Raw genomic sequence first — 112,795 nt, forward strand, 5'->3', positions numbered from 1 at the left:
GATATCGTCAGCGCATAACGTCCACACATAGGGATGTCTTTGCACTCCGACCCGTTGCGGTCAAGGCTAGTCTAACTCAGCCACGCGGCGCGAACAGGATCACTGCCGTGCCGCAGAGGCAGACGAGCGCACCGCCGATGTCCCAGCGGTCGGGCACCCGGCTTTCCACGATCCACAGCCACATCAGGGAAGCCACGATATAGATACCGCCATAGGCGGCGAAGGTGCGGCCGGCGGCCTCGCTTGGCACAAACGTCAGGAGCCATGCAAAAAGCGCCAGGGACACCATGCCCGGTGCCAACCACCAGACGGGCTTTGCCATTCTCAGCCATGCCCAGAAAGCAAAGCAACCGGCAATCTCGAAAACAGCTGCAGCGGCATAGATGATATAAGTCACGATAGCTCCTTCGAATCGCCAAACTCAATATCCGGCGGAACGACGGCGGCGCCAAGCACAGCCAACACAAGATCAATGCGGCATCCCCATGAGTTCCATTCCGAAGGCGGCGTCCTCCGCTATCCTCCAGCGTGGAGACAGGTTCCTCCTCGTGCTCCGGCGCAATCCGCCGTCGGCCGATATGTATGCCTTCCCGGGAGGCCGGGCCGAACCCGGCGAAACGCCTGAGGAGACAGCCTTGCGCGAGTTCGAGGAGGAGACAGGCATAAAGGCCGAGAGCCCTAACCTTCTCGCGACATACGATCTGAAGACACACGCCGCCGACGGGGCTGTCGTCAGCCACTTCTTTCTCTCCGTGTTTCGCGTCGAGGCTGACGGCACGGCTGTCGCCATCGCAGCCGACGACGCCGCCGATATCGGCTGGTTCACTGTCGAGGAGATCCGCCGGCTACCCACCCCTCAAAGCGTGCTTGAATGTGCCGAACGCTTGGCGTCCGGCAGCGAATAAGCGGTGGAAACTCCTGCATGCGCCTTGTTACCGTCACTGTCAGAGTATCAACTATGGTCATGATTGCCGTTCGACGCGTGTTCCTGTCTCTTGCATTGTGCGCAAGCGCCGTCCTACCCGCCCGCGTATGGGCACAGGGCCCAGCGCCGACACCGTTGCCGGAGGAGAATGCGCCAAAAACGGTCACCGTGCCCTACGACGACAAGCTCTCACGGCTTGCTGAAGTGCTGGGCTCAGTGCACTACCTGAGGACTCTGTGTAAAGCGGAAAACGGCGGCGAATGGCGAGGGCGCATGCAGCAATTGCTTGATTCAGAAGCCAAAGACGAGCCGCAACGCAAGGAACAGCTAACCGCGGCCTTCAATCGCGGCTACCGTGCCTTCGCGTCGGTTTATACGGATTGCACGCAGGCAGCCATCGTGGCAGAAGAGCGATACCGTGCCGAAGGTGCAACACTTGCCACAGAAATTACGTCGCGGTTCGGAAATTAACGGTTAATTAACCTCTTTTCACACCCGGCCGTGTCGTTTTGGGAAAAGGCTGATAAGGTTGTTAACTAGGCAGTAAGGCATGCAGTTTGAGGAAATGACAATGGAACCAAGCCTCAATGACATCGACGACATGATCGTTCATGAGAAGACTCAGGCGGCCTTGGAGTACCATAACGAAGCCTGGGCCGACGGCATGGCAGACGGAATCGAACCCGAGATCATCGCCGATACAGCAATCATCCACGCGCTGCGCGAAACCATTCGCCTACATGGCGAAAACAGTGCAGAAGCGCTGCTGGATTCCTTGCGCGAGCGCATGCTTGCCGGCGAGTTTTCTCCAAGCCGCACCTTGCAATAACAATCACAGAGAGTTTCATGCATACCGCTAGGGACAATGCTTCGCGGCCCGCGATGGTGCCGCTTTTGCTTGCAATCGGCCTTAGCGCCAGCAGCTTGACCGGGACCTCGGCCCTGGCACTGTCCGAGCTGCAGAAGACCCCGGGCCAAGCCGAGCAGAGCGCTCCGGGCCAAAGCGGCGACAAGCCCGCAGCATCGCCAACCGCGCCCGGCGTTCCGATGCCCGACCCGTTGGTCAACTCGCAGGCCGGTCAGGGCAACGACAAGACACCCGGCGCCCAGGACAGCACGAAGCCTGTCGAAATCATCTACGATATCAGCAAAGTCCCTGAGCCCGTTCGCAAGATGCGCGAGCAGATCGTCGAAGCTGCCGCTTCGGGCGATCTCGAGCGGCTGCGGCCTCTGCTCGGCACCGGCTCCAGCCAGACCCAGGTGACTGTCGGCGAGCCGACCGACGATCCAATCAGCGCGCTCAAGGACCTTTCGGGCGATGCCGAGGGCGATGAGATCCTGGCAATTATGCTCGACATTATTTCCACTGGGTTCGTTCATGTTGGCCAAGGCACAGCTGACGAGATGTATGTCTGGCCTTATTTCGCCGAGAAGGACCTGAAGGCGCTGACGCCTCCCGAGCGGGTGGAATTGCTGCGCATCGTTACGGCAGGCGACCTGTCCGACATGCAGGAATTCGGCGGCTATAATTTTTATCGGCTGGGCATCACCCCCGATGGCAAGTGGAAGTACTTCACCGCCGGCGACTGAGGCTTGCGATCCCTTCACTGAAGACATACTTCTGAGCGAGAACGAACGCGACAGGTGCCGCCATGCCAGCCGTATTTCTGAAGAACCGCTCGCTCATCCGGGTCAGCGGCTCGGAGGCACAATCCTTTCTGCAGAATCTGATCACGACGGACCTCGCGGCGCTTTCGGCGGACGAAGCACGACCAGGTGCGCTCTTGACCCCTCAGGGCAAAATCCTCTTCGATTTCATGATCTGGCGGGACGGCGACGGGTTCGTTATCGAGACGGACAACGATCAGCGGGATGCGCTGCTCAAGCGGCTGACGGTGTATAAGCTCAGGGCTGCCGTCGAGCTGTCGCCGGCCGGCGAAGGCGTGACGGTTTCCTGGGAAACTGCAAGCAAGGGGCTGGCAGACAGTCGCTTCGCCAAGGCAGGTATTTCGGTCATCCGGCAACCGGGGCAGCAAGGTACCGATGATCTCGAGGCTTACGATGCGTTGCGCATTGCGAACGGCATCGCCGCGTCCGGACAGGATTATGCCCTGCAGGACGCCTTCCCGCACGATGTCCTGATGGATTTCAATGGCAGCCTCTCCTTCAAGAAAGGCTGCTATGTCGGCCAGGAGGTCGTTTCGCGCATGCAGCATCGTGGAACGGCGCGCCGCCGCGTCGTCACGGTGAAGGCCGAGGTGGCACTACCGCCATCGGGGACGGAGATAACCGCCGCCGGCAAGCCGGTCGGCACGCTCGGTTCGGTCATCGGAAAAGACGGCCTTGCGATCGTTCGCATCGATCGTGCCGGTGAAGCCATGGCGGCACGCACGCCGCTGCTGGCGGGCGACACATCCGTTACCCTGGAATTGCCTGCCTGGACGGGACTGACATTCCCGTCAACTGCGGACGAGGCGAGCGCGTGACTACAAAGGCGCCGCGCGCGTGGCAACGCATGCTCTCGGGCCGCCGGCTCGATCTGCTCGACCCCTCTCCGCTTGACGTCGAGATGAGCGATATCGCGCATGGGCTCGCGCGCGTTGCCCGCTGGAACGGACAGACTTCTGGGGATCACGCCTTCTCAGTCGCGCAGCACTGCCTTGTCGTGGAGGATATCTTCCGCCGTCTCAACGATGCGACAGCCGACCAATGCCTGATGGCGCTGCTCCACGATGCGCCGGAGTATGTCATCGGCGACATGATTTCACCCTTCAAGTCGGTCGTAGGCGGCGGATACAAGGCCGTCGAAAAGCGGCTGGAAGCGGCCGTCCACCTTCGCTTTGGGCTGCCGCCTCACCCGACGCGCGAGCTTAAGGAGAGGATCAAGAAGGCCGATACCATCGCCGCCTATTTCGAGGCAACGCAGCTTGCCGGCTTTACCTCGGCGGAGGCGCAGAAATTCTTTGGTCAGCCACGCGGGATCACCAAAGACATGCTGCTGATGACGCCCTTGCCGGCTGTCGAGGCGCAGCGCCTCTTTTGCGAACGTTTCGACGCAATCGAGACCATACGGAGCAGCAAAGCATGACGATGATCGTTGTCGCGCCTCTTGCCCGGATCGCCGAGATGGCAGTCAGGCATGGCGCGCGTGAGATGATCAGCTTGATGGCAAAAGAGCACGCCTTTCACCGTCCCGGGGTGATCCAGGCGCACCGGCATCTTCTCCTCAATATGAATGACATCGCCTTCAAGGGAACCGGCAATCTCATGGCGCCTGATGAAACCCATGTCCGGGAGATCATCGATTTCGTACGTGATTGGGACCAACGCGCACCTCTTCTGATCCATTGCTGGATGGGCGTGTCTCGCTCACCCGCAGCCGCCTTGATTGCCGCTCTCTCATTGTCGCCTGAGCAGGACGACGGTGCGCTGGTTCGCCGGCTGCGCACCGCGTCACCCTATGCGACCCCCAATACCCGGCTCGTTCAAATCGGTGACGACATGCTCGGTCGCGGTGGGCGATTGGTGGATTCGGTTCGCGCCATTGGCAGGGGTGCAGATGCGGACGGAAACGCGCCGTTTACGTTGAACTTGGAAGAGCCGACTGCCGGAACGTTTTGAGTCGATACCGGTTAACCTCTTAGAGGAGGTTGATCGATGTCGCTGCAGAATTATCGCGATACGTTTGTAAGCTGTTTGGCCACGCTCAAGGGCCTGAGCAGCGCCTCGGACGCGTATATACGGTTTCGATGGCAGGCGATTTATCTGACGCGTGATCGATTTTCCTATTTCTTTCGCGGCGACCTGAATGTCGGGAAAACCAGCTTCTTCGGCCAGCAGATGGACATGACCACCGGCGCCACAACTCCAGTTCCGACAAGCTCGATCGCGCTCTACGGAGCAACATTTGGGCTCAACGAGACGATCGCCGTCTATAATGGGCCACAGAAGTCGGTGATCGACGTTGCTCATGCTTTCAACGAGGAAGGCATGGAGGATTGTCAGGCCGAGTTCTTCTACGTCAGGATGAGCCTGATGCACGTGGGAGACGATGGCCGCATGGGCTTCGCCACCGATCCTCGGCTGCGCGAGAACACAAACATCATATTCGTCGGACTGGAGGATCACGCAACAGCCGACGTGCTCGAAACGAGCAGTGTCGGACAGTGGATCGCGACGGATAAGCCCATGGCATCAAGCGAGTGGTACGCAGCGCGATACTACTATCACTGACCGACCAACGTCGGAGCAGAAATAGCCTACTTAATGACGCCGCATGCTAGATTCTCGCCTGCGTCCCCTGCAGGTTGGCTACGATAATCATCGGAATTGGAATGAACGATCAAGGCTCTACCGCGGATGCCGTCGGTCTTGCCGTCGAGGGTGACCATGCTGTCGAACACCTGTGCCCGCAGAACGCCATCCTGGTCAACATACTGATTGGGCATGTCGCCGGTGTGGGGTCCCTTTGCGGACAGCAGACCGTGCTCAGTGTTAGTCGGATTGAAGTGCTTTCCAGCCGACTCGTGATGTCCCGCGGCGTCGCAATTACCGGTCTCGTGGACATGGAATGCGACCCATCTGTTCGAAGGCAATCCAGTCACTTCGACTTCGATCAAGACGCCACCGTTTGCTGCAGCCGTCAGAGTGGCCCGACCGCTTGCCTTTCCATCACCGCCCACGAAGTCCGCAGTGGCCGTTTGCTTATCCTGAGCCAACACGGCTGAAGAGACCGTAATGAACGCCAAAGCGGCAATCGAGAGGACTGTTTTCATTGGAGCTTCCTTCCTTGCATCGTCGTTTCCAACGTGCGAGGTGTGAAGCTGTTCCTGAATTGGCAACAAAGAAAAGCCGGCCTCGAGGGGCCGGCCTTGACGATGCACACGCGACACAATCAGGCGACGGTATCGAGATCGTACTGACCGTAAGTGCTCTTATACACATCGTAAGAGGTGTTTTGCTGAGACTGCTGATAAAAATTGACGCTTCCGCTCTCGCGAGTGCCCATCATGAATGCAAGCACGCCGTCAGACAGCTTGGGTGCAAATTCCTGGATCGTATCTTCTTCGCCCAACTGCTTTAGAATGCCCGGCTTATCATCAGCCGCCCGCTCGCCCCGGCTCAGCACGCCGTCACCATTTGTGTCCAGCCGCGACAGCGTCGCGAGATACGCGTAGGACGTGTCGCTAACCGATGAAACTTGGCTCATACAAACCTCCATTCACCGCCGTTTCGGTGATGTTTGTACGCAATACGAAATGGGGAAAATCAAAGACTAATCAGTCGTTAAACTGATTTGCGCACTGCGTCAATAAGCTGTTAACATGCCATTAACCATGATTGACAAAGTGTGATCTTGACGCATCGGCGACGTGTGGTCCCGGCTCAGATCCCCTGCATCTGCCGGCATTTCGGCTGAAGCAGCCAAATATAGTGCCAGGGATATATTCGTTTGCGTTGCAATAGAATTTTAATGCGACCGGCGGATTATCTTTGCCACGGCGGCACATCGCCGGTTGAGTTTAAGATTGTATAGACGATATTTTTCGATTGTTTCAGAAGGTCCTTTCATGTCTGACGCGCCGAGTCGCAATTGCAGATTAGCAAGCGGTCCACTGGGCTCCGCTCACGTTCCTTTCTCTCCCGACGTGGAGATTGCGCCAAATGGACGCTGAAGTCCTTTTTCGGCAACAGTGCACAACCGCTGTCAATGAGGACGGGTCTGCCAACGCCGAGCGCTTGATGACCCTTGTCGTCGAGACATATCGGCTGCAGACAGGAAAGAAGCGGGCCGCCGAGGATCGTTCTCGACTGCTCGTCAAGGAAAACGGTGAGCTGAAGGGCAGCCTCGTCGCCTCAAAGGAAGATCTCGCGGAGCAAAAGCGCCTCTTCGGGATCGTTCTCGACAACCTGCCTCAGGGCCTGAGTGTCTTCGATTCACAGCAGCGGTTGATCGTCTGTAACATCCGCTTCCGGCAACTCTTCGGGTTCAGCGCCGAGGAGGCCTCTCCTGGGGCTTCGATGGGATCGTTGATCGCAAAGATCCGCGGCACCGAGCGAGTTGAGAAAAAGGCTTCCCGTTTACGGGACGCCACCTCGGAGGGCGGACAAATCCGTCACCGCGAATGGATGATGGAAGACGGACGTACCTTCCAGAGCGTTATCACGGTGCTGCCTGATGGTAGCAGTATTTCCATCCACGCCGACATTACCGAAGACCGAAAGGCGGCCGACCGCATAACCTATCTCGCTCATCACGATCCGCTGACAGGCCTGCCAAACCGCATCAGCCTACGGGAACGCATCGACGCAGCGCTGGCCGGTCGCGAGCCGGACGAACACATCGCACTCGTGCACCTCAATCTTGATCGCTTCAAATCGATCAACAACACGCTCGGCGTCTCGGCCGGTGACAAGATCCTGCGACAGGTGGCCGAGCGCATCCGCATGTCGGCCGGCGCCGGCAATGTACTGGCGCGCCTTGGCTCCGACGAATTCGCCATTCTCCAATCCGGCCGGCAGCAGCCATGGAATGTCACGGCTCTTGCCGATCAGATCCGGCGGGAACTGTCAGAACCGTTCTTTCGCGGAGACAAGGCCGTCGAACTCAGCGTATCGATGGGTATCGCCATCAGTCCGCAAGACGGAACGGAGACGGATGTCCTGCTGAAGCATGCCGGCGTCGCGCTGTCGCACGCCAAGCGCAGCGGCGGCAACGGCGAGCATTTCTTCACCGCCGAGATGGAAGCGCAAATCGAAACGCGGCATGCACTGGAAGCGGATTTGCGGAAAGCAGTCGAGCGCGAGGAATTCGAGCTTCACTATCAACCGCTCTATGATCTCAGCCAGCAGCGGATCTGCGGTTTCGAGGCGCTCGTGCGATGGAACCACCCGACGCGCGGTCGGGTGCCGCCACTGGAATTCATCCCTCTTGCGGAAGAGGTCGGTCTCGTGGTCGACATCGGACGCTGGGTGCTGCGCCGCGCCTGCCGCGATGCGGTGCACTGGCCGAAAGATATCAAGGTCGCAGTCAACGTATCAGCCATTCAATTCACGAACAGTGATCTGCCGGCCGATGTCGCCGCGGCACTGGCTGAAGCGCAGCTTCCGGCCGGCCGTCTGGAAATTGAGATCACCGAAAGCGTGCTGATGGAAAATCTCGATGAGGCCCTGCCCATCCTGCACATGCTCAAGCGAAGCGGCATTCGCATCGCCATGGACGATTTCGGCACCGGCTATTCGTCGCTCAGCTATCTCCAGCGGTTCCCCTTCGACAAGATCAAGATCGACAAGTCATTCGTCGACGGTATCGTCGAAGGCAAGGAAGCCTTCGCGATCATGCGCGCCATCATCCTTCTCGGCGACGCGCTCGGCATGCGTGTAACTGTGGAGGGAGTAGAAACGGCCGAGCAACTGGCCCTGCTCCAGCGTGAAGCCTGCGATGAGATCCAGGGTTATCACATCAGTCCGCCGCGGCCTGCAGCCGACGTGCCTTACCTGCTGGCCCGGCCGCCGCAGGAGCATGCCAGCGCCCGCGCGAGCTAGTGGGCTCGTTGCGACTCGTGGTTCCTGCGTTTATGGAAGGACGCCTTCTTTTCAACGCGGTGATCCCATGTTCCAGGCGAAAGCTTTCGCTCCATTTGAAGACCTCGCCACCCAGCTCGGGCCGCATTCGTCGGAGAGCGATGACGGTTCGCATGACATCGCGCATGTCTTGCGTGTCTTCAAGAACGCCACGCGAATCCAGGCTCTTGAGGGTGGTGATGCAAGGATCCTGGCGGCTGCCGTCCTCCTGCACGACTGTGTTGCCGTGGAGAAGAATTCGCCCATGCGGTCGCAAGCGTCAGCGCTGGCGGCAGAGAAGGCATCGGCCGTACTCGCGGAGCTTGGCTGGGATCGTGACGATATCGCAGCAGTCGCACATGCCATTGTCGCGCACAGCTTCTCCGCAAAAGTCCCGCCAGAAACCCTGGAGGCCAAGATACTGCAGGATGCCGACCGGCTCGATGCGATAGGCATGGTCGGCGCGGGCCGATGCTTCTATATCGGCGGTCGAATGTCGTCGGCGCTCTATGATCCGTTCGATCCGGCCGGCAGCAACCGCGAACTCGACGACAAGAGATATGTGATCGACCACTTCCAGACCAAGCTATTCAAACTGGCGGATGGCTTTCAAACGAAGGCCGGCCGGGCGCTTGCGGCCACGCGTGACCAACGGCTGCGCGACTTCCTTGCAGCGTTCATGGACGAAATCTAGGAGCGTACGATGCATATCACCGAGCTTTTCATCTATCCGCTCAAGAGCGCCCGCGGCATTGCCCTACCATCAACCGAGATCGACGCCTTCGGCCCACCGGGCGATCGGCGCGCGATGATCACCGATCGGGACGGACACTTCGTTACACAGCGCGAGTTGCCCGAGCTTGCCCGCATTGCCCTACATCCCGGGTCTTCGGAGCTGCGCCTCACCATGGGTGGCCAGCAGATGGCGGTGCAAATCCCCAATGCCGCGCGGCGGATGAATGTCTCGATATGGAAGTCCATCGTCAACGCCGCGGTTGCCGATGACGCCGTAAATGACGAACTTTCAACCTGGCTTGGGCGAGAAGTGAAACTGGTGTTTTTCGATCAGGACGCTAGGCGTTCCGCAAGCGCGGAATGGGCTGGCGAAGGCACACCCGTCGCGTTTGCCGATGGCTACCAGATCCTGCTAACGACAACCGGCTCGCTGCGGGCGTTAAATGCCGACCTTGAAAAGCACGGCGAAGGTCGTGTCGGCATGGAGCGGTTTCGGCCGAACATCGTCGTCGACACCGAGGAAGCCTGGCCGGAAGACCGCTGGGCAGCGGTCGAGATCGGCGGCATTCGTTTCGACCTCGTCAAGCCCTGTGCGCGCTGCGTCATGACGACGCAGGACCAATCGACCGGATCGCGCGAGGTTCCCAATCCGATGCTGGCCCTGGGGCGCATTCGGATGTCTGCGGACCGGCGTGTACCTGGCCCGCTCTTCGGCTGGAATGTCACGCCTCGTGGAACCGGTCGAATTGCGGTCGGTGACCCGGTCAGGATCATAGAGGAGAGGCCCGAAGGCTGGTCTTTCAAGATCCGCGAGCGCGCCTAGGTCCGAAGCTGCGCAAGCGTCTCGTCTATTTCCGTCATGACCGCTGGCGATAGCGGGCCTTTGGCCAACGCGCCGGCGTTTTCTTCAACCTGGGCGACGGTGCGGAAGCCCGGGATCGGCAGAGTTCGAGGCGAGCGCGCCCATAGCCAGGCCAAGGCGCCCTGCGTGAGAGTTCGTCCGTCGGACTTCAGCAGCTCGCGAACCGCCTCCAGCCGTGCTGCGAACTCCGGCGCAATGCGCCCATCCTTGAAATAGATCATCCAGTCGAGGCTTGCGCCGCGAACATCCTTATCGCCGACCTTCGTGTCCGCGCGGAATTTTCCGCTGAGTAACCCCATCGCGAGCGGCCCGCGGTTAATCGAGATCAGTCCATGCCGTTCGATCACCGCGATCATATCCGGCACAGGCTCGAAGACGTTCATCGTATGCTGGACGGAAACGAAACCAGGGCGGTCGGCATGTCGCGCGGCACGATCGGGATAGTCCGTGCTCCAGCCGAAGGCGTCGACCTTGCCCTCGCTGCGCAGTTTCTCCAGCGTTTCAAAGACATCATCCGACTGCTCCAGCGGAAAGTCGTTCAGATGAAACTGAAGCAGATCGAGGCGATCCCGCTTCAACCTGCGTAGCGATGTTTCGGCCGAGCGACGAATAAACTCCGGATCGGCGAAGGCGCCTGTTGCCTGCTTCGACTGGGGGTCGGTGGCAAAGCCGAACTTGGTCGCGATGACAATGTCGCTGCGATTGCCGAACGCACGCCCGACGATTTCCTCTGAATGCCCCGCCCCGTAGTTCGAGGCGGTATCGAAGAAACGAATGCCGAGCTCGATTGCGCGATGAATGGCGGCGATGGACTCGTCATCATCGACCTCGCCCCACCCCAGTGGCGTATCGCCGGCATAGAACGGTCCGCCGATTGCCCAGCAGCCCATGCCCAATCTGGGTATTTCATAATTGTTCCAGAGATTTATCGCGGTCCTCATATTGGGCTTGGTCAGCATCGTCTACTCCTCCGATCGCTGGGCTGCATGCGATCGAAATAGGCAGGAGCGTGAGGCGCGTAAAGCACCTGCTCTGCACGATATTTTTCACCGATGAAAAACGATCGATCAGGTAGACAGTTCGTGCTGCGTAGCGGCTGCCTTCAGTGCTTTCAGTGCCGCCTGTACGAAGCCCTCCCGCGCAGCCGCCGCCTCCACTCCGCGTGGCTCATAGACATGGCGATGGAGGAAGAAGGCCGTCAGGCGGAACGCGGCGTTGAGGCTGTCGATATCGGCCGCGCGGTTTTCCTCGCTGTTCAGAAATGACGGCAGGAGCAGCATCTTGTCCGCCCAGGGACCACCTGCTGTCCGGCTGACCGCCCTGCCCGACTTCGGCGATACATAGGCAAGGTCGGAACGCGCGCCCGTAGCAGCGCATTCGGTCAGATCGAGGCCGAAACCAAGGTCGTTCAGAACTGCGAGTTCGAAGCGGACGAAAAGCTCACCGGCATCGGCCGGGTTGTGGAGATTGTCAAGGATGACCTCGAGTGCCTCGAAGAGATGCGGATGCGGATCACGCTCCGGCAGCAACCGCAACAGCGCGCCCATCGCCTGCACACCATAGACGGCCGTCGCCGTTTCCATCAGGCGCGCGGCCCGCAACGTCAATGGCTCGATGCGAAACTCGCCAAGGTGTTCATCAAGGCGCGCGCGCCATGTGACCTCGACTTCGTTGCCGGGCTGAAGGACAGGTTGCATCGCCCGCGACCGGCCGGCACGGACCATGCCCAGATGGCGCCCGCGCTCGCGCGTCATCACCTCGGCGATGACGCTCGTCTCGCCGTGGCGCTTGACACCCAAGATGATTGCCCGGTCGTGCCACTGCATCCGAAGCGAACCCTAAACCTTACGACTCGATCCTACCGCAACACTGGTGCTCTGTCATGAAAGGCATTCAGACGCTGGCTGGGAAGAGCTTCTGAAGGAAGTCGCGCATCGCCGATTCGCCAAACGGTTTGACGAGCAGCGGCACATTCTGGAGATCTTCGGGAAAGTCCTTCGTGTCCGAATAGCCGCTCACAAACCCGAACGGGATATGGATGTTGGCCAAATGACGGGCGAAATCGAAGCTCATGACCTCGCCAAGGTTGACGTCCAGCAACGCGAAATCGAAGGTTTCGGTCCTGGTCGCCTCCATTGCCTGGTCGAGGCTGCTGACGATGCCAATTGTTTCTACGCCCACCTGGCGAAGGATATCCTCGGCTTCCATCGCGATGATCAAACTGTCCTCAAGGACCAGAACACGGTTTGCCTTCATACCCAATACGCCCCTCGCTGAGTGTCATCTAAGACGCTCGGCATTGCATTTCCCGGATTTCCACTCTGACGCCCCATGGCTCACTGGCCGATGACCATTTACCGCTTAACTTGCATAGCCGCTTTTTCGTTTCGCGTCGATAAAAAGCAAAGCAGGAAGAAAGATGACGCGGAGGAACATAGCTCCACATCGCGTGGTGTGCATTTAAATAAAACACATCGGCGACACGTATCATATGAATGGACGGACTTTCTCTCCAAGCCCCTCCCAGCCGGCAGCAGCCATCAGCCCGTCGCCATCTATCACCTCGCAGGTGCGCTCCTGCCAGCAGATGAGATCACGATTAGCAAGCTTTTTCAATGTCTTGTTGGTATGGACAATCGAAAGCCCCAACGTATCTGCCACGTGCTGTTGCGTGATCGGGATCGACGCCTCACCGTTGAACAGCTTCAGCCGTTTCCCGCGTTCAAACAAAAAGGCGATGAGGTAGGCGGCTCGTTCGAGCGCCGTCCGACGGCCAATGCTCAATAGGTGTTCGTCAAGGATGCGTTCCTCTTGGGCAGCAATCCAGGTGATGTCGAAGGCCAGGGACGCATGCTTGTTATAGAGGGTCATCAGCTTGTCGCGCTCGAAGACGCAAAGAGACACCGGCGACAATGCTTCGACGGAATGCTGCATTTCCCCCATGATCGTTCCCTGAAGACCGATCAGATCACCCGGCATTACATAGTTCAGGATTTGCCGGCGTCCGTCCTCCAGTGTCTTGTAGCGGAAGCCCCAGCCGGAGAGAACGGTGAACAGGTGAGCACTATGTGCGCCCTCGACGAGGATCGTGGCACCGGCATCCACGGCCAGCTCGCCTCTCTTGAACTTCGAGACGAATTCAAGCTCTTCGCTGCTGAACTCCCTGAACGTCGCGATAGCACGCAACGGACAGCGCTCGCACGGCGTTTTGAACGAGTAAGTGGGGCGCCGGGTCGCCATACAGGTCCTCGTGCTCAACGGAACGGCGCCGCCGGGATTGGCGCTTCACATAACAACACGCGAACCCCGAGGGCTGTTCCACGCAGAGGCAATTTTTACCATAGAAACAACGCTGCAGAAGCTGTCGCTCTACTTCGGGAAATCCAGCCCCATTTCACGGAAGCGCTCGGGGTCATCGCCCCAGTTTTCGCGAACCTTCACGAATAGAAAAAGATGGACCGGCTGCTCGAGGATTTCGGAAAGTTCCCGACGTGATGCCGAGGAGATTGCCTTGATCGTTTCGCCGCCCTTGCCGAGCGCGATCTTCTTCTGGCTGTCGCGTTCGACGTAGATCACCTGCTCGATCCGCACCGAGCCGTCCTTGCGCTCTTCCCACTTCTCCGTCTCGACATGCGACGAATAGGGAAGCTCCTGATGCAGGCGAAGGAACAGCTTCTCACGGGTAATCTCCGCCGCAAGCTGGCGCATCGGAAGATCGGAAATCTGGTCTTCGGGATAGTACCAAGGTCCCTCGGGCAGCGCCTTTGCCAGATAGTCCATGACGTCATCACAACCGGAGCCATTCTCGGCCGAGATCATGAAGGTATGGGTGAAGGCAATCTTCTCGTTGGCCGCCGCCGCAAGCGCCAGCAGATCTTCGCGCTTGACCCGATCGATCTTGTTCAAGACAAGAATCTTCGGCTGATGCACCTCCTTGAGGCCCTCAAGAATGGCTTCCGCATCACCGCGCAGACCGCGTTCGCTGTCGATCAGCAACATGATCAGGTCGGCATCCTTTGCGCCGCCCCAAGCAGATGTCACCATCGCGCGGTCGAGCCGCCGACGCGGCTTGAAGATACCAGGCGTATCCATGAACACGACCTGCGCATTGTCGTGGATCGCGATGCCGCGCACGATGGCACGCGTCGTCTGCACCTTATGGCTGACGATGGAGACCTTGGCGCCGACCAGGCGATTGACCAGCGTCGATTTGCCGGCGTTGGTCGGCCCGATCAGCGCGACGAAGCCCGACCGTGTCGCGCCCGCGGTTTCAGCGGCGTCATCCGCCATATAGTGTTCTTCCGTCATTTATCCCGTCAGTTTCCGGCAGAGGGCTTCTGCCAAATGCCTTCGCGTTCCAGCATTCGTGTGGCTGCGACCTGCTCTGCAGCCCGCTTTGAGCGTTCGATGCCCGTCTCGGGCTGAACACCTGTGACCTCCACCGTCACCGTGAAGCGCGGATCATGATCCGGTCCGGTGCGTTCCTCAACCCGATAGATCGGCGTGATGCCGAATTTGGCGTGCGACCATTCCTGCAACTCGGTCTTTGCGTCGCGCCGAGCGCCGTCGGCGCGTGCTGCCCGCTTTTCCCAGAACTTCAAAATGAAACGTCGGGCGACCTCCAGGCCGCCGTCGAGGTAGATCGCCGCGATGAGGCTTTCGACCACGTCGGCGCGCACGTTCATCATGCGCTTGCCGGTCAGCTTCTTCACGTCGGCGCCAGTGCGAATGAACAGGTGCAGGCCGAGCTCGTCGGCAACCTCCGCGCAGGTATCGGCACTGACGAGCTGATTGAGGCGTACCGAAAGTTCGCCCTCAGTCGCCGCGCCAAACGTGCGGAAGAGCAGTTCGGCGACGCAGAGGCCAAGCACACGGTCGCCAAGAAACTCCAGACGCTCGTAGTTCCCGCCCTTCTGCGTGCGGGCGCTCGCATGAGTCAAAGCCCGATCGAGCCGCTCTTTCTCGGCGAACTGGTGACCGATCAGGGCCTCAAGCCTTGTTCGATCCGCCGCCGAGAGCGTCTGCGCCTTACTCATTCAACGCCCTTGAAGAGACGATCCCAACGCATGTTCGTTGGCCACTTCCAGATCTCGCGGAATGAAGTGTCGTTGCCGAGCGAGAAGAAGATGACGCTGGCGCGACCGACCAGGTTCTCCGCCGGCACGAAGCCAACATCGAAGCGGCTGTCGAGCGAATTGTCGCGATTATCGCCCATCATGAAGTAGTGACCTTCAGGAACGATGAACTCGCGCGTGTTGTCGCCGCGCGAAACCGGGGACTGATCCAGCGTATCGTAGCTAACACCATTATCCAGCGTCTCGCGGAACACGGGCACGTCCTGGCCCGGATCCTGGGCGTAGTCGGAATTGAACGTGCCATCCGGTACCTTCGGAACCGGCTTGCCGTTCACGTAGAGCACACCTTCCGTGACCTGAATGTGATCGCCGGGAAGACCGACCAGACGCTTGATGTAATCGACGTCCGGGTTCGGCGGGAAACGGAAGACAACGATGTCGCCGCGCTTCGGCTCGCTCGCGAAGATGCGGCCGCTGAAGAGGTTCGGCGAGAAGGGCAGCGAGTACTTCGAATAGCCGTAGGCGAACTTGTTGACGAAGATGTAGTCGCCGACAAGCAGAGTCGGCATCATGGAGCCGGACGGAATCGTGAACGGCTGAAAAAATACCGTTCGGATAACCATTGCCAAAATCAGCGCCTGGGCGATGACCTTGATGTTTTCCCACAGGGCGTTCGGCTTGGTTTCGACTTTTTCGGACACGCAGTCTTATTCCTTCAATGCACCCCAAGGGCACAACTCTTGTTTGCTTCTCTCTAGCGGCTTCGGCCGATTGCGGCAATGGCGCCAACATTAAAAGCGACTCTACGTCGCTGATCAGGCATTTTCGGGCAAGGCTTCAATGATGACGAAAGCCTGCGCCAAGGGATAATCATCCGTTATCGTCAAATGAATGGCAGCCTTGTGGCCCGCCGGCAGCAGCGATTGCAACATCTCGGCTGCCCCGCCCGTCAGCTTCATCGTCGGCTTGCCACTTGGCAGGTTCACGACGCCGAGATCCTTCCAGAACACCCCTTGCGCCATGCCCGTTCCAAGAGCCTTGGAGCAAGCTTCCTTGGCGGCAAAGCGCTTGGCATAGGAGGCCGCGCGATTGGCACGCCGATCGGACTTTGCCCGCTCGATCTCGGTGAAGCAGCGACTGGTAAAACGCTCGCCGAAGCGTTCGAGGGATTTCTCGACGCGCCTGATGTCGATGAGATCGCTGCCGATACCGATAATCATACGGTTTCCTGCGCTGGATGTGACAGCCGTACACGGGCACGCATCATCAGGCGTTCGCGGCGGCGCGCCTGGAAGCCCCTCACGGTGTAGAAGGTCGCGAAGTAGACAATAGCGGAAGTCAAAAGTGCCGGTGGGATGGAGCCAACCAGCATCGGCTCGAGAACGGGTCGCCAGAGCTCGCTGAAATGCAGCTCATGGAACAGGGCGCCGAGATCGATCGAGTGCCCCTGCATCGTATCCTGACGAGCAAGCAGCAGGTGACCGATCTCCCAGGTCGCCCCCCAGATGAACGGATAGGTCAGCGGATTGCCGAAAGCCGCGCAGCCAAGCGCAGCGGCGACCATGTTGCCGGAGAAGAGATAACTGAGCACGAAGGCCATGACGAAATGAACGCCAATAAAGGGCGTCCAGGACACAAAGATCCCTGCGGCGACACCCATGGCAACGGCGTGCGGCGACGCCGTCAAGCGCAGAACACGCATCGTGAGATAGCGGAGCGGCCGCAAGAATCCCTTGCGAGGCCATAACAACTCACGCAGCTTTTCACGGAATCCAGCAGGTTTTCGACGTCGGAACAACATGGCGCGTATGTAGTGCAACCCGCACCAGGCTGACAAGAGCGTCAAACCATCTCAGTCATTATTTGATCATTGCAGACTGAGCACTCACCAGGGGCGCGATATGCAATACGCCCCTTCCATTCTTCAAGTATAGACCCGATATTAACGGGCGCGGAAAAGACCGCGGTCAACCTGACGCTGACGATATTCAAGATCGATACGGTCAAACGAACCGTTCAGGTAAGCCATTTCGCGCTCTTCAGCAGTCGGTGCGCGCAGTGCGCGGGCGATCTTCTTGATCGGTGTAAACATTTCTTTGCCTCATCTTCTGTTCATTTCCTGATGACTGGAAGATAGGCGCTCGCAGCAGCAATTACCAACGCTCTAAGGTCGGCGCAGCCATGCGCCATGCGCATAACTCGCCTTATATCAGCGCGACTTTGGTCACGAAACGATCATAAAATGTGCAGACAGCCCACCAACCGGCTTCGCCGGCCTATTCGTAAAGTCGGCGAACCGTCGCGACGCACTCCAGATCCTTCAGCTGGGCAAGCAGCTGATTCAGTTGCCGAAGGTCCCAAACCTCAACATCGAGCGTCATCTCGGTGAAGTCGGTTGCGACGCGCACTGTGTTGAACACCCGAATATTGACGTCGACGCCAGCAACGGTCTGGGCGAGCTTAGCCAAGGTGCCGGGTTCGTTCAACGCGTTGACCATGATCCGCGCCACGAAGCGCGACTTGTTAGCCTCATCAAGATCCCAGCGAACATCGATCCAACGGTCCGGCTGATCATCGAAACGCTGCAGCGTCGGCGACTGGATCGGATAGATCGTGATACCGTTGCCCTTCTCCGTCGTATTCATGATCCCAACGATGCGGTCACCGGGTACGGCGCCCGTCGGCGCAAACTGCACATCGACATTGCTCGAAATGCCACGGATCGGCATGGTATCCATATCGATATCGGCTTTGAGGTCCGCGACCGCGCGATCGACACCCGACTTCGCCTTGCCCGGTATCTTGAAGATCATGCCCGAGGCACTGCGAACATTGAACCAACCGTCGTCACCGCTCGGCTTGGGCGTCACGCGTTCTTCCAGATGGTCCGGATAAACGGCGCGCAACACGTCGAGCGACGACATCTCGCCACGACCGACAGCGGCGATGGCGTCTTCGACATCCTTCTGCCCAAGCCGATGGAGCGCGGGCTTCATCGCTTCGCGCGAGAAGATCTTGCCGGCCCGCTCGAAGGTGCGCTCCAGAATGCGATGGCCGAGGCCGGCATACTGCTTGCGGATGGCCAATCGGGTGGCGCGGCGGATCGCGGCCCTCGCCTTGCCCGTTACCACAATCTCTTCCCAGGCTGCAGGTGGCACCTGCACGCCGGAGCGAATGATCTCGACCTCATCGCCATTTGCCAGCCGGGTCACGAGCGGCATGATACGACCGTTGATCTTGGCGCCGACCGTCGTGTCGCCGATATTGGTGTGAACCGCATAGGCAAAGTCAATCGGGGTCGCGCCTCGCGGAAGCGCGATCAGCTTGCCCTTGGGCGTGAAGCAGAAGACCTGATCTTGGAACAACTCGAGCTTTGTATGCTCCAGGAACTCCTCCGGGCTGTCTCCTTCGGCAAGCGCCTCGATCGTGTGTCGCAGCCATGAATAGGCGTTGGACTCACGCGACAGGATATCGTTGTCAGAGGTCGAAGCGGCATCCTTGTAGAGCGTGTGGGCGGCGATACCGAACTCCGCGATCTCGTGCATGCGCCGGGTACGGATCTGCAGCTCGATGCGCTGGCTGGACGGGCCGACGATCGTCGTGTGCAGCGAACGGTAGTCATTCTGCTTCGGCGTCGAGATATAGTCCTTGAAGCGCCCAGGAACCACGCGCCAGCGGGTGTGAACGATACCGAGAGCCCGGTAGCAAGCCGGAATATCATCGACGATGATGCGGAAACCGTAGACGTCCGAAAGCTGTTCGAAGGACAGCGACTTCGACTGCATCTTGCGGAACACGGAGTAAGGCTTCTTTTGACGCCCCTTGACGATGGCGCCGGTCAGTCCGTTTGCTTCGAGCAGATCGCCCAGTTCGGTCTCGATCTTCTTGACCAGACCTTCGTTGCGCTTGGAGAGTTCCTCAAGCCGCCCAGTGACCGTCTCGTAGGCTTCCGGGTTGATGTGGCGGAACGAGAGGTCTTCCAGTTCCTCGCGCATATCCTGCATACCCATGCGCCCGGCGAGCGGTGCGTAGATATCCATTGTCTCCTCGGAAATGCGCGCACGCTTTTCCGGTGACATGTGATCCAGCGTGCGCATGTTGTGCAGTCGGTCTGCAAGCTTTACGAGTAGCACGCGCACGTCGTCGGAGATGGCGAGGAGCAGCTTGCGCAGGTTTTCGGCCTGCTTGGCCTTCTTGGTGACGAGATCGAGCTTCTTGATCTTCGTCAGACCTTCGACCAACCGACCGATGTCTTCTCCGAACAGCTCGTCGATCTCGGCGCGCGTCGCCGTCGTATCCTCAATGGTGTCGTGCAGCAGGGCGACGGCGATCGTCGACTCGTCGAGATGCATGTCGGTAAGAATGGCGGCGACTTCCAGCGGATGCGAGATGTAGGGATCGCCGCTGGCACGTTTCTGTTGTCCATGCTTTTGCATTGCATAGACATAGGCTTTATTCAGCAGGGCTTCGTTGGCATCGGGCTTATATTTCTGAACCCGCTCCACGAGCTCGTACTGCCGCATCATCCCGAAACCACTCCATTAAAAAAGAAAAGCGCGCCAATCACGGATTGGCGCACATAATATGCAATAATATGCCGAAGCAATAACGGCGCAAGCTTGACGATTAGTAATCGTCGCTCTTTTCCGGCGGCACAAGGCCTTCGATGCCAGCCAGAAGCTCTTCTTCCGACATCTGGTCGAAGGTGATCGTTTCGGGAAGATCCTCCTGCTCTTCGCTATCGGCGGCAGCGACGCCGCCGGCTGCGATGAGGCTCGCCGCATCGGGCTCGGGCTCGTCGACTTCGACATGCTTCTGCAGCGAGTGGATCAGATCTTCCTTGAGGTCGTCCGGAGACAGCGTCTCATCGGCAATCTCGCGAAGCGCCACAACCGGGTTCTTATCGTTGTCACGATCGATGGTGATCGAGGCGCCCTGGGAAATCAGCCGGGCACGGTGGCTGGCAAGCAGAACCAACTCGAAGCGGTTCTCAACTTTATCAATGCAGTCTTCTACGGTGACACGGGCCATTGCCTGTCCTTTGCGGTCGTGATCTCGGGATTAACACGCCCGATACAATTAAAACCGGACAAATTCAAGTTTTCATTGTGCGAAGCCCCAACGGGCGACGGCGGCGAATTTTGAAACCGAAAGCGGGTTTCCACCAAAAGTTGCTTGGAATATCGCGAATCGTGCCCTAAATCTCTCTTATATGAATAGTTCATAAAGTAAGAATTGTTCCAAGCGGCCGCATAACCCATTGTTTCTTTGGATTTTGACGGAAGCACCACGATTGCTCACATTGGATTGGTACGCGATGTTTGATCCACGCGAAAAAATTGCTCTTTTTATCGATGGCGCCAATCTCTACGCTGCGTCCAAAAGCCTTGGTTTCGATATCGACTACCGCAAGCTGTTGAAGGCATTTCAGAAACGCGGCTATCTCTTGCGCGCCTACTACTATACAGCGCTAATCGAAGATCAGGAGTATTCCTCCATTCGTCCGCTGATCGATTGGCTGGACTACAACGGCTATAAGGTCGTCACCAAGCCGGCGAAGGAATTCACGGATTCGATGGGCCGCCGAAAGATCAAGGGCAACATGGACATCGAGCTTGCGATCGACGCGATGGAGCAATCGGAGACCGTCGACCATCTCGTCATCTTCTCCGGCGATGGAGACTTCACGACACTCGTCGAGGCGCTGCAGCGCAAGGGCCGAAAGGTCTCCGTCATATCGACGATGGCAACACAACCGCCGATGATTGCCGACGACCTGCGCCGACAGGCCGATCACTTCATCGATCTCCTGTCCCTGAAGAGCGAAATCGGGCGCGATCCCTCGGAGCGGCCGCCGCGGCCCACCGAAACCGCCGCGCCAACCGATCTGGAAGCTTAGACCGATCAATGGAGTGCCATTATGTCCGGGCAGAAATGCCGCCGGGATGTTGGCTAGCCGTTATCCTTCAGAAGACGGCTCTTCTGTCGGTTCCAATCGCGCTCCTTCTCCGACTCGCGCTTGTCGTGGAGCTTCTTGCCCTTGGCAAGCGCCAGTTCCATCTTTGCGCGGCCGCGATCGTTGAAATAGATCTTCAACGGGACCAAGGTCATGCCTTCACGGTTGATCCCTGCCCGTAGGCGATTGATCTCGCGGCTGGAAAGGAGGAGTTTGCGGCGCCGACGCGGCTCGTGATTGAAGCGGTTTGCCTGCAGATACTCCGGCAAGTAGGAGTTGATCAGCCAGATCTCGCCGTCCTCGTCCGAGGCATAGGATTCCGCGATATTGGCCTTACCCTCGCGCAGCGACTTGACCTCGGTGCCCTTGAGCACGAGGCCGGCTTCGTAGGTATCGATGATCTCATAGTTGAAGCGCGCCTTGCGGTTCTCCGCAACGATCTTCTTGACCACGCGTTCGCTGCCTTTGGGAGCCATGACACATTCCAAATGCTTGAGGGCGCGATTGTCGCGCCCTTATCTCGTACCTTGTATGTAAGGGAACATCGCCCGGCTGTGAAGGCAGTTCGAGCGGCTGCCTTAGTTCAGCAAGCCGGCATGGCGCATGGCGGCATCGATCGCCGCTTCCGTGGCAGGCTCTAGCGTCGATACCAGCGGCGAACGCACGTTGCGGCTCATCCGCCCCAGCTTTGCCAAGCCATACTTTGCTCCGCAGAGGCCGGGCTCCAGAAAGATTGCTTTGTGCAGCGGCATCAGGCGATCCTGATATTCCAACGCCTTCGCGTAGTCACCGGCAAGCGTCGCTGCCTGGAACTCCGCGCAAAGGCGCGGCGCCACGTTGGCCGTCACCGAGATGCAGCCGACACCGCCATGGGCGTTGAACCCGAGTGCCGTCGCATCTTCGCCCGACAGCTGCCTGAATTCCTTGCCACAGGTGAGACGCTGTTCAGACACGCGCTCAATCTTTCCGGTCGCATCCTTGACGCCAGCGATATTGGAGTGTGCCTTGGCAAGCGCCCCCATGGTCTCCGGTGTCATGTCGATCACCGAACGGCCCGGGATATTGTAGATATAGATTGGCAGCTTTACAGCATCGGCGATCGCCGAAAAATGCGCGATCAACCCCTTCTGTGTCGGCTTGTTGTAGTAGGGTGTGACGACAAGGATGGCATCCGCGCCTGCCTTCTCTGCATGCTGAGCAAGTTCGATCGCTTCACGCGTGTTGTTCGAACCAGCGCCGGCCATCACGGGCACGCGCTTGGCTGCGGCTTCGATACAGAGTTCCACCACCCGTTTGTGCTCGGCATGCGACAGCGTGGGAGATTCGCCGGTCGTGCCGACCGGAACGAGACCACTGCTGCCTTCCTTGATCTGCCAGTCGACGTGGCTCGCGAACGAGGCCTCATCCACCTGGCCAGCATCAGTGAAGGGAGTGACGAGAGCGGGAATGGATCCCTGGAACATGCAGAACTCCTCATGGCCGAATTCACGCTTCGGCCGCATTCCTTGAATATTGGTGGGGCACCATAGTGCGGTGAAATCGCCGCGACAAGCGCGCATGGATTGGTTTAGGGCAAAATTCCGATAGCAAATGTGAACGAAGTTTACTGACTTCAGTAAGCTTTCGTTAAGATGGCTCCCGTCAAATGGTTGGGCGTGTTTTCGTTGTGAGTGTCCCATGAAGAAAGCAGTCCTGATCCTGTCCGCCCTCGGCTTTGCCGCCGCCGCGTGGAGCAGCGTCGCGTCTTCGCTTCCGAACGAGGACGCCCCCGTTCCCGACGTAAAGCCGATCGGTTTTGTCCCGCAAACATCGGTGCCGGAATCGATCGTCACCGGTTCGATTCCGCGCAGCCAGGCAATCACACCCGTCAACAGCGATTTGAAGTCAGGGTTGGATGCGCTTTCGGACAATGATCCACTGCAGGCCCTTTCCATTCGCGACCGCATGGGACGTGGGACGCTTGACCGCCATATTCTGACCTGGGCGATAGCGGTCTCCGGACAAAAAGGCATTCCCTCTACAGAGATTGCTGCCGCCGCACAGGAATTACAGGGGTGGCCGGGGCTTGCGAAATTGCGCGCTTATTCCGAACGCGCCCTCTACGACGAAAACCCTGGCCCCAGCTCTATTCTGGCCGCCTTTGGGCAGACAGCACCGGAGACGACTTCGGGTGCGATGATCCTTTCACGTGCACTCGTTGCAACAGGCAAGCAGAGCCAGGCGGCTAGGTATATTCGCAAGGTCTGGCGCGGTGAAACGCTAGACAAGCCGACCGAAGATAAGATTCTGGCGGAGTTTTCCGGCTTGCTGACGCCCGCCGATCATAAGGCGCGAATGGACTACCTGATGTATCGCAACCGTGCGGCGCAGGCCAAGCGTTTTGGCGACATGGGTCAGGCTCAATCGCTCTACAAGGCCTGGGCGGCCGTCATGAACAAGGCGCCCAACGCCGGCGCGCTTCTTGCCGCTGTCGACGGCCAGTGGAAAGGCGATGCCGGTTATCTCTTCGCACGTATCGAATACCTGCGAAAACAGGACAAGTATGCGGAGGCCGCCAAGCTGCTGCAGAAGGCGCCTCGCAATCGCGATGAACTGGTCAATGCAGGCGAGTGGTGGAACGAGCAACGAATCGTCAGCCGCGGCCTCGTCGACCAGGGGGAATTCAAGGCCGCCTATGGGATCGTTGCCAACTATGCAGCAACGACACCGACCGACATCGTCGAGGCGGAGTTCCATGCGGGTTGGTACGCGCTGCGCGGCCTGCAGGACCCCGCGGCCGCACAGGTGCATTTTCGCAAGATCCTCAACTTTTCCAATGGACCGATTTCCGTATCGCGCGCCTGGTACTGGATAGGACGGTCCGCCGAGGCCGGCGGACCTGGCAAGGCTTCCGAGTTCTACGCCAAGGCCGCTAGCTATCCGACGACCTTTTATGGGCAACTCGCCAGCGACAAGCTCGGCCGCAAGACACTGAATGTGACCTACCCATCGCCCAGCCAGGCCGACCGGCAACACTATCTCGCACGCGAAGCGGTACAGGCCATCGCCCGCCTTGATGCGGCCGGCCACGGCTGGCGGGCGCAGAGCCTGTATCTGGCGCTCGCAGAGCAACTGCAGAGCCCCGGCGAACTTGCGGTTTTGAGCGCGCAGGCGGAGCGCTCCGGCGACCACCATCTGTCGCTGCAGGTCGGCAAGATTGCCTATTCGCGCGGCGTCGATGTCGCAGCACTGGCCTTCCCTCTCGGCGTCATTCCGACCAATGCCAACATTTCCGGTTCCGGCAAGGCGCTCGCTTACGCGATCGCCCGTCAGGAGAGCGCTTTCAATCCGGCCGCTGTTTCGGCCGCGGATGCGCGCGGACTGCTGCAAATATTGCCGGGAACGGCCAAGGCCGTCGCCAAGCGCCACAACATCGCGTATTCCAAGGATCGGCTGACGGCCGACGCCGGCTACAATGCGACACTCGGGGCACATTATCTCGGCGAGCAGATCGATGCCTTTGGCGGATCCTATATTATGACCTTCATCGCCTACAATGCCGGTCCCAAGCGGGTACCCGAATGGATCGGCCGCTACGGCGACCCACGCGGCCAATCGATCGACACCATCGTCGACTGGATCGAGCGGATACCCTTCCCCGAGACGCGCAACTATGTGCAGCGGGTGATGGAGAACTACGAAGTCTACAAGGCGCGGCTCGGCCAGCCGAGCGACATCGTCCGCGACCTGATCGGCGGTCGCTCCTCCTAGTCGCGATTTGCGAATATTGCCGGCCTCGCTAAGCTGTACCCGCTACAGGCTGGAGGACGATGAGCGTGGATACGGCAAGAGACGATGGCTTCCGGGCAATAACCTACCGGAGCGATGATGGACTGACGCTCCATGCGCGAGACTATGGCGGCCCCGAGATCGCGGACCGCCTGCCGATTATCTGTTTGCCCGGATTGACGCGAAACTCGCGCGATTTTCACCAACTGGCGCTGTTACTGTCGACTGATCCAGCAACACCGAGACGCGTCATCACGCTCGACTATCGCGGACGGGGCCGCTCCGACCGGGATGTCGACAAGGCGAACTACAATCTCCGCGTCGAGAGCCAGGATGTCGTATCGGCCTGCCAGCATTTCGGCATCGATCGCGCCATCTTCATCGGCACCTCGCGGGGCGGACTGATTCTTCATCTTCTGGCTGAGATGAGGCCGGATCTGATTGCCGCGGTCATTCTCAACGACATCGGGCCGAAGATCGAGCCAAGCGGCCTCAAGCGCATTCGTGACTATCTCAATTCCGCCGCGCCGCCGCGCGACTGGCCGGAAGCCGTCGCGTTCCTCAAGGCCTGCCATAGGCGGTATTTCCCCGCCCTCCAAGAGCATGACTGGCAGGAGATGGCCGCGGCGATCTATCGCGACGCCGATGGCATGCCCGTCGCCGATTTCGATCCCGCCATTGCCGCTCAGTTGCAGATGATTGATTTCGACCAGCCGCTATCGGATCTCTGGCTGTACTACGATCAATTGGCTGCAAAGCCACTAATGGTCATCAAGGGGGAATATTCGGATCTTCTCTCGGACGACACGCTCGCCGAGATGAACGCTCGACATCCATCACTTGCGATCCTGGAGGCGCCTGGCCAGGGGCACGCGCCGCTGCTTCATCTGGAGCCAATCTTCAGGCATATCCGGCGCTTCGTTGCAGAAGCATAGAGGCGACGCAACCAAGGAGTTCGCTCCTGCAACGTCCCACAGACAGAAAAAGCCCGGCTCGAAAGCCGGGCTCTCCTGATTGACCGAAGTCAAACCAGATTAGAATGCACGCTGCAGGCGGAAGTAGCCAGTCGTGACGTCGTCGATGTTGTCGCCGTCGAGATAGTTGACAGTGGCCTTGGCGTAGAAGTTGTCGGTGATCTGGTAATCAACCGTCAGACCGACCTTCCAAGCGTCGTCGTTGCCGAAGTCGGCGTCGGTAGCGCCGTTAACTACGCCGTAGTTACCGTACCACTGAGCACCGGGGGTGATCTTCAGCTTGTCGGTTGCCTGGATCGCGTATTCAGCAGCGATTGCCCATTCAGCAGCGTTGTAGTACGCGCCCGGATCGCTTGCCCAGACAGCTGCGAGGCCGAACGTGCCCGGACCAACAGCAACCGTACCCATGGCGCGGACGGCACCAGCTTCGTTGTCAGTGTCGTAGCCGGCCGTGACCTGATACGAGAAGGCACCAGCCTTGCCACCGAGACCGACAGCAACGCCGACGTTGTTCGGGGTCTCGCCATTGTAGAACGGGCTATCTTCCAGCTCGTCAACCGAGATACCAGCATAAAAGTCGCCGCTCTCGTACTGATAACGGATCGAGTTATGCAGGGTGACCGGGCTGCCGATGTCATCGGTTTCGCCAGACAGGCCATCATCCCACCAGCTGTAGAACAGACCAGCGCGGAAGCCGGCGATGTCAAGGTAGGCCGAGTCAAGGATCGTGCTCTGGAAAGCAGAGCTGGCAGCATCGGCATTCGACTGCAGAACGATCACGCCGGTGAGCGGGCCGTACTCGGTGTCGCTCTTGGCCGTGAACTGAACCTGACCACGGGTAAACGCATCCCAGCTGGACGGACCAGATTCATCCGGACCAACATCAACCTGGAAACGGATGTAACCTTCAATCTTCAGGCAGGTTTCTGTGCCCGGGATGTAGAAGTAGCCGGTGCCGTAAGCGTCGCAGACGCGGACGTATTCAACCGGTTCCGGCTCAGCAGCAACGATAGCGTCAGCAGCCTGAGCACCGGAAACTACTGCGAGAGCAGCAGCGGAGCCGAGAAGAAGGCTCTTGATGTTCATATTGACCTCCAATTCAAAGTTTCGATCGGGTCTGGGTTTTTCGCCGTTAGAGCAGCGTTCCCTGCCCCATCCCCATGTTTCAAGAAGTCGGACGATCAACCGCCCTCGCTTCCGAAGTTGAAAATACAAGACGGGGACTGTCACGCAATCACCAACTTGCCCGTTTGGGGTATTTGCGACACCCTTCCGCATGCGCTGTTGCTGAAAGGTCACAAATGCGGCATGCGCCCCTCTCGTTTCTTTATACTTTATTAAGAAACCCCTGATTCTTCGGGAGTTTACCGGCGTTGAGCGGCGGCACGCGGCTGTGGATTGTGCCACATTGGAACCAGTTTCTCGCCAGATTCGCGTCTTTTATGGAAGATGCGGATGATAAGGACTTGGCGCCCGCCGCGGGCTGCACCTTCAATCGGGGCAGAATCAGTTTTGCTGACTAAAGATGATTCTCAGTTCGATTCTGCTGACGCGAGATTCGGCGCGCCGAGCGCGAAGGTGGTAGCCTTCGGGCATTAAGGATAGCGCCCCATGAGGACGATCATGTCAAAACTGATTGTGCGATGTGCCCGACCTGAGAGAGATAGGTGACGTTTTGTACCGGAGACATGGTTAACAGTTTTCGCTTTTTCGCGGGAGGTGTTGATGCCGTGGGAAATGAGACTTCGGTGATGGAGGAAGGTCTACGTTTCGTCGCCCGGCTGCTTGAGGGCGAAGGCATGAGCGATGTGTGCCGGGAGTTCGGCATCTCGCGCAAGACCGGCTACAAAATCTTCAATCGCTACAAGGATGACGGCCTGGAGGCGCTGACGGATCGGTCTCGAAGGCCGGTGCGTTATGCCAACCAGTTGCAGCTCGGCGATGGCCGATACTGTTATCCGCTGACGGTCACCGACCAGGCGTCACATTATCTTCTCGCCTGCGAAGCCTTTGAGTCGACGCGAGAGCGGGCTGTCTTCGACGCATTCGGGCGGCTGTTTGCAGAGCGTGGCCTGCCGCTCGCGATTCGTAGCGACAACGGCTTGCCGTTCGCCAGCCCCAACGGGGCTCTGCAATCTATCGAAGCTGTCGGCCTGGTGGCTGCGGCTCGGCATCGCGCTGGAGCGCATCAGGCCGGGCCGTCCGCAAGAAAACGGCCGGGGCGCTGGTGACCCATTGCGGCCGCATCTGCCTCTACCGCAAGAAGGTCAACATATCGACCGTGATGCCAGAAACTCGGTATCATGGAAGTCGACGACGGTATTTGGCTCGTCAGCTTCATGCACTATGATCTGGGATATATCGACCTGGAGCAAAGAACCTTGCAACCATCGACAACCCGTTCGGCACGAGGTTGTCATCCATGTCTTAGGTACGCTCTGTTACCTATGTCTTCGGTATGGACAATGATTGCGATGGCGGAGAGGAAGGGATTCGAACCCTCGATACGCTTTTGACGTATACTCCCTTAGCAGGGGAGCGCCTTCGACCACTCGGCCACCTCTCCGGTGGGAGCCTGATAGAGTCATTCGCCAGGTGACGCAAGCGCTTTTTCGGCTTTTTCACCTGATGCGGTTGCGAGCGGCCTCAGCTCAGCAACTGCTTGAGATCGGCGGATGCGTCGGCAAGGATCGCCTTGTCAGGGTTGATCCCCGATTCTAGCAGTTTCTTGCCCGTCACGTAGGCTTTCGCATCGTTGATCGCATCTACGGCAATGAGCACGCCGTCCTTGAAATACCAGATCGAATGAGCACCTTCGCGCGAACCCGGACGAAGCAATGTCTCGTCATAGCCGAGGTTGAAGCCGGCGATCTGCAATTTCACATCATACTGGTCCGACCAGAACCACGGCTTGGGATCGTAAGGCGCGTTGCCGCCGGCGATCACCGCTGCCACGGCTTCTGCCTGATCGACGGCGTTCTGCACTGACTCCAGGCGGATGCGGCCATCCTGCCAGGGAAGCGACGTGCAATCGCCGGCCGCAAAGATCGATGGGTCGGAGGTTCGCCCGAATTCATCGACGATGATGCCGTTTCCGACCTCGATTCCCGCATCCTTGGCAAGCTGGTCGTTCGGCGCGACGCCAATCCCCACGATGGCGAAATCGATATCGATGACCGAACCGTCGGAAAGCTCGGCGCCGACGACATGGCCGTCCTTGCCCAGGAGACGCTTCAAGCCGGTTTTTTCGCGAATGACGACGTCATGCGCTTCGTGAATCACCCGCATGATGTCGGCGGTTTCCTTGGCGGCGACGCGCTGAAGGATTCGGTCGGCCATCTCGATCACCGTCACCTCCAAGCCGCGATGGCGGGCAACGGCTGCGGCTTCGAGGCCGATGTAGCCGCCGCCTATAATAAGGACGCGGCGTCCCGGGCGCATTTCGTCCGCCAAACAGTCGGCGTCGCGCTTGTCGCGTGCGACATACACGCCCTCGAGATCTCCGCCGATGGTCGCCGGCAGACTGCGCGGCGAGGAACCGGTGGTCAGTGCCAAGGTATCGTAGTCGAGGACGGAACCGTCCTGCAGCAGGACCTGCTTGCTGTCCGGCTTAATCTGCTCGGCCCATGTGGCAAGCAGAATCTCGACATCATTGTCCGGATACCAGTGCTCAGGGCGAAACAGCAGGCGATCGAACGCCATCTCGCCAAGCAGATATTTCTTGGTCAGCGGCGGACGTTGGTAGGGCAGCACGTCCTCAGCGCCGACGATGGAGATCGGACGCGTATCCTTCAATGCGCGCAGTTTCGCGGCCAGTGCAAAACCCGCCTGCCCGGCGCCGATGATCACCAATCTGTCCGTCACGTTCCCACTCCCAGCATCCATTCGCGCGTTCCAGCAAAGGCCTAGCCCCTGCCCCCAGCGCCGTCAACCGGTAGCGGATCGACCTCAGTCGATCTCGATCCAGCGGCGCTCGTGGAATGACTGTGCCATGGCGTGAACGGACTTCTCTATCCTAAGACCGTCTTCGAATGTCACGATCGACGACGGCTCACCGGAAATTGCGCGGATCAATTCGCGGCATTCTATGATTTTCAGGTCGTTGAAGCCAAGCCCGTGGCCTGGCGCCGGAATAAAGCGATCATAGGGTTGGTGAGCCGGGCCGGCCAGTATCTTGCGGAAGCCCTGTTCGGAGCCACGGCCCTGCGCCTGATAGAGCTCGAATTCGTTCATGCGCTCTTGATCGTAGGTAATCGAGCCCTTCGAGCCGAATATCTGCAAAGCGATTCGACCCTTTCGCCCCCAAGCGGCGCGGTTCGCCATCAAGACAGCGGAGATACCTCCGCCGAAGCGCATCAAGACATTGGCCGCGTCGTGATTTTCGACATCGCGGCGACCACCTTCCTTCACTGGCCGGCTGCCGTAGGGCTTCACCATATCGGTGATGACAGCCTCCACGTGACCGAACAGATACCAAAGTAGAGACAGCGGGTGTACGGCGAAATCATCCAGCGCGCCATAACCGGCCGAAAGTTCGCTCTTCCAATAGAAGAAGACATCGGGATCAGCCATGAAGTCCTCGTCCATCTCGACGCGGATGTGATTGACGGCGCCGATCGCCCCTTCCTCGATCAGCGCCTTGATATGCCGCATCACCGGATTCTGGATGTAGTTGTAGCCGAGAACGGCGACCTTGCCCGAGGCCCTTGCCGTCTTCAGCATGCGTTCGGCATCGGCATAGGCCGGCGCCATCGGCTTCTCGCACCAGACATGCTTGCCGGCTTCGAGCGCGGCAATCGCCATCTCCGCGTGGAACTGGTTCGGCGTGGTGACGGAAACGACGTCGACTTCGGGATCGGCGATCAGCGTGTGCCAATCGGCGGTCGCCTTTTCGAAACCAAATTCGGAGGCGCGCTTCCCAGCAAGCTCGGCATTGGCTTCGGCGAGGTGAACCAAGCGTGGACGCTCGACGTCGCCGAAGACGGTCTTTACCGCATTCCATGCGAGCGCATGGCATTTGCCCATATAGCCGGTGCCGATCAGGCCGATTCCCAGTGATTTCATCGTATCTCCTCCAGATGCCAGCCGGATTTTTGGAATATTTAGATCATTTTGACAAGCGTCCCTTCCTGCATACTTTTGCCGCAACGGGTGTCAAAACTGTTCAAAACGCTTGGATTTCAATGCAATAAAAACAATTGGGCTCGCGGGCGAAAATCATTTATGGTCTTCGATATGGAATGTTTATTTCGTTCAACGGACCGCACGCATGGACAGTGACAGCAAAACGACCGCCAGGGTTCCGCGCGACTTCGAGAGCCTACGCAGCATCATCATCGAACGGAAAGCAACCATGCCGAAGCGACTTGCGCAGGTCGCGGCCTTTGCTCTCGGCAATCCTGACGAAATTGCGTTCGGCACGACGGCAAGCATCGCGGCGGCATCCGACGTGCAGCCGTCGACGCTCGTACGCCTCGCGCACCATTTGGGTTATGGGGGATTCTCGGACCTGCAGAGTATCTTTCGCGAGCGCCTGCGCGACCGCACCCTGACATATGAAGAGCGGCTTGTGACGCTGGAGCGGGCAAGCGGCGAGGACGAAGATGCCAGCCTGCTTTCCGGCTTCATTTCGGCCGCAAGCCAATCGGTCAACCGGCTGGCAGCCACAGTACAGACGGACACCTTTACCAAGGCTGTCGATATTCTCGCGGCTGCCGAGACGATCTATCTGATCGCCAAGCGGCGTTCCTATCCGTTGACAGCGCATATGACCTATGCCTTCTCGAAGCTGAATATCCGGCACCAGATCGTCGCTTCGCCAAATGGCGTCGATCCGGAGATGGTGCAATTCGCGACGCAGAACGATGCGGCAATAGCCGCAAGCTTCTCGCCCTATGCCGCCGATAGCCTGAGCCAGGCGGAAGCGCTGGCCGATCGCGGCGTGCCTGTCGTCGCCATCACCGATTCGGCGTTTTCGCCGCTGGCTGCCCGCGCCACCTGCTGGTTCGAGGTGGCGGAGGCGGACTTTGCCGGTTTTCGCTCGCTCTCTGCCTCTATGGCACTGACGATGGCCCTGCCAGTCGCCATTGCCGAGCGGCGGCGGAAAAGAACTCACCCAAAATCGGTGAAATGAAAAATGGAATAAACATTCCGAATTGACAACAATACGGAACCAATGTTTCATTACCTGCAATCGGCACGCACCAAGGCGTAGCTAAAATCTAGCGGGAGGACATCATGGCACAACCGAACCCGGGCTCGCAGCCGGAGCCATCGCTTGACGTGATCACCATCGGCCGCTCCTCGGTCGACCTCTATGGGCAGCAGATCGGCTCGCGGCTCGAAGACATCGGCTCCTTTGCCAAGTCTGTCGGCGGCTGCCCTGCCAATATCGCCATCGGAACCGCGCGCCTCGGACTCAAGTCCGGCCTAATCACCCGCGTTGGCCACGAGCAGATGGGCCGCTTTATCATCGAGCAGTCCGCACGCGAAGGCGTCGAGACGAAAGGCATCAAGACCGATAGGGAACGCCTGACGGCGCTGGTGCTTCTTGCCGTGGAGGCCGAAGGCGTGTCCCCGATGATCTTTTATCGCTCCGACTGCGCCGACATGGCGCTCGATGAAGGCGATATAGATGAGAACTTCATCAAATCGTCGCGCGCGGTGCTGGTGTCGGGTACACATTTCTCGCGACCGAACACGGAGGCCGCGCAACGCAAGGCAATCCGTATCGCCAAGGCCAATGGCCGCAAGGTGATCTTCGATATCGACTATCGGCCGAATCTCTGGGGCCTTGCCGGTCACGCCGAGGGTTTCGAGCGCTACGTGAAGTCTGACCGCGTCTCGTCTAAGATGAAGGAAACGCTTCCCGACTGCGATTTGATCGTCGGAACCGAAGAGGAAATCCTGATTGCCTCCGGGGCGGATGACGTGCTCGGCGCACTCAAGGAAATCCGCCGCCTGTCGCCGGCAACCATCGTTCTCAAGCGCGGCGCCATGGGCTGCATCGTCTATGACGGTCCGATCAGCGACAATCTGGAAGACGGCATTGTCGGCGAAGGTTTCGCCATCGAGGTGTTCAACGTGCTGGGCGCCGGCGACGCCTTTATGTCCGGCCTCTTGCGCGGCTGGCTGAAGAATGAGCCACTGAAGACTTGTGCGACCTGGGCCAACGCGTGCGGCGCTTTCGCCGTCTCCCGTCTGCTCTGCTCGCCGGAGTACCCGACCTGGGCCGAGCTTGACTTCTTCCTGAAATACGGCAGCAAGCATCGCGCCTTGCGCAAGGACGAAGCGATCAACCACATCCATTGGGCTTCGACGCGCAAGGGTGATATTCCGCTTCTCATGGCACTCGCGATCGATCACCGCTCGCAACTCACCAGCGTCTGCGACGAACTCGGTGTCGACTACAAGAAGATCGTCGCCTTCAAGCGCCTTGCGGTGGAAGCTGCCGCCCGTGTTGCAGATGGCCGCAACGGCTACGGCATGCTGATCGATGAGCGCTTCGGGCGCGACGCCTTCTTCGATGCGGCAACCAAGAACTTTGCGTGGATTGGTCGTCCGGTGGAACTGCCGGGGTCCAAGCCACTGCGATTCGAGTTCAGCCAGGACATTGGCTCACAACTTGTCGAATGGCCGCTCGATCATTGCATCAAGTGCCTCTGCTTCTACCATCCGGATGATCAGGCAGCGCTGAAGACCGAGCAGCAGGAGAAGCTGCGCACGCTCTTTGAAGCCGCCCGCAAGGTCGGCCGCGAACTGCTCGTCGAGATCATCGCGAGCAAGAACGGGCCGCTGACGGACGATACGGTTTCGACCGCGATGGAAGAGCTCTATGCGCTTGGCATCAAGCCCGACTGGTGGAAGCTGGAGCCGCAGGCTTCGACCGCCGCCTGGAAGAAAATAGACGCAGTGATCGCCAAGAACGACCCATGGTGCCGCGGGATCGTGCTGCTCGGCCTTGAAGCCCCTGCCGATGAGCTGGTGAAAGGCTTTGAGGCGACGCTGGCGGCTCCTTCCGTGAAGGGCTTTGCCGTGGGACGCACGATTTTTGCCGAAGCAGCTCGCGCCTGGCTTTCCGGCAAGATGAATGACGAGGAAGCGATCGCCGACATGGCTGGCCGCTTCCGCCAATTGACCGAGGCCTGGTTGAAAACGCGCGGCCTACATTAATTAGAGCATTTGGGAGGTGCCCATGGGCAAGACTGTACGATTGACGATGGCTCAGGCCGTTACGCATTTTCTCAAGAAGCAGATGACGATCGTCGACGGCAAGAAGGTCCCGGTCTTCGGCGGCGTCTGGGCGATCTTCGGGCATGGCAACGTAGCCGGCATCGGCGAGGCGCTTTACCAAGTGCGCGGCGAACTGCCGACCTATCGTGCCCATAACGAACAGGGCATGGCGCATGCGGCCATCGCCTATGCAAAGGCGAATTTCCGCCAACGCTTCATGGCCTGCACGACCTCCATCGGTCCCGGCGCGCTCAACATGGTGACGGCTGCTGGTGTCGCCCACGTCAACCGCATCCCGGTCCTCTTCCTGCCAGGCGACGTCTTTGCCAACCGCGCGCCGGATCCGGTGCTGCAGCAGATCGAGGATTTCGGCGACGGCACGGTTTCGGCGAACGATGCCTTCCGTTCGGTTTCGCGCTATTTCGATCGGATCACGCGGCCGGAACAGATCATCTCGGCGCTGAAGCGTGCCATGCAGGTTCTGACCGATCCATATGATTGCGGCCCGGTCACACTGTCGTTGTGCCAGGACGTGCAGGCGGAAGCGTTCGACTATCCGGAGAGCTTCTTCGAGGAGCGCGTCTGGACCCAGCGCCGTCCGCGTCCGGATGTCGATGAACTGGCGAACGCCATCGCCCTCATCAGAAAATCCGAGAAGCCGGTTATCATCGCTGGCGGCGGCGTGCTCTATTCACAGGCCACCAAGGAACTAACGGCTTTTGCCGAGGAACATCGGATTCCCGTCGTTGTCACGCAGGCCGGCAAGTCGGCGATCGACGAGCGGCACCCGCTGGCGCTTGGCTCGGTCGGCGTTACCGGCACATCAGCGGCCAATGCGATTGCAGGCGAAACGGACCTGATCATCGCCGTCGGCACCCGCTGCCAGGACTTCACGACGGGTTCCTGGGCGCTCTTCCAGAACGAGAAGCTCAAGGTTCTCGGCTTGAACATTGCTACCTACGATGCCGCGAAGCACGACGGCCAGACGCTGGTGGCCGATGCCCGCGAAGGACTGAAGGCCGTCTCGAGCGGGCTCGCCGGCTGGAAGGCACCGGCCGGGCTGGCGGAGAAGGCCGAACGGGAAAAGAAAGTCTGGGTGGACGCCGCCGCCAAGGCGATGGCCAGCACCAATGCCGCCCTGCCCTCCGACGCCCAGGTGATTGGCGCCGTCACCCGTTCGATCGACCTCGAAAAGGCAATCGGCCTATGCGCTGCTGGCGGTCTGCCGGGCGAGATGCATAAGCTCTGGCCGGCCACCGCACCCGGCAGCTACCATATGGAATACGGCTTCTCCTGCATGGGCTACGAGATTGCCGGCGGCCTGGGTGCCAAGATGGCGCATCCCGAAAAGGAAGTTTTCGTCCTGGTCGGGGACGGGTCCTACATGATGCTGAACTCGGAGCTCGCGACGTCGGTCATGCTCGGCCTGAAGCTCAACATCGTCTTGCTCGACAACCGCGGCTATGGCTGCATCAACCGGCTGCAGATGGCAACCGGCGGTGCAAACTTCAACAATCTGCTGAAGGACGCGCATTACGAAGTGATGCCTGAGATCGATTTCCGGGCGCATGCCGAGAGCATGGGTGCCGTTGCGGTCAAGGTTGCGTCGATCGCAGAGCTCGAGAAGGCAATCGCCGACTCGAAGAAGAACGATCGCACCTCGGTCTTCGTGATCGACACTGACCCGCTGATCACGACGGAAGCCGGCGGCTACTGGTGGGACGTTGCCGTTCCCGAAGTCAGCCCGCGCGAGCAGGTCAACAAGGCGCACGCAGCTTACGTCAAGGCGCGCGCCGCCCAGCGCATCGGCTAATCGATTGATTTCACTTTCCGGAATAGCGGGACCGCTCTTCCAACAATGCCTTGAGGAGACTATTGATGAAAGCCAAACTTGGCATGTCGCCGATCGCCTGGTGGAACGACGATCTTCCTGAACTCAGCGACGATGTGTCCCTGGAGGAATGCCTGCGCCAATCGCGCTCTGCGGGCTTTACCGGTATGGAGCAGGGCCGCCGCTTCCCCGACAATCCGGCCGAGATGCTGCCCATCCTGCGCGCCGCCGACGTGACGCTTTGCGGCGGCTGGTTCTCCGGCACGCTGGTCGACGAGGATCTTGCTGCCAACAAAGACCGCATCGCGCCGATGATCGAGCTGTTCAAGGCCGTCAACGCGCCCTGCATTGTTTATGGCGAGGTCGGTCGTTCGATCCAGGGCGACCGCTCCAAGCCGCTCGCGACCAAGCCGCGCCTCTCCGACGACGAGATGAAGGTGTACGGCCGTCGCCTCACCGAATTCGGCGAGTGGTGTGCCGAACAGGGCATGCCGCTTTCCTATCACCATCATATGGCGGCCGTGGTCGAGACCGAGCCGGAACTCGACGCCTTCATGCGCAATTCGGGCGAAGGCATTCCGCTGCTGCTCGATGCCGGGCATCTGGCCTTTGCCGGCGGTGACGTGCTGCGCGCCATCGACAATCACCACGCCCGTATCAACCACGTGCACGTCAAGGATATTCGCAAGGCCGTCGTCGATGGACTCGACCGCAGTAGGCAGTCCTTCCTCGATGCAGTGGCGCTCGGCGCCTTCACCGTACCGGGCGACGGCTCGCTCGATTTCGGCGCGATCGTCCAGCGACTGGCCAACTACGGTTATGAGGGCTGGTTTGTCGTCGAGGCCGAGCAGGATCCGCGCAAGGCTCCGCCCCAAAAGATGGCTGAGATCGGCCATGCCGAACTGATGCGCGTGATGACCGCGGCGGGCTACACCGTCGAAACGGAAGGCTTCCCCAAGGGATAGCGTTCTGCCTAAGATCATTGAGATCGAATGAAGGAAATCAGTTCATGCCGAACCTTCTCGTAAAACCCAAGGGTGACCACGGCCGCGTCACCCATGTCACGCCGGAAACCGCCGGATGGACCTATGTCGGCTTCGACCTGCATCGTCTTAAGCCCGGCGAGACCGCCTCTGGCGAAGCCGGCGACCGCGAAGTCTGCCTCGTCTGGGTGGCCGGCAAGGGCAAGGCCACGGCCGCAGGAGAGGATTTCGGCTCGGTCGGCGGGCGCATGAGCCCGTTCGAGGGTGCGCCGCATTCGCTCTATGTGCCGGCGGGCTCCGGTTGGTCGGTGACGGCCGAAACGAACATGGAGCTTGCCGTTTGCTCGGCGCCCGGTGGCGGCGCCTACAAGGCAAAGCTCATCCCGCCCGGCGTGCACCCGCAATTCCAGCGCGGCAAGGGCTCTAATGTGCGTCTCGTGACCAACATCATGCCCGAGGATGACAACTCCGCCCATTCGCTGCTGGTGGTCGAGGTCATCACGCCAAACGGCAACACGTCCTCTTACCCCTCTCACAAACACGACCAGGACAATATGCCGAACGAGAGTCTGCTGGAGGAGACCTATTACCACCGCATGAACCCGCCGCAGGGCTTCGCCTTCCAACGCGTCTACACCGACGATCGCTCGCTCGACGAAGCGATGGCTGTAGAAAACGGCGACGTGACGCTGGTGCCGAAGGGCTACCACCCCTGCGCCACCATCCATGGCTATGATCTCTATTATCTCAACGTCATGGCCGGCCCGAAGCGGGTGTGGAAGTTCCACAACCAGCCGGAGCACGAATGGCTGCTGAAATAAGGCGGCGTACGATCGCTAAAATAATCTGACAGGCGGCAAGCCGCGCAGATGGTTCACTGCCTCCATCGAAATCGAACCGATGGAGGACTGCCGTGCACGGCTCAATCACTATTCTTCGTGCCCACGCTCGCCGCACGCCGGAGACGGCCCGATCACGGCTCGTTGCCGCCCTGCTCTCTTTTTATCACTGGAGCCGAGGCAAGACCGTCAAGGTTTGCTGTCAGGAATGTGCTGAGGCCCTGAAGGAGGCCTCAGCCGCCGCAGCCGTAAGCACCGTGCACGGCAAGGACTAAGTGCCTCGCTCGATGTCGAGCACGAGATGCGGGACACCGTTCGACGTCTTCCGCGGCGATACGCCATTGCCGTCGATCTGCGCATTGATGCGCTGACGGAAGGCGGAAAAGCTCTCGAAGGTCACGACGTCCACCGGTTCGTCGAAGTGGATGGTGATCTTGTGACGCCCGCCGCCGTGCGCCGAAAGCGCCAGGATCTTGCCGGTGAACGGCTGGCTCAGGTAGCGGCCGCGCACCAAGGAGCCAACGCAGATCGCGGCGATCGGCTCCTCGTTCGGCCGCGTCGCGAGTGCGGAAAGCGTGTTCCAGTCGCGAACGCCATGCTGCTGGGCAGCGAGTTCGAGCGCGGCACTGTGTGAAATCGCTGTGCCGCGTGCTTCCATCGCCTGGCGAAGGCGCTTGGCTTGCGACTTCAGTTCTTCAATTGTCGGATATGCGGTGGTCACGGATTCAGCCTTTCGGAAGGCATGCCATTTCGACCGTTACAAGGGAGCTCGCATTGCCTGCAGTCAGCATGCACCAAACGGCTGTGACTGAATGATATCGGGGACTTCACCGTGGACTTGTCGTCCGCGAGCGGCCGGCGCCTCGAGCCACGCCCGATATGCTTGAAGGGCGGCGGCGTGTCAAGCCGGACCAATCCGGATGCCCAATAATGAGCCATTTCCCTCTCCAGACAGGCATAAGCTTCGCATTGTAGGGAGATTATTCAGAAGTTGTCAGCAATCTTGCGCTAATCTCGAAGCGTACAACAAGCGGAGGCTACCATGGCCTTTCAGATGCACCTCGACACAGAGCATCCGCAGCCCGAGCAGGCTTACCGGGAATTTTCGCTCGACCGTCCCGGCAAGATCATATTCGTCGGACATCACCTCAGCACGGGAACGCAGGTCCGCTGCCTGATCCGCACGATCACGCTTGCCGGCGCGGTGCTGGAAGTCAGCCCGAACCTCGAAGTACCGAACCACTTCTTCCTCGAGATCCTCGGCATACACGACGAGATCGGTTCGACGGTGGTCAAGCGCGAGGGAGAACTGGTGACGATCAGCTTCAACATGCTGATCAACCCGGAATTCCTGCATCATGTCCTGCGGCTGAATTTCGAGAGCTGAGAAGCGGATACGACCGGCGAGGTCCGTATCCACATCCACCGCTTGAAGTCTGACTAGGCCACCAGATGTCGTTCAATCTGGTCGACGGGCAAATTGATGTAATCTTTTGGGACTTCAGCCGAAATTGCAGCCTGAACGTCTGGAGTGAGATTGTCGCGCAGCGTGCCGAGTGCCCTTGGTGGCGCGACTAGAACGATGCGACGCGCCTGCTTTTCGCGCACAAGCAGGTCCATTTTCGCGGCAACCCGCTTCAGAAACTCCGTTTCGGCCTGCTCATGCCAATCTGTTTGCTGCACGGCACTGCCGCTCGAGCCATCTGCGGCATGCGTTCGACCGGGTTTGTCAGCGCCAATTTCCCGATCCGGCTCATTCGGCTGGGACAAGGTCTCCTCAACCTTCAGGTTCATATATGCCACATCACCTGCATTTTGCAGGATCAAGGCCTTGGCACCATCGCAAACGACCACCCACGATTTTGACGGAACTCTGACATCAATCATTTTGATTTCCTCGCTCTAGAATTTTGGAGCGTCGGGCGCGCCGCCGACAATTAGGCAAACGTGCCAGCCGACAAAGAGTTCGATGACATTTCGCGACAATTGCGGTGCTTGGCGCACCAATCGCGATTCGGTGCGCAAAGGCAATAAAGTCAGAAGGAATCAATTAGATGAAGATTGCAGCGCTCGCCTACATCAGCCTGCTGGTTCTGGACGCTATATGGCTGGCGCCGTTGTCGGCGCGGCCGCCTGCGAAACTTACGGCCTCACCAATCATGCGACCCTGAGAAACTGGCCTGTGGCGATGACTATCATGGATCTGCGGGGCACGTTTCTCACCGCGCTGTCCGCGGCGGCTGGATTATTGACTGCTCGAATATTCGGTTAGGGCGCGCAAGCAGGCGGAAAAAAGCTGCTTCACTAAAATTGTATTTTCTTCATTGACAATTGCGCAAAGCATTCGTGTGAGGCTCCAATCGAAGAGGACCGGGATCACCTTGGTTCAAGGGAGACACGCGGGATGTCGATGCTTCGCGCCACACACCTTGCGACCGTGAAATCTGCGGTTTACGAGACGCGCTGGGAACAATTCAACGTAAGGCGCCCAGCCCGGATCGTCGCGGTTCGACCCTGCCTGACCGGCATTTCCATCCGCAGTGCCGAGATCGTCGATATCTCACGCGGTGGCGCCACGTTTGTCGTGTCATCGACCGCAGGCCTGCCAAAGCACTACTACCTCAATATTCTTGGCCTTGCCTACCGGATTGGTTGCGCCGAGGTCTATCGCAATCATGAACGTATTGGCGTGCGGTTCATCAACACAATCGATCCCGAAGTCCTGCGTCGAGTCGTGCGCGCCGATTTCATGGCCGGCAATGTAGAAGCTCTCGAAGCTCGCGGATCCGTGCGTATGTAAATCGCCCACCCCGGGGAATAATGTTTCTTGCCTTGGCGGCAGCACGGCCTATTGTCGGTTCGATTTTTCACAGCATTCAGGAAATCGCTCCAGCATGTCCGCCTTCTCGCGCTTCACGCCGCTTGCTAGCGCCCTCCCCTCCACTGTTCCTTTTGTTGGCCCGGAAGCGATCGAGCGTCAGCGCGGCCTTTGCGTTAAGGCGCGCATCGGCGCCAACGAGAATGGCTTCGGCCCCGCCCCGTCCGTGCTCGCCGCGATGCGCGAGCAGGCTGGCGAGATCTGGAAGTACAACGACCCGGAAAATTACGTTCTCAGAGAGGCCCTTGCCAACCATCTCGGTGTCGGAATCGAATCCATCGCGATCGGCGGCGGCATCGACGAACTGCTCGGCCAGATCGTTCGGCTCGTGATCGAGCCGGGGGCACCTGTCGTGACATCGCTCGGTGGCTATCCGACGTTCAATTTCCACGTTGCAGGCTTCGGCGGACGGCTCGTCACTGCGCCATATGCCAACGATCGCGAGGATCTCAACGGCCTCCTGGAAGCGGTTAAGCGCGAGAACGCGCCACTGGTCTATTTCGCCAATCCTGATAATCCGATGGGAAGCTGGTGGGATGCCGAAAGTATCGTCGCCTTTGCCCGCGCGCTGCCGGAAACCACGATGCTGATCCTCGACGAGGCCTACAGCGAAACCGGACCGGCCGGATCTCTGCCCGCGATCGGCGCGCTCATTGATCTGCCCAACATCGTACGCACGCGCACCTTCTCGAAAGCCTATGGCTTGGCCGGCGCGAGGGTTGGCTACGTCATTTCGACACCCGGCACAGCCCGCGCGTTCGACAAGATCCGCAATCATTTCGGGATGAACCGGCTGGCGACGGTCGCAGCGCTGGCGGCGCTTAAGGATCATGCCTATCTCGCCGAGGTGGTGGCAAATATTCACCGCGCGCGCGACCGGATCGCCGGTATTGCCAGGGCCAACAATCTACTTCCGCTTGCCTCTGCAACGAACTTCGTCGCGATCGACACCGGACGGGACGGAACTTATGCTCGTGCCATCGTCGATGGCTTGATGCAACTCGGTGTCTTCATTCGTATGCCGGGTGTCGCTCCGCTCAACCGCTGCATCCGCGTCAGCGTCGGACCGCATGCTGACATGGCGCTTTTCGAGGAAGCGCTGCCGCAGGTGCTCAAGACGCTGGGCTAACACAAAGAACCGCGCCGGCCTTGTTCCTGCCGGTCGCGGTTGCTGTTCATGGCATAGGCCTTCTCCAGAACCTGCCAGCCCCTCTTTTATGGTTGTTATTGGCCCCGCGTTGGCGGGGAAACGGTCCTTAGTGGATCGTCATCCATTCGCGAGCAGCCCGTAGCGCCTCTACGATCTGCATTTTGTCCATGCTTGCGGCGACATCAGCGCGAAGCTCGGCGGCGCGGTCGTTGCCTTTTATCGCTGCGATGTTCAACCACTTATGAGCGGCGACCAGATCCACGGCGCAGCCGCGGCCAGTCGCATACATCAGACCCATTTCGCAGAAGATGTCGGCGTTGTTCTCGCCACCCATGGTGGCCATTTCAGCATTATGCATTTCAAAGCGTGCCATCGGTTTTGTCCCTGTTTAGCCTGTTGTCGACTTACCCTGTTTTACCTTCGGGGCCCTGCCGTCTATCGCGGCTTTGGTACCCTTCGGTTCGGCGGGTTTACCCCGCTCGTTTGATGGCTCCACTATGCCAACGCGCCTTCAAAAAACGCCTAAAATGCATGATTAATTTGAAACAAACAAAGTGCAAACGCTTGGTAAAATTGGATTTTTGTTAAACATCGCAATGCCTGCTGATTAAGGATTTTCGACACAATTTTACGGAATATTCAGATCTGAAAATTAACCTTCTGTTCACCACGAAATCAGCATCAAATAGCTGAAACGGAAGATTTCGGCGCTTCTGGCTCATGAAAAACGGTTGTCGTGGGCCGCAAAAACACATTTACGTTTACGTTCGCGTCATATATTTTCCCGCCGGGACATTAGGGAGGAACGAATGATCCGCACACTTATTCTCGCCAGCGCATTGATGCTTGCCGCCGGAGCAGCCTCTGCAGACGAACCGATCGTCGGCAACTGGAAGACGGCAGCGGGCGATACGGCCCATATTGCATCCTGCGGCGGCAGCTACTGCATCGTGCTGAAGACAGGCAAGTATGCCGGCAAGAAGATTGGAACGCTCGCAGGAAGCGGCGTCACCTATACCGGCCAGATCACGGATCCGGCCAACGACAAGACCTACAGCGGATCGGGCAACGTTCTCGGAAACTCGTTGAAAATGAAGGGCTGCGTCCTCAACGTGCTTTGCAAATCGCAGACCTGGACGCGCCTGTAGAGGACGAGTCTCGAAAGGAAGCGCCCGGAAAAACTGGCCGGGCGCTTTCTATGTTAGGTGTCAGCGGGCGCGCTGATTGAAGAGGATTTTCTGTGCTTCCTTGTCCTCGGCAAGGTTGCTGCGTTCACGCTCTTCCTTGCCAATCGCCGTGCCACGGATCACGGCCGGACGCGCCATCATCGTCTCGAACCAGCGCTTCAGGTTGGGAAACTCGTTGAGGTCCTGTCCTTGCTTCTCGTACGGAATCACCCAGCCAATGCAGGCCATGTCGGCGATCGAATAGTCGCCGGCGAGATATTCGCGCTCCACCAACCGCTTGTTCATCACGCCGTATAGGCGGTTTACTTCGTTGGTATAGCGATGGATGCCGTACTCGATCTTCTCCGGCGCATAGCCGCGGAAGTGATGCGCCTGGCCAGCCATCGGACCCAATCCACCCACCTGCCAGAAAAGCCACTCCTCGATCTGGATGCGTGTGCGCTCCTCCGCCGAATAAAACTTTCCGAATTTGCGGCCGAGATACTGCAGAATGGCGCCCGATTCGAACACGGAGATCGGTTCACCGCCGGGACCATCCGGATCGATGATCGCGGGCATTCGGTTGTTCGGAGCGATCTTCAGGAATTCCGGCGCGAATTGTTCGCCCCGGCCGATATTGATGTACTTGACCTCGTAGGGAACGCCGAGTTCCTCGAGCATGATGCTGATCTTCCAGCCATTTGGCGTCGGCCAATAGAAAAGCTCAATCGGTGCCGTCATGAAAATCTCCTTTGCGGGACTAAGGAGATAAGCAGCGCCCGCCGTGCTTCAAGCCGCCCGGCTTCCTGAACGCCTGATGAACCGTGATCTCAGCACTGGTTCAGCGACAACGTGGCAAAACTGTCTCAACGCTAAGGCGATACCGAGGCAAAGTCATGGATATGCTCATTTTGGCAAGACGTTTCACCATCATCACACTGTTTGCGGCAGTCTTCGCCGTCAGCTTCTCGGCTGCTGTCAGCCGCAATGCAGGCGGCGGCGCGCAGTCCCACTTCGGAGCCAATTACACATGCTTCGACGCCAGCAGTCCATTCTGCCGAACAAGCCGCTGATCCGACCCACGGCGGTAGTCGCCACACCCGAAAACTGCGCAATCCCCTCTGCCGCGTCGTTTGCTTGTTAAAAACAACACTCTATAATGGCGCATGAGCAAACGAATCTCTTCCCCTCTCGACATTTCGTCCCCCTCTCCTTTCGTTCCGCAAACCTTCGACGACCCGGTCAAGGCTGTCGACGTGCTGACGGAACTCTACGAGCGCAACACCACCTTCCTGATCGAAAGCTTCGCCAAGCTCGCCAAAGGCGCGCCGATAACATCGCGCTATCGCGCCTTATATCCGCAGGTCAGCATCGAGACGACCAGTTACGGCCACATCGATACCCGACTGTCCTACGGCCACGTCACCGCGCCCGGAATCTACACGACGACGATCACGCGACCGCAACTTTTCCGGCACTATCTGAAGCAGCAGCTAGGTCTGCTGATGAAAAATCACAACGTGCCCGTCATCGTCTCTGAATCGGCAACGCCAATTCCCCTGCATTTTGCTTTCGGAGAGGGCGCGCACGTCGAGGCATCCGCCGCGGCATTCATGGACATTCCGATGCGCGATCTGTTCGACACACCGGACCTGAACACGACGGACGACGAAATCGCCAACGGCGAATACATTCCGCCGCCGGGCGAACCTTCGCCGCTTGCTGCCTTTACGGCGCAGCGCATCGACTATTCGCTTGCGCGGCTTGCCCACTACACCGCGACCGGCGCCCAGCACTTCCAGAATTTCGTGCTGTTTACGAACTACCAGTTCTACATCGACGAGTTCTGCACTTGGGCACGCAAGCTGATGGCAGAAGGGGGCGATGGCTATACGGCCTTCGTCGAGCCCGGCAACATCATCACGCATGCCGGCTCCAGTCAGCCCGAGACCGACGTTACGCTTGCACGCCTGCCACAGATGCCTGCCTACCACCTGAAAAAGAAGGGGCATGCCGGCATCACCATGATCAACATTGGAGTCGGTCCGTCCAACGCCAAGACGATCACCGACCACGTGGCAGTGCTTCGCCCGCATGCCTGGCTGATGCTCGGCCATTGCGCGGGCCTGCGCAATAGCCAGCGCCTGGGCGATTACGTCCTGGCACATGCCTATATGCGCGAAGACCATGTCCTGGACGACGATCTGCCCGTCTGGGTGCCCATTCCGGCGCTGGCGGAAGTCCAGGTCGCCCTTGAGGGGGCCGTTGCAGAGATCACGGGCTATGAGGGCTTCGAATTGAAGCGCATCATGCGCACTGGCACGGTCGGCACGATCGACAACCGGAACTGGGAATTGCGCGACCAGCGCGGCCCGGTCAAGCGTCTGTCCCAGGCTCGTGCCATTGCGCTCGACATGGAATCGGCGACGATTGCGGCAAACGGCTTCCGCTTCCGCGTGCCCTACGGCACGCTGCTCTGCGTATCCGACAAACCGCTACATGGCGAATTGAAGCTGCCGGGTATGGCGACTGCCTTCTACAGGACGCAGGTCAACCAGCATCTGCAGATCGGTATCCGTGCGATCCAGAAGCTCGCCGCGATGCCGCCGGAAGCGCTGCATTCGCGCAAGCTCAGAAGCTTCTTCGAAACGGCCTTTCAATAGGCCGTTTCGTTACTGGCGTGTGGCGGCAACCGCATTGGTAGCGAGCTGACGCTCATAACGCTCACCGGCAGTATCAAGCACTAGGATAGCAACCGCCAGGAAGGCTGCGGCCGCAGCAAACCGGGTGATCACGGCCCCCGTCGTCGGCAATTCCGCATCGGCCCGATGATGCTGCTTTTTCTGTTGGCGACCTGCGCGGGTGCAGTTCGCCAGCACAATCTCGAAAAGACCCATCGTCGTCACTCCATGTTGCTGACGACACTTGGTCGAAACCAGCCTGCTTGTTTCGACGCAAACTTCCGTAAAAAGATTCTTTCGCATCCTGTCGAAATCGCCCTAGGCTGATCGTCCAATGATTATTGGCAGCCAGGGAGAGCGAACGATGAAATATCTCTGCCAAGTCTGGTTCGAGCCTGCAAAGCTTGAAGCCATGACCGATGAAGAGAAAAGGAATCTCGACAGGGCGTCCCTCACCTACGACGATGATCTGACCGCCAGCGGGCATATGCTTGCCGCGCATGCGCTGCAATCACCGAAGAATGCCGTAACTGTCCGCGTCCGCAACGACGAGATGTCTGTGACTGACGGGCCTTACGCGGAAACGAAAGAGCAGCTCGGCGGCTTCATTCTGATCGATGCGAAAGATCTGAACGATGCCATTCGCGTTGCGGCCGGCATCCCACTCGCAAAATTGGGATCAATCGAGGTTCGGCCGATCTACGATATTCCGGTCCACAATTGAGGGAGACGTTATGAAATATCTCTGCCAGATCTGGTTCGATACCGAGAGGAGCAAGCTCGTACCGCAGGAAGAGTGGAATGCGCTGACGCAAGAATGCATCGTAAGCGACGACCATTGGCGAGACCGCGGCGTCCTGCAAGCCGCGCTTGCCCTACACGCACCCGAAACGGCCGTAACCCTGCGCCTGAAGCAAGGCGTCACGACGGCAACCGACGGCCCCTTCGCCGAAATCAAGGAACACCTCGGCGGCTTCGTGCTGATCGAAGCCGCGGATATGGAGGAAGCCAAGGCGATCGTCTCAACGTTGCCGATACTGAAGTACGCTGCGATTGAGATCCGCCCCGGCTATTCCATCAAAGACGGAAGGTGATGCCATGCGCTATGTTTGCCTGATCTACAATTCGGCTGATATCGACGGTCGCCAGACCGCGGCCGAAACCGAAGCCGTCGTTCGCGCGCATTTCAGCTTTGACGAAGACCTGCGCGATCGCGGTACGCTGGTCCATGCCGATGCTCTGGAAACGCCCGATAAGGCCGTCGTATTGCGGGTGCGTAAGAACGAGATCAGCATGACGGACGGTCCTTATGTCGAGACGAAGGAGCATCTGGCTGGCGTCTATGTTATCGATGCCTCGGATATGGATGAGGCCACAGCAATCGCCGCTGGAATTCCCTGCGCACAAATTGGTGCTGTGGAGGTCCGCCCGGTGAGGATATTGACACTACCGGAGTAGACCTTGGAACGTCTGATCGAGGATATCTACCGATCGCAATCTCGCCGGGTGCTAGCGACGCTCATCCGTCTCCTCGGCGACTTTGACAGGGCCGAAGAAGCCTTGCATGACGCGTTTGCGGCCGCTGCACGCACATGGCCTCGCGATGGTGTTCCGGCAAACCCCTTCGGCTGGCTTGTTTCCGCCGGACGGTTTCGCGCGATCGACCATATCAGGCGCCGGTCCCGTTTCGATATGTCTGTAAAAGATATCGAGGAAAGTCTGTACGGATCTTTCGACGAAACGGAGATCGGCAACATGGATCTGATCGAAGACGACATGCTCCGCCTGATCTTCACGTGCTGCCATCCGGTGATACCGGCTGACGCGCAGATGGCGATGGCGCTCCGCGAGATATGTGGGCTCACGACCGAGGAGATCGCTCACGCGTTTCTCGTCCCCGCCCCCACCGTGGCACAGCGTATCGTGCGGGCAAAGAACAAGATTCGCACGGCTAAAATTCCCTACGAGGTCCCGGAGCGTGGCGAACTGCCCGAGCGGCTCGACCGGGTGCTGCATGTCATCTATCTGGTTTTCAACGAGGGCTACTCCGCTTCGTCCGGCGACGAAGTTGTCCGAGCCGACCTGACCTTGGAAGCCATCCGCCTCACACGGCTGCTGGCGCGTCTCTTACCGCATCCCGATGTCTCTGGATTACTTGCCCTTCTGCTGCTTCAGGATTCGCGTCGCGCCGCCAGGCGAAGCTCGGAGGGAACCCTCATTCTCCTGGTCGATCAGGATCGCAAGCTTTGGGACCGGGAAAAGATTCGTGAGGGTCTCGCACGCCTCGAGGGCGCGATGCGGAATGGCGAGGTTGGCGTCTACACGCTGCAGGCGGCCATCGCCGCAGAGCACGCGCAAGCCGAAACGCCTGAAAAAACAGACTGGCGGCGCATCGTCAACTACTACGATCTCTTGCTATCAGCTCAGTCGTCGCCGATTGCCGAACTCAACAGGGCAGTCGCAGTGGCGATGGTGGAGGGAGCCGAAAGAGGTCTGCAACTCGTTGACGCAATCCTGCAGGCAGGAGCGCTGGAGAGTTACCACCTCGCGCATTCGGCCCGCGCCGATTTTCTAAGGCAACTGGGACGGAGAGCGGATGCGATTGCGGCATACGAGGCAGCCCTGGGGCTATGTCAGCAAGCGCCCGAGCGGGCATTCCTGAAGAAGCGAATCTCAGAGCTTTCGGTTGCGACCGAGCGGCAGTGATATTGCCGTCCCTGTCAGGGCCGAAACGATGATCAGCAGATGTGCATTGATGCTTGCCTGTGCCAAGGCAGCGAGCGCCGTCTTTTCACTGGACGCACCAAGGGCGACGGCACCGGCGGTTATCCCAGCAGGATAGGTGCCGACACCACCGGGCGCATGCACCGGAAGCACCGACGAAAGCTCGCCGCCAAGCGCGCCGCCGAAGCTTGCGGCCATCGGCAAAACACCCATGAGATTGAGGGCCCAAGCAAGTACCAACACCTTGACGAGCCAGTTGACAACGGTCATCACCCAGGCGCGCGTGAAAGCCGCGGCATCGACCGGGAGCCCCCTCTCGATTTCGACCACGAGCTTCTGCGCCTTCGCCGGCAGAATCCTGCTCGCAAACCGCAACAAAGGTTGCCTGAGTGCAAAAGCGGCCACTGGAAGCGCCAGGAGGGCGGTCCAAACAAGCCATGCAATGATCTGGTGCGGTGATGCGATTGCAAAGCCTATGCCGGCGGCAGCCAGCAAGGCGTGCAGGTCAAGCAAACGCATCACGAAAAGCGCAGACGTGCCCCGCGCCAGCGGGATACCGAACTCGGTGCGCATCAAGACCGGAAAGCTGGTTTCTCCGGTTCGAAACGGCAGCATGATGTTCAGGAGGTTGTGGATCTGCGTAACGCGGAAGAGTATTTTGAAGCGCCCGGCCGTCTCACGCGGGAAGTAGTCATAGATGCGCCAGGTCCTGAGGAAGTAGGTGCTGGTAAGCAAAGTCAGGGCGCTGACAACCGAGATTGTACCCACTTCAGCCCATTGTCCGAGAATGACCGACCAACCCCAGAACCACTGGATGAAAAGCGCATAAGCGGCCACAATTGCGATCGTCAGCAGCGTCATTCGATTGCGGATAAACCAGGATTGTCGGCTGGCAACAACCGGAAACTTCATATAGTAGGCTTTCCTGACTATTGCGGCTGAAGCCGCCTGCGCCCGTGCGCCTTGTAGGAGAAATCAAACGTGCAGACAACGGTAGACTCGCGTCAAGGCCTCGTGGAAGCGATGCGGCCGGTCGAATTGTCGCTGGTTGTGCCTGTCTTTAACGAGGAAGAGAGCGTCGGCCCACTTATCGATCGCATCTGCTTGGCCATGACAGGTTATCCTGATCCCTGGGAACTGATCCTGATTGACGACGGCAGCACGGATGCGACACTAGCAAATGCGCGCAAGAATATCGGCCGCGAGGGCCTTGTCCTGCGGATTGTCGAGCTGCAGCGCAACTTCGGCCAGACTGCCGCAATGCAGGCCGGTATCGACGCCGCGACAGGGCGGTTGATCGCCACCATGGACGGCGACCTGCAGAACGATCCGAAGGACATTCCGTCCATGGTGGCTGAACTCGAGCGCCGCCAACTGGATCTTCTCGTCGGCTGGCGCAGGAACCGGCAGGACGGCCTGCTGCTGCGCAAGATCCCGTCATGGTGCGCCAACTACCTGATCGGGCGCATTACCGGTGTGAAACTGCACGACTATGGCTGCAGCCTGAAAATCTACCGTGCCTCGATCATCAAGCAAGTGAAGCTGATGGGCGAAATGCACCGCTTCATCCCCGCCTGGGTTGCCGGCGTCGTGCCGAGCTCGCGCATCGGTGAGATGGTCGTGACCCACCATGCCCGTCAGCACGGGCAGTCCAAGTACGGCATCTCGCGCACCTTCCGCGTTATCCTCGACCTGCTCTCTGTCATGTTCTTCATGCGCTACAAGGCACGGCCGGGCCACTTCTTCGGCTCGCTGGGCCTCGGCCTCGGTGCGATCTCCGCGCTGATTATGCTGTATCTGTTCATCGACAAATTCATCCTGGGCAACGATATCGGCACCCGCCCGATGCTGATGGTCGGCGTCGTCTTCATGCTTTCGTCGGTCCAACTGATCACGACAGGTATTCTCGCAGAGATGATCGCCCGCACCTACTATCGCGACGACACCTCACCGAACTACATCGTCCGCCAAGTCTTCGATGGAAGCGAGAATGCGTAATCTGCTGGCTCGGAAGCCGGATACCATTGTCCTTCTGCTGGCGACATATTTCGTTGTCAGCTTCATCGTCCGTCTGCTGGTGCCAAACGGCCTGCGAGTAGATGAATCCCAGCAGGCGTTCTTCTCGCAGTGGCTCGTTGCCGGCTACGACACTCAGCCGCCGCTCTATAATTGGTTCCAGGCCATGGTCGTGTCCGTCCTCGGACTGTCGATCGCAACGATTGCCGCAGCCAAGAACCTGGTCCTGTTTTTTCTTTTCCTGAGCTACTACAAGCTCGCAAAACTCGTACTCGATGACCGGTTGTTCGCCGCCATCGCGACGCTTTCGCTGTTCGTGATTCCGCAGGTTTTCTGGCAGGCACAAAGGGACCTGACCCATACGGTCGCCCAGATGCTGATGATCAACCTGCTTCTCTACAGCATCGTCAAAACGCTGAAGGCGCCGTCGCTGCTCTCCTACGTGATGATCGGCGTGACGCTTGGCCTCGGCATGCTGACGAAGTACAACTTCACCCTCGTTGTTACCGCCGCACTGGTTGCGGTGTTCCTGCATCCGGACGGACTGAAGCGGCTGTTCGACAGGCGTTTTCTGTTGTCGCTGGCTATTGCGGTCCTCATCTTCCTACCGCATGGCCTTTGGCTGCTCGACAATCTAGGCTTGGCCGCAACTCGCACATTAAATACCATGGCGCAAGAAGCGCCCACCGGCACACTCGCTAAGCTGATCAAGGGGCCGACAGAGTTCTTCGGGCAGGTCCTCGTGATCATGGCGCCGCTCGTTGCGGTATATGCGATCATCTTCGGCAAGAAATTTCTCCGCAATTTGCGACCGACGACCGTTTGGGCTCACTTTTTCGACACCATCTTCCTGGTGATTGGGCTGCAGGTTCTGTTGCTGGTTTTCGCCATCGGCATAACGTCCATGCGTGACCGGTGGGTGCTGCCCCTCCTATTCCTGATGCCGATCGCATTTTGCCTGAAGATGCAGGCGCGCGGGATTCGAGCCGAGGATTTCGCGAAGCGCTTCTTTGTCGTGCCGCTTGCAGTGATGATCGTGGTGCCGTCGCTGGTTTTCGTGCGCGCGAATGTACCGACGCTTTTCGGTCGACCGGAGGCCTACAATGCGCCCTACGAGGAGTTCGTCAGCAGGATTCTTGCCGAGGAAGGCAAGCGCCCCGGGCTCGTGCTAACCGATGGCTGGGCCGCATCCGGCAACCTGCGTCTGCAACTACCCGACGTCCCAACGCTATGCACGTTTTTCGGCAATCTGGAAGTCGACCATGAGTGGACGGCCGAGAAACCAATCCTAGCCGTCTGGCTCACCTCCAAGGAGGGGACGGCTTTGCAGCCGGAATTGGATGCATGGGTACAGAGAAATCTCGGCTCGCAATATTCGGCTGTGGCGGTGAAGCACATGAGTGTCGGCTATGTTCACGGACGACCGGAAGACCAGCGCCTCTTCGGCTACGCTTGGATCTATCCACGCTGACTGTAGCACCTACCTTCTCAGTTCCTGCCATGCGGCATCAAGCGCGATCTTCGTAATACGCGCCATCTCATCCACCTCCTCGTACCTAATAACGAGAGGCGGTGAAGCCAGCATCCGGTCTCCCGTGGCGCGCAGAACAAGTCCGTTCGCGAGAGCATGATTGCGCACGAGCGCGCCGACCGCATCCGGCTTTTCGAAGCGCATGCGGCTTGCCTTGTCACCAGTCAATTGAAGCGCGCCCATGAGGCCGACGCTCACGGCCTCGCCAACGAGATCGTGCTCACCAAGAGCGCCCCAGACCGCGCCAAAGTACGGACCGATGTCGTCACGAACGCGTTCGACGAGCCTTTCGTCCTCGATGATGCGGAGATTTTCGAGCGCTGCGGCGGCGCAGACGGGGTGACCGGAGTAGGTGAAGCCATGGTTGAAGTCCCCGACCTCGTTGATCAGAACATCAGCGATGCGGTCGCTGACGAGCACGCCACCGATCGGGAGATAACCCGAGGAAAGTCCCTTGGCGATCGGTGCCAAGTCAGGTTCGACGCCGAAATACTGATGGCCGAACCATTCCCCTAGACGGCCGAAGCCGCAAATCACCTCATCGCAGACCAGGAGGATGTTGCGCGACTTGCAAATGCGGGCGATCTCCGGCCAGTAGGTTTCGGGCGGGATGATGACACCTGCGGCACCCTGAATCGGCTCAGCCACGAACGCCGCGACATTCTCTTCGCCGAGTTCGTCGATCTTCGCCTCCAGCTCACGTGCCACCTTCAGGCCGAACTCGGCCTGAGACAGCTCGCCGCCCTCGCCGTACCAGTAAGGTTGTCCGATGTGCGCAATTCCCGGTATCGGCAGGTCGCCCTGCTCATGCATATACTTCATACCACCGAGGCTGGCGCCGGCAACCGTAGAGCCGTGGTAACCGTTCTTCCGGGCGATCACGATCTTCTTCGAAGGCTTGCCGACCGCGCTCCAATAGACGCGTGCCATACGAAACCATGTGTCGTTCGCCTCGGAGCCTGAGCCGGTGAAAAAGACATGGTTGAAGTCAGGCCCGGCGCGGGATGTGACCTTCTCGGCCAGCAGTGTGGTTGGTGTCGTCGTCGTGCCGAAGAAGGTGTTGTAATAGGGCAGCTCATTCATCTGCCGGGCAACGGCGTCGGTGATCTCCCTGCGCCCGTAGCCAACGTTGACGCACCACAGTCCTGCAAAGCCATCCAGATAGCGTTTGCCTTGGCCGTCCCAGATATTAACTCCCTCGCCGCGCTGAATGATGCGCGTGCCGTCAGCATTCAGCTTTCCCATGTCGGAGAACGGATGCAGGTGATGTGCCGCGTCGATAGCGGCGAGATTGGAGCGCGCGTAAGTATCGGACATGATTTGCAAAACACCTTCGGAGATTGAAAGCCTCTTCCCAATAGGCTACGACCTTGGCCTTCTCCGCGGGGATTTTCAAGATCATGGCAGACGACAAGATTCATGGCACGACAGTGGGTGGCGACCCGCGCATCGAGCTCCTGCTCGTTGGCATGAATGGTGACCTGCGCGGGAAGCAGATTCCGCTCGATACCCAGAAGAAGATCTGGGACGGCGAAGTGCGTCTGCCGTCGTCGACGCAGTCGCTCGATATCTGGGGCGACGACAACGACGACATTACCGGCCTCTCGCTTTCCGTAGGCGATCCGGATGGCAATTGCATTCCGGACGAGCGCAGCTTGGCTCCGATGCCATGGGCGCCCGAGGGTTCGATGCAGGTGCTTGCAACCATGCACGAGTTCGACGGCACGCCGAGCTTCATGGATCCCCGCGCTATCCTTGCATCCGTGCTGAAGCGATATGAAGCGCGCGGTCTGACGCCAGTCGTCGCGACCGAACTCGAATTCTACGTCGTCGAACCGGATTGGCGCGAGACCGGCCGGCCTTCGCCGCCTCTCAATCTCACTTATCGCGGCGAGCCGAACGGCTTCCAGCTCTACGACATGAGCGCCGTCGATGCGCTCGACGACTATCTGCAAACCGTACGCTCCTATGCCAAGGCGCAAGGGTTGCCGGCGGATGCGACAACGGCGGAATTCGGCCCCGGACAGTTCGAGATCAATTTGCTGCATCGCCCCGACGCCCTCGCCGCCGCCGACGACTGCATCTGTCTGAAGCGTATTGTGGAACAGGCTGCGCGCAAGCACGGGCTAAAGTCGACCTGCATGGCCAAGCCCTACTCCGATCATGCCGGTTCGGGCCTTCACGTACACGCCAGCGTCATCGACAAGGATGGAAACAATATTCTCGATGCAAAAGGCGACGAACCGCGAAAGCTGAAATCCGTCTGCGCCGGCCTGCTTCAAACCATGCGGGATGCGCAACTCGTCTTCGCACCGTTCGCCAACTCCTATCGTCGCTTCCAGCCCGGCTCGTTCGCCCCAGTCGACCTGACCTGGGGCTACGGTCACCGTGGCACGGCGGTCCGCATACCCGATCTGAATGGCCCGGCCGCTCGCATTGAACACCGCGTGGCCGGAGCCGACGCAAACCCCTATCTGCTGCTTGCTGCCATTCTCGGCGGCATGCTGCTTGGCATCGATTCCGAGCTCGATCCCGGCGAGGAGACGACGCCGTCGCACACGCCTGCGCATACGACGCAACTGACCCACGACTTCCTGACAGCCATCGAAACTTTCAGGGCGTCGCCGTTCATCGCCGACATATTCGGGGATCGCTACCAAAAGCTCTACGGAGACACCAAGCGTAAGGAGGCTATCACCTACCTGCGCACGGTCTCCGACTTCGACTATCGCACCTACCTACCGCGCCTGTAGTTGACGTCTTTCAATGCTTGACGATCATCGGACCTGTAAGTGCGGCGATCAGGCTGCCGCGCGTCAAGTACCCGGTCTAAAAATCCCGCAACATGGAGTTGCTAGGGAGCGACTTCGCGCCGCTCGGCTTCGTTAATCTGCGCAGCAAGTCCTTGCTGGACCAAGACCTTGAGTTCGCCGGGATGCAATCTCAACGCAACGTCCCGCTCCAGAGGACGCAACTCGCCATCCATCACGCAATTCGCCTTTGAATGCAGCTTTGGAAAGTGCAAATGCACTTGTGCCGGATGCATTATCATGACGTCCGCATTCTCCTTCACCTTGCCTCTCAAGAGGTCGACCGCCAGGCGTGCGACCCCGAGCGGTTTCAGCGGCTTAGCGGTATAGAAGCCTAGTTCGCCGCTGGTCAGGCTGTCTGCATAAAGCAAGGCATTCTGGCCGAAAGGGTTGTTCGAAACCGAGACCGCGGAAACGCGGCGGCGCTCGTAAACGCCCGCGGCTTCAAAGTCGACCTCGAATTCGGGCGGATTGAGCACGACACCGAAGGCGGCACGCGCGCTTGCTCCCAGCTTTCCGAGACGCGAGCGGTATGTGTAGGAATTTCGATAGCGCACCATGCGCGCATGGAGCCCGGCTGAGAATTGATGAATGAACGGTCGCCCGTTGGCGCTGGCAATATCAACCTGGTCGACTTCGCCAAAGGCGAGTGTCTCAAGCGCCAGCCAGATATCGAGGGGAACGCGCAAGGAACGGGCGAAAAGGTTCATCGTTCCGGCAGGCACCACGCCGAGTGCCACACCGTTCTTCCAAGCAATGGACGCCGCCGCCGAGATGGTGCCGTCTCCGCCGCCGGCGACGATGCCGTCGATGTCGTCGCGGCGAGCTGCACGCTCCATGGCCGGCACGACCTCCTTGCCGGAAAAGACGATCGCATCGAAATCATGGCCGGCCTCTCTGAAGACCGTTTCGGCCCGGCTTTCATAGGCCTCCATATCGGTGGTCCTGAACGTCCCGCCATCTCGATTGAAAAAGCCGATAAGTTTCATAGAGTTCCTGTAATCCGCGGCGAGAGGCGACGGCCTATCCCGCGCTGCTAAGAGATGGTTCTTGCACCAGCGATTTCAAGCTGAAGCGCGCTCCGCCGACTTCAGGAGCGGGAACTGCCAAATTTGCAAGGGACGTATGCATATCGGGGAACGCTGCACTGCAGAAAACGCACTCGACGCCGCGCAGCCATCCGTCGATAGATAAGACAATGGAGGATACCTCCATTTCCCTTCATCTCCGGCTTACCGGTCATGGCTGCGCACGCGCCCTCGTCCCGTACGTCACGCATCGAATGCCAAGGAGTGCCTCTTGAGTCAGGTCGCCGTAAACGATTCCATTGAGACGAGCTCTGTGGTCGAAGCGCCATCGCCGATGGCGATCGCACTCGTGCAGGTGGCGCTTGCCTGCGGTGGCTTTGGCATCGGCACCGGCGAATTCGCGATCATGGGCCTGCTACCTAACGTGGCCGACACCTTTTCTGTGACGACGCCGCAGGCAGGCTACGTGATCAGCGCCTATGCACTCGGTGTCGTTGTCGGCGCTCCGATCATCGCGGTGCTTGCTGCGAAAATGGCGCGCCGCTCGCTGCTCCTGCTCGTCATGGGCATCTTTGCAATCGGCAACATCTTGAGCGCGATGGCCCCCACCTTCGAGAGCTTCACGGTGATGCGCTTCGTAACGGGCCTGCCGCATGGTGCCTACTTCGGCGTCGCCGCGATCGTCGCTGCATCCATGGTGCCAACGCACAAACGCGCCCGCGCTGTCGGCCGCGTCATGCTCGGGCTGACGGTTGCGACCCTGCTCGGGACGCCGCTCGCCACCGTGTTCGGGCAGTCGCTCAACTGGCGCCTTGCCTTCACGATTGTCGGCATCGTCGGCCTTCTGACGGTTGCTCTGATCTGGCACTACGTGCCGCGCGACCGTGTTGCCGAGGGTGCAAGCTTCAAGCGGGAACTCGGGGCCTTCAAGCGTCCGCAGGTCCTGTTGACGCTCGCCACGGCATCCGTCGGCTTCGGTGGGATGTTTGCCATGTTCAGCTACATCGCGCCGACCACAACGCAGGTCACGATGCTGCCGGAGAGCATGGTCGCCGTGATGCTGATCATCTTCGGCATCGGCATGAATGTCGGCAACGTCGTCGGCTCCTGGCTCGCCGACAAGTCGCTGATGGGAACGATCGGCGGCAGCCTAGTGTTCAACATCGTCGTGCTGACGCTGTTCTCCCTGACGGCGGCCAATCCCTTCATGCTGGCGCTTTGCGTATTCTGCATCGGGTGCGGCTTTGCCGCCGGTCCCGCCGTCCAAACCCGGCTCATGGATGTCGCCGCGGATGCGCAGACGCTTGCTGCGGCTTCGCACCACTCCGCGTTCAACATCGCGAATGCGCTGGGGGCTTGGCTTGGTGGACTGGTCATTGCACAGGGTTACGGCTTTGCCGCCACTGGCTACGTCGGCGCGATCCTGTCGTTTATCGGTGTCTTTGTGTTCGCCGCGTCTCTAAGCCTCGACCGCCGCGGCCGGGGCGCCTGACACAGCCGAAACGTCGCGAAGGTAGCGGCCTTCCGGCAGGCAGAAGACATTTTCTTCACCCCAGGCGGCAAGCGCCTTGATGACCGGATTCAGCGTTTCGCCGAGCGGCGTCAGCGCATAGTCAACACGTGGGGGCACGACGGGAAAAACCGTGCGCGAGACAAGGCCGGATTCCTCAAGCTCGCGCAGCTGCTTCGTCATCATCCGCTGGGTTACCGAGGGCAGCTTGCGACGCAGTTCGTTGAACCGCAACGTCCCGCCCATCAGATGAAACAGAATCACGCCCTTCCATTTGCCGTCCAGAAAACTCAATGTCGCTTCGACGGGGCAACCTGGAAAGTTGCGGGTCAGCTTGGCGCGGGGAAGCGACATTTGACGGTATCCTTTTTGGTACTACGTACAGAATTTGTGCATTCTTGTGCTTATCGAGCATAGGACGCATCTAGCCTCTGTGCAACGAACACAGGAGTTTCCCATGCGCGCCGTCGCCTACAAGGTCCCCCAGCCCATCTCCGCCGAAACGTCGTTGATCGACATCGACCTGCCGATTCCGGTAGCGAAAGGCCACGACTTGTTGGTCGAGGTCAAGGCGGTGTCGGTCAATCCGGTCGACGTGAAGGTGCGCGCAAGCGTTGCGCCGGCGGCGGACGAACTCAAGGTGCTCGGATGGGATGCCGCGGGCGTCGTCAAGTCCGTCGGCCCGGAGGTCACGCTGTTCAAAGCCGGTGATGAAGTCTTCTACTCCGGCGTCATCAACCGCCCCGGCTCGAATGCCGAATTCCACCTGGTCGACGCGCGGATTGTTGGACGCAAACCGAAGACGCTCGACTTCGCCTCTGCTGCGGCCCTGCCTCTGACGTCGATCACGGCTTACGAGGCGCTTTTCGACCGGCTGAGAGTACAAGATCCGGTTCTGGGGGCGGCACCGGCAATCCTCATCATCGGCGGCGCTGGAGGCGTCGGATCGATCGCGATCCAGATCGCACGTGCGCTGACTGACCTGACGGTCATCGCAACGGCATCCCGGCCCGAAACCAGCGAATGGATCAAACAGCACGGCGCCCATCATGTCGTCGACCATTCGCAGCCTATTGCAGCACAGGTGGCGGCACTTGGCCTCGGCGCCCCCGGCTTTGTCTTCTCGACGACCAATACCGACCAGCACATCAAGGAGATCGTCGAGGTCATCGCGCCGCAGGGCCGCTTCGCGCTGATCGACGATCCGAAGACGCTCGACATCGTGCCGTTCAAGCGGAAGGCCGCGTCCATCCATTGGGAGCTGATGTTCACGCGGCCGCTGTTCGGCACGCCAGATATGATCGAACAGCACAAGCTGCTCAACAAGGTTGCCGAACTTGTCGATGCCGGCAAGATCCGCACGACGCTTAGCGAGACGCTTGGCCCGATCAACGCTGCCAATCTGAAGAAAGTGCACGCTATGATCGAAAGCGGTCGGACGAAAGGAAAGCTGGTCCTGGAGGGCTTCTAACGCCTCCCGTAGTTCAAACAAAAGCTGCTCGAACGAAGTGCCGCGCCAGCAGGTGCGGCATTCTGGCACGAAGCGCCTCAAGCGCTTGACTCTTCTGCCAATTGAGACCACCTACAGCATTACGCGGATTGCAACCGTTTTCCGCGGATATCAACGGAGCCATCATCACGATGCCAAGCGACAGTAGCAGTCGATTGCCTTTGCCGTACGCGGCCCTCGTGCGCTGACCGACTCCTGTCGGGCTCGCCCGTCGGACGCTACGGCGGATCGACGGAAAGGCGAGCCTATGAACATCAATCGCTTCCCACTGCGGGCGGGCCATGCCGCTCGTTTGTTCAGCAACGACCACCTCGGCGCCATCACCACGGCCGAGCGCGTCGAACGGCTGAACGCACTTGAAATCCCCGAAGCCGCAGCAATCCTGGTTACGCTGCCGCAGCAGAAGGCTGTCCGTATTCTCGGCCGCCCTGAGCTGCACAATGCCGCCGCGATCATCGCTGAAATGCCGGTCGAGCTAGGCGCTCGCCTGCTGAACGCCACGGCGAACGACCGCGTTGCGGACCTCTTTCAGGAAATGAACGAGGAGGCCCGCGCGCATCTTTTCTCGCGGCTTGACCGTACGACATGCCTCGCCGTCCAACATCTGATGGGCTACCCGCCCCGCACGGCCGGTAGCATCATGACGACGGAGTTCGTCAGCGTGCCCGACACCTGGACCGTCGAGCAGACGCTGGAGCATGTGCGCAAGGTCGAGCGTTCGCGCGAAACGGTCTACGCCATCTACGTCCTGGATGCGGTGAGCCACGTTCTGACGAGCGTCGTTACACTGCGCCGTCTAATCACCGGCGATCCCGGCGAACCTGTTTTGACCGTTGCGCAGAAGGAAGGGGTTGTTCGTGCCGATCCGCTGATGACGCAGGAAGATGTCGCCCGGCTGATCCGCAAGCACAATCTGCTGGCCCTGCCTGTCGTCAGCGAAGACGGAGACATGCTCGGTATCGTCACGGTCGACGACGTGATCGACACGATGATCGCCGACCAGACCGAGGACGCCCACAAGTTCGGCGGTATGGAAGCGCTCGGCAAGCCGTATATGAAGATCGGCTTTGCCGGCATGATCCGCAAGCGCGCAGGCTGGCTCTGCGCCCTCTTCCTCGGCGAAATGCTGACGGCAAGCGCCATGCAGCATTTCGAAGGCGAACTGGAAAAGGCGATCGTACTGACATTGTTCGTGCCGCTGATCATGAGCTCGGGCGGCAATAGCGGTTCGCAGGCAACGTCGCTGATCATCCGGGCGCTGGCGCTCGGCGAACTCAAGCTCTCCGATTGGTGGCGCGTGCTGCTGCGCGAACTGCCGACGGGCATCGTGCTGGGCTCGATCCTCGGCCTCGTCGGCTTCGCCCGCATCGCGCTCTGGCAGAATGTTGGCCTCTTTGACTATGGTGAGCACTGGGTCCTGGTCGGTTTCACGATCTTTACCGCGCTGATCGGCATCGTGACCTTTGGTTCGATCTCCGGCTCAATGCTACCTTTCATCTTGCAGAAGCTGCGGCTCGATCCGGCCAGTGCTTCCGCTCCGTTTGTCGCAACTCTTGTCGACGTGAGTGGACTGGTGATCTACTTCTCGGTCGCGGTGCTGATCCTCAGCGGCACCCTGCTCTGAACATGCTAACGGGGCCCAATGGGTCCCGTTTTCATTTCGGCTCTGGCAACTTCAATGCCCCATGGGTCTTCATGCTGCGAATGGCGAAGTTCGAGCGGATGTCGCTGACATTCGGCAACGTCAGCAGCGTGTCCGTCAGCAGCCGCTCGTAGGCAGCGAGATCCTCAACCACCACCTCCGCCAAGAAGTCAGCTGTTCCCGATATCAGAAAACACGACACGACTTCCGGAATGGCGAGCAAGGCCGCCTCCTGGGCCTGTGCGTTCTCGCGGCTGTGATGCGCGACCTTCAGTTCGACAAAAACAGTCAAGCCGAGACCGACTTCCTTGCGGTCGATGTCAGCGCGGTAGCCACGGATGACGCCGGTCTTCTCGAGATTGCGGATTCGACGCAAGCACGGCGATGGCGACAGATTGACCTTCTCGGCAATCTCCACGTTGGTCGCCCGCGCATCCTCCTGCAAGCACTGCAGTATCGCCAGATCGAATTTATCAAGACTTGGCATGATTGATAACGCCTTCCGCAGATTTTGGCAGATAATTGCTTATCGTATTATTTTGACGGCACAGATAGCAAGGACATGCCTCAGCGTTCCGACCTATTCTCTTCTCAACCGGACAGTCTGCGGACGGCCATAAGAGGAGAGATCAGATGAGTGCCCTTGCCTTCACGAACAACGAAAAATCCACGTCGATACCCATGGGCTATGCCGGTGCCGTCGTCACGGTCCTGATCTGGGCGACGTGGATCCTGGCAACCCGTCACAGCGCCGCGACACAGCTGGGAACGATCGATATCGGGCTGATCCGCTACGGCGTTCCGGCACTCATTCTGGCGCCCGTCTGGCTGAGAACCGGACTGCTGCCGAGAGGCGTGCCGCTCGGCCTGCTGGCCACGATGTTCGCCGGTGCGGGCGCCATCTTCTTCCAGTTGACCACGTCGGCAATCCATTCGACCCCGGCATCTGCGGCTGGCATCCTCCTTGGCGGCTCTATGCCACTCGCAACTGCCCTCATTGGAGTCGCCATCTTTCGGGAACGACCGGACTCCATGCGTGTGCTCGGCCTGGCCGCGATTGTCGCGGGTGTGGCCATCCTGCTTATTCGCAGCCTCGCGGGGGCGGCTCTTCCCTGGAGCAGCTTCGTCCTGCTGCCGATGGGAGCAATCCTCTGGGCAAGCTACACGCACGCATTCCGCCGCTCCGGCCTGACGGCCGTACAGGCCAGCGCGCTCATCGCCATCTGGTCTTTCCTGGTCCATGTCGGCCTTGCTGTCGTCTTCGGCACGTCGATTACCAGCGCACCGTTTGCCGAAATAGGCCTGCAGGTCTTGAGCCAAGGCGTTCTTTCCGGCCTTGTTGCGACGGTCGCCTATGGTCTTGCCGTTCATGCTCTGGGCGGCACGCAGGCAGCAGCCTTCACGGCGATCACGCCGGTGCTGGCGACGATCGGCGGCGCAATGCTGCTTGGAGAGGAGATCGGCATCGCAGAGATTGCCGCTGCCGTGATCACCGGGCTCGGTGTGGCATTCTCGACCGGTATCGCCTCGCGGCGATAGCTCAACACATATCATTGGGTCGGCGCTCATTCCGCCGGCCTATTTCCTTTTTCCGCGGCGCCTCGATTGACTCTTCAAAGGGCAAGGACCATCGCGACCCGCCGTTCCGGGTCCATCCCAACCTCAATTTCCTGATCCAGCTTTTTCTGCAGGAACTGCGGTACGGCCTCCGCCCTCGGCAACACAAAGCCGAGGGACTCATAGAAGGGCGCATTAAACGGAACGTCGCGCTCGGTTGTCAGCGTCAGCGCCCTAAGCCGACATGCGCGGGCCATCTCGATCGCAGCCGACATCAAACGCCGCCCGACGCCCCTGCGCTGCCAATCCCGGCAAACGTCCAGTTCGATCACATAGAGCGTGCCTGCGATCTCCTCCGCCGCGAGAAAGCCAACCGGCCAATCATCGTCATCGGCGGCAACAAGCAGCAGGCCCGCGTCGAGCGATTCCCGCAGAATATCTTGCGGAAGCGCGTGTGGTTCCCTGACGACGCCGAGCGCCTCCGCCAGTGTCGCGAAGGCGTCGATTTCGATCTCGGTCAGGCGCGGCAATTCATCGAGACGCGCCTGCCGTATGATGCAGGCGTCGCTCATGCCTGCACCCTACATATTCGGATAGACGGGGCCCTCACCGCCCTGCGGCGGAACCCAGTTGATGTTCTGGTTGGGGTCCTTGATGTCGCAGGTCTTGCAGTGGACACAGTTCTGGGCGTTGATGACAAAGGTCTCCTTGCCATCCTTCTTAACCCATTCGTAGACGCCCGCCGGACAGTAGCGGGTCGAGGGGCCGGCATAGACGTCATGCTCGGACGATATCTGCAGCGCCATGTCCTTGACCTGCAGATGGACCGGCTGGTCTTCCTCGTGATTGGTGTTCGACAGGAACACAGAGGAGAGACGATCGAAGGTCAAGACGCCATCGGGTTTCGGATAGGCGATCGGCTTATGCTTGGAAGCAGGCTCCAGCGACGCCGCATCCGTCTTGCCGTGCTTCAGCGTGCCGAAGATGGAGAGGCCGAACAGGGTGTTCGTCCACATGTCGAGACCGCCAAGCGCCACACCGATCGCCGTGCCGAACTTCGACCACAGCGGCTTGACGTTGCGCACCTTCTTCAGATCCTTGCCGATGTCGCTTGCGCGCCAGTCGTTCTCGATCTCGACCACTTCGTCATTGGCGCGACCAGCGGCGATCGCAGCCGCGATGCGCTCGGCCGCCATCATGCCCGACAGCACCGCGTTGTGGCTGCCCTTGATGCGCGGCACGTTGACGAAGCCCGCCGAACAGCCGATCAGCGCGCCGCCGGGGAAGGACAGCTTTGGCACCGACTGCCAGCCGCCTTCGGTGATCGCGCGCGCTCCGTAGGAGAGCCGCTTACCGCCTTCGAAGGTTCCGCGGATCGCCGGGTGTGTCTTGAAGCGCTGGAATTCCTCGAACGGATAGAGATAGGGGTTCTTGTAGTTCAGGTGGACGACGAAGCCGACGGCAACGAGGTTGTCTTCCAGATGATAGAGGAAGGAGCCGCCGCCGGTCTTCATGCCGAGCGGCCAACCGAAGGAGTGCTGCACCAGGCCCTGCTTGTGGTGCTCCGGCTTGACCTGCCAGAGTTCCTTGATGCCGATGCCGAATTTCTGCGGCTCACGGTCCTTGGAGAGATCGAATTTGGCAATCAGTTGCTTGGCGAGCGAGCCGCGCACGCCTTCGCCAATCAGCACATACTTGCCAAGCAGCGCCATGCCACGGGTGTAATTCGGGCCGGGCTCGCCGGTCTTCTCGATGCCCATGTCTCCGGTGGCCACACCGATGACCGCACCCTCGTCATTGTAAAGCACTTCGGTTGCGGCAAAGCCCGGATAGATCTCGACGCCGAGGGCTTCGGCGTGGGTGGCCAGCCAGCGACAGACGAGCCCAAGCGATACGATGTAATTGCCGTGATTGCTCATCAGCGGCGGCATCAGGTTATTCGGCAGGCGCACTGAGCCTGCCGGACCAAGCACCAGGAAGTGGTCGTCCTTCACCTCCGTCTTGAACGGATGGTCTGCTTCCTCACGCCAACCGGGCAGCAGACGGTCGATGCCGATCGGATCGACGACGGCACCCGACAGGATATGCGCTCCGACTTCGGCGCCCTTCTCCAGAACGACCACCGAGAGATCCGGATTGACCTGCTTCAGCCGGATCGCGGCGGAAAGCCCCGCAGGACCGCCACCGACGATCACCACGTCAAATTCCATGCTCTCGCGCTCGGGCAGTTCAGTCGTATCGGTCATGCATCCATCTCCGCTTGGCCGACATTGCGGCCATATTCCCCGTGATGGGGTTATCTCTTGTCAAAACGAAGGGCTATTGTCGAGCCGGGAAACGACAGCGAATCCCCCAATTCGCGCAACAGTATTTCTAGCGCCAGATAAATATATGCACCTTACGTAAACGTCAAACGATAAACAAGTGGCGAGCGCCGCTTTCGTCGCCACTCTACTCGCCGTATAGAGAGACGGACGACAGGAGGAATTCGACATGGATCTCGGCATCAAAGGCAAGCGCGCACTCATTCTAGCGTCGTCGCGCGGATTGGGTCATGGTATCGCCGTGGCTTTGGCGCGCGAGGGGGCGAATGTGCTCCTTTGTGGGCGGAGCGGCGAAACACTGGAGGCAAATTGCCGCGCCATCAACGCCGAAGGAATTGGCAAGGCCGATTGGATCTGGGCCGATCTCTCCGACGAGAATTTCGTGGAGACCGTAACCGCCGCCGTAGGCGACAAGCTTGGCGGCGTCGATATCCTAGTCAACAACACCGGCGGCCCGACGCCGGGAACGACGCAGGACATGACGACCGAAAAACTGGAAACCTATTTCTTTTCGATGGTGCTGCGGGTGATTGCGCTCACCAATGCACTGCTGCCACCTATGAAGGAACAAGGTTGGGGGCGTATTCTCACCGTCGCATCATCGGGCGTCATCGAACCTATCGCCAACCTCGCGCTTTCGAACACGCTGCGCCCTGCCCTCGCCGGTTGGAGCAAGACGCTGGCAACAGAGATCGGACGCTTTGGAATCACGTCGAACCTTCTGCTTCCCGGAAGCATCCTGACCGGTCGCCTCGACGACCTCGATGGCGCCGCGGCCAAAAGGACAGGCAAAAGCCTCGATGAAATCCGTTCGGCAAAGGAAGCTGCTATTCCCGTCGGTCGCTACGGAACGATCGACGAGTTTGCGGCAGCCGCCGCCTTTCTTTGCAGCCAGCGCGCGAGTTACATCACCGGCAGTCTTGTGCGCTGCGATGGCGGCGCTGCCCGTTCCGTCTGATTGAAAAGGGGAAACTGCGAGAATGTTTGCGATTGAACCTTCGCAATGCCTATAAAGGGTCACATCAGCACATTCTTTCATTACAGAAATTTAAGCTATTATAACCACTTAGTGATGGCCGCTTGGCTAATTGTGTCTTTTTTGCGCCGTAATAAGCGTGGTTCAATAGAGCCTGGATTTACGCGCAATTTGCCCCCAACCCGGTCTCGCTCATGAAGAAATTTTTGGTCACGGTCTGCATCATCGCTGCTGCCAGCATTGGCGCATGGCAATATAGGGAACGCATCCCTTATCTTTCTCAATTTTTACCGAAGACGCCGCAACAGGCCGATGCGGTCGACGGTGGCCTCCAAACGGCCGGCGATGCCTCCCAGAGATCCAGTGATCAAAAGGGCGGCGGCAAGGGCCGCAACCGCAACGGCGGGCCAACGCTGGTAAAGACGGTCGCGGTGGTGAAGACCATCCTGCCGCGAGATGTGACGGCCTCCGGCTGGGCTGATGCGGACGACACCACGACGATCGCGGCCCAGGAACAGGGGATCGTTACGAAGATCCTCGCGTCGGACGGCGCCACTGTCAAACAGGGAGACCTGATCGCCGAGCTTGATGCCCGCACGGCACAAGCAACGGTCGACAAGGACAGCGCCATGGTCGTCCGCGACCAGGCCACCCTGGCGGAGGCCGAGACAGCGTTGGCACGCGCCAACGACTTGCTGAGCTCAAAGGCCGGTACGCAGCAAAGCTACGATCAGGCGAAGGCAGCACGCGATACGGCGGCGGCCACGGTCGAGGCGGACAAGGCGGCGCTGGCGGCCGATCAGGTTCTGCTCGAGCACACCGATATCCGCGCGCCCTTTGACGGACGCCTCGGCGACATCTCGGTGAGCCCCGGCGCCTTTGTGAACGCCGGCTCGGCGATCGTAACGATCGCAAAGTACGATCCGATCTATGTGAAGTTCCACCTGCAGGAGCGCGATCTGAGGCAATTGAAGCTCGCCCTCGCCGCAGGGCCGGTGGATGTAAGCACGGTTCCGCAATCCAATAAGGGCAAGCCGCGCCAGGGCCATATCAGCTTTTACGACAACGCCGTCGATCCCGCTTCCGGCACCATTCTCGCGAAGGCGAAATTCGAGAACGCGTCCGGCGCCCTCTGGCCCGGTCAGTCGGTCAACATTGTCGTCCACTTCAACAACAATGAGCAGCAAGTCGTCGTTCCGACAGTGGCGGTCAGCCCGGGCGCGGACGGTTTCTTCGCCATTGTCGCGCGCGATGGGAAAGCGCACGTGACGCCTGTCACCGTGGCGCGTGCAAACGGCGGCTTCACGGCCATCTCAAAAGGCCTCGCGGAAGGCGATCACGTCATCATCGAGGGCCAGGCTCAGCTGGTTGATCAGCAGGCGGTGAAGGAACAGTTCGACGACAAGGCATTGAACGTTGCCTCTGCGGACCAAACCTCGGGCAAGACCGAAATCATCACAGCGGGCACGGAACAATGATACCGAATTTCTGTATCCGACGTCCTGTCGCGACAACGCTGCTTGCCATCGGCGTCGTGCTTGCCGGCCTTGCTGGCTATCAACTCGTACCGGTGGCAGCCCTGCCGCAGGTCGATTTCCCGACGATCAACGTTTCCGCCGCCCTGACAGGCGCCTCACCGCAGACGATGGCGACCTCGGTCGCCACGCCGCTGATCAAGCAGTTCCAGACAATTCCCGGCATCAGCGAAATCAGCGCCACGAACTCGCTCGGCAATACGAGCATCGTTCTGCAGTTCGACCTCAACCGCGATATCGACGCGGCGGCTGCCGACGTTCAGGCGGCGATCTCGCATGCGACGCGCCAACTCCCCGACAACATGACGACGCCGCCAAGCTACCGCAAGACGAATCCCGCGGATGCTCCGGTCATGCTGCTTGCCGTGCAGAGCGACACCATGCCCCGCAGCAAGCTCGATGAGATTGCCGAAGACATCATCTCGCCATCCCTCTCGACGCTTCCCGGCGTCGCCGAGGTTTCGGTATTCGGCGCACAGACCTACGCGGTTCGGGTCGAGGTTGATCCGAATAAGCTTCTCAACCGCGGCATCGGCATCGACACGGTCAACCAGGCGCTGGTTGCGGCCAACAGCCAGGTTCCCGTCGGCTCTCTACAGAACAACACGCAGAGTATGACGATCAATGCGAACACCCAGCGGACGAATGCCAACGAATTCCGCACGCTGGTGATTGCCAATCCGAACGGCGCGCCGATCCATCTCGGCGATGTCGCCGACGTGCAAGACAGCGTCGAGAATCTGAATACCGGCAGCTGGTACGATGGTAGCCGCGGCATCATTCTCGCCATTCAACGTCAGCCCGATGCAAATACAGTTGAGGTTGTCGACGCGATCAGAGCGAAGCTGCCGGGCCTGCACGACGAGATTCCGGCCTCGGTTTCGACGAAGGTCATGAACGATTCAGCGCAGCCAATCAAGGACGCGATAGCGGACGTCAAATTCACGCTACTCCTGACAATCGGCCTCGTCGTCCTGGTTATCTACCTCTTCACCGGCCATCTAACGGCAACGATCATTCCCGGGCTCGCCGTACCACTATCGTTGATCTCCACCTTCGGCATGATGTATGTGCTCGGCTACAGCATCGACAACATCTCGTTGCTCGGACTGACGCTTGCCGTCGGCCTTGTGGTTGATGACGCGATCGTCATGCTGGAAAACATTCTCCGGCATGTCGAGGAAGGAATGCCGGTTCTCGATGCGGCGATCAAGGGCGCCGGCGAAGTCAGCTATACCATCATTTCGATGTCCGTATCGCTGATTGCCGTCTTCATTCCGATCCTGCTGATGGGCGGCGTCGTCGGCCGTATATTCAACGAGTTCGGCATGGTCGTTGCCATTGCGATCGTGGCCTCTGCAATCGTTTCGCTCACAGTGACGCCGATGTTGGCGTCGCGCCTCGGTAGCGGCCACGAGCGGCCCCCGCTCTTCATCCGCTGGTTCGACGCCGGTTTCGAGCGGACGCTCAGAGGCTATGAGAGATCGGTCGGCTGGTGCCTGGAGCATCGCCCGACGGTTCTTGCACTGTTCGTGGCGTCGGTCGGGTTGACCATCTACCTATTCATGACGCTGCCCTCGAGCTTCTTCCCCACCGAAGATATCGGCCGCCTGAACATCACGACGCGCGCTCGTCAGGACATTTCCTATCCAGCAATGCAGGCGCTGCAGAACCAGGCCGCAGAACTCGTGAAGCAAAACTCCGCCGTCAACCACGTGATGTCGATCGTCGGCGGCAATGCACGCAGCCCACTCAACAACGGCACTATGTATGTCGAGCTCAAGGACAAGGATCAACGTCCGCCACTTGATCAGACCTTGAGGGAGTTGCGAGCGAGCATCAGCAAGATTCCGGGCCTTCAGGCATACATAACGCCGCAGCAGAGCCTCCGCTTCGGCGGCCGCCAGACGGCGAGCCAATACCAGTTGGTCGTCCAGGCACTGAGCGCCGATCAGACGAACATCTGGGCAAACAAGATCCAGCAAGCGATGCGCGCCGACCCGCGTTTCACTGACGTGGCTTCCGACGCGCAGAACAACGCATTGCAAGCCAATATCGTCGTTGACACCGAGAAGGCGGCGGCCTTCGGCATCACCGACGGACAGTTGCGTACGACGCTGCAGGAAGCCTTTGGCGGCTATACGGCGGCACAGATTCAGTCGACCGGCGACAGCTATGACGTGATCGTGGAATATGACACCAGCAAGCCATGGGACGATCAGAAGCTTCAGGAAATCCGCGTCGCGTCCAACGGCGGCGCCCTGGTTCCCCTGTCGAACTTTGCGACGGTCCAGCGCACAACAGGCCCGGTGACCATCAATCAGACCGGTCAGCTTGTCTCGACAACGGTCTCGTTCAATCTACCTGCAGGCGAAGCGCTCGGCGATGCCACAGCCGCGATCGACCAGATCAAGAAGGATATCAATATGCCCGCGGACGTCTTCACGTCCTACGGCGGCACCGCGCAGATATTCCAGCAATCTCAGGGCAACACCCCGCTGCTTATTCTGGCGGCCGTGCTGACCATCTATGTCGTGCTCGGCGTCCTCTACGAGAGCTTCATCCATCCGTTGACGATTCTTTCAGGCCTGCCGGCTGCGGCACTCGGCGCCTTGCTGGCACTGAAGGTGATGGGCTTCGATCTTTCGATCATCGCCCTCATCGGCCTGCTGATGCTGATCGGCATCGTCAAGAAGAATGCGATCATGATGATCGACGTCGCATTAGAAAATCTGCGCTCCGGCAATGGCATGTCGCCGTCGGAAGCGATCCACGAAGCCTGCGTCCGACGCTTCCGCCCGATCATGATGACGACCTTCTGTGCCCTCCTCGGCGCACTTCCGATCGCGCTCGGAAGTGGGGCAAGCTCGGAACTACGCCAGCCGCTCGGCATTGCAGTCGTCGGCGGTCTTGTCGTGTCGCAAGCGCTAACGCTGTTCATCACCCCGGTTATCTTCGTCGAAATGGGCAGGCTTAGCGATTGGCTTCTCAGTCTCGGTCGCAAGAAGAAGACCGAGCACAATGAGGACACGCCTCAAGCAATAGCTGCCGAATGAACGAGAAGCGGGCGTAAATGGCGCGCGCCGCATTTTTCGCTTCAAGCCTTGAATAACAACGGCCTCTGTGGCATCACGCGCCCTCCTTGAATTCGGGCGCGCCGTTTCCGCGCCTTCGCGGAGGCTGGCCTCCCGATCTCAAAACATAATCGGCAGGATGAGGTGCGAGCATGGCTCAAGCGCTGGGATTCGACTTCGGCACAACGAACACGGTTTTGGCCACGGCAGACGGGCAGACGACGCACTCAATGGCCTTTACAAGCGCCGCCGGCAGTGCCGACAGCATGCGCACTGCCCTGTCCTTCATGAAGGATCCGCAACTCGGCGCGTCAGCCTTGAAGGTTGAGGCGGGCCATGCCGCGATCCGGCAATTTATCGATAATCCCGGTGACTGCCGGTTCCTGCAGTCGATCAAGACCTTTGCGGCAAGCGCTCTTTTCCAGGGCACCCTCATCTACGCGAAGCGTCACAGTTTCGAGGATCTGATGGAGGTCTTCATAAGGCGCCTGCGCAACTACGCCGGTGACAATTGGCCGTCCGACGTCAAGCGCATCGTTACGGGCCGCCCCGTGCATTTTGCCGGCGCGAACCCTGACCCTGCGCTGGCGACGGAGCGCTACAACGAGGCGCTTTCCCGCTTCGGCTTTCCAGAAGTTCACTACGTTTACGAACCGGTGGCGGCTGCATTCTACTTCGCGCAGAATCTGAAGTCGGACGCCACTGTGCTCGTTGCCGACTTCGGTGGTGGTACGACCGACTATTCGCTCATCCGGTTCGAAACGGTCGGCGGAAAACTGACGGCGACCCCCATCGGTCATTCGGGCGTCGGGATCGCTGGTGACCACTTCGACTATCGCATGATCGACAACATCGTTGCCCCGCAGATCGGCAAGGGGAGTCATTTCAAGAGCTTCGACAAGATCCTTGAAGTTCCCACGAACTACTATTCAAGCTTCGGCCGCTGGAACCAGCTCTCCATCTTCAAGACGTCGCGCGAATTCGAGGATCTCAAAAAGCTCGTACGCACCGCGCTCGAACCTGAGAAGCTTGAGACCTTCATCGATCTGGTCGATCACGACGAGGGTTATCCGCTCTATCAGGCCGTGTCGGCCACGAAGATGGCACTCTCGGCTGCGGACGAGGCAGCCTTCGACTTCGCCCCTCTCGGCCGTGGCGGTCACCGTACAATCCGCCGGGCCGACTTCGAGAGCTGGATTGCAGATGACCTCGCGCGGATCGAAGGCGCCCTCGACGACGTGCTGGAGAAGACGAACACGACATCTGATATGATCGATAAGGTGTTCCTCACCGGGGGCACGTCGTTTGTCCCGGCTGTGCGCCGCATCTTCACAGAGCGTTTCGATACGGACCGCATCGAGACCGGGGGAGAGCTGCTTTCCATCGCGCACGGCCTGGCATTGATTGGCGAACGCGAGGACATCACGCAATGGACGGTGCAATAGGTCGGCTCGTGGCCAGAGCGCTCTTTCATTGACGTCTCGGCTTCGCTAAGGTGGCCGTCATGATCTCCGTCAACGAACTCTCTCCGGGCGAACTCGCCGCGCTTCTGCATTTCCATGCCGAAGCGGGGGTGGAATGGCTGCTCGAGGAGGAAGCTGTCGACCGCTTCGCGGAGTTCGAGGCGATGAAGGCGGCGCGACGGAATGCGGCCTCTTGCCCGCAGGCCACTGAAGCTCGGGAAGCTTCGCCACGCCCGGCGGCTCAGGCGACACAGAGAAATGCGCCTGCCCCCGAGCGTGCCGCCCAGCGACCGCAACCTTCAATCCCGGATGGCGAGGCCGTGCAACAGGCACGCGTCACGGCTGAGAGCGCCCGCTCGCTGCAGGAGTTGAAAACGGCGATCGAGGCATTCAACGGATGCAATCTCAAGCACAGCGCACGTTCGACGATCTTCGCCAGCGGAGATGCGACAAGCGGAATCATGGTCATCGGTTCGGCGCCAGGGGCCGACGATGATCGCGAAGGCCAACCCTTTGCCGGGCGACCTGGGCAACTGCTCGACAAGATGCTCGCCGCAATCGGTCTGCAGCGCGATGCGATACTGCTGACGCAGGTCATTCCCTGGCGCCCCCCCGGCAATCGCATTGCGTCGACCGCCGAGATGGATATCTGCCGGCCCTTCATCGAGCGGCAGATCGCGCTTGCCGAGCCGAAGGCAATTCTCGTGCTCGGCAATTTCGCTGCCCGGGTTTTTTTCGGCGAAAATGACACGATTCACGGTTTGCGCGGGCAATGGCGGGAGATCGCGGTCGGGAACCGCGTCGTTCCTGCGATCGCGACATTGCATCCGCAAGATCTATTGACGGCACCCGTCAACAAGCGCCTGGCCTGGAACGATCTTTTGGCTTTTCAGGCCAAACTGGCAGCACTCTAATCTGCTCTCAAAATAGGCAATTATAAACGCTTTATGAAAACATCTATGCGATTTACGCATATCTGCCTCTTATTCTAACGCATTGAAAACCTCATGTTGCAGTGCAATATTGTGGTGTGTCTTGGGAGGAATCAACAGGAACCAAGGCAATGACTGCAAGTTTTCGTCCTATCCACTGCGGGTTTGAAACCCTTCGCCTTGCCAATGAGCAGGGTCGCACAACGCAAAGCTACAGCCGCATCGGCTTCGCCACGAACGAGCAGATGGTTGCTCGCGGTACCGGCGCCAGCGGACGCATCGCACGTCCCGCCACGATCTTTGCGGATTTTCAGCAATACTGAGGTCGAGGCTGGTAATTGCTGGCCTCCCATTGCGTGGCCTTATCGCCAAGCGCATTCTCGCGGATCTGGCCGCTTAGTAGGCGGCGCTTTGTCGCGACTATCTCGTTCCCCAGTGGAACGCCTCATCCACGTACGCGAACTTGATCGCTTGCCACTGACTGTACTGTTCGACGAACGAGCGCGACATCCAGAGTAGAGGTTTCCTTTCGGTCGTTTCCCAGCCAATAGATCCTTGCTGCGCTGCTTTGGCAAAAAGCCGCTGCAAGTGCGTGCGCGAAATCATGAAATCCGCCGCAAGGGCGCGACTGTCGACATGACCGACCACAACGCGCTCGGGGTCATTTCCTACCAGATCCATTCGGGATACCAGGTGATCGACGATCAGACCCCCAGCGTCGGTCCACAGGAAAAGCGCCACATCCTCCGCGGGCTCCCGCCACAGCGGATCTTGAAGGCAATTGCGTGCGATACGCGGCTGAAGGATCCGAACCAATTCCGGATGGGCCTCAACATGGGCGGCCCGATTTCCACCGTCCACCAAATCAAGGGCTCCTAGGTTCGAGACGAGCCATCCCAATATCGCCTGATGACTGATCTCTGCCGGCTCGAAGTGGCGCGGACGACGCCGCTCCGCCCCTGGCTCGTAGGCTATGAAGCGGTAGGTGAAGAGTTCCTCGATGAAGCTCAGCACCGTGTTGCGGCTAGCCACCTTGCGGGACGTGATCTCGCCCGTCAGTCGGGCAGCTGTGAAACCTGACGCCGGATCAGCAGGATCGCGCTCCATGGCAAGGGCGTAAGCGGTCTGCGTCAGCAGCCAGCGCTGCTGGGAAGCAAGCAATCGTGCCAGTCGTGGGCCAGCATCGAACATGCCGCGCATGCGCCCCGCGTGGAAGCGGATGGCTAGGATGAACTTCGGGTTCGCAACCAAGTCTTCGGCACTAAAAGGCATTTTTCTCCCGACGCGCGCATACCCGGCGTCGGCACTCCCGAGGCACCACGACGTCCGATCAACCCAATAACATGCGCATTCGCGAATAAATGAAGCTTCGTCAAGTTCATAAGCCGCAACAAACGTTCGGATACGTTCACTATTTCGTTTGAATTTCTCCCGCATAACGAGAGAACTTCAGCGAAACGATCACAAAGAAAAATGGAAGCGGCTTTCACGATCCAGCTTGCCGGGCGGCGCGCCGCTCCAGATCAAGTTGGTGTTCGCGGTAGATGATGAATATCCCGGCTGCGACGACAATCGCAGTTCCCATCAGCGTGCTGCCGCCTGGGACATCGCCAAACACAAAATAGGCGATGACGCTTCCGATGACGATCGATGTGTACTCGAACGGAGCAACCGTCGAGACATCCGCGTGCCGATAGCTCTCCGTAAGCAGGATTTGCGCCACGCCCCCACAGAAGCCGGCAGCAACGAGAAGCAATTGCGGTTTCAGATCAAGGACCTGCCAACCGAACGGAACCGTCACGAGCGAGAACACTGTGGCAATGATCGAAAAATAGAGAACGATTGTCGCCGTCTTCTCTTCCTCAACCAATCGCCGCACCTGAATCATCGCCATACCGCCGAGCACGGAAGCCAGCAGCACCGTAATCGCACCGATCGCCTGCTCGGCATGGATGCCGCCCTCGCGAAAAAGCGTGAGCTTCGGCCAGGATATGATGGCCACGCCCACCATTCCGAAAAGTACCGCGCTCCAGCGGTAGATTCGTACGGTTTCACCGAGGAACAGCGCCGCAAAAATCACGGCGACAAGCGGCATCGCGTAGCCGAGCGCAATCGCCTCTGGCAGCGGCAGGTGCAGCAGCCCGTAGAAGCCTAGTCCCATCGATATGATGCCGAGCGTCCCCCGCTTCAGGTGTCCGATCGGATTGGCAGTATAGAATGCCGATCGCAACTGCCTGCGATAGGCTAGGTAAGCCATGATCGGAAACAGCGCAAAGAAGGAACGGCAGAAAGTCACCTGCCCCGGCTGGATGTCGCTGCCGGCAAGCTTGATGAAGGTCTGCATTACAAGGAAGACAACAACCGAGCCGACCTTGAACGCAATGCCCCTCATCGGGTTTCCCGTGGCCGACCGCATGTCTTGAACTCTTGTATTGCTGTTTGAAGCAGGAGAACGCGCCAGACTCGACGCAGCGTGACTGTGACAGTCGTTGTGCCGAATGAACAGATAGAAAATCGGAAAGTTTACAGAGCCGCCGAGCAGACCAGATGACCGCCACTCTCGATACGCGTAGCAACCGAGGAAAATTGGTACAAACCCCGAGATCTCAGCGCCGGCAATACGAAGCATAGTCGTCGTTCAGCGAACTCAAGGCGACGAGGCGATCAAAGCAGCCATCAACCTCAAATCCCATTCCCAGATCCGCCCAGATATAGCCGTTCCCAGAGTCTCCAAATCTTCCGCTGCCTCGATTTCGCTTTAACTTTAGTTCAGACTTTAATGTAATCATGCCCTCAAAATTTGTGGCGGAGTGCCCACTCCGCAGACGAAGCAGCCATCCGCTCAAGGTCTTCAGGGAGCATCATGCGTACAGATACCGGCCAGGTCATCAATCTGGCAGACTACCAGCCCACCGAATTCGTTCTGGAACGCGTGGACCTTACCTTCGAACTCGATCCGACTGAAACCAAGGTCGAGGCACGACTGATCTTTCATCGCCGCGAAGGCGTCGATCCCAAGGCCCCGCTGGTGCTCGATGGTGATGAGTTAACACTGTCCGGCCTGCTGTTCGACCAGATGGAAATGCCGGCGAACCAGTACACGGTAACGCCTGAAAGCCTGACAGTCCGCGATCTGCCGGCATCCGAGCCGTTCGAACTGACGATCACAACGATCATCAACCCCGAAGCCAATACGAAGCTGATGGGCCTCTACCGAACCGGCGGTATCTACTGCACGCAGTGTGAAGCCGAAGGCTTCCGCCGCATCACCTATTTCCCGGATCGCCCCGACGTCCTGGCGCCCTACACGGTCAACATCATTGCCGACAAGGCTGCCAATCCGCTGCTGCTGTCGAACGGCAACTTCCTCGGCGGCGCTGGCTATGGCGAAGGCAAGCACTTTGCCGCCTGGTTCGATCCGCATCCGAAGCCAAGCTATCTCTTCGCGTTAGTCGCCGGCGATCTTGGTGTCATCGAAGATACGTTCACGACGATGTCCGGTCGCGAGGTCGCGCTGAAGATCTATGTCGAGCATGGCAAGGAACCGCGCGCCGCCTATGCGATGGACGCGCTGAAGCGCTCGATGAAGTGGGACGAGGACGTCTTCGAACGCGAGTACGATCTCGACATCTTCATGATCGTCGCAGTCTCCGACTTCAACATGGGCGCCATGGAGAACAAGGGCCTCAACGTCTTCAACGACAAGTACGTCCTTGCCGATCCGGAAACTGCTACCGATAGCGACTACGCCAACATCGAAGCGATCATCGCGCACGAATATTTCCACAACTGGACCGGCAACCGCATCACCTGCCGCGACTGGTTCCAGCTGTGCCTGAAGGAAGGACTGACCGTCTATCGCGATCACGAGTTCTCCGCCGACCAGCGCTCGCGCTCGGTCAAGCGCATCGCTGAGGTCCGCCACCTAAAATCCGAGCAGTTCCCGGAGGATGCGGGTCCGCTTGCCCATCCGGTTCGGCCCACGAAATACCGCGAAATCAACAACTTCTACACAACGACCGTCTATGAGAAGGGCAGCGAAGTCACGCGAATGATCGCAACACTGCTCGGTAAGGACACGTTCAAGAAAGGCATGGACCTCTACTTCGATCACCACGACGGCCAGGCCGTCACGATCGAGGACTTCGTCAAATGCTTCGAGGGCGCAAGCGGGCGCGACCTCGCACAGTTCTCGCTCTGGTACCATCAGGCCGGCACGCCGCTTGTTACCGCTTCGGGATCCTATGACGCTGCCGGAAAGACCTTCAGCCTCTCGCTCGAGCAGATTGTCCCGGCGACGCCCGGCCAGTCAGAGAAGAAGCCGATGCACATCCCGCTGAGTTTGCAGCTCTTCGCTGAAGACGGCGTGGGCATAGCTCCGACCTCAGTCGAAGGTGCCGAATATGCCGGCAGCGTGCTGCATCTGACTGCGCGCACCCAAACGGTCGTGTTCCACGGCGTCCAGACGCGGCCCGTGGTCTCGATCAATCGCAGCTTCTCGGCGCCGATCAATCTCCATTTCGACCAGTCGCCCGCCGACTTGGCGCTACTTGCCCGCCATGAGACTGACCATTTCGCGCGATGGCAGGCCCTGACGGACCTTGCACTTCCGAACCTTCTGAACGCAGCGCGCGATGCCCGTGAAGGAAAGACCGTCGGTTCTGAAGCAACATTCGTCGACACCCTTGTAGTCGCTGCGGCTGACGAGAGCCTTGAGCCCGCCTTCCGCGCCCAGGCCCTGGCCCTGCCAAGCGAAGCCGATATTGCCCGCGAACTCGGGGGCAATATCGATCCGGACGCAATCCATGACGGACGCCAGGCGGTGATGAAGCAAGTCGCCGACGCCGGACGGAACACTTTCCTTGCACTCTATGACTCGGTGACGACACCGGGCGCCTTCAGCCCGGACGCAACGAGTGCCGGTCGCCGTGCCTTGCGCAACGCTGCCCTGACCTACCTCTCCTACGCCGAGAATTCGCCGGCACGCGCCAAGGCTGCCTTCGATGCTGCCAACAACATGACCGACCTGCTGCATGCCCTGACCATTCTTGCGCACCGCTTCCCGGACAGTGCAGAAGCTGCGGAAGCGTTGTCGATCTTCCGGGATCGCTTCGCTGAAAACGCACTGGTCGTCGACAAATGGTTCTCGGTGCAGGCAACCATACCTGGCGCCGGCACGCTCGATCGGGTGTTGAAGCTGATGGAGAACCCTCTGTTCAAGAGGACCAACCCCAATCGCGTTCGTTCGCTTGTCGGTACCTTCGCTTTCGCCAATCCGACGGGCTTCGGCCGCGCCGATGGAGAAGGCTACCGCTTCCTCGCTCGCGAGATTCTCGAGATCGATCAGCGCAACCCTCAGTTATCTGCCCGCATCCTGACGTCAATGCGTTCCTGGCGTTCCCTTGAGCCGGTTCGGCAGGACCACGCCCGCGCCGCCCTGTTGGAAATCGAACGGGCTGCCGAGCTTTCGACCGACGTCCGCGACATTGTCGAACGCACTCTCAAAGGGTGATTTTGCCGTCGAATGTCGCCGCGAAACTCGCAGCGACATTCCGACCGCCGAAGAAAAATCAGCATCTAGAATCAGTTAACAGATTCTTACCTTTTCCTCTGGACAAGGCGAATCACCAGTGATTCATTGAGTTAGGTTCGGGCGAGCGGCGCTGCGAATCACACGAGGGATCAAGGCTGAAGAGATGATGAACGTGCGGCGGGCAACCGCAGCCGACGGGCGGCTGCGTGTCGATTTCGACGGCCTCCTGGCCTGGCGTGATAGCTTTTCAGCCAATCGCTCAAGCGTTTCCTTGTCGTCCTCGCGCAACCTGTCCCAGGTCGAAATCGTCCTGAAGCGAATTATTCCAATCCTGATCGTGGCCTTCCTTGCGGTTGTGGCTGCGTCGCATTTTTTCGGAATGGTCTCCGAGTACAGTCGAACCGAGGCTGCGGCCCGTCACGCCACCGCGCTCGCCGCCGCGACCGCTGCTGCGGCCTTCGCCGATGCCGACCAGATATTCGAGGCCGCCGACGCCGTGCAGGCGCAGGCTCGGCTGGCGCGCTTCCTGCCGCAGGACCGCCTGGACGACGACGCCTTCGTGCTGCTGGTGCAGCCGAACGGCAAGGTGTTTGCAGCCACGGCGGCCGGCTCAGCCTATCTTGGCGCCAGCGTCGGTGATTTCTTCGCGGAGATCTCGGCAATCCGCCGTTTCGGCGATCGCGCTGGCGTCATCGAGACGACGATCAGCGACCGTCCGTACTACGCCGAGATTACCCTGATCGGCGGCTCCGGCGGGTATGTCGTCGCCGCGACATCGCTGGAGCGGATCGGCAAGCTCTGGCGGGACGAAGTCACGCTAAACGTGACACTCTTCGCAGGCATCTCCTCGATCCTGCTCGTCATCCTCTACGCCTACTACATGCAGGTGAAGCGCGCCCGCGATGCTGACGATATCTTTGTGGAGTCGAACCTCCGCGTCGAAACGGCGCTGTCGCGCGGCCGCTGCGGGCTTTGGGATTTCGATTTCGACAGGCGCGAATTTTACTGGTCGCGCTCGATGTACGAGATGCTTGGCCTTCCCGGTTCAGACCGGATGATGTGCTTCAGCGATGCGGCCCGCCTGATGCATCCGGATGACGGCGGTGTTTACGAAATCGCCCGGTCGATTGCCCGCGGCGATGCCGGCCAGGTCGATCAGATCTTCCGCATGCGGCATGCCGGCGGTCACTATGTCTGGATGCGAGCCCGCGCCCAGGTGATCCGCACCAATTCCGGCCGCGTTCACATGATCGGCATTGCGATGGACGTGACCGAGCAGCATCGCCTAGCCCAACGCTACGCCGAGGCCGACCAGCGACTGGCAGACGCCATCGAATGCACATCGGAAGCTTTCGTGCTCTGGGACAAGAACGACCGTCTCGTCATGTGCAACGCGCACTTCCAGCAGGCATATGGACTTCCGGATAGCGTTCTGGTTCCAGGGACCGAGCGCACAGTCGTCAACGCCGCGGCGGCTCGCCCCGTCATCGAACGCCGGATCGCTGACGCCGACGGCTCCGGATACTCCCGCACGACGGAAGTCCAGCTTGCCGACGAGCGCTGGCTGCAGATCAATGAGCGCCGTACGCGCGACGGCGGCATGGTGTCGGTTGGCACTGATATCACCTTGCTGAAACGCAACCAGGAGCGTCTGCGTGACTCCGAACGCCGGCTCATGGCGACCATCGGTGACCTCTCCGCTTCCCGCCAGACTCTGGAAAGCCAGAAGGCCGCGCTCTCCGTTGCGAACTCCAACTATCTGGTTGAGAAGGAGCGCGCGGAGGGCGCCAATCGGGCAAAGAGCGAGTTCCTGGCAAATATGTCCCACGAGCTTCGGACGCCACTCAACGCAATCCTCGGCTTTTCGGAAATCCTGCAGGATCAGATGTTCGGCCCGCTCGGCTCATCGAAGTACAATGAATACGCGCGCGACATCCACGACAGCGGCAAACATCTTCTGAACGTCATCAGCGACATTCTCGACATGTCGAAGATCGAAGCCGGCCACATGAAGCTCGAGTGCGAGGCAATCGATCTTGCGCCGCTCATCGAAGAAAGCCTTCGCTTCATTGCGATCCCGGCAGCACAGAAGAATATCTTCGTAGAACAGCGCATTTGCGATGGGATGCGGCTGACTGCCGATCGCCGCGCAATGAAGCAGATCCTGCTCAACCTGCTTTCCAACGCCGTGAAGTTTACCAACGAAGGCGGCCGCATCGCCGTTCGCACGCGTCGCACCAACAGCGGCGTCATGCTGACGATTGCAGACACCGGCATCGGCATCCCTCGCGCGGCGCTCGGCAAGATCGGCCAGCCCTTCGAGCAGGTCCAAAACCAGTACGCGAAAAGCAAGGGGGGTTCTGGGCTCGGCCTCGCCATCTCGCGTTCTTTGACGACCCTTCACGGGGGCAAAATGAAAATCCGCTCGCGCGAGGCGATCGGCACGGTCATTTCACTGCACATCCCGAACAACGGTCACTAGGCTTTCACTACCGTCTGAAAAATCTTCCTGACGGCTTTCGAAAGATGTTTGATCTCTCCTTCGAGCGTCTTGATATCCGGGCAGTCGCCCGCACGGGAAACGAGATCCGTGAGGCCCGCCGGAGCCTCCTTGGGATCGAACAGGCCGTCGATGCACAGGCGGATCAGCTGCGAAATATCCGTATAGAGCGACAGCGCCGCCAGGCAAAGCTCCATGTCGTCGCGGTCCATCAGCTCCACCCCGAGAAGCTTCACCTGCCCCGCCGTGTTGAAGTCATCCCCCTCAACGACGATGCCTTTCGTCGAGGCAACGAGCCGCAGATACTGCGCGATGAATTCGATGTCGATCAGTCCGCCCGGAATAAGCTTCAGGTCCCATATGCTGGTGGGCGGCTTTTCCTGCTCGATCAAGGCGCGCATCTCGGACACGTCCTTGGCGATCTTCTCTACATCGGTCTTCGAAAGGAGCACGTCGGCGATGATCCGCTCGGCCTCACTGATCAGCACTCTGTCACCGCACACGAGGCGGGCACGCGTCAGCGCCATGTGTTCCCAAGTCCAGGCCTCTTCACGCTGATATTTTTCGAAGGACTTGATGCGGGTAGCGACCGGCCCTTTGTTTCCGGACGGCCTAAGGCGCATGTCGACCTCATAAAGTACGCCCTCCGCCGTCGGCGCCGAGAGCGCCGAGATCAGCCGCTGCGTGACGCGGGTGAAGTAGCGCGTCGCGTCGAGTGGCTTGGGACCTGAGGATTCCGCCGCTTCATCGTCGTAGTCGTAGAGCAAGATGATATCGATATCGGAGCCGGCGGTGAGTTCGAAGCTCCCGAGCTTGCCCATGCCGACGACAGCCACCCGGCCACCCGGAAAATCGCCATGTGCCGTCCTGATCTCCTTCATCACGGCATCGAGCGCCGCTTCGAGGACGAGATCGGCCAAATGCGTGAAGGCGCGGCCGGCCATGGCCCCCCGGATCGCGCCGGTCAGCAACCGGATGCCGATGAGGAAGCGCTGTTCGTCTGCGAAGATGCGCAGTCGATCCAGCACCTCCTCATAGTATCGTGCCGGCGCGAGAAAGCTGCGGATGCGCTCGGCGAGATAGGCGCGCGTCGGCAATTCGGCCATCAGCCCGGGATCGAGCATGCCGTCGAAGACATGCGGTTTGGCCGCGATGACCTCCGCCAGCTTGGGAGCCGAGGACATGATGTTGACTATGAGCGATAGAAGCGCCGGGTTGCTGCCGAGGAGCGAAAACAGCTGAATGCCGGCGGGCAGGCCTGACAGAAAGCTGTCGAAACGCAGGATCGCCTCATCGGCGCGTTTGCTCTCCCCGAACACGCGCAACAGTTCCGGTGTCAGTTCGGTCAAGCGCTCGCGCGCCTCGACCGACTGCGTCGCCTTGTAGCGACCGTAGTGCCAGGTACGGATAACGCGTGAGATATCGGAGGGCCGTTCGAAGCCCAGCTTGCGCAAGGTGTTCAACGTATCGGGGTCATCGGCCTGCCCGGTAAAAACCAGATTGCCTGTTTCCGTCGAAAGCTTGGTCTCCTGTTCGAAAAGGCGCGCGTAGCGCCGCTCGACGGTTTTGAAGACCTCGACCAGGCGCGCGGCAAAGCTCGCCGTATCGTCGAACCCCATCATGAAGGCGGTGCGCTTCAGATCGGTTTCGGTCTCGGGCAGAAGATGCGTTTGCTCGTCGTGCGCCATCTGAATTCGATGTTCGACGTCGCGAAGGAACCAATATGCCTCGGTCAACTCGTCCCGCGTTTCCTCGTCGATCCATTTCGCCCTTGTCAGCTCCGCCAACGTCTCTTCGGTGCCACGGCAACGAAGAGACGGCATCCGGCCGCCGGCGATCAATTGCTGTGTCTGCGCGAAGAACTCGATCTCGCGGATGCCGCCGCGGCCGAGCTTTACATTGTGTCCCTTGACCGCGATCGCGCCATGTCCCTTGTGGGCATGGATCTGCCGCTTGATGGAATGGATATCGGCGATGGCCGCGTAGTCCAGATACTTGCGAAACACAAACGGAACGAGCCCGCGCAGGAACTGCTCGCCAGCCTCAAAATCGCCAGCGACAGCACGCGCCTTGATGAAGGCGGCGCGCTCCCAGTTTTGCCCCCTACCCTCATAGTAGATCATGGCCGCGTCGACGGGGATGGCAAGCGGCGTTGATCCCGGATCGGGCCGCAGCCGCAAGTCGGTGCGGAAGACGTATCCATCCGCCGTCCGCTCCTGCATGATCCGCACAAGCCGTCGCATCAGCCGCGGGAAGATATCGATCGCGTCGTCGGGATCCGCGACGATTCCCGCCTGTTCATCGAAGAAGACGACCAGATCGATATCGGATGAGTAGTTGAGCTCGGAAGCCCCGAGCTTGCCCATCCCGAGAATGATCAAGCCAGACCCCTCGCTTGGAGCGGCGACGTCCTTCAGCGCGATCTTGCGGCCGTCATGAGCGGCCAGAAGGAGGTGATCGATAGCCGCAGCAACAGACGCTTCCGCAAGCCGGGTGAGCCAGGCAGTCGTCGCACGGCCATCGAATACCCGCGCCAGATCGGCCAGAGCGACAAGGAAGGCGACCTTGCGCTTGACGATGCGCAGGAGGCTCATGACTTCGGCCTCGCTGGGCGGCTCGCCGTTTCCTTGGGGCCTCCAGCAGGCCCTTGCCTCCGCAATCAGCGCCTCAATCCGAGGCTCCAGCGGCTCCGAGATCGCATCCGCGAGGATCGCCGTATCGATGTTCGCAATCTCACGCAGGTAGGGAGACAAGGTCAGCGCAGCCGTGATGAAGTCGCGAAGGTTGCTTTCCGCCGTCAGCATCTCGGCCACTGCAGGCTCGCTCTTGCCGATCTTCTGGAGATCTGCCTGTGCAAGTTTCAGCTCGCTCTTGTTCAGCGGCTTCAGCAACCCGTCGGCTACTTCAGCAAGGCTATGCCTCGAACTCGTCAGCATGCACCCTCCCTGGCGAATAGAACCGAGAACCGCCGGGGAGAATCATAGCAACTTCCGGCAATTGCGATCTAAGGTAGGGTCTGCGGCGGCGATGGCCAACACCGAATTCGATCCGCCGCCGCCGCGCTCCTGCAACGCTACTTCACTGGAAAGATCATGCTGACGGTAAGACCTCGCTTTTCCTGGCTTTGCGGATCCGTATCGGACAGTTCGAGCTTACCACCGTGTAATTCCATGACCGCCTCGACCAATGAGAGGCCAAGGCCGGTGCCGGGTTTGGAGCGGCTTTCATCCAGCCGCACGAAGCGCTTCAGCACATCTGCTCGCTGCTCGGCTGGGATACCGAGCCCACGGTCAGCAATGGAGAGGCAAATGCCATCAGCGCGGCGGAGCAGTGTCAGCGCAATATCGCCGTGGCCCTCCGCATCCGAGGAATACTTGATAGCATTGTCGATGAGATTGAAAATCGCTTGGCCGATCAGCTCGCGATTGCCCTGCACTTCGATACCAGGCTCGATCGACGACGTAAGCGCCAAGCCTGCTTCGTCGGCGACGGGCTCATAGAGTTCGGCACTGTCCGCTACGATGGCCGAGAGATCGACAGGCGACATTTCAGCGGCGACAGAGCCCGCCTCAACACGCGAAATCATTAGTAGGGCGTTGAACGTGCGGATCAACTGATCGGACTCGGAGATGATTCCTTCGAGGGCGGTGCGCCGCATCAAGCCGTCAGTGGTATCCAGGGCGTCGGCGGCCTTGTTGCGCAGCCGCGTCAGCGGCGTCTTCAGGTCATGCGCAATATTGTCGGAGACCTGCCGCAAACCCTCGTTCAGCTTCTCTATCCGTCCGAGCATCGTATTGAGCGAGACAGAGAGGCGATCGAACTCGTCGCCAGAGCCCCCAACCGGAAGACGCTGCGAGAGATCACCTGCCATGATCTTCTTGCTGGCATCGGACATGCGGTCAATGCGCTTCAGGGCGTTCCGACCGATCCCGAACCAGATGACGATGGCCCCGAGACCCATGATCGCGAGAGCGATCATCAGCGCCTGCCGGACCAGCCCGCGAAATGCCTCGGGCTCGCCCAGGTCGCGGCCGATCAGCAGGCGCAACCCGTTGTCCAGCACGAAAATGTTAGCGACCGCCATATGCCGGCGGCTGAGGCCGCTATCCGCATAGCGCTGATACATGAAGGGCAAGGAAGTCCACCCCTCTTCATCGAGCACACCGGGCTGCACGGACGCGACGTTCCCGGCGAGAATATCGCCTGAAGGACCCGCAATAATATAGAGATTGGCGCCCGGCTGGCGCGCGCGGCGTTCCATCGTGCGCAGAAGAAGATTCATGCCGCCGGTATCGTACGCTCGCTGGACCTGATCCACTTCCTGCTGCACGGCTTCGCGGATCTGGTTGGTCAGAAGCCGCTCGGACATTGCCGTCACATAGAAGACCAGCGTCGCGGCGCAGATGGCAAAGAGCAGGATGTAAAGTGCCGAAAGGCGGACTGCCGTGGACTTGAAGAGAAACCAGAAACGGTTCATCCCTCGTCCTTGATCATATACCCCGCGCCGCGAATGGTCTTGAGAAGCGGCTGGCTGAAGTCCTTCTCGATCTTGGACCGCAACCGCGAAACATGCACGTCGATAACGTTGGTCTGTGGATCGAAATGGTAGTCCCAGACATTCTCGAGAAGCATCGTGCGAGTGACGACCTGGCCGGCGTTCTTCATCAGATATTCAAGGAGACGGAATTCGCGCGGCTGCAGCGGTATCTCCTTGCCGCCGCGACGGACCTCATGCGCGAGCCGGTCGAGTTCCAAGTCGCCGACACGATAAACAACGTCCTGGTCCGGCGTGCCTTTACGGCGACCGAGCACCTCGACACGGGCGAGAAGCTCACTGAATGCATAGGGTTTCGGCAGATAGTCGTCGCCACCTGCCCTGAGACCGGTAACACGATCGTCCACCTGACCGAGAGCGGAGAGAATGAGAACAGGCGTGTGAATTCCCTTGCGGCGCAATTCGCTGATAACGGACAGACCGTCGCGGCGCGGCAGCATGCGATCGATGACGATCACGTCGTAGGTGTTTTCCGAGCCCATGAAGAGCCCGCTTTCGCCGTCGCTTGCATGGTCGGCCACAATGCCGGCCTCACGAAACGCCTTGGTAAGGTAGACCGCTGCTTCCAGATCGTCTTCGATGATGAGAATCTTCATGCGGCCGACATTACCCGCCGGTTGCGTTTCGGCAAGGCTCAAAGCTTCTTCCTGTCGCACAGAGGTCATTGCAATCACCCTACGATATTGGCGAAAGGAAGCCGCGCCCAGAAGGCGCGGCTCCCACTCTGTCAGGGTCGGAGGATTAACCCTGGTCGTTGATCGGAAGGGCGACGAAGCGGCTGCCGTCCTTCGACTGGATCTGGAAGAGTGCCCGGGTGCGGCCATCCTTCTTCGCCTGGTTCAGGACCTTGACGACATCGTCGGCGCTCGAGACTTCCTGATTATTGACCGAGGTGATCTTCTCGCCTTCTTTGATGCCCTTGTCGGCAGCGTCGGAGTCCGGATCGATACCGGTGATCTGCAGGCCCTTGCCATCGTCAGAAGGACCAACCGTCAAGCCGAGATCAGCGAGTGCCTTTTCCGAAGCAGGAGCCTGGCTTTCCGGTGCCTGATCGCCGTCGTCAGCGGAAGCATCCTTCTGTTCGGCCGGCAGCGTTCCGAGTTCGACCGTCAGGGACTGAGCCTTGCCGGAGCGCCAGACAGAAAGCTCGACCTTCTTGCCGGGTGTCATGGCGCCGATACGGCGGCTCAGATCGCGGGCATCCTTGACCGTCTCGCCGTTGACGGCGGTGACGACATCGCCAGCCTTCATGCCTGCCTTCTCACCCGGAGTGCCCGCCTGAGCGGAGACTACAAGGGCGCCGCTTGCCTCGGAAAGGCCGAGCGAGTCGGCAATGTCCTTGGTCACGGGCTGGATCTGAACGCCCAGGTAGCCGCGGGACACCTGCCCGTCCTTCATGAGGTCGGCAACGACGTCCTTGGCCGTAGACGCCGGGATGGCAAACGCAATACCTACACTGCCACCGGACGGAGAGAAGATCGCGGTGTTGATGCCGACGACTTCGCCATTGAGATTGAAGGTCGGGCCACCGGAGTTACCGCGGTTCACCGCAGCGTCGACCTGCAAGTAATCATCATAGGGACCAGAACCGATGTCGCGGCCACGGGCCGAGACGATACCGGCTGTTACCGTACCGCCGAGACCAAACGGGTTGCCGACCGCGACAACCCAGTCGCCGACGCGAACATTGTTGTCATCTGCCCAGTTGACGTAAGTGAACTTGCGGCCCTTGCCATCAACCTTCAGAACGGCGAGGTCGGTACGCGGATCCTTGCCGATCAACCTGGCGTCGAGTTCGGTGCCATCGTTCATCACTGCAACGAATGCTGCGCCATCGGAAACGACGTGGTTGTTGGTGACGATGTAGCCATCCTCAGAAATGAAGAAGCCGGAGCCCTGGGCAACCGGACGCAGACGGCCCTTGCCATCCTGCGGGCCATGATGCCCCTGAGGACCGCGGCGGCCCTGCTGGCCCTGCGGACCCTGCTCACCGAACTGGCGGAAGAAGGGCTTCAGGGCATCCGGAAGATCGTCGAAGCCGCGACCATTGAAGTCGAACGTGAAGCCGTTCGCCTCATCATCGGACACCGGTTTGACGCGGTTTTCGACACGCACCGAAACAACTGCCGGCGAGACGGCGTCGACGACGTTCGCGAAGCTCGGAACGGACGGAGCCTGAACCTTTACGGCTTCGGCATAGGAACGGGTGATTTCGAGGGGAATACCGGTCGCAAGCACCGCAGCGGCAAGACCGGCGACGGTCGAAGCCTTCAGCGCGGTATTGAGCGACGGAGCTTTGATATTCTTGAACATGAGTGGCACCTTCTTTGACTTCAACATCTACAGGATCAGGATGACCGGATCGGTTGATGAAGGAAGATATAGGACGGCACACCTTACTGCGAACTGTCCGTGCGATGAAAAATTCGTAATGTGCAATACGACCGCATTTCGATCCCGTGCGGCAATCTCTCTCGACGAAAGCGTCGGGAGTCGATAAGCCTCCTCCCTGCAACCGGAGGAGGACGAAACCATGGCCCATGTGGTCACGGGAGAGGATTTTGCGCCAGATACTGCTGCGCTCGCTGCCGTTATCTTCGGTGTCACCGCCTTCGCGGTTGCACAGGGGCTGACCTATCCGCTGATTTCTCTCGTCCTCGAGCATCGCAATGTTTCGCCGAGCCTCATCGGCTTCAACGCCGGTTGCTTTGCGGCAGGTCTGGCTGTGGCGACGTTCGCGGTGACGTGGCTGTCGCGAAAGGTGCGTGGCGATCGGCTGATCGTTGCGGGTCTGATCGGCTGTGCCGTCAGCCTCTCCACCTTCGCGACCTTCGACATCTTCTGGGTCTGGTGCATCGCCCGGTTTTTTCTCGGCTTCTTCGTCAGTTTGATTTTCATGTTGAGCGAGGCCTGGCTCAACACGGCCTGCCCTGACCGCCTGCGCGGGCGCGTCTCCGGTCTCTATGGGGCCGGCATGTGCGGCGGCTTTGCCGCGGGTCCGCTGGTCATTCCGATCTTCGGCACGGAGCAAGGCTTTGCCTTCGCTCTGCTTGCCGTCTACGTCGCCTGCGTCGCCTTTCTGACGATTATCCTCACCAGGCGAGCACGGACGCTTCCCGAACAGGCCGCATCGGGCGCCCTTTTCAAGTTTGTCAAAAGCGCGCCGATCCTGATCTGCATGGTGGTCGCATTTGCATTCGCCGACATTGCCGCCATCTCAGCCATGCCGGTCTATTTCGTCCGGCTCGGCTATTCCGAGGCGTTCGCCGCCGTCAGCGTTACGGTGCTCGCGTTGCCAACCGCGCTTGCCCAACCGGTGGTCGGCTGGCTTCTCGACAAGACCTCGCGCTTCGGCGTCGCCATCTGCTCTGGCCTGCTGGCGGGACTGAGTTTCATCGCAATCCCGTTTCTTCAGTCGCAGGCAGCGATTCTGGTGATGTTCGGCATTATGGGAGCAGCGAGTTTTTCGCTCTACACCTGCGCCCTGACAATTCTCGGCGAACGCTACGCGGGAGACACGCTTGTCGCGGGAAGTGCAGCCTTCGCCCTTGCCTACGCCGTCGGCAGTGCTGTGGGCTCATCCTCGGTGGGCGCGGTAATGGACGTCTACTCGCCGTCGGCAGGACCGATTGCGGCCGGCTGCGTCGTGCTGACGTGTACCGCGGTGCTCGTCGCGTCTGCGGTGCGTGGCCGCCTCCGCAGACAGTCGTAAAGATCACTCATCGAGCAGTTCACTCAAGCGGGCCTGTTCTTCGGCGGTCAGCTTAGAGCCCGTCGGCCGGCCAGCGCTTTTGCGCGCGAAGACGATCAGCGACAGGCCGCCTGCAACAACCAGCAGAAGCGGCGCGCCCCATAGCAGAATTGTCTTCATTTCGAAACGCGGCTTCAAGAGCACGAATTCGCCGTATCGCGAGACGATGTAGTTCATGACCTGCTCGTCGGTGTCGCCATCGGTCAGCCGCTCGCGCACCAGCAAGCGCAGGTCCTTCGCGAGCTCGGCATTGGAATCGTCGATGGACTGGTTCTGGCAGACCATGCAGCGCAGTTCCGCGGAAATCGCCCGGGCCCGTGCCTCCAGCTTCGGATCGGCAAGAACCTCCTCCGGGTTGACCGCAAAGGCCGGCACGGACGAAAGAACCACTGCCAGTGCGAGGACGAAGCGCCGGATCATTCCGCCGGCTCCATCGCTGGACGCGCCGGCTTTGCCCTCCGGCTCGGAGCGCCGACACGCAGGCGCCGGTCGCTCAGCGAGACGAACCCTCCGATCGCCATGATCACTGCACCACCCCAAATGCAGAGGATGAAAGGCTTCCACCAGATGCGCACCACCATGCCGCCGTCGTTCGTCGCATCCCCCAGTGACACATAGAGCTGGCTAAGGCCGAAGGTCAGAATGCCGGCCTCCGTCGTCGGCATCTGGCGCGCCGTGTAGATCCGCTTGGACGACCACACATCCGCGACTTCCACGCCACCGCGACCGATGCTGAAGTGGCCGCGCTCCTCACTGTAATTCGGCCCGTTTGCCGGCCTTATGCCGTCAAAGCGCACGGAATAGCCTCCGGCCTCTACGGTCTGGCCGGGTTTCATTTCGACCACATGCTCGGTTTCAAAAGTGGTCACCACAACGATGCCGAGGACGGCCACGCCAAGCCCGGCATGCGCGAGCGCCGTGCCGAAAGCCGAGCGCGGCAGACCGGCAAGGCGCCTCCAGGCGACTGAAGCTGCAACCTTGCCCACTCCCGCGCGATACCAAAGATCGGCAATCGCGCCGAAAATCAGGAAAAGAGCGGCAGCCAGCCCGAGCACGGCAAGCACCGGCCCCCCATGCTCGACGTAAAAGAACGCGACTGCCGCGACAAAGGCCAGGATCGCGAGAAGATAGAGCCGCTGGAAAACAGCAAGCAAGTCACCGCGCTTCCATGCAAGCAGAGGACCGAAGGGCACGATGACCAAGAGCGGCGCCATCAACAGTCCGAAGGTCATGTTGAAGAAGGGGGGCCCGACCGAGATCTTGTCGCCCGTCAGCGTCTCCAATAGCAGCGGATAGAGCGTGCCGGTCAGCACCGTTCCGCAAGCCACCGTGAGAATGAGGTTGTTGAGGACGAGCGCCCCTTCGCGCGAAATCGGGGCGAACAAGCCGCCTACCGAAAGCCGCGGCGCGCGGAACGCGAAGAGCGACAGTGCTCCGCCAATGAAAATCAGCAAGATGCACAAGATGAAAACGCCGCGCGTGGGATCGCTGGCAAAAGCATGCACCGAGGTCAAAACGCCCGATCGTACAAGGAAGGTGCCCGTCAGCGATAGCGAGAACGTCAGGATGGCAAGCAGAACCGTCCAGATTTTCAGCGCCTCGCGCTTTTCCATGACGAGTGCCGAATGCAGCAATGCCGTTCCGGCAAGCCACGGCATGAACGATGCATTCTCGACCGGATCCCAAAACCACCAGCCGCCCCATCCAAGCTCGTAGTATGCCCAATAAGAACCCATGGCGATACCGAGCGTCAGAAATGTCCAGGCAGCCAGCGTCCACGGCCGCACCCAGCGCGCCCAGGCGGCATCGATGCGCCCTTCGAGAAGGGCCGCCACGGCGAAGGAGAAGCAGACGGAAAAGCCGACGTAGCCGAGATAGAGCAACGGCGGGTGGATCGCGAGTCCGACATCCTGCAGGACAGGGTTGAGGTCCTTCCCCTCTGCCGGAGCCGGATCCAGGCGCATGAAGGGGTTAGAGGTCAGAAGGATGAACAAAATGAAGGCGACCGAAATCCAGGCCTGCGCGGCAAGCACGTTTGCCCGCAACGTGTCAGGCAAATTGCGTCCGAAGGCTGCCACCAGAGCGCTGAACAGCGCCAGGATCAGCAGCCAGAGCATCATCGAACCTTCGTGATTGCCCCACACGCCGGAAAACTTGAAAAGCAGCGGCACCAGCGAGTGCGAGTTCTCCCAGACGTTCGCCACCGAAAAGTCGGAGACGACGTGAGCGTAGGTCAGGACGGCGAACGAGAAGGCCACCAGTGCAAACATCGCCAGGGAGCCGACGGACGCGACGTCCATCATCGCACGGTCGAGGCGTCTTGCACCGATTACCGGAACAACGGAGATCACAAGCGCCGTCGCAAGCGCAAGAATGAGAGCGTAGTGGCCGATCTCGATGATCATTGCGCCGCCTCCCCTTCCTTCCAGAGCCCTTGCGCCTTCAGCTTGTCGGCGACTTCCTTCGGCATGTACTTTTCATCATGCTTGGCCAGCACGGTGTCGGCGGTAAAGACGTCGCTGCCGGTTTCGAAACGGCCCTCGGTCACGACCCCTTGCCCCTCGCGAAAGAGATCGGGGAGAATGCCGGTATATCGTACCCTCACAAGGTCGCCCGTCGCGTCGGTCACGGCAAACTGCACCGTCGATCCCGCGCCACGCACGATGCTCCCCTCGCCGACAAGACCGCCGAGCCGGATCCGGGTTCCGGGCGGCACCGGATTCTTTGCGATATCCGCCGGCATATAGAAATAGGCCACCGACTGGCTGAAGGCGAACATGACGAGCAGCACGGCGGCAATGATGAAACTCATGCCGCCGCCGATGATTGCCAAGCGCTTCTGCTTGCGCGTCATTCCGTCATTCCTTCTGTCGCGATGTCGAGCTCTCGTGCCAGCGCCAGCAGTTGCTTGCCTTGCTCGCTGCTCGCCGGAAACGCTGCCAGTCCGCGCTTCAGAGCTCCAACCGCACGATCCTTGTCCTTCAATACGACATAAGAGCGGACAAGCCGCAACCAGCCTTCAAGATTGTTCGGGTCTTCGGTGAGCTTGGCATCGAGGCTTTCCACCATGCCCTGAATCATTTGTTGCTGGTCGCCAGCTTTCATGTTCTCGGCGGCAGCAACGTCCGCCTGCGTCGGATTGCCCGGCGCGTTCGCAGCGCCGCTCGGCAATGCGCCGCCATTCTTTGCAATATGCTCGGCAACAAGCGGCATCCATGGCGCGTCGGCGGGTGATTGCTTGGCAAGGGCCTCAAAGGCCACCTTAGCCTCTGCAGACCGGCCTGCCTGCTCCATGCCGAGCGCAATATAGAAGCTTGCCTTCGGATTATCGGGCTGCAGCTGAAGCGACTGCTCCAGCACCTTGCGCGCATCCTCGGTGACGACGCCGTTCGAGGTCGCCATCAGCGTCTCGGCAAGCCCGTCCAGCCGCGCCGGGCTTGGCCCGAGCATGCGGATCGCATTCCGGTAGGCATTCTCGGCATCGGCAACGCGCATGGTGTTGAAGTAGATCGGCGCCAGCACGTCCCAGCCCTTGCCGTCATCGGGATTCTGCGCCAGGTGCCGCTCGGCCTTGGCGACCAGGATCGCCATGTCGTTGCCGGGGTTTTCAAGTCGGGCTTCCAGCGGCTGCGACGGCAAATCCGGTCGCCCCACCAGACTGTAAAGACAGAGCCCCACGATCGGCAACATCAGCAGCACGAAGGCTTCGGAGAGACGGTGATGCTTAGAAAGCTTGCGATCGGTGACCGGCGCGGCCGAGACTGTGATCAGGCGTCTGCCGATTTCGGCCCGCGCGTAATCCGCTTCATCGGCTGAGATCAGTCCGCCGGCGCGGTCGCGATCGAGTTCGCGCAGCTGATCGCGATAGACGGCTGCCTCCCCGGCACGCATGTCATCGACCGCTTTGGCGCCACGCAAAAGCGGATAAAGCAGAATGGCAGCGACGGCGGCCGTCAGAGCGGCCACAAGAATCCAGAAAAGCATAGGCGCCAAATACTCGAAGCGAACATCTATTCCAACAAGCAAAGCCGCAATGACGATTATTTGAGGCGTTTGGCCGCAATATGCCGTGAGCGGCTCATCCTATCGTCTCCTCGATGCAGCGAAACCGGCTAACCCAGCGGCGACCAACTACCATTGTCGTTTCGGCACGCGGAGCCGCGCGCCACCGTCTCCTTGCCATCGATGGTCACGCTGTGTGTATACTGACGGCAGTTCTGCGAGCCGACCTGATAGGGCGCAGCCGCGACAACCTTGCCGCTGACGTTACGTCCGCTCCAGACAACCGGCTGCCCGACGCCGGCACCTTCCAAGGCACGATACTCGGCTTCGAGGGCGCGCTGGCGGTCGCTATCGCTGAGTTCCAAGCCGCTGCGACCGATGATGCCGCCCTGCAACGCTCCAATATAGGTAGCCGAAGGCGGAGGCTTCCGCGAGAAAAGACCGCCGGAGCCACCGCTCTTCGTCGATTGGCACCCGGAAAGCGTCATGGCGACGAGGAGCGAGGAAACAATCATGCCTTGCAGACGTAGCATCATTCAGCCGAACCAGAATCAGGTGTCAATCAACGAGCCACACGCGCACCAAGCCGTGTCGGCAATAAGGCAAAGCATGCTATACAATCGCCTAGGTCTATGTGACATCAAGCAATTGCTCACGCAACATCCTTTGTGATGCCCGGCAAAATAAGCCGAGCCTTTAAACCCCGCCACTCCCCGCGGGACAATTCCAGCCGACCCTGATACTCGTTGGAAATCTCGGTCACGATGGACAGCCCAAGCCCGGTGCCTGGTTTGCTTTCATCCAGCCGCTTGCCGCGCTTCAGCGCTTCGCGGATCTGATCCGGCTCAAGTCCCGGCCCGTCGTCCTCGACAACAAGCTCGACCCAGTGGCGACGCCCACTGCCCTCGGCACCCTTGATATCTTCGGGCGCCTCCGTAACGGACAGGCGTACCTTGGTCGCCGCGAAACGAGCGGCATTCTCGAGAAGGTTGCCGACGACCTCTTCGAGGTCCTGCTGCTCCATGGCAACCGCGAGATGGGGCGGCGTCACCGTAAGTTCGAACTCCTTGTCGACGTTCAAGCGCCGCATCACGCGCACCAGCCGTTCCAGCGCCGGCTCGGCATCGGTGCGGGCGAGCACGGATTCGCGTTGTGCGGCAATCCGGGCGCGATTCAGATACGACTGCACCTGACCCTGCATCGCCTCTGCCTGGCTGCGCACGAGATCACCGTGAGAGCGTTCCAGGACACGCGCCTCGTTGAGCAGCACGGCAATCGGCGTCTTCAGGGAGTGGGCGAGATTGCCGACCTGCATGCGTGCCCGCTCCACGATGCGGCGATTGCTGTCGATCAGGGCGTTGACCTCGTTGGCGAGCGGCAGAATTTCGCGCGGGAACGCGCCCTTCAACTGCTCGCTCTCGCCGGCGCGAATGCGTTCAAGCGCGGCGCGCGCCTTATCGAGCGGCTTGAGGCCATAGAGAATGGCCAGTGCGTTGACGATTAGACTGCCGACACCGAAGCCGGCCAGCGCCAGATAGAGGCTGTGGGAAAAATTGCGGACGTCGTCTTCGACAACATCGACGTTGCCGGTAACGCGGAAGCGCGCAGCACGGCCATCGGTATCCAGAACGACTTCGGTCTCGGCAACGTGGATACGGTTCCCCGAGGCATCGGTTACCTGGTAGTAACGCTCGTAATTCTTGTCGAAGGGCGCTTCGAGAACCGAGGGAACAGGGATCGAGATCGAGCCAAGCGACGGCGACACCAGCGGCGGAGCCGTGTAGGTGCCGAGCGGCTCGACGAGCCAATACCAGCCCGTCTTCGGCTGTGCAAAGCGCAGGTCGCCGAGCTGCGGGCTACCGCTGAGTGCCCCCTGATCGCCGATCGTCACTGAATTGACGACGTTGTAGAGCTGGGCACGCAACAGGTCCTGAAAACCGCGCTCAGCGCTCTTCCGATACAGCGTCGAGATCAGCAGGCCGATGACCACGAGCGCGACGGTCGACCAGATCGTGGTCAGCAGCAGAACGCGTGCAGTAAGCGATTTAATTCGCATTGTTCGGCGCTTGGATGCGGTAGCCGAGCCCGCGCACCGTTTCGATCAGGTCAACGCCCATCTTCTTGCGAAGGCGCCCGACGAAAACCTCGATCGTGTTGGAATCGCGGTCGAAATCCTGATCGTACATATGTTCGACCAGTTCGGTGCGCGAAACCACTTCGCCCATGTGATGCATGAGATAGGAAAGCAGCCGATACTCATGCGAGGTCAGCTTCAGCGCCACGCCGTTGACCGTGGCCTTCGAACTCTTGGTATCGAGGCGCACCGGGCCGCAGATGATCTCGGACGAAGAATGCCCCGCCGCTCGGCGGATCAAGGCGCGGATCCGTGCCAGCACTTCCTCGACATGGAAAGGTTTGGTTACATAGTCGTCGGCGCCGGCATCGATGCCGGCGACCTTGTCGCTCCATCGGTCGCGAGCCGTGAGGATCAGCACCGGCATGCCGCGACCTGCGCCGCGCCACTTCTCAAGCACCGTCACGCCGTCCAGCTCCGGCAGGCCGATATCGAGGATGATCGCATCATAGGGCTCGGTGTCGCCGAGGAAGTGCCCCTCCTCGCCGTCAAACGCCTGATCGACGACATAGCCAGCTTCCTTGAGGGTATCGCTGAGCTGCCGGTTCAGGTTAACATCGTCTTCGACTACCAGAATGCGCATCGGTCCGCTTTACTCCGCTTGATCTCTTCGGCGTCTAGATAGGCCGATTCTGCCTACATCGGAACCTTGACGGTTACCTTGCGCGGGCGCTGGCCGTTGCCCTGGACGAGAACGGTAATGATGCAGCTATCGCCCAAAGGCTGGACGGAAAGGAGCTGGCCTCCCGTTTTTTCCACAACCTCACGCGCGGCCTCGCTGCAATCGCCTGCAACGCGCACGGTCAGGGTACGCGGATTATCCGGTGAGGGCGACGTTATCGCCAGCCCGGCGGCTAGCGCTGCGACGCTCAAGGGAGAGGCCATGTGCAATGCTTTCAATGGATACTAACTTGGCCCAGACTATGTACTCAAGCGACCTGAATGGCAAATGAATGCCTTGTAATCCCTGATGCTTAGAACAATTTTGAATTCGCGCCACGCGTGTTCGAAAATGCAGCGCAGCGAACGAGAGTGCCCGCTCGCCGCACCGGCTTCAACCGACGGATTTGATAGCCGCCTTGGCGGTCACTCACCCATAGACGGCCAGCAGACCGCCAAGCGCACCGGCTATATTCACGATCTCGTCCACCAACTGGCTTTTGTCGGCCGCAGCAAGATCGATACCCGCAAAATGCAACATTGACGCGACGACCGCCGCACAGCCGGCGATGCCGCCATCAATGCTGGCCTCTGCCACCTCCTCATCCTTTCGACATGAAAAAAGGAGCTCGAAGGCGCCGTCCTGCAGTTCCAAATAGGAGCTTTGCTCCGGTGCGTTGCCACCTAGGGCCACCGTCCGCGCAGACGCGGATGCTGTCGGATGTCCCGCTCACAGGAAAAGGCCCTGCCATCCCATCCGGCCTGCGCCGCCAGCGCTACAATCTCGGGCTGATCGTCGAAAAACAGCGGGCGCTCATCGCCGGAGATCCCTAGCGCGGCGTTGATGGCCTCGAAGAAGCGGACATCCTTTTTGGGATGCCCGATCTCGGCGCTGTAGAAAATGCCGTCGAAAAGCCAGGAAAGGCCAAGGTTGTTCCACAGATATCGTGCCCGGTAATGTTCCTGGCCGGTTGCCAGATACAGCTTTATATCGCCTGCCTGGCGCAGCTCGGACACAAGCCCGATAACCGATGCATTGAGATTTGAATCTTTTTCAAACCAGTACTGCACGAAGGAGTTCACGCTGCCTGCATAGCCGACCTGCGGAAGCACTTCGGCGAGAGCTGCCTTCAAATCGCTTTGTCCAGTCACGCATGCAAACATCCGGCTCTGGAAGCGATCACCCGGCGTTCCGAAAAAGAGCTGTTGGAACGCATCGCGATCCACACCCAGATCTTCTTCGATTGTCATATCCCAAGGCTTGCGCAGTTCCGGATTAGCGTGCCATCCATCGATCAGCACGCCGTCGACATCGAAGAAGATTTTCACCGTCCGCCTGTCTTGCTGAGTCGCAACCCAAGTAACCTACGCCTATAGAGCCAACATGTAACCCACTATGGCCGATTGTGCTCGACGCTGCGACCGGCGATCAAACTCTTGAGCGACAGCTCCGGCCGAGATAACAGGCCCCGTCGGCGCCCGTTGGGGTCATCCACTTGTCACTTTCAACCTGTCGGCGAAGCTGCTACGACCTCCCTCGCCCCTGTCCCATTCGCCCCAAAGCCCGCCCATGTCTCGATCCATCGCCCTGCGCTCAGCGCAGACGGTTGCCGTCCTTGCCGTCACACAGCTGATCGGCTGGGGCACCAGCTTCGACATGCTCGGCGTCATGGGCCGCGTCGTCGCGCCCGATCTCGGATTGCCGAACGAGGTGATCTTCGCGGGGCTGAGCATCATGATGATCGTCAGCGCCCTGTCCGGGCCTACGACCGGTCGTATGCTGAACCGACATGGAGCCGCACGGGTGCTCGCCGTCGCTTCGATCACCTTCACGATCGGCCTGCTGCTGTTAGCTACCGCTCAGGGCATCATTCTCTATGTGCTTGCCTGGATTGCCATCGGCACCGGCGGTGCCTTCGGTCTTTCCGCCCCGGCCTATACCGCCGTCGTCGAGCGCGCCGGACCTGACAGCAAACGGGTGATCGCCATCCTCATGCTGTTCACCGGCCTTTCGAGTGCAATCTTCTGGCCGATCCTCAGCCTGCTCAACGCTACCGTCGGCTGGCGCATGACGTTTCTGGTCTGCGCGGCGCTACAGTTTTTCGTTTGCCTGCCACTGCATCTTTTCGCCCTGCCGAAGCCTATAGCCTTTGCTGCGGATGGCACCACCGCGCAGGAAGCGCCGGTACCGCTCTCCCCCTCGGGACAACGCAAGGCCTTCTTGCTGATTGCTGCGGCTACGACGATCTCGACCTTCGTCACCTTCGGCGTATCGCCATCGCTGCTCGAAATACTCCGGCAGTCCGGCGCCTCACCGGCGCTGGCATTGCAGCTCGGTTCGGCTCGTGGCGTGATCGGCATTTCCGCCCGCTTCGTGGATATGCTCCTCGGCCGCCACGGCAATCCGATCCTCAGCGCCGCGATGGGCGCGACCCTGATGGTATCAAGCTTCCTGATGATGCTGGTGATACCGCCCTCGACGCCGCTGCTGATCAGTTTCATCCTGCTCTATGGCGTCGGCTCCGGTGTCATGACCGTCGCCCGCGCACTGCTGCCACTCGCCCTCTTCTCGCCGCGCGAATTCGGATTGCAATCCGCCCGCCTGTCGCTGCCGCAAAACCTCGCCAACGCCATCGCGCCCGTCGTCTTCACGGCGATCCGCGATCGCGCCGGCGCCGGAACCGCGATCGCGACATGCGCCGCGCTCGCGGTCGTGTCGCTCGGCTTCGTGCTTATGCTCGCTGCACAGGTCAAGGCGGCAACCAGGCTATGCGCGCAGACTTGAGCGAGATGAACGCTGCTGCGCGTTCGGCAATGGGCGAGAAATTTGAAGTCGTCTTCCTATCTTCGGTGTAAACAGTCCGCCGTTTGATCTTGGAGGAGAAGCAACATGGACCGGTTCACTGGCGGTTGCCGCTGCGGCAACGTCCGACTTGTGGCATCTGGGCGTCCCTATCGGGTCGGCATTTGTCATTGCCTCGACTGCCGCAAGCATCACGGGGCGCTTTTTCACGCATCCGCGATCTTTCCTCAGGATGCGGTGACGGTCGAAGGCGAAACACGTGACTATGAAGGGCGGTTCTTCTGTCCCCGCTGCGGCTCCCCGGCTTTCGGACGCTCCGCAGATGAAGTCGAAGTGAACCTCGGATCGCTCGACGCTCCCAACCAGTTGAAACCAACCTACGAACTCTGGACCGTCCGCCGCGAGTCCTGGCTGCCACCCTTTCCGCTGTCGAGACACTACGAGCGCGATCGGGACGCCACCAGCCGCTTCGAAGAGTAGATCGCGAAGCCACTACTGCGAGATTGCAGCGACAACCGGCTCCATCACGGCCCGGAAGCGCAACTCGGCGACATAAAGCTTCGTCTTCGGTTCGCGGCGGCTCTGTGTCCTCAGAATGCAACAGGCTGACGAGGTGATGCGAGCCAAGATCGATCGCCGCATCCTGCAGCAGCGCATGGAGACGCACAGCCACCAGCTGCACCTGCTTTCGTCGCCCGGCGTCGATCCAGATTTCAAGAGCGAACAGATGCTCCTCACTGGCCTCCATCGAGGTCAAATAGTCGTTGCTGATGATCTCGCTGATCAGGACGCAAGGGAGCTTCCGAGCCGTCTGCAGCCGCGGATACCGTCCTCGCCGACCATGCCGAGAAGTTCGCTATCCCGGTCAGACGTGCATGATCGCCGTCAACAATTCATTGGCTTCAGAAGACGTTGACTGGACCGTCATGGGAACGCATCCGCTGGCAGGCCGCTATCACTCCAAACAGGAATTGAGGGCAGCCACGTTTGCACGGTTGAACAAGCTCCTTCCCGGCGGAACGCAGCTTCAAGTGTCGGTCGCAAAGTATCACGGCTGATCGATCACCCGCGCTGGAAAGTCAACTTCACCCCAGCGGCTGCTTTACCGCCGCATCGCTCTCGTAATCCGCCGCCGTCCGCATTTCGCGGATCGGGCGCACGAGGTCGATGGAACGCTGATAATCGGGATGCGCCTTGTAGGCGGCAAGCGCCGCCTCGTCGTCGAATTCGCCGTAGACCACCAAATCGACCTCGGTGCCGAGCTGGTCGGTCTTGATGTTGGTGCCAATCTCCAGCAGGCGGGCGTGCGGGATCGCCGTCAGGATCGACAGGCCGGCGCGCACCTTTTCCAGTTGGTCCGCAGGCGCTGTAAAGAAGACGATGTGGCGGATCACGCGGAACTCCTATGAGGATCTAGCCGAAGACCCGCGCGATAGCACGCAGGAGCCAGGCCTTCAACCGCGCAAGCGGGCCTGCCGACTGTTCGCGGCGGATGGCCGCAAGGAAGGTCTTGCCGTAGCCGGCCAGCGTCTCCGCCCGATCCGTGCCGTTGACGATGCGGCGCGCATTGACCCAGTCGTCGGTCGTCTCGTTCAGGTGGTCGGCGAGCTTGTGATTGGCAAAGGAGCCCTGCACCATGCCCTCGATCAGGATCGAAACGGCCGCCTCCATCTCCATCGCGCGGTCGGGCTCGGCCACCAGATCAATGCCGGTCAACAGGCTCATGGCCTCGTAGTTGCGCTTGTGGGTGAGCTGCACCAGCCCGCGGCCAAGCCAGCACTTGCCGTCCTCGTCCGGCCGCCAGTAGGGCGTCTTCACCCAGGAGAGCTTGCCGCCCGCATAGGCATACTCCAAGATCTCGATCGCCCGGGCATCGGTCGTCGCCAGCGTCTCGCGTACCGGCTGCATCGTATAGGCCGTCTCGTGATAGGCGGTCGCCATGATGTAGGCGAGCCAGCGCGGATCGGCCTCCGCCATCCGCGCCTCCCAAAAATCGAGAATTGCCGTCATGCCCTCCACCTGCGGCTGATTAAGCGTCCCCTTGAACAGTGCGTCGCGCACCGTGTCGAAGAAGAAGGGCCTGTCGATGTGGATAACCATGATGTCAACCTCAAAAAGTGGTACGGCGCTCTGCGCCTCAATCGATTAAAATTAATTCAATCGTTTAAAGTGTTTAAGCGCCTGATTTACACGTAGTTTAAGCCGTGCCAGTGATTAACTCACCGTTAAATCCAGCACTCGGAGGAGAGCATGCAGCAGCCGGCCAATAGCAATCAGCCGACCATTCCCCAGCATGTCGTCGACCAGCTCGAAAACGAGTGGCGTCAGGTTCGCCCGGAGCAGCAGCCGCCGCGTCCGGCACAACCGCAACCTCAACGCTAGTCCTTCAGACACCCTCACCCGGGGTTCTCGATGTCCCTCCAGCATTAGTGCCGTCAACGCCCAGACCAGCGCATCCAGCCGGTCGGGCGAACGGCCGAATGAAAGCCCGTCCGGGCCGAAGTCGCACATCTGGTCCTCGAGCGCGACAAAGCTCCCGGCATGGGCGACACGCCCCCTGCTCGTGAGTGCCGCGACCGGTTCGGCCCTGAGATATTTACCGCGCGTCGCGCGCGCGGTCGAGGCCGGCAGGCTCTCGTCGATGCTCTTCAGCATCGATGCCACCATGTCGCCACCCTGGTTGATCTCGGCCACGCCGTAGCGATTGGCCAGTGCATCGATGAAGCCAGACGCCAGATTGCTGGCATTGGCGAGCGTGCTGATCCGCGTCAGCCGCGTGCCGGCATCGGCAATCAATCCCTTCAGCAGCGGCACCGGGGCGGCGGCGGCAACGGTGCCACCCTGACCGGGAGGGCCCGTAAGGTTCCATTCGACAAGGAGCTGCCGCGTCCGATGTTCCGCCAGCTCGTCGATGCGCTCAAGAAACCGGTTCTTCGCATCTTCAAGTCCCATCGCAGCATCGTTCTCTTCCGCGGCCAGCTCGCGATCGCGCGCGATCTGTCGCTGCAACTGATCGGCTTTCTTCAGCGTGCGCACGATCAGCGATATGGCATCTGTCCCAGCCTTCAGGTCGGCCCGCGCGAGCTTTGCCGTGTCACGTCACAAAGGATTATTTTCCTATTTTGTGAAGATTTTCCGACACCCGCTGCTGCTTGAGTTTTTCTGATTGGTCCGCGCCCATCAGCATGTGCTAATTTTATCGCCATGAACCAGGAAGAGCTCATTTCCTTTGCGCTCAGCCTGCCGGAGGCGGTCGAGAGCGCGCACCACGGCACGCGCGATTTTCGCGTGCGCAGCAAGATATTCCTAACGATGCCGGATCAGGACTACTGCGTCGTCCGCCTGACACCCGACCAGCAGCACATGACGCTGGCGGTGGCGCCTCATGATACGGCCGCGGTGCCGGGCGGTTGGGGACTGCGCGGCTCGACCCGGCTCTTCTACGGCAAGGCGACCGACGAACTGGTGCAGGATCTCGTGCGCAAGGCATGGCAGAACGCCGCGCCAAAAACGCTGCAAAGACAGTTTGTTATCATCCCGTCCGGCTAGTTCGATCTAGCGATAACCGGTGGCGTCGGCGGTCTTGCCCGCGTCCATCACCTCGTCCATGTAGCGCCAGCAATCCGGCCGCGAGCCGTCCACGTCGTCGAAGCCGTAGACCTTGGCGAGCCCGCCGCTCGACAGCGACTGGCCGTTCCAGCGGGCGCGCCCGGGATCGGCGGCGAGTGCGGCGACCGCCCGGCCGGTGAAGCGCGGCGTCTCGGAGATGACGAAGTGCGGCTGCACCGCCGTCGCATCGCGCCAGTTCTCCTCCCGCACGCTGTAGTTATCGAGCATCATTTCCGAGCGCATCCAGCCAGGTGTCAGCGCAACGGCGGTCGCGCCATGCGGCGCAAGATCCTTTGCATGCGCCCAGGTCATGCGGATGACGCCCGTCTTGACGAGGTCATAGTAGGGGCAAAGGCGGTAGTGGGTGGCGTTGTACTCGGCGGTGCCATCGGTCAGTTCGACGAGCAGCCCGCCGGGACGCTCGATCATCAGCGCCAGCGCATAATGCGCGGTGATCAGGTGGGTATCAATCGCCAGCCGTAGCATGTGCAGCCCCTTCTCCAGCGAATGCTCCCAGACCGGCTTGTTCCATTCCGTCAGATGCTCGCCGCCCCAGATATCGTTGACCAGGATGTCGAGCCGGCCTTGCTCGCGGCGGATCCGGCCGACCAACGCCTCGACCTCGCCAGGCACCGTATGATCGACACGAACGGCGATCCCCTCGCCGCCAGCTGCCGTGACCATCTCGGCGGTCTCCTCGATCGTCTCAGGGCGGCCGTATTCCGATTGCTCCGCCCGCGTCGTGCGGCCGGTAACGTAGACCGTGGCGCCGGCAGCGCCGAGCTCCACCGCAATGCCGCGACCGGCGCCGCGTGTGCCGCCGGCAACAAGGGCAATCTTTCCCGAAAGGGCTGCTGTCATTAGCTTCTCCTCCATGCTGGAACCGGCCTGGGTCGGTTCTGATTGCTCCACTTGAATATAAACGAACGTTCGTTCATATTCATTGCGAACGCAAGAGGAAATTTCATGCCGCGCCCCCGCACGCTTTCGGACGAACAGCTTCTCGACATGGTGCTGGGGCTCATCCATGCGGAAGGCCCGGATGCGGCAAGCTTCGGCGCGGTGGCGAAGATCAGCGGTCTTTCAGGCTCGACGCTCGTGCAGCGGTTCGGCACCAAGGCGGCGATGCTGCGGGCCTGCCTGCTGCGCGCTTGGGACCGGCTGGACATGGAAACGGCCCGGCTGATCCGGTCCGTTCCGACGACGCCCGCGGGCGCCATTGACCTGCTCGCTGGCCTTTCGAAGGACTACGGCTGCGATGCCGCCTCCTATGCGGAGGGCCTGCTGCTGTTGAGGGAGGATCTGCGCGATCCGGCCTTGCGCGCTCGTGGGGCTGCCTGGGGCAAGACACTGGCCGCAGCGCTCGACCGGTGCCTTCACGTCCAAGGCAGAACGCCCCTCGGGCGGCTGATGCTCTCGCAGTGGCAGGGCTGCCTGCTCTGGTGGGGTTTCGAGCCGCAGGGCTCGATCGAAGACTATGTGCGGGGCGAGCTCACGCAGTTTCTTAGGTCAGTCGCCTAGGCCGACACTACTTGGCCGTCTCCGGCTCTTGCGCCTGCGCCTCGTCGCCGACCGTCAGCGGCCAATCCACCACGTAATCCTCGAAGTCGTCGACATCGACTTCGGTCTCGTTGATCGTCCGGCCGCGCGCCGAAATGCCAGCCGCATGCACCGTCTCGGGATCGCCTGACACCAGCGGATGCCACCAGTAGAGGTCGCGCCCCTCGTTGATCAGCCGGTAGCCGCAGGTCGGCGGCAGCCAGGCGATCTCGTCGACGTTTTCCTTGGTGAGCTGGACGCAGTCGGGCACAAAATCCCGGCGATTCTCGTAGGAGGAACAGCGACAGCTCTCATCGTCGAGCAGCTTGCAGCGGATCGACGTGAAGTAGATGTCGCCGCTATCCCACTCCTCGAGCTTGTTGAGACAACAGAGGCCGCAGCCGTCGCATACGCTCTCCCATTCCGTCGTCGTCATCTCGGCGAGCGTCTTCGTCTTCCAGAAGGGTGTTTGTTCCATCATTCCGTTCTTGCAACAGCTCCGCGCAAAATCGCGTGAGAGCTTCCATTTCTCTTGTCCTTGTCAGGCAAATCAACCAATGATTCACCAAGCTCCGGTTACTCCGGGGCACTGTCGGCAGATTTACCATAGTCCGGCGTCAGGTTCGTCCGGCGTCGAACTGATCGGGCGGGAATATAAGACGTGACGGATCCGGACAATCCAGAAAAACGGCCGCGCAAGCAACGCCACCTGCTGCTGAAGATCGACTCGTGGATCGATTCGACCATCTGGAACGCCGGTTTTCGCTCGGCCGAAATCTGGGAAGACATCACCATCTTCTTTCGCCGCTTCCGCGTCCGCGGTTGGAAGCGCATCGTCTTCGAATTTGGCGGCGAAGGCCTGACGCTCGGCGTCGTCGGCGCCGTCCTGATGCTGACCCTTGCCCAGCCTGCCTTCGAGGCTACCAAGGAAGATTGGCGCAATCGCGGCGACTACGCCGTCACATTCCTTGATCGCTACGGCAACGTCATCGGCCATCGCGGCGTCATCCACCAGAATTCCGTGCCGATCGATGAACTGCCTGACGCCCTGATCAAATCGGTGCTGGCAACCGAGGACCGGCGTTTCTTCGACCACTTCGGCATCGACGTCATCGGCCTCTTCCGCGCGGTGGTCACCAACGCCCAGGCCGGCGAAGTCGTCCAGGGCGGCTCGACGCTGACGCAGCAGCTCGCCAAGAACCTGTTCCTCTCCAACGAACGCTCGATCGACCGAAAGATTACGGAAGCCTTCCTGGCCTTGTGGCTCGAAGCCAACCTCTCCAAGAAGGAAATTCTCTCCACCTACCTCGACCGTGCTTATATGGGCGGCGGCACCTTTGGTGCTGCTGCAGCGGCACAGTTCTATTTCGGCAAGAGCATCACCGACGTCAATCTGGCCGAGTCTGCCATGCTGGCCGGCCTGTTCAAGGCGCCGGCGAAGTATGCGCCGCACGTCAACCTGCCGGCGGCGCGCGGTCGCGCCAATGAGGTGCTGACCAATCTCGTGCAGAGCGGCCTGATGACCGAGGGACAGGTGATCGCCGCCCGGCGCAATCCGGCCACGGTTGTCGACCGCAACCAGGTGGGATCGCCCGATTTCTTCCTCGATTGGGCCTTTGATGAGGTGATGCGGCTGTCACCGCGCTTCCATCAGCATTCGCTCGTCGTCCGGACCACGATCGACATGGGGCTGCAGAGTGCCGCCGAAGATTCCGTCGAAACGTCGCTACGCGAATATGGCGAAAGCTATCACGCCAAGCAAGGCGCGATGGTCGTGATCGAAAACGGCGGTGCGGTGCGGGCAATGGTCGGTGGCAGGGACTACGGTGAAAGCCAGTTCAACCGCGCCACGAGGGCGCTGCGCCAGCCTGGCTCGTCCTTCAAGGTCTACACTTATTCGGTGGCGATGGAGAACGGCATGACACCCGACACCATCGTCGTCGATGCGCCGATCTACTGGGGCAACTGGAGCCCGCATAACTACGCCAACAAATATGCCGGCCGTGTCACCATCGCGACCGCCATTGCCCAGTCGATCAACACCATCCCGGTGCGGCTTGCCAAGGAGAAGCTCGGCATCCAGCCGATCCGCGCCATGGCGAAGAATCTCGGCGTCGAATCACCGGTGCGCGACGACGTGACGATCCCGATCGGCACCTCTGAAGTGACCGTGCTCGACCAGGCAACCGCCTATGCCGTCTTCCCAGCGGGCGGCTACCAGTCGCGCCGTCACGGTATCACGCAGGTCCTCGATTACGGCGGCGACGTCCTCTACGACTTCGACCGTGACGAGCCGCCCGCCAAACGGGTGCTCTCCGAGAAGGCCGATACCTACATGAACCAGATGCTGTCGCGCGTTCCCTATGTCGGCACTGCGCGCAAGGCAGCCCTCGACAACAACATCCTGACGGCCGGCAAGACGGGCACGACGCAAGCCTATCGCGACGCCTGGTTCATCGGCTACACCGGCAACTACACTGCCGCCGTCTGGTTCGGCAACGACGACTACACCTCGACCAACAAGATGACCGGCGGCTCGCTGCCGGCCATGACCTTCAAGCGCGCCATGGACTACGCCCACCAGGGCATCACGCTCCGCCAGATCCCCGGCACGCAGCCGCTGCCGCCCGACAAGACGGTGAAGACCGTTACCGCCAAGCCGGAGGAAGGCAGCCCGCCTCCCCTCGTTCGCCCGCGGATGCTCTCGGTCGAGTCCACACGCATTCTCAAGGACCTTGGACAGGCGCTGAAGGCAGCCCCGCCACTTGCCGCGCAGAAGGTGGCAAGCGCCGACTAGGACCGTCAAGTGGCATCAACTTAGTCGCTACCCGGACGACCCCGGACGACAACTTTGCGCCCGCGGCCTAGGGTGGCCTCGGCACTATCGTGAAAGTCCCACGTAGTAAGCTCCGATCACTCGGGCGGCGCGACAACGCCTTTCAATCTGGCGGTGAAAGTAAAGATGTGCGATATTCGCGTCTAGGACGGCTGCCAACATTAAGGCAGACGCCAGAGCGAGCATTTTATCGCTAGCCATTGACGCTTCGATGGCGGGTACGCCTCTCGTCACCCTATGGCGAGTAATCAAAGCTACATTCACATAACTCAGCATATCCCGCTGTGGCGGCGCCGTGCCGCGCAGTTTCGCAAACTCAGATCGTCGCAGACATGAGGTGGGTACCCTTATGCTGTGAGAAGACAATCGCGATTAGTTCGAGTGAACGGAGGGTATCAATCATGAGTAGTACGAGAAGCCTTTGCTTTGGTCTGCTGGCTTCCGCCTGCGCGACCACACTGGGTGCACCGGCCGTCGCGCAGCAGCCTCAGTCAAAACCCAACATCCTTGTCATCATGGGTGACGATGTTGGTTGGTTCAACATCGGTGCCTATCACCGGGGCATCATGTCCGGGAAGACGCCGAACCTCGACAGGCTGGCGTCCGAGGGCATGATGTTCACCGACTACTATGCGGAGGCGAGTTGCACAGCAGGCCGGGCGAGCTTCATCACCGGAGAGATTCCGTTGCGCACCGGTCTGACGACCGTCGGTCAGGCGGGCGCCGATGTCGGCATGCCTGATAAGGCGGCAACCCTGGCCGCCGTGTTGAAGGCAGAGGGATACGCCACTGGCCAGTTCGGCAAGAACCATCTTGGCGATTTGAACAAGTATCTGCCGACCCTGCATGGCTTCGATGAATTCTTTGGCTACCTCTATCACCTCGATGCGATGTCAGACCCCTATTGGTATTCGTTCCCGAATGACCAATCGTACCGAGATAAGTTTGGTCCGCGCAATTTGGTCCACAGCTTTGCAACGGACACGGACGACACAAGCGAGCAGCCCCGTTGGGGCAAGGTCGGCAAGCAGCGGATCGTGGACGAGGGGCCGCTCGCACCGTATCCCGACATGTCCAACGTACCGAACATGCACGACGTCACACCCAAGGCCAAGTACGACATGGGCACGTTCGACGAAGTGCTGGTCAAGGCCTCGTGCGACTTCATGGACAAAGCCAAGACCGACGGGAAACCGTTTTTCGTCTGGCACAATACGACGCGCATGCACGTCTGGACTTTTCTGTCGCCCAAATACCAAGCCCTCATGAACAGCGACACCAACTATGGCCTTGAGGAAGCGGGCGTGGCGCAGCTTGATGACAGCGTTGGTGCTCTCATGAAATGCGTCGAAGATGCAGGCGAAACCGACAACACCATCGTCATTTTCACGACCGACAATGGGGCGGAAGTGTTTACGTGGCCCGACGGTGGCATGACGCCATTCAAGGGCACCAAGGGCACAGTGATGGAGGGAGGCTTCCGCGCACCGGCCATCATCCGCTGGTCGGGCAAGGTCAAGCCGGGAACGGTCGAGAACGGCATTTTCTCGGCTCTTGATTGGTTCCCGACGCTTGCAGCGGCGGCTGGCAATCCAGACATCACCGACCAGTTGCTCAAGGGCGCAAAGGTTGGCGACAAGACCTACAAGAACCATCTTGATGGCTACAATCAGTTGGACTTGCTGCTGGGCAAATCACCATCCGCACGGCATGAATTTTTCTACTTCGGCGGCCCTTCTTTGGGGGCAGTCCGCATCGATAACTTCAAGTTCCAGTTCTTCCAACAGCCGCAGGGCTGGCCCGGCGGAAAGGTAACGACGGACATGCCCACGATGGTCAATATCCGTCAGGATCCATTCGAGCGGACGCCATCGATTGGCCAGGAAAGCCTCAATGATCTCGGTGGAGGCTACATGAACGACTTCTTTGCGCGCGAGTTCTGGCGGTTCGTCAGCGTTCAGCAGGAGGTCGGGAAGCTGGCCCTCACGGCGATTGACTATCCGCCGATGCAGGATCCGGCCTCCTTCAACCTGGACGCCGTGAAGAGGCAGATCGAGGCAGCGATCAAAAACAAGCCGGGCAATTAGTCGAGCCCGCTCAAGACGACGGGTAGCCCGAATCGGGCTACCGTCTGTGTTGGAGAAGCTTAAAACGATGGACGCGTTCGCTTCTGTCACGAGCGGAAGACCGGGGCTGTGCTAATCCACCCGCGCAGGACCGGCCGGCGCCCGTATTCCGGCGAAGGTGCTTCACAGCGGTCAGCGCCATGACAGGCGATGAGCCAAGCAGCAGCCACGCGCAATGAGCTGGGCTGCGTATTCTTCGAGTATCATCGGTATAAGGATGACGAGGACGTGGTAGTTCTGATCGAAGGCTTTCGCGATGCCGAGACACACGCATCCCATCGACGCACGCCGCACATGATCACTATGCAGGCCGACGTTCGGCGGCTCCCCGCAAAGCTGAGTATTATCGAGACTCGCTCGAATGAAGTCGTACGTTATGATCTAGACTTCGTTGCAAATCCGCCGGGACCTTATCGTCCTTAGTCACGAGGGTGGCGAGAAATACCAGGAAGCAAACCATAGCCTGCACCGAATAGGAGGATAGGATGAGCGATCACGTTTATAAAAAGGTGGAACTCATTGGGAGTTCGAAGGTGTCGGTCACCGAGGCGATCGAGACCGCCATCGCGCGAGCCTCGAAGACGATGCGAAATCTCGAATGGTTCGAAGTCGATCAAATCCGAGGTCATATCAAGAATGGCGCAGTAGCGCACTATCAGGTCGTGATGAAGGTCGGATTTCGAATCGACGACTCGCCATGAAAAGCTGGAGACGGTCAGTTCCAACTCTTTCGGTGAGCCACCGACATACAAACCGGTAGAAGATCGATACACGCCCAAGTTTGGGGCTGGCATGCGCGCGACGATCCTGGCGATCTTCGCGCTGCGCTGCCGGTTGCCAGAAGCTCTGGCTGGACTCTGAAATGACTGGTTCAGGTGGTCTAATCTTGAAGTGGAGGTAATCTGTTTGCCATGCAGCGCAACGTTGATATCACGTACAATTACGAAAAACTGATGGACGTTGAATGACGATGTTCAACCGATTGATCATTTACGCAAGCAACGTGGAGGTAACGGCTCGATTCTACGAAAGATTTTTTGGCTTTAAGGCAAACAGGGAGCCCGGTGATCGCATTGTGGAGCTAGTTTCGCCCAATGGAGGCGGAATAATCATGCTCCATCCTGCTGCAAGGGGTCAGCGACGCGGCCAATCTATTGTTAAGTTGGTTTTCGACATTGAGGACGTAGAAGCGTTCTGCCTGCAATGCGCACGAGACGGCCTAACCTTTGGCCCGATCCACATCGCTGAGGGTTTATAAGTTTGCCAATGCTAAGGACCCTTGCGAAAACTCGATCTCGATATCCAGCCGAGCTTTCAGGGATAAGGGAACGAGCTAGACTACCTCGCAAAGCAAAAATGACCGCTTTGAGCCGCCGAAAACGGCCGGAATGTCCGCAAGCGGTTATGTTCTTATCTCGGAGCTAAGTCATGGTCGTAACTTGGCCCCACGGCGGATGAATTCAGACACTCGGAAGGCGCTTGTCGCAGAAATCTGCGGAGAGATTCTGTTGCCCGTTCCGGCCGGTATATGCTACCCGTAATCGCCTGCACCATTCCGCCCAACTAGAATCAGTGGTAACCCTTTCAACTGATTTGTTTCTCAAGGGCGCATAGTGTTTCGGTTTCCTCTCTTCATCGCGATGACTCTGATTATCGCCTTTGGCGGCGGGATCATGATTTCGCTCTACGCGCTCAATGCGACGGCCGGCTTCGGCGCGATCAAGCTCGGCGCCTGGGAAGCCTTCCCCGAACTGCAAACGGAAAGTGCCGACCCTTATGCGAAATCGCACAGGGCGCGGGCCGGACGCCTGCTCTACGGAAACGCCGAAGGCCTGATGTTCACCGCCAAGGTCGATGATGCGGGCGACCGGCTGAATGCCACCTGCAACTATCGCATCACGGGACAGACGCCGCCTGCCCGCATCTGGACGCTGTTTACCGCGGACAACAGCGGCAACCCGGCCTCGCTGCGGCCGGGGCTTCCCGGCGCGATGAATTCCTGGACGGTACTGCGGCGGGTCGACAGCAGCTTCTCGATCGACATTTCCGCGCAGGCGCGGCCGGGAAACTGGCTGGCGCTGCCGGCGGCCGGCACCTTCCAGCTCGTCCTGACCCTGTTCGATACCCCGACGGCAGGCAGCTCCGGCGTTATCGACCTTGCGATGCCGAAGCTGCAGAAAACCGGATGCGGGAATGCTTAGGATCCTCTTTGCCATCCTTGCGGGACTTTTCGGGGCGGCGCTGCTGCATCTCGTGATCATCCTGTCGTTGCCGCACTTTACCGGCAGGGATGCCGCGACGCGTGTCGCGTCCGAGGGCGATCTTGACAAGTTCTACCTGCTTGGGGCCACCGATGACGCGGCAGGGCTTTCCAACGACGATCCTTTTGTTCGCACCGCGGTCTGCGCGTTCGACATCGAGGAAAATCCGGTCCGCCTGACTGCAAAGGGCAATGTGCCGTTCTGGTCGACCGCGCTCTACGACGAGGCCTCGAACGAAGTCTTCAGCATGAATGACAGGACGTCGGTCGGCGGTGCGCTGGATATTCTGATTGGAACGCCGATCCAGCTGACGGAACTTCGCAAGGCTTTGCCGCCGGATCTGCAGAAGACCATTCTCGTGGAAAGCACGCGGTCGCAGGGCTATGCGGTGCTGAGGACATTGGCGCCCCAGGCGAGCTTTGACGCGGCCGCACGAAACTTCCTCGCGGAGGCCGGCTGCGACGAGTATGCCGGCTCCTCGAATTGAACCACTCTATCTATTTCTTGGCTCGCGAAACGCGATGTCCCGATGAACGCTTCGCGCTTTCCGTCAGGCGCTCGTAACGCACGCCGGTGAAAAGCAGGATCTGCGCTTCGACTGGTTTTTTGCCTTTGCGGCGTCGCGTCTGAGACAGACGGTCCGCCAAAGCGACGACTATTGCCATTCTCGTCTCCATGCACGGCCCGAGACGGATGAACTGCGCAATCTCACCCTGCCCGCCTGTGCGAGCCAGCGCGTCCTTTAGAGCCTGATACCGGGCTCCGAGGCATCCGCGCCTTTCTCACGGCACCTGTTCGAAATACCGTGATGTGAAACCGGACGACCGAAGCACTCGACCGCCGTGTTCATATCCGAATTGAGACATATGACGGTTAACAGATCGTTAATTTCATGCGTGAACATTAGCTTCTTCTACGACACCCTATAAACGCGCGGCATCGTCTTTTGGTTTCAAACGTCTCACAAGAAGATTCAGTCCACAACGTCGCAATGATATTAGCATTAATTCATATACTTAATGGAGGTTGTGTCGGCGAGGCCAATCATACCCCGATGCGATCGATTCCTGTCACAAAAATATCAATTGCGGTCTTTAGTAATACCGGTATGGTTGTATAATTGGCTAGGGTTAGAGGTCGGCCGGCTGACGCCGTTCCGTTCACCGCGGACAAGGGAGGGGCTGAAATGTCTTTGTTTATCGGTTCGACATTCTCCCCCGAGGACCTTGATGTGCTTCGCCATGCGCTCGATGCCTGGTGTGCGGAAAAGCGGATCGACATCAAGAGCCCCAAGGCGCAACTGGCAGCTTCCGCGGCCCTCGACCTCTACCAATGTGGAAACAATAACGCCGAAAGGCTTTTGGCGGCATTGCGCGAACACAAGGGGCTTTAGTCTCGGACGCAATTCCGCGGTCGTCGGGCGGTGGGTCCTTTCGGCACAAACCGAATAAAGTCTTTAGCAAGCATTAACCCTGCCCATGTAGGATTTGTTCATAACCTAAGTGGGGTAGGGGCGTCCCTCCGCGTCCAGTCCCGCGGCATCCCTTTTTTTGCGTTTCCAGGGTGTGTTCTTGTGCGTGACCGGTTCCGAGACCTAGAGGCCCCATCCGCCAGCCGGAAGAAGGACGTGGTTCTCATGGCGACTGTCAGCAGCTTCGAGGGATTGCAACCGCCGACCCGCTCCGAGCTGCGCCAATTCGCCGAACTCTTCACGCCGCTGTTCCAGGCATCCTCCGATGAAGCGCGGCGGCAGGCTGTCGCTGCCCTTTCCCAATGCGCACAGATTCCGGCGGCGGTGGCGCTCTTCGTCGGATGCCAGCCGATCGACATTGCGGCACCCTTCCTCACCTCTTCGCCGGCGATCGACGATGAAACCCTGGTCACGATCGCGCGCACACAGGGTAGCGCGCACATGAAGGCGATCGTCAGCCGGAATGCCCTCTCGCCGCGGGTCATCGACGCTCTGGTCGGGCTGCGCCAGGCCGAGCAGCGGCTGGCGGCGCCGGTCGACGTCGAGGCGCCCAATACGGTGTCGCCAGAACCACCGGCTTCCACTTCCCTCGAGGAGGTCGAAGCTGCCGCACGCCGCACCAACGAAGAGGAAATGCGCAACAGGATCCGGGAACTGGCGCGGCATGTCAGCTGTCCGGAAGCCGATCGCCTTGGGCTGCGCAACCTGTCGCCGATCCAGGCCGCCCTTCTCGTTCGCTTCGCCCGCAACCGCGAGGCCGCACTC

113 protein-coding genes, 1 tRNA gene and 4 pseudogenes (2 of these 118 only partly in view) are annotated in these 112,795 nt (G+C 59.9%); 61 read left to right on the plus strand and 57 right to left on the minus strand.

From position 1 onward, the window contains the following. Together FHX09_RS11570 and FHX09_RS11575 are read right to left on the minus strand one after the other, a co-directional pair. A protein-coding gene (locus FHX09_RS11570; protein ID WP_132591753.1) for an SOS response-associated peptidase crosses the window boundary here: on the minus strand, window positions 1–29 show its 5' portion. 736 nt of this gene lie to the left of the window's left edge; the window shows 29 of its 765 coding nt (coding positions 1–29); its start codon is at window positions 27–29; its stop codon lies off the left edge, out of view. A gap of 47 nt (window positions 30–76) precedes the next feature. Then, complete coding sequence (locus tag FHX09_RS11575; protein WP_007792393.1) at window positions 77–397, minus strand: YnfA family protein; 321 nt, start codon at window positions 395–397, stop codon at window positions 77–79. An 88-nt stretch (window positions 398–485) separates the two neighbouring features. Between FHX09_RS11575 and FHX09_RS11580 the strand changes: the two genes are divergently transcribed. The 8 genes from FHX09_RS11580 to FHX09_RS11615 all read left to right on the plus strand — a co-directional run bounded on the left by FHX09_RS11580 (window position 486) and on the right by FHX09_RS11615 (window position 5,158). Beyond that, window positions 486–905 (plus strand): NUDIX domain-containing protein, encoded by a 420-nt coding sequence (locus FHX09_RS11580; RefSeq protein ID WP_132591751.1) that lies wholly within the window; start codon window positions 486–488, stop codon window positions 903–905. A gap of 17 nt (window positions 906–922) precedes the next feature. Further along, entirely contained in the window at window positions 923–1,396 is a 474-nt protein-coding gene (locus FHX09_RS11585) for a TIGR02301 family protein (RefSeq protein ID WP_132591749.1), read from the plus strand. 100 nt (window positions 1,397–1,496) lie between these two features. Further along, window positions 1,497–1,754 carry a hypothetical protein gene (locus FHX09_RS11590; RefSeq protein ID WP_037082203.1) on the plus strand — a complete coding sequence of 86 codons (258 nt, stop codon included), beginning with the start codon at window positions 1,497–1,499 and terminating at the stop codon, window positions 1,752–1,754. Between the two features lie 17 nt (window positions 1,755–1,771). After that, window positions 1,772–2,515 carry a hypothetical protein gene (locus tag FHX09_RS11595; protein WP_132591747.1) on the plus strand — a complete coding sequence of 248 codons (744 nt, stop codon included), beginning with the start codon at window positions 1,772–1,774 and terminating at the stop codon, window positions 2,513–2,515. Between the two features lie 62 nt (window positions 2,516–2,577). Next, window positions 2,578–3,411, plus strand: a complete 834-nt coding sequence (locus FHX09_RS11600; protein WP_184449996.1) for a folate-binding protein YgfZ — start codon at window positions 2,578–2,580, stop codon at window positions 3,409–3,411. After that, window positions 3,408–4,013 carry an HD family hydrolase gene (locus tag FHX09_RS11605; RefSeq protein WP_007790472.1) on the plus strand — a complete coding sequence of 202 codons (606 nt, stop codon included), beginning with the start codon at window positions 3,408–3,410 and terminating at the stop codon, window positions 4,011–4,013. The genes FHX09_RS11600 and FHX09_RS11605 overlap by 4 nt, the downstream gene beginning before the upstream one ends. Then, window positions 4,010–4,546, plus strand: coding sequence for a tyrosine phosphatase family protein (locus FHX09_RS11610; protein WP_132591743.1), 537 nt, complete (start codon window positions 4,010–4,012; stop codon window positions 4,544–4,546). Before FHX09_RS11605 ends, FHX09_RS11610 begins: the two co-directional genes overlap by 4 nt. Before the next feature lie 36 nt (window positions 4,547–4,582). Continuing rightward, complete coding sequence (locus FHX09_RS11615) at window positions 4,583–5,158, plus strand: hypothetical protein (protein WP_184449998.1); 576 nt, start codon at window positions 4,583–4,585, stop codon at window positions 5,156–5,158. 26 nt (window positions 5,159–5,184) lie between these two features. On the opposite strand, the gene FHX09_RS11620 is transcribed toward FHX09_RS11615, so the two are convergent. Further along, entirely contained in the window at window positions 5,185–5,700 is a 516-nt protein-coding gene (locus tag FHX09_RS11620) for a superoxide dismutase family protein (protein ID WP_132591739.1), read from the minus strand. 119 nt (window positions 5,701–5,819) lie between these two features. Continuing rightward, the gene (locus FHX09_RS11625) at window positions 5,820–6,134 is read right to left on the minus strand and encodes a hypothetical protein (protein ID WP_007790483.1); all 315 of its coding nucleotides are present in this window, start codon (window positions 6,132–6,134) and stop codon (window positions 5,820–5,822) included. A 455-nt stretch (window positions 6,135–6,589) separates the two neighbouring features. Between FHX09_RS11625 and FHX09_RS11630 the strand changes: the two genes are divergently transcribed. The 3 genes from FHX09_RS11630 to FHX09_RS11640 all read left to right on the plus strand — a co-directional run bounded on the left by FHX09_RS11630 (window position 6,590) and on the right by FHX09_RS11640 (window position 10,046). Beyond that, the gene (locus FHX09_RS11630) at window positions 6,590–8,470 is read left to right on the plus strand and encodes an EAL domain-containing protein (protein ID WP_184450000.1); all 1,881 of its coding nucleotides are present in this window, start codon (window positions 6,590–6,592) and stop codon (window positions 8,468–8,470) included. Window positions 8,471–8,537: 67 nt separating this feature from the next. Continuing rightward, window positions 8,538–9,182 (plus strand): HD domain-containing protein, encoded by a 645-nt coding sequence (locus FHX09_RS11635; protein WP_132591735.1) that lies wholly within the window; start codon window positions 8,538–8,540, stop codon window positions 9,180–9,182. A 9-nt stretch (window positions 9,183–9,191) separates the two neighbouring features. Then, entirely contained in the window at window positions 9,192–10,046 is an 855-nt protein-coding gene (locus FHX09_RS11640) for an MOSC domain-containing protein (RefSeq protein ID WP_132591733.1), read from the plus strand. Here FHX09_RS11640 and FHX09_RS11645 read toward each other — a convergent pair. The 12 genes from FHX09_RS11645 to rpoZ form a co-directional block, all read right to left on the minus strand. Beyond that, entirely contained in the window at window positions 10,043–11,044 is a 1,002-nt protein-coding gene (locus tag FHX09_RS11645) for an aldo/keto reductase (protein WP_132591731.1), read from the minus strand. The two genes, FHX09_RS11640 and FHX09_RS11645, sit on opposite strands and share 4 nt — an antisense overlap. 108 nt (window positions 11,045–11,152) lie before the next feature. After that, a complete protein-coding gene (gene recO / locus FHX09_RS11650) occupies window positions 11,153–11,911 on the minus strand; it encodes a DNA repair protein RecO (RefSeq protein ID WP_132591729.1) in 759 nt (252 codons plus the stop codon). Between the two features lie 67 nt (window positions 11,912–11,978). After that, window positions 11,979–12,341, minus strand: coding sequence for a response regulator (locus FHX09_RS11655; RefSeq protein ID WP_007790496.1), 363 nt, complete (start codon window positions 12,339–12,341; stop codon window positions 11,979–11,981). Window positions 12,342–12,572: 231 nt separating this feature from the next. Beyond that, window positions 12,573–13,325: a Crp/Fnr family transcriptional regulator gene (locus FHX09_RS11660; protein WP_132591725.1), complete on the minus strand. Its 753-nt coding sequence runs from the start codon at window positions 13,323–13,325 to the stop codon at window positions 12,573–12,575. Window positions 13,326–13,454: 129 nt separating this feature from the next. Beyond that, window positions 13,455–14,393, minus strand: coding sequence for a GTPase Era (gene era / locus FHX09_RS11665; protein ID WP_184450002.1), 939 nt, complete (start codon window positions 14,391–14,393; stop codon window positions 13,455–13,457). An 8-nt stretch (window positions 14,394–14,401) separates the two neighbouring features. After that, on the minus strand, window positions 14,402–15,121 hold the full coding sequence (gene rnc, locus FHX09_RS11670) for a ribonuclease III (RefSeq protein WP_007790504.1): 720 nt from the start codon (window positions 15,119–15,121) through the stop codon (window positions 14,402–14,404). Next, the gene (lepB, locus tag FHX09_RS11675) at window positions 15,118–15,861 is read right to left on the minus strand and encodes a signal peptidase I (RefSeq protein WP_007790507.1); all 744 of its coding nucleotides are present in this window, start codon (window positions 15,859–15,861) and stop codon (window positions 15,118–15,120) included. Before lepB ends, rnc begins: the two co-directional genes overlap by 4 nt. A gap of 114 nt (window positions 15,862–15,975) precedes the next feature. Beyond that, window positions 15,976–16,380: a holo-ACP synthase gene (gene acpS / locus FHX09_RS11680; protein WP_132591721.1), complete on the minus strand. Its 405-nt coding sequence runs from the start codon at window positions 16,378–16,380 to the stop codon at window positions 15,976–15,978. Further along, entirely contained in the window at window positions 16,377–16,961 is a 585-nt protein-coding gene (locus FHX09_RS11685) for a DUF2062 domain-containing protein (protein WP_132591839.1), read from the minus strand. The genes acpS and FHX09_RS11685 overlap by 4 nt, the downstream gene beginning before the upstream one ends. A gap of 141 nt (window positions 16,962–17,102) precedes the next feature. Then, window positions 17,103–17,252 carry a DUF3563 family protein gene (locus FHX09_RS11690; protein ID WP_007790517.1) on the minus strand — a complete coding sequence of 50 codons (150 nt, stop codon included), beginning with the start codon at window positions 17,250–17,252 and terminating at the stop codon, window positions 17,103–17,105. A gap of 184 nt (window positions 17,253–17,436) precedes the next feature. After that, window positions 17,437–19,686, minus strand: a complete 2,250-nt coding sequence (locus FHX09_RS11695; RefSeq protein WP_184450004.1) for a bifunctional (p)ppGpp synthetase/guanosine-3',5'-bis(diphosphate) 3'-pyrophosphohydrolase — start codon at window positions 19,684–19,686, stop codon at window positions 17,437–17,439. Between the two features lie 100 nt (window positions 19,687–19,786). After that, window positions 19,787–20,191 carry a DNA-directed RNA polymerase subunit omega gene (gene rpoZ / locus FHX09_RS11700; RefSeq protein WP_007790522.1) on the minus strand — a complete coding sequence of 135 codons (405 nt, stop codon included), beginning with the start codon at window positions 20,189–20,191 and terminating at the stop codon, window positions 19,787–19,789. Window positions 20,192–20,477: 286 nt separating this feature from the next. On the opposite strand from rpoZ, the gene FHX09_RS11705 reads away from it, so the two are divergent. Next, complete coding sequence (locus tag FHX09_RS11705; RefSeq protein WP_007790525.1) at window positions 20,478–21,059, plus strand: NYN domain-containing protein; 582 nt, start codon at window positions 20,478–20,480, stop codon at window positions 21,057–21,059. Window positions 21,060–21,112: 53 nt separating this feature from the next. Here FHX09_RS11705 and smpB read toward each other — a convergent pair whose 3' ends face one another. Then, window positions 21,113–21,592 (minus strand): SsrA-binding protein SmpB, encoded by a 480-nt coding sequence (smpB, locus tag FHX09_RS11710; protein WP_007790527.1) that lies wholly within the window; start codon window positions 21,590–21,592, stop codon window positions 21,113–21,115. A gap of 102 nt (window positions 21,593–21,694) precedes the next feature. Then, window positions 21,695–22,579, minus strand: a complete 885-nt coding sequence (gene dapA, locus FHX09_RS11715; RefSeq protein WP_007790531.1) for a 4-hydroxy-tetrahydrodipicolinate synthase — start codon at window positions 22,577–22,579, stop codon at window positions 21,695–21,697. Between the two features lie 214 nt (window positions 22,580–22,793). Between dapA and FHX09_RS11720 the strand changes: the two genes are divergently transcribed. Then, window positions 22,794–24,866, plus strand: coding sequence for a transglycosylase SLT domain-containing protein (locus FHX09_RS11720; protein ID WP_132591717.1), 2,073 nt, complete (start codon window positions 22,794–22,796; stop codon window positions 24,864–24,866). A gap of 65 nt (window positions 24,867–24,931) precedes the next feature. Further along, window positions 24,932–25,819, plus strand: coding sequence for an alpha/beta hydrolase (locus FHX09_RS11725; protein ID WP_184450006.1), 888 nt, complete (start codon window positions 24,932–24,934; stop codon window positions 25,817–25,819). Window positions 25,820–25,918: 99 nt separating this feature from the next. Here FHX09_RS11725 and FHX09_RS11730 read toward each other — a convergent pair whose 3' ends face one another. Next, complete coding sequence (locus FHX09_RS11730; protein WP_132591713.1) at window positions 25,919–26,944, minus strand: porin; 1,026 nt, start codon at window positions 26,942–26,944, stop codon at window positions 25,919–25,921. Between the two features lie 665 nt (window positions 26,945–27,609). On the opposite strand from FHX09_RS11730, the pseudogene FHX09_RS11735 reads away from it, so the two are divergent. Continuing rightward, window positions 27,610–28,289 (plus strand): annotated as a pseudogene (locus FHX09_RS11735) (helix-turn-helix domain-containing protein). A gap of 44 nt (window positions 28,290–28,333) precedes the next feature. On the opposite strand, the gene FHX09_RS11740 reads toward FHX09_RS11735, so the two are convergent. The 3 genes from FHX09_RS11740 to FHX09_RS11750 form a co-directional block, all read right to left on the minus strand. Further along, window positions 28,334–28,424 (minus strand) — tRNA-Ser (locus tag FHX09_RS11740). A gap of 80 nt (window positions 28,425–28,504) precedes the next feature. Further along, entirely contained in the window at window positions 28,505–29,722 is a 1,218-nt protein-coding gene (locus FHX09_RS11745) for an FAD-dependent oxidoreductase (RefSeq protein WP_132591711.1), read from the minus strand. Between the two features lie 84 nt (window positions 29,723–29,806). Continuing rightward, the gene (locus FHX09_RS11750; protein WP_132591709.1) at window positions 29,807–30,922 is read right to left on the minus strand and encodes a Gfo/Idh/MocA family oxidoreductase; all 1,116 of its coding nucleotides are present in this window, start codon (window positions 30,920–30,922) and stop codon (window positions 29,807–29,809) included. Window positions 30,923–31,127: 205 nt separating this feature from the next. On the opposite strand from FHX09_RS11750, the gene FHX09_RS11755 reads away from it, so the two are divergent. From FHX09_RS11755 to iolB, 5 genes are all read left to right on the plus strand, one after another. Then, window positions 31,128–31,991 (plus strand): MurR/RpiR family transcriptional regulator, encoded by an 864-nt coding sequence (locus tag FHX09_RS11755; protein ID WP_132591707.1) that lies wholly within the window; start codon window positions 31,128–31,130, stop codon window positions 31,989–31,991. 104 nt (window positions 31,992–32,095) lie between these two features. After that, entirely contained in the window at window positions 32,096–34,030 is a 1,935-nt protein-coding gene (gene iolC, locus FHX09_RS11760) for a 5-dehydro-2-deoxygluconokinase (RefSeq protein ID WP_132591705.1), read from the plus strand. Window positions 34,031–34,052: 22 nt separating this feature from the next. Continuing rightward, the gene (iolD, locus tag FHX09_RS11765) at window positions 34,053–35,903 is read left to right on the plus strand and encodes a 3D-(3,5/4)-trihydroxycyclohexane-1,2-dione acylhydrolase (decyclizing) (RefSeq protein ID WP_132591703.1); all 1,851 of its coding nucleotides are present in this window, start codon (window positions 34,053–34,055) and stop codon (window positions 35,901–35,903) included. 65 nt (window positions 35,904–35,968) lie between these two features. After that, window positions 35,969–36,886 (plus strand): myo-inosose-2 dehydratase, encoded by a 918-nt coding sequence (gene iolE, locus FHX09_RS11770; RefSeq protein WP_132591701.1) that lies wholly within the window; start codon window positions 35,969–35,971, stop codon window positions 36,884–36,886. A 44-nt stretch (window positions 36,887–36,930) separates the two neighbouring features. After that, complete coding sequence (iolB, locus tag FHX09_RS11775) at window positions 36,931–37,725, plus strand: 5-deoxy-glucuronate isomerase (protein ID WP_132591699.1); 795 nt, start codon at window positions 36,931–36,933, stop codon at window positions 37,723–37,725. A gap of 289 nt (window positions 37,726–38,014) precedes the next feature. Here iolB and FHX09_RS11780 read toward each other — a convergent pair whose 3' ends face one another. After that, on the minus strand, window positions 38,015–38,464 hold the full coding sequence (locus FHX09_RS11780; RefSeq protein WP_184450008.1) for a glyoxalase superfamily protein: 450 nt from the start codon (window positions 38,462–38,464) through the stop codon (window positions 38,015–38,017). A 333-nt stretch (window positions 38,465–38,797) separates the two neighbouring features. Between FHX09_RS11780 and FHX09_RS11785 the strand changes: the two genes are divergently transcribed. Further along, a complete protein-coding gene (locus FHX09_RS11785; protein WP_037084548.1) occupies window positions 38,798–39,130 on the plus strand; it encodes a hypothetical protein in 333 nt (110 codons plus the stop codon). 53 nt (window positions 39,131–39,183) lie between these two features. On the opposite strand, the gene FHX09_RS11790 is transcribed toward FHX09_RS11785, so the two are convergent. Further along, complete coding sequence (locus FHX09_RS11790) at window positions 39,184–39,630, minus strand: host attachment family protein (protein ID WP_132591693.1); 447 nt, start codon at window positions 39,628–39,630, stop codon at window positions 39,184–39,186. 223 nt (window positions 39,631–39,853) lie between these two features. Here FHX09_RS11790 and FHX09_RS30460 point away from each other — a divergent pair. The 3 genes and pseudogenes from FHX09_RS30460 to FHX09_RS11805 all read left to right on the plus strand — a co-directional run. Next, window positions 39,854–40,015 (plus strand): annotated as a pseudogene (locus tag FHX09_RS30460) (DUF2177 family protein); the annotation flags it as partial. A 132-nt stretch (window positions 40,016–40,147) separates the two neighbouring features. Further along, entirely contained in the window at window positions 40,148–40,543 is a 396-nt protein-coding gene (locus FHX09_RS11800) for a PilZ domain-containing protein (RefSeq protein ID WP_132591689.1), read from the plus strand. Window positions 40,544–40,637: 94 nt separating this feature from the next. Next, entirely contained in the window at window positions 40,638–41,750 is a 1,113-nt protein-coding gene (locus FHX09_RS11805) for a pyridoxal phosphate-dependent aminotransferase (RefSeq protein ID WP_184450010.1), read from the plus strand. 127 nt (window positions 41,751–41,877) lie between these two features. On the opposite strand, the gene FHX09_RS11810 is transcribed toward FHX09_RS11805, so the two are convergent. After that, a complete protein-coding gene (locus FHX09_RS11810; protein ID WP_007802970.1) occupies window positions 41,878–42,144 on the minus strand; it encodes a sel1 repeat family protein in 267 nt (88 codons plus the stop codon). 436 nt (window positions 42,145–42,580) lie between these two features. Here FHX09_RS11810 and FHX09_RS11815 point away from each other — a divergent pair, with 436 nt between their 5' ends. Beyond that, window positions 42,581–42,919 (plus strand): DUF2147 domain-containing protein, encoded by a 339-nt coding sequence (locus FHX09_RS11815; protein WP_132591685.1) that lies wholly within the window; start codon window positions 42,581–42,583, stop codon window positions 42,917–42,919. Window positions 42,920–42,979: 60 nt separating this feature from the next. Here FHX09_RS11815 and FHX09_RS11820 read toward each other — a convergent pair whose 3' ends face one another. Continuing rightward, window positions 42,980–43,678 carry a glutathione S-transferase N-terminal domain-containing protein gene (locus FHX09_RS11820; RefSeq protein WP_132591683.1) on the minus strand — a complete coding sequence of 233 codons (699 nt, stop codon included), beginning with the start codon at window positions 43,676–43,678 and terminating at the stop codon, window positions 42,980–42,982. A gap of 155 nt (window positions 43,679–43,833) precedes the next feature. Here FHX09_RS11820 and FHX09_RS11825 point away from each other — a divergent pair, with 155 nt between their 5' ends. Together FHX09_RS11825 and amn are read left to right on the plus strand one after the other, a co-directional pair. After that, window positions 43,834–44,010: a hypothetical protein gene (locus FHX09_RS11825; protein WP_007802964.1), complete on the plus strand. Its 177-nt coding sequence runs from the start codon at window positions 43,834–43,836 to the stop codon at window positions 44,008–44,010. 93 nt (window positions 44,011–44,103) lie between these two features. Continuing rightward, entirely contained in the window at window positions 44,104–45,600 is a 1,497-nt protein-coding gene (gene amn / locus FHX09_RS11830) for an AMP nucleosidase (protein ID WP_183721381.1), read from the plus strand. A gap of 9 nt (window positions 45,601–45,609) precedes the next feature. On the opposite strand, the gene FHX09_RS11835 is transcribed toward amn, so the two are convergent. Then, window positions 45,610–45,834: a hypothetical protein gene (locus tag FHX09_RS11835; protein ID WP_132591679.1), complete on the minus strand. Its 225-nt coding sequence runs from the start codon at window positions 45,832–45,834 to the stop codon at window positions 45,610–45,612. Window positions 45,835–45,982: 148 nt separating this feature from the next. On the opposite strand from FHX09_RS11835, the gene FHX09_RS11840 reads away from it, so the two are divergent. Genes FHX09_RS11840 through FHX09_RS11855 form a run of 4 tightly spaced genes read left to right on the plus strand, consistent with a single transcriptional unit; the run spans window position 45,983 to window position 48,324 of the window. After that, window positions 45,983–46,342 carry a YciI family protein gene (locus tag FHX09_RS11840; RefSeq protein WP_132591677.1) on the plus strand — a complete coding sequence of 120 codons (360 nt, stop codon included), beginning with the start codon at window positions 45,983–45,985 and terminating at the stop codon, window positions 46,340–46,342. Window positions 46,343–46,352: 10 nt separating this feature from the next. Then, window positions 46,353–46,712: a YciI family protein gene (locus tag FHX09_RS11845; RefSeq protein WP_132591675.1), complete on the plus strand. Its 360-nt coding sequence runs from the start codon at window positions 46,353–46,355 to the stop codon at window positions 46,710–46,712. Window positions 46,713–46,716: 4 nt separating this feature from the next. Further along, window positions 46,717–47,076: a YciI family protein gene (locus tag FHX09_RS11850; RefSeq protein ID WP_132591673.1), complete on the plus strand. Its 360-nt coding sequence runs from the start codon at window positions 46,717–46,719 to the stop codon at window positions 47,074–47,076. A gap of 3 nt (window positions 47,077–47,079) precedes the next feature. Next, window positions 47,080–48,324: an RNA polymerase sigma factor gene (locus FHX09_RS11855; protein WP_132591671.1), complete on the plus strand. Its 1,245-nt coding sequence runs from the start codon at window positions 47,080–47,082 to the stop codon at window positions 48,322–48,324. Here the strand turns inward: FHX09_RS11855 and FHX09_RS11860 are convergent. Beyond that, window positions 48,292–49,254 (minus strand): lysylphosphatidylglycerol synthase domain-containing protein, encoded by a 963-nt coding sequence (locus FHX09_RS11860; protein WP_132591669.1) that lies wholly within the window; start codon window positions 49,252–49,254, stop codon window positions 48,292–48,294. The genes FHX09_RS11855 and FHX09_RS11860 overlap by 33 nt on opposite strands. A gap of 69 nt (window positions 49,255–49,323) precedes the next feature. Here FHX09_RS11860 and FHX09_RS11865 point away from each other — a divergent pair, with 69 nt between their 5' ends. Together FHX09_RS11865 and FHX09_RS11870 are read left to right on the plus strand one after the other, a co-directional pair. Further along, window positions 49,324–50,340, plus strand: coding sequence for a glycosyltransferase family 2 protein (locus FHX09_RS11865; protein ID WP_132591667.1), 1,017 nt, complete (start codon window positions 49,324–49,326; stop codon window positions 50,338–50,340). Then, complete coding sequence (locus FHX09_RS11870; protein WP_132591665.1) at window positions 50,333–51,829, plus strand: glycosyltransferase family 39 protein; 1,497 nt, start codon at window positions 50,333–50,335, stop codon at window positions 51,827–51,829. The genes FHX09_RS11865 and FHX09_RS11870 overlap by 8 nt, the downstream gene beginning before the upstream one ends. Window positions 51,830–51,838: 9 nt before the next feature. Here the strand turns inward: FHX09_RS11870 and FHX09_RS11875 are convergent, their stop codons facing one another. Then, window positions 51,839–53,206: an aspartate aminotransferase family protein gene (locus tag FHX09_RS11875; protein WP_132591663.1), complete on the minus strand. Its 1,368-nt coding sequence runs from the start codon at window positions 53,204–53,206 to the stop codon at window positions 51,839–51,841. Window positions 53,207–53,289: 83 nt separating this feature from the next. Here FHX09_RS11875 and FHX09_RS11880 point away from each other — a divergent pair, with 83 nt between their 5' ends. After that, window positions 53,290–54,642, plus strand: a complete 1,353-nt coding sequence (locus FHX09_RS11880) for a glutamine synthetase family protein (RefSeq protein ID WP_132591661.1) — start codon at window positions 53,290–53,292, stop codon at window positions 54,640–54,642. A 101-nt stretch (window positions 54,643–54,743) separates the two neighbouring features. Here FHX09_RS11880 and FHX09_RS11885 read toward each other — a convergent pair whose 3' ends face one another. Then, the gene (locus FHX09_RS11885; protein WP_132591659.1) at window positions 54,744–55,688 is read right to left on the minus strand and encodes a diacylglycerol kinase family protein; all 945 of its coding nucleotides are present in this window, start codon (window positions 55,686–55,688) and stop codon (window positions 54,744–54,746) included. A 310-nt stretch (window positions 55,689–55,998) separates the two neighbouring features. Between FHX09_RS11885 and FHX09_RS11890 the strand changes: the two genes are divergently transcribed. Beyond that, on the plus strand, window positions 55,999–57,219 hold the full coding sequence (locus tag FHX09_RS11890; RefSeq protein WP_184450012.1) for an MFS transporter: 1,221 nt from the start codon (window positions 55,999–56,001) through the stop codon (window positions 57,217–57,219). Here FHX09_RS11890 and FHX09_RS11895 read toward each other — a convergent pair. Beyond that, a complete protein-coding gene (locus FHX09_RS11895) occupies window positions 57,187–57,591 on the minus strand; it encodes a helix-turn-helix domain-containing protein (protein ID WP_132591655.1) in 405 nt (134 codons plus the stop codon). The two genes, FHX09_RS11890 and FHX09_RS11895, sit on opposite strands and share 33 nt — an antisense overlap. Window positions 57,592–57,694: 103 nt before the next feature. On the opposite strand from FHX09_RS11895, the gene FHX09_RS11900 reads away from it, so the two are divergent. Next, on the plus strand, window positions 57,695–58,708 hold the full coding sequence (locus tag FHX09_RS11900) for a zinc-binding alcohol dehydrogenase family protein (protein WP_132591653.1): 1,014 nt from the start codon (window positions 57,695–57,697) through the stop codon (window positions 58,706–58,708). A 286-nt stretch (window positions 58,709–58,994) separates the two neighbouring features. After that, window positions 58,995–60,371: a magnesium transporter gene (gene mgtE / locus FHX09_RS11905; RefSeq protein WP_132591651.1), complete on the plus strand. Its 1,377-nt coding sequence runs from the start codon at window positions 58,995–58,997 to the stop codon at window positions 60,369–60,371. A 31-nt stretch (window positions 60,372–60,402) separates the two neighbouring features. Here the strand turns inward: mgtE and FHX09_RS11910 are convergent, their stop codons facing one another. Then, window positions 60,403–60,876 (minus strand): Lrp/AsnC family transcriptional regulator, encoded by a 474-nt coding sequence (locus tag FHX09_RS11910; RefSeq protein ID WP_007801298.1) that lies wholly within the window; start codon window positions 60,874–60,876, stop codon window positions 60,403–60,405. Between the two features lie 146 nt (window positions 60,877–61,022). Between FHX09_RS11910 and FHX09_RS11915 the strand changes: the two genes are divergently transcribed. Continuing rightward, on the plus strand, window positions 61,023–61,928 hold the full coding sequence (locus FHX09_RS11915) for a DMT family transporter (RefSeq protein WP_132591649.1): 906 nt from the start codon (window positions 61,023–61,025) through the stop codon (window positions 61,926–61,928). Window positions 61,929–62,002: 74 nt separating this feature from the next. On the opposite strand, the gene FHX09_RS11920 is transcribed toward FHX09_RS11915, so the two are convergent. Together FHX09_RS11920 and FHX09_RS11925 are read right to left on the minus strand one after the other, a co-directional pair. Continuing rightward, a complete protein-coding gene (locus tag FHX09_RS11920; RefSeq protein WP_007801300.1) occupies window positions 62,003–62,518 on the minus strand; it encodes a GNAT family N-acetyltransferase in 516 nt (171 codons plus the stop codon). 9 nt (window positions 62,519–62,527) lie between these two features. Next, window positions 62,528–64,192 (minus strand): electron transfer flavoprotein-ubiquinone oxidoreductase, encoded by a 1,665-nt coding sequence (locus FHX09_RS11925; RefSeq protein WP_184450014.1) that lies wholly within the window; start codon window positions 64,190–64,192, stop codon window positions 62,528–62,530. A gap of 247 nt (window positions 64,193–64,439) precedes the next feature. On the opposite strand from FHX09_RS11925, the gene FHX09_RS11930 reads away from it, so the two are divergent. From FHX09_RS11930 to FHX09_RS11955, 6 genes are all read left to right on the plus strand, one after another. Beyond that, window positions 64,440–65,228, plus strand: a complete 789-nt coding sequence (locus FHX09_RS11930) for an SDR family oxidoreductase (RefSeq protein WP_132592023.1) — start codon at window positions 64,440–64,442, stop codon at window positions 65,226–65,228. 212 nt (window positions 65,229–65,440) lie between these two features. Further along, window positions 65,441–66,724, plus strand: a complete 1,284-nt coding sequence (locus FHX09_RS11935) for an efflux RND transporter periplasmic adaptor subunit (RefSeq protein ID WP_007789193.1) — start codon at window positions 65,441–65,443, stop codon at window positions 66,722–66,724. Beyond that, on the plus strand, window positions 66,721–69,837 hold the full coding sequence (locus tag FHX09_RS11940; RefSeq protein WP_132592025.1) for an efflux RND transporter permease subunit: 3,117 nt from the start codon (window positions 66,721–66,723) through the stop codon (window positions 69,835–69,837). Before FHX09_RS11935 ends, FHX09_RS11940 begins: the two co-directional genes overlap by 4 nt. Window positions 69,838–70,007: 170 nt before the next feature. Beyond that, a complete protein-coding gene (locus tag FHX09_RS11945; RefSeq protein WP_007789191.1) occupies window positions 70,008–71,300 on the plus strand; it encodes an Hsp70 family protein in 1,293 nt (430 codons plus the stop codon). A gap of 59 nt (window positions 71,301–71,359) precedes the next feature. Continuing rightward, a complete protein-coding gene (locus FHX09_RS11950) occupies window positions 71,360–72,232 on the plus strand; it encodes a uracil-DNA glycosylase family protein (RefSeq protein WP_184450016.1) in 873 nt (290 codons plus the stop codon). 149 nt (window positions 72,233–72,381) lie between these two features. Then, window positions 72,382–72,573 (plus strand): hypothetical protein, encoded by a 192-nt coding sequence (locus FHX09_RS11955; RefSeq protein ID WP_113574817.1) that lies wholly within the window; start codon window positions 72,382–72,384, stop codon window positions 72,571–72,573. 97 nt (window positions 72,574–72,670) lie between these two features. On the opposite strand, the gene FHX09_RS11960 is transcribed toward FHX09_RS11955, so the two are convergent. Continuing rightward, entirely contained in the window at window positions 72,671–73,522 is an 852-nt protein-coding gene (locus tag FHX09_RS11960; protein ID WP_132592180.1) for a hypothetical protein, read from the minus strand. A 214-nt stretch (window positions 73,523–73,736) separates the two neighbouring features. Next, window positions 73,737–74,666 carry a DMT family transporter gene (locus tag FHX09_RS11965; protein ID WP_132592029.1) on the minus strand — a complete coding sequence of 310 codons (930 nt, stop codon included), beginning with the start codon at window positions 74,664–74,666 and terminating at the stop codon, window positions 73,737–73,739. A 447-nt stretch (window positions 74,667–75,113) separates the two neighbouring features. Between FHX09_RS11965 and pepN the strand changes: the two genes are divergently transcribed. Next, the gene (gene pepN / locus FHX09_RS11970; protein ID WP_184450017.1) at window positions 75,114–77,762 is read left to right on the plus strand and encodes an aminopeptidase N; all 2,649 of its coding nucleotides are present in this window, start codon (window positions 75,114–75,116) and stop codon (window positions 77,760–77,762) included. Between the two features lie 184 nt (window positions 77,763–77,946). Then, window positions 77,947–80,265, plus strand: a complete 2,319-nt coding sequence (locus FHX09_RS11975; protein ID WP_132592033.1) for a PAS domain-containing sensor histidine kinase — start codon at window positions 77,947–77,949, stop codon at window positions 80,263–80,265. Here the strand turns inward: FHX09_RS11975 and FHX09_RS11980 are convergent. The 4 genes from FHX09_RS11980 to FHX09_RS11995 all read right to left on the minus strand — a co-directional run bounded on the left by FHX09_RS11980 (window position 80,262) and on the right by FHX09_RS11995 (window position 87,151). Continuing rightward, window positions 80,262–83,219 (minus strand): bifunctional [glutamine synthetase] adenylyltransferase/[glutamine synthetase]-adenylyl-L-tyrosine phosphorylase, encoded by a 2,958-nt coding sequence (locus FHX09_RS11980; protein WP_184450019.1) that lies wholly within the window; start codon window positions 83,217–83,219, stop codon window positions 80,262–80,264. The genes FHX09_RS11975 and FHX09_RS11980 overlap by 4 nt on opposite strands. Before the next feature lie 137 nt (window positions 83,220–83,356). After that, window positions 83,357–84,760, minus strand: a complete 1,404-nt coding sequence (locus tag FHX09_RS11985) for a HAMP domain-containing sensor histidine kinase (protein ID WP_132592037.1) — start codon at window positions 84,758–84,760, stop codon at window positions 83,357–83,359. Continuing rightward, window positions 84,757–85,503: a response regulator transcription factor gene (locus FHX09_RS11990; RefSeq protein ID WP_007789174.1), complete on the minus strand. Its 747-nt coding sequence runs from the start codon at window positions 85,501–85,503 to the stop codon at window positions 84,757–84,759. Before FHX09_RS11990 ends, FHX09_RS11985 begins: the two co-directional genes overlap by 4 nt. Before the next feature lie 76 nt (window positions 85,504–85,579). Beyond that, the gene (locus FHX09_RS11995) at window positions 85,580–87,151 is read right to left on the minus strand and encodes a Do family serine endopeptidase (RefSeq protein ID WP_132592039.1); all 1,572 of its coding nucleotides are present in this window, start codon (window positions 87,149–87,151) and stop codon (window positions 85,580–85,582) included. A gap of 220 nt (window positions 87,152–87,371) precedes the next feature. On the opposite strand from FHX09_RS11995, the gene FHX09_RS12000 reads away from it, so the two are divergent. Beyond that, the gene (locus FHX09_RS12000) at window positions 87,372–88,550 is read left to right on the plus strand and encodes an MFS transporter (protein WP_132592041.1); all 1,179 of its coding nucleotides are present in this window, start codon (window positions 87,372–87,374) and stop codon (window positions 88,548–88,550) included. 3 nt (window positions 88,551–88,553) lie between these two features. Here the strand turns inward: FHX09_RS12000 and FHX09_RS12005 are convergent, their stop codons facing one another. The 10 genes from FHX09_RS12005 to FHX09_RS12050 all read right to left on the minus strand — a co-directional run bounded on the left by FHX09_RS12005 (window position 88,554) and on the right by FHX09_RS12050 (window position 96,714). Further along, window positions 88,554–89,009, minus strand: coding sequence for a cytochrome c-type biogenesis protein (locus tag FHX09_RS12005; protein WP_184450021.1), 456 nt, complete (start codon window positions 89,007–89,009; stop codon window positions 88,554–88,556). Continuing rightward, window positions 89,006–90,994, minus strand: a complete 1,989-nt coding sequence (locus tag FHX09_RS12010; RefSeq protein WP_132592045.1) for a heme lyase CcmF/NrfE family subunit — start codon at window positions 90,992–90,994, stop codon at window positions 89,006–89,008. Before FHX09_RS12010 ends, FHX09_RS12005 begins: the two co-directional genes overlap by 4 nt. Next, on the minus strand, window positions 90,991–91,443 hold the full coding sequence (gene ccmE / locus FHX09_RS12015) for a cytochrome c maturation protein CcmE (protein ID WP_007789169.1): 453 nt from the start codon (window positions 91,441–91,443) through the stop codon (window positions 90,991–90,993). Before ccmE ends, FHX09_RS12010 begins: the two co-directional genes overlap by 4 nt. After that, window positions 91,440–92,573 carry a c-type cytochrome biogenesis protein CcmI gene (gene ccmI, locus FHX09_RS12020; RefSeq protein ID WP_184450023.1) on the minus strand — a complete coding sequence of 378 codons (1,134 nt, stop codon included), beginning with the start codon at window positions 92,571–92,573 and terminating at the stop codon, window positions 91,440–91,442. Before ccmI ends, ccmE begins: the two co-directional genes overlap by 4 nt. Window positions 92,574–92,701: 128 nt before the next feature. Continuing rightward, a complete protein-coding gene (locus tag FHX09_RS12025) occupies window positions 92,702–93,127 on the minus strand; it encodes a hypothetical protein (RefSeq protein WP_132592047.1) in 426 nt (141 codons plus the stop codon). A gap of 116 nt (window positions 93,128–93,243) precedes the next feature. Continuing rightward, window positions 93,244–94,647: a HAMP domain-containing sensor histidine kinase gene (locus tag FHX09_RS12030; protein ID WP_132592049.1), complete on the minus strand. Its 1,404-nt coding sequence runs from the start codon at window positions 94,645–94,647 to the stop codon at window positions 93,244–93,246. Further along, window positions 94,637–95,308: a response regulator transcription factor gene (locus FHX09_RS12035; protein WP_018860060.1), complete on the minus strand. Its 672-nt coding sequence runs from the start codon at window positions 95,306–95,308 to the stop codon at window positions 94,637–94,639. The genes FHX09_RS12030 and FHX09_RS12035 overlap by 11 nt, the downstream gene beginning before the upstream one ends. A 53-nt stretch (window positions 95,309–95,361) precedes the next feature. After that, on the minus strand, window positions 95,362–95,610 hold the full coding sequence (locus FHX09_RS12040; RefSeq protein WP_007801209.1) for a hypothetical protein: 249 nt from the start codon (window positions 95,608–95,610) through the stop codon (window positions 95,362–95,364). Between the two features lie 205 nt (window positions 95,611–95,815). Beyond that, window positions 95,816–96,040 (minus strand): hypothetical protein, encoded by a 225-nt coding sequence (locus FHX09_RS12045; protein WP_132592050.1) that lies wholly within the window; start codon window positions 96,038–96,040, stop codon window positions 95,816–95,818. Window positions 96,041–96,069: 29 nt separating this feature from the next. Beyond that, entirely contained in the window at window positions 96,070–96,714 is a 645-nt protein-coding gene (locus tag FHX09_RS12050) for an HAD family hydrolase (RefSeq protein ID WP_184450025.1), read from the minus strand. Between the two features lie 241 nt (window positions 96,715–96,955). Between FHX09_RS12050 and FHX09_RS12055 the strand changes: the two genes are divergently transcribed. Beyond that, a complete protein-coding gene (locus FHX09_RS12055; RefSeq protein WP_132592054.1) occupies window positions 96,956–98,170 on the plus strand; it encodes an MFS transporter in 1,215 nt (404 codons plus the stop codon). A gap of 105 nt (window positions 98,171–98,275) precedes the next feature. After that, window positions 98,276–98,668: a GFA family protein gene (locus FHX09_RS12060; RefSeq protein WP_007801203.1), complete on the plus strand. Its 393-nt coding sequence runs from the start codon at window positions 98,276–98,278 to the stop codon at window positions 98,666–98,668. A 12-nt stretch (window positions 98,669–98,680) separates the two neighbouring features. Here FHX09_RS12060 and FHX09_RS30320 read toward each other — a convergent pair whose 3' ends face one another. Further along, window positions 98,681–98,815 carry a hypothetical protein gene (locus FHX09_RS30320; protein WP_281040978.1) on the minus strand — a complete coding sequence of 45 codons (135 nt, stop codon included), beginning with the start codon at window positions 98,813–98,815 and terminating at the stop codon, window positions 98,681–98,683. Window positions 98,816–99,063: 248 nt separating this feature from the next. On the opposite strand from FHX09_RS30320, the gene FHX09_RS12070 reads away from it, so the two are divergent. Continuing rightward, a complete protein-coding gene (locus FHX09_RS12070) occupies window positions 99,064–99,246 on the plus strand; it encodes a hypothetical protein (protein ID WP_245505505.1) in 183 nt (60 codons plus the stop codon). Between the two features lie 27 nt (window positions 99,247–99,273). Here the strand turns inward: FHX09_RS12070 and FHX09_RS12075 are convergent, their stop codons facing one another. The 3 genes and pseudogenes from FHX09_RS12075 to FHX09_RS12085 form a co-directional block, all read right to left on the minus strand. Further along, window positions 99,274–99,582, minus strand: a complete 309-nt coding sequence (locus FHX09_RS12075; protein WP_007801197.1) for a Dabb family protein — start codon at window positions 99,580–99,582, stop codon at window positions 99,274–99,276. Between the two features lie 19 nt (window positions 99,583–99,601). Continuing rightward, window positions 99,602–100,288 (minus strand): hypothetical protein, encoded by a 687-nt coding sequence (locus tag FHX09_RS12080; protein WP_132592056.1) that lies wholly within the window; start codon window positions 100,286–100,288, stop codon window positions 99,602–99,604. Window positions 100,289–100,582: 294 nt separating this feature from the next. After that, window positions 100,583–100,882, minus strand: a pseudogene (locus tag FHX09_RS12085) (DNA-packaging protein); the annotation flags it as partial. A 510-nt stretch (window positions 100,883–101,392) separates the two neighbouring features. Here FHX09_RS12085 and FHX09_RS12090 point away from each other — a divergent pair. After that, on the plus strand, window positions 101,393–101,737 hold the full coding sequence (locus FHX09_RS12090) for an MmcQ/YjbR family DNA-binding protein (RefSeq protein ID WP_007801191.1): 345 nt from the start codon (window positions 101,393–101,395) through the stop codon (window positions 101,735–101,737). Window positions 101,738–101,743: 6 nt separating this feature from the next. Here the strand turns inward: FHX09_RS12090 and FHX09_RS12095 are convergent, their stop codons facing one another. Beyond that, the gene (locus tag FHX09_RS12095) at window positions 101,744–102,658 is read right to left on the minus strand and encodes an SDR family oxidoreductase (RefSeq protein ID WP_007801189.1); all 915 of its coding nucleotides are present in this window, start codon (window positions 102,656–102,658) and stop codon (window positions 101,744–101,746) included. A gap of 105 nt (window positions 102,659–102,763) precedes the next feature. On the opposite strand from FHX09_RS12095, the gene FHX09_RS12100 reads away from it, so the two are divergent. Next, window positions 102,764–103,318 carry a TetR family transcriptional regulator gene (locus tag FHX09_RS12100; protein WP_184450026.1) on the plus strand — a complete coding sequence of 185 codons (555 nt, stop codon included), beginning with the start codon at window positions 102,764–102,766 and terminating at the stop codon, window positions 103,316–103,318. A gap of 7 nt (window positions 103,319–103,325) precedes the next feature. On the opposite strand, the gene FHX09_RS12105 is transcribed toward FHX09_RS12100, so the two are convergent. Continuing rightward, complete coding sequence (locus tag FHX09_RS12105; RefSeq protein ID WP_165933141.1) at window positions 103,326–103,814, minus strand: YcgN family cysteine cluster protein; 489 nt, start codon at window positions 103,812–103,814, stop codon at window positions 103,326–103,328. A gap of 183 nt (window positions 103,815–103,997) precedes the next feature. Here FHX09_RS12105 and FHX09_RS12110 point away from each other — a divergent pair, with 183 nt between their 5' ends. The 7 genes and pseudogenes from FHX09_RS12110 to FHX09_RS12140 all read left to right on the plus strand — a co-directional run bounded on the left by FHX09_RS12110 (window position 103,998) and on the right by FHX09_RS12140 (window position 111,046). After that, window positions 103,998–106,133, plus strand: coding sequence for a transglycosylase domain-containing protein (locus FHX09_RS12110; protein ID WP_007801179.1), 2,136 nt, complete (start codon window positions 103,998–104,000; stop codon window positions 106,131–106,133). 440 nt (window positions 106,134–106,573) lie between these two features. Next, the gene (locus FHX09_RS12115) at window positions 106,574–108,259 is read left to right on the plus strand and encodes an arylsulfatase (protein ID WP_132592064.1); all 1,686 of its coding nucleotides are present in this window, start codon (window positions 106,574–106,576) and stop codon (window positions 108,257–108,259) included. A gap of 189 nt (window positions 108,260–108,448) precedes the next feature. Next, window positions 108,449–108,721 (plus strand): antibiotic biosynthesis monooxygenase, encoded by a 273-nt coding sequence (locus tag FHX09_RS12120; RefSeq protein ID WP_132592066.1) that lies wholly within the window; start codon window positions 108,449–108,451, stop codon window positions 108,719–108,721. 62 nt (window positions 108,722–108,783) lie between these two features. Beyond that, window positions 108,784–108,999, plus strand: coding sequence for a dodecin (locus tag FHX09_RS12125; RefSeq protein WP_132592068.1), 216 nt, complete (start codon window positions 108,784–108,786; stop codon window positions 108,997–108,999). Window positions 109,000–109,268: 269 nt separating this feature from the next. Beyond that, window positions 109,269–109,635: pseudogene (locus FHX09_RS12130) on the plus strand (VOC family protein). A 276-nt stretch (window positions 109,636–109,911) separates the two neighbouring features. Then, the gene (locus FHX09_RS12135) at window positions 109,912–110,499 is read left to right on the plus strand and encodes a DUF1214 domain-containing protein (RefSeq protein WP_132592070.1); all 588 of its coding nucleotides are present in this window, start codon (window positions 109,912–109,914) and stop codon (window positions 110,497–110,499) included. After that, complete coding sequence (locus FHX09_RS12140; RefSeq protein WP_007801174.1) at window positions 110,492–111,046, plus strand: hypothetical protein; 555 nt, start codon at window positions 110,492–110,494, stop codon at window positions 111,044–111,046. Before FHX09_RS12135 ends, FHX09_RS12140 begins: the two co-directional genes overlap by 8 nt. A gap of 10 nt (window positions 111,047–111,056) precedes the next feature. Here FHX09_RS12140 and FHX09_RS12145 read toward each other — a convergent pair whose 3' ends face one another. Next, window positions 111,057–111,224 (minus strand): hypothetical protein, encoded by a 168-nt coding sequence (locus FHX09_RS12145; RefSeq protein ID WP_007801173.1) that lies wholly within the window; start codon window positions 111,222–111,224, stop codon window positions 111,057–111,059. Between the two features lie 521 nt (window positions 111,225–111,745). On the opposite strand from FHX09_RS12145, the gene FHX09_RS12150 reads away from it, so the two are divergent. Beyond that, complete coding sequence (locus FHX09_RS12150; RefSeq protein ID WP_132592072.1) at window positions 111,746–111,952, plus strand: hypothetical protein; 207 nt, start codon at window positions 111,746–111,748, stop codon at window positions 111,950–111,952. Window positions 111,953–112,132: 180 nt separating this feature from the next. Beyond that, window positions 112,133–112,795, plus strand: the 5' portion of a protein-coding gene (locus FHX09_RS12155; RefSeq protein WP_183721336.1) for a DUF2336 domain-containing protein. The gene runs 354 nt beyond the window's last position; the window shows 663 of its 1,017 coding nt (coding positions 1–663); it begins with the start codon at window positions 112,133–112,135; its stop codon lies beyond the right edge, outside the window.

This window comes from Rhizobium sp. BK538 (genome assembly GCF_014197575.1).
Classification (GTDB): Bacteria; Pseudomonadota; Alphaproteobacteria; order Rhizobiales; family Rhizobiaceae; genus Rhizobium.

Coding starts and splice junctions, on each gene's coding strand:
- FHX09_RS11580 (WP_132591751.1), top strand. CDS start 486: ATGAGTTCCATTCCGAAGGCGGCGTCCTCCGCTATCCTCCAGCGTGGA.
- FHX09_RS11585 (WP_132591749.1), top strand. CDS start 923: ATGCGCCTTGTTACCGTCACTGTCAGAGTATCAACTATGGTCATGATT.
- FHX09_RS11590 (WP_037082203.1), top strand. CDS start 1,497: ATGGAACCAAGCCTCAATGACATCGACGACATGATCGTTCATGAGAAG.
- FHX09_RS11595 (WP_132591747.1), top strand. CDS start 1,772: ATGCATACCGCTAGGGACAATGCTTCGCGGCCCGCGATGGTGCCGCTT.
- FHX09_RS11600 (WP_184449996.1), top strand. CDS start 2,578: ATGCCAGCCGTATTTCTGAAGAACCGCTCGCTCATCCGGGTCAGCGGC.
- FHX09_RS11610 (WP_132591743.1), top strand. CDS start 4,010: ATGACGATGATCGTTGTCGCGCCTCTTGCCCGGATCGCCGAGATGGCA.
- FHX09_RS11615 (WP_184449998.1), top strand. CDS start 4,583: ATGTCGCTGCAGAATTATCGCGATACGTTTGTAAGCTGTTTGGCCACG.
- FHX09_RS11620 (WP_132591739.1), bottom strand. CDS start 5,700: ATGAAAACAGTCCTCTCGATTGCCGCTTTGGCGTTCATTACGGTCTCT.
- FHX09_RS11625 (WP_007790483.1), bottom strand. CDS start 6,134: ATGAGCCAAGTTTCATCGGTTAGCGACACGTCCTACGCGTATCTCGCG.
- FHX09_RS11630 (WP_184450000.1), top strand. CDS start 6,590: ATGGACGCTGAAGTCCTTTTTCGGCAACAGTGCACAACCGCTGTCAAT.
- FHX09_RS11635 (WP_132591735.1), top strand. CDS start 8,538: ATGTTCCAGGCGAAAGCTTTCGCTCCATTTGAAGACCTCGCCACCCAG.
- FHX09_RS11640 (WP_132591733.1), top strand. CDS start 9,192: ATGCATATCACCGAGCTTTTCATCTATCCGCTCAAGAGCGCCCGCGGC.
- FHX09_RS11645 (WP_132591731.1), bottom strand. CDS start 11,044: ATGCTGACCAAGCCCAATATGAGGACCGCGATAAATCTCTGGAACAAT.
- recO (WP_132591729.1), bottom strand. CDS start 11,911: ATGCAGTGGCACGACCGGGCAATCATCTTGGGTGTCAAGCGCCACGGC.
- FHX09_RS11655 (WP_007790496.1), bottom strand. CDS start 12,341: ATGAAGGCAAACCGTGTTCTGGTCCTTGAGGACAGTTTGATCATCGCG.
- FHX09_RS11660 (WP_132591725.1), bottom strand. CDS start 13,325: ATGGCGACCCGGCGCCCCACTTACTCGTTCAAAACGCCGTGCGAGCGC.
- era (WP_184450002.1), bottom strand. CDS start 14,393: ATGACGGAAGAACACTATATGGCGGATGACGCCGCTGAAACCGCGGGC.
- rnc (WP_007790504.1), bottom strand. CDS start 15,121: ATGAGTAAGGCGCAGACGCTCTCGGCGGCGGATCGAACAAGGCTTGAG.
- acpS (WP_132591721.1), bottom strand. CDS start 16,380: ATGATTATCGGTATCGGCAGCGATCTCATCGACATCAGGCGCGTCGAG.
- FHX09_RS11685 (WP_132591839.1), bottom strand. CDS start 16,961: ATGTTGTTCCGACGTCGAAAACCTGCTGGATTCCGTGAAAAGCTGCGT.
- FHX09_RS11690 (WP_007790517.1), bottom strand. CDS start 17,252: ATGTTTACACCGATCAAGAAGATCGCCCGCGCACTGCGCGCACCGACT.
- FHX09_RS11695 (WP_184450004.1), bottom strand. CDS start 19,686: ATGATGCGGCAGTACGAGCTCGTGGAGCGGGTTCAGAAATATAAGCCC.
- rpoZ (WP_007790522.1), bottom strand. CDS start 20,191: ATGGCCCGTGTCACCGTAGAAGACTGCATTGATAAAGTTGAGAACCGC.
- FHX09_RS11705 (WP_007790525.1), top strand. CDS start 20,478: ATGTTTGATCCACGCGAAAAAATTGCTCTTTTTATCGATGGCGCCAAT.
- smpB (WP_007790527.1), bottom strand. CDS start 21,592: ATGGCTCCCAAAGGCAGCGAACGCGTGGTCAAGAAGATCGTTGCGGAG.
- dapA (WP_007790531.1), bottom strand. CDS start 22,579: ATGTTCCAGGGATCCATTCCCGCTCTCGTCACTCCCTTCACTGATGCT.
- FHX09_RS11720 (WP_132591717.1), top strand. CDS start 22,794: ATGAAGAAAGCAGTCCTGATCCTGTCCGCCCTCGGCTTTGCCGCCGCC.
- FHX09_RS11730 (WP_132591713.1), bottom strand. CDS start 26,944: ATGAACATCAAGAGCCTTCTTCTCGGCTCCGCTGCTGCTCTCGCAGTA.
- FHX09_RS11750 (WP_132591709.1), bottom strand. CDS start 30,922: ATGAAATCACTGGGAATCGGCCTGATCGGCACCGGCTATATGGGCAAA.
- FHX09_RS11755 (WP_132591707.1), top strand. CDS start 31,128: ATGGACAGTGACAGCAAAACGACCGCCAGGGTTCCGCGCGACTTCGAG.
- iolC (WP_132591705.1), top strand. CDS start 32,096: ATGGCACAACCGAACCCGGGCTCGCAGCCGGAGCCATCGCTTGACGTG.
- iolD (WP_132591703.1), top strand. CDS start 34,053: ATGGGCAAGACTGTACGATTGACGATGGCTCAGGCCGTTACGCATTTT.
- iolE (WP_132591701.1), top strand. CDS start 35,969: ATGAAAGCCAAACTTGGCATGTCGCCGATCGCCTGGTGGAACGACGAT.
- iolB (WP_132591699.1), top strand. CDS start 36,931: ATGCCGAACCTTCTCGTAAAACCCAAGGGTGACCACGGCCGCGTCACC.
- FHX09_RS11785 (WP_037084548.1), top strand. CDS start 38,798: ATGCACCTCGACACAGAGCATCCGCAGCCCGAGCAGGCTTACCGGGAA.
- FHX09_RS11790 (WP_132591693.1), bottom strand. CDS start 39,630: ATGATTGATGTCAGAGTTCCGTCAAAATCGTGGGTGGTCGTTTGCGAT.
- FHX09_RS11800 (WP_132591689.1), top strand. CDS start 40,148: ATGTCGATGCTTCGCGCCACACACCTTGCGACCGTGAAATCTGCGGTT.
- FHX09_RS11805 (WP_184450010.1), top strand. CDS start 40,638: ATGTCCGCCTTCTCGCGCTTCACGCCGCTTGCTAGCGCCCTCCCCTCC.
- FHX09_RS11810 (WP_007802970.1), bottom strand. CDS start 42,144: ATGGCACGCTTTGAAATGCATAATGCTGAAATGGCCACCATGGGTGGC.
- FHX09_RS11815 (WP_132591685.1), top strand. CDS start 42,581: ATGATCCGCACACTTATTCTCGCCAGCGCATTGATGCTTGCCGCCGGA.
- FHX09_RS11820 (WP_132591683.1), bottom strand. CDS start 43,678: ATGACGGCACCGATTGAGCTTTTCTATTGGCCGACGCCAAATGGCTGG.
- FHX09_RS11825 (WP_007802964.1), top strand. CDS start 43,834: ATGGATATGCTCATTTTGGCAAGACGTTTCACCATCATCACACTGTTT.
- amn (WP_183721381.1), top strand. CDS start 44,104: ATGAGCAAACGAATCTCTTCCCCTCTCGACATTTCGTCCCCCTCTCCT.
- FHX09_RS11835 (WP_132591679.1), bottom strand. CDS start 45,834: ATGGGTCTTTTCGAGATTGTGCTGGCGAACTGCACCCGCGCAGGTCGC.
- FHX09_RS11840 (WP_132591677.1), top strand. CDS start 45,983: ATGAAATATCTCTGCCAAGTCTGGTTCGAGCCTGCAAAGCTTGAAGCC.
- FHX09_RS11845 (WP_132591675.1), top strand. CDS start 46,353: ATGAAATATCTCTGCCAGATCTGGTTCGATACCGAGAGGAGCAAGCTC.
- FHX09_RS11850 (WP_132591673.1), top strand. CDS start 46,717: ATGCGCTATGTTTGCCTGATCTACAATTCGGCTGATATCGACGGTCGC.
- FHX09_RS11860 (WP_132591669.1), bottom strand. CDS start 49,254: ATGAAGTTTCCGGTTGTTGCCAGCCGACAATCCTGGTTTATCCGCAAT.
- FHX09_RS11870 (WP_132591665.1), top strand. CDS start 50,333: ATGCGTAATCTGCTGGCTCGGAAGCCGGATACCATTGTCCTTCTGCTG.
- FHX09_RS11875 (WP_132591663.1), bottom strand. CDS start 53,206: ATGTCCGATACTTACGCGCGCTCCAATCTCGCCGCTATCGACGCGGCA.
- FHX09_RS11880 (WP_132591661.1), top strand. CDS start 53,290: ATGGCAGACGACAAGATTCATGGCACGACAGTGGGTGGCGACCCGCGC.
- FHX09_RS11885 (WP_132591659.1), bottom strand. CDS start 55,688: ATGAAACTTATCGGCTTTTTCAATCGAGATGGCGGGACGTTCAGGACC.
- FHX09_RS11895 (WP_132591655.1), bottom strand. CDS start 57,591: ATGTCGCTTCCCCGCGCCAAGCTGACCCGCAACTTTCCAGGTTGCCCC.
- FHX09_RS11900 (WP_132591653.1), top strand. CDS start 57,695: ATGCGCGCCGTCGCCTACAAGGTCCCCCAGCCCATCTCCGCCGAAACG.
- mgtE (WP_132591651.1), top strand. CDS start 58,995: ATGAACATCAATCGCTTCCCACTGCGGGCGGGCCATGCCGCTCGTTTG.
- FHX09_RS11910 (WP_007801298.1), bottom strand. CDS start 60,876: ATGCCAAGTCTTGATAAATTCGATCTGGCGATACTGCAGTGCTTGCAG.
- FHX09_RS11915 (WP_132591649.1), top strand. CDS start 61,023: ATGAGTGCCCTTGCCTTCACGAACAACGAAAAATCCACGTCGATACCC.
- FHX09_RS11920 (WP_007801300.1), bottom strand. CDS start 62,518: ATGAGCGACGCCTGCATCATACGGCAGGCGCGTCTCGATGAATTGCCG.
- FHX09_RS11925 (WP_184450014.1), bottom strand. CDS start 64,192: ATGACCGATACGACTGAACTGCCCGAGCGCGAGAGCATGGAATTTGAC.
- FHX09_RS11930 (WP_132592023.1), top strand. CDS start 64,440: ATGGATCTCGGCATCAAAGGCAAGCGCGCACTCATTCTAGCGTCGTCG.
- FHX09_RS11935 (WP_007789193.1), top strand. CDS start 65,441: ATGAAGAAATTTTTGGTCACGGTCTGCATCATCGCTGCTGCCAGCATT.
- FHX09_RS11940 (WP_132592025.1), top strand. CDS start 66,721: ATGATACCGAATTTCTGTATCCGACGTCCTGTCGCGACAACGCTGCTT.
- FHX09_RS11945 (WP_007789191.1), top strand. CDS start 70,008: ATGGCTCAAGCGCTGGGATTCGACTTCGGCACAACGAACACGGTTTTG.
- FHX09_RS11950 (WP_184450016.1), top strand. CDS start 71,360: ATGATCTCCGTCAACGAACTCTCTCCGGGCGAACTCGCCGCGCTTCTG.
- FHX09_RS11955 (WP_113574817.1), top strand. CDS start 72,382: ATGACTGCAAGTTTTCGTCCTATCCACTGCGGGTTTGAAACCCTTCGC.
- FHX09_RS11960 (WP_132592180.1), bottom strand. CDS start 73,522: ATGCCTTTTAGTGCCGAAGACTTGGTTGCGAACCCGAAGTTCATCCTA.
- FHX09_RS11965 (WP_132592029.1), bottom strand. CDS start 74,666: ATGCGGTCGGCCACGGGAAACCCGATGAGGGGCATTGCGTTCAAGGTC.
- pepN (WP_184450017.1), top strand. CDS start 75,114: ATGCGTACAGATACCGGCCAGGTCATCAATCTGGCAGACTACCAGCCC.
- FHX09_RS11975 (WP_132592033.1), top strand. CDS start 77,947: ATGATGAACGTGCGGCGGGCAACCGCAGCCGACGGGCGGCTGCGTGTC.
- FHX09_RS11980 (WP_184450019.1), bottom strand. CDS start 83,219: ATGCTGACGAGTTCGAGGCATAGCCTTGCTGAAGTAGCCGACGGGTTG.
- FHX09_RS11985 (WP_132592037.1), bottom strand. CDS start 84,760: ATGAACCGTTTCTGGTTTCTCTTCAAGTCCACGGCAGTCCGCCTTTCG.
- FHX09_RS11990 (WP_007789174.1), bottom strand. CDS start 85,503: ATGACCTCTGTGCGACAGGAAGAAGCTTTGAGCCTTGCCGAAACGCAA.
- FHX09_RS11995 (WP_132592039.1), bottom strand. CDS start 87,151: ATGTTCAAGAATATCAAAGCTCCGTCGCTCAATACCGCGCTGAAGGCT.
- FHX09_RS12000 (WP_132592041.1), top strand. CDS start 87,372: ATGGCCCATGTGGTCACGGGAGAGGATTTTGCGCCAGATACTGCTGCG.
- FHX09_RS12005 (WP_184450021.1), bottom strand. CDS start 89,009: ATGATCCGGCGCTTCGTCCTCGCACTGGCAGTGGTTCTTTCGTCCGTG.
- FHX09_RS12010 (WP_132592045.1), bottom strand. CDS start 90,994: ATGATCATCGAGATCGGCCACTACGCTCTCATTCTTGCGCTTGCGACG.
- ccmE (WP_007789169.1), bottom strand. CDS start 91,443: ATGACGCGCAAGCAGAAGCGCTTGGCAATCATCGGCGGCGGCATGAGT.
- ccmI (WP_184450023.1), bottom strand. CDS start 92,573: ATGCTTTTCTGGATTCTTGTGGCCGCTCTGACGGCCGCCGTCGCTGCC.
- FHX09_RS12025 (WP_132592047.1), bottom strand. CDS start 93,127: ATGATGCTACGTCTGCAAGGCATGATTGTTTCCTCGCTCCTCGTCGCC.
- FHX09_RS12030 (WP_132592049.1), bottom strand. CDS start 94,647: ATGCGAATTAAATCGCTTACTGCACGCGTTCTGCTGCTGACCACGATC.
- FHX09_RS12035 (WP_018860060.1), bottom strand. CDS start 95,308: ATGCGCATTCTGGTAGTCGAAGACGATGTTAACCTGAACCGGCAGCTC.
- FHX09_RS12040 (WP_007801209.1), bottom strand. CDS start 95,610: ATGGCCTCTCCCTTGAGCGTCGCAGCGCTAGCCGCCGGGCTGGCGATA.
- FHX09_RS12055 (WP_132592054.1), top strand. CDS start 96,956: ATGTCTCGATCCATCGCCCTGCGCTCAGCGCAGACGGTTGCCGTCCTT.
- FHX09_RS12060 (WP_007801203.1), top strand. CDS start 98,276: ATGGACCGGTTCACTGGCGGTTGCCGCTGCGGCAACGTCCGACTTGTG.
- FHX09_RS12070 (WP_245505505.1), top strand. CDS start 99,064: ATGATCGCCGTCAACAATTCATTGGCTTCAGAAGACGTTGACTGGACC.
- FHX09_RS12080 (WP_132592056.1), bottom strand. CDS start 100,288: ATGGTTATCCACATCGACAGGCCCTTCTTCTTCGACACGGTGCGCGAC.
- FHX09_RS12090 (WP_007801191.1), top strand. CDS start 101,393: ATGAACCAGGAAGAGCTCATTTCCTTTGCGCTCAGCCTGCCGGAGGCG.
- FHX09_RS12095 (WP_007801189.1), bottom strand. CDS start 102,658: ATGACAGCAGCCCTTTCGGGAAAGATTGCCCTTGTTGCCGGCGGCACA.
- FHX09_RS12100 (WP_184450026.1), top strand. CDS start 102,764: ATGCCGCGCCCCCGCACGCTTTCGGACGAACAGCTTCTCGACATGGTG.
- FHX09_RS12105 (WP_165933141.1), bottom strand. CDS start 103,814: ATGGAACAAACACCCTTCTGGAAGACGAAGACGCTCGCCGAGATGACG.
- FHX09_RS12115 (WP_132592064.1), top strand. CDS start 106,574: ATGAGTAGTACGAGAAGCCTTTGCTTTGGTCTGCTGGCTTCCGCCTGC.
- FHX09_RS12120 (WP_132592066.1), top strand. CDS start 108,449: ATGAGCCAAGCAGCAGCCACGCGCAATGAGCTGGGCTGCGTATTCTTC.
- FHX09_RS12125 (WP_132592068.1), top strand. CDS start 108,784: ATGAGCGATCACGTTTATAAAAAGGTGGAACTCATTGGGAGTTCGAAG.
- FHX09_RS12140 (WP_007801174.1), top strand. CDS start 110,492: ATGCTTAGGATCCTCTTTGCCATCCTTGCGGGACTTTTCGGGGCGGCG.
- FHX09_RS12145 (WP_007801173.1), bottom strand. CDS start 111,224: ATGGCAATAGTCGTCGCTTTGGCGGACCGTCTGTCTCAGACGCGACGC.
- FHX09_RS12150 (WP_132592072.1), top strand. CDS start 111,746: ATGTCTTTGTTTATCGGTTCGACATTCTCCCCCGAGGACCTTGATGTG.